The sequence below is a fragment of the Candidatus Nitrospira allomarina genome (genome assembly GCF_032050975.1).
GTDB classification, from domain to species: domain Bacteria; phylum Nitrospirota; class Nitrospiria; order Nitrospirales; family UBA8639; genus Nitrospira_E; species Nitrospira_E allomarina.
This window is the reverse complement of record NZ_CP116967.1, coordinates 1,902,729-2,018,071: the sequence shown is the minus strand read 5'-3', so window position 1 is coordinate 2,018,071 and position 115,343 is coordinate 1,902,729. Positions and strand designations below refer to the sequence as shown.

At 49.9% G+C, this 115,343-nt stretch carries 103 protein-coding genes and 1 riboswitch (2 of these 104 cut by a window edge); of the genes, 43 read left to right on the top strand and 60 right to left on the bottom strand.

The annotated features are described in order from the left end of the window. The 3 genes from ilvC to ilvB form a co-directional block, all read right to left on the bottom strand. On the bottom strand, positions 1-615 hold the 5' portion of the coding sequence (ilvC, locus tag PP769_RS08910; RefSeq protein ID WP_376753432.1) for a ketol-acid reductoisomerase. It extends 399 nt beyond the left edge of the window; only the first 615 of its 1,014 coding nucleotides appear in the window; it begins with the start codon at positions 613-615; its stop codon lies beyond the left edge, outside the window. A 96-nt stretch (positions 616-711) separates the two neighbouring features. Continuing rightward, positions 712-1,233, bottom strand: coding sequence for an acetolactate synthase small subunit (gene ilvN / locus PP769_RS08905; protein WP_312646734.1), 522 nt, complete (start codon positions 1,231-1,233; stop codon positions 712-714). 22 nt (positions 1,234-1,255) lie between these two features. Beyond that, a complete protein-coding gene (gene ilvB, locus PP769_RS08900; protein WP_312646732.1) occupies positions 1,256-3,031 on the bottom strand; it encodes a biosynthetic-type acetolactate synthase large subunit in 1,776 nt (591 codons plus the stop codon). A 254-nt stretch (positions 3,032-3,285) separates the two neighbouring features. On the opposite strand from ilvB, the gene bioF reads away from it, so the two are divergent. The 5 genes from bioF (at position 3,286) to PP769_RS08875 (ending at position 9,349) form a co-directional block, all read left to right on the top strand. Further along, a complete protein-coding gene (bioF, locus tag PP769_RS08895) occupies positions 3,286-4,446 on the top strand; it encodes an 8-amino-7-oxononanoate synthase (protein ID WP_312646731.1) in 1,161 nt (386 codons plus the stop codon). A gap of 270 nt (positions 4,447-4,716) precedes the next feature. Next, positions 4,717-6,588 carry a serine/threonine protein kinase gene (locus tag PP769_RS08890; RefSeq protein ID WP_312646730.1) on the top strand — a complete coding sequence of 624 codons (1,872 nt, stop codon included), beginning with the start codon at positions 4,717-4,719 and terminating at the stop codon, positions 6,586-6,588. A 210-nt stretch (positions 6,589-6,798) separates the two neighbouring features. Further along, a complete protein-coding gene (locus PP769_RS08885) occupies positions 6,799-8,325 on the top strand; it encodes a YifB family Mg chelatase-like AAA ATPase (protein ID WP_312646729.1) in 1,527 nt (508 codons plus the stop codon). Positions 8,326-8,343: 18 nt separating this feature from the next. Next, a complete protein-coding gene (locus tag PP769_RS08880) occupies positions 8,344-8,559 on the top strand; it encodes a hypothetical protein (RefSeq protein WP_312646727.1) in 216 nt (71 codons plus the stop codon). Between the two features lie 355 nt (positions 8,560-8,914). Next, entirely contained in the window at positions 8,915-9,349 is a 435-nt protein-coding gene (locus PP769_RS08875; protein WP_312646726.1) for a hypothetical protein, read from the top strand. A 64-nt stretch (positions 9,350-9,413) separates the two neighbouring features. Here the strand turns inward: PP769_RS08875 and PP769_RS08870 are convergent, their stop codons facing one another. From PP769_RS08870 to ltaE, 3 genes are all read right to left on the bottom strand, one after another. Further along, positions 9,414-9,620, bottom strand: coding sequence for a hypothetical protein (locus PP769_RS08870; protein ID WP_312646725.1), 207 nt, complete (start codon positions 9,618-9,620; stop codon positions 9,414-9,416). 52 nt (positions 9,621-9,672) lie between these two features. Beyond that, the gene (locus tag PP769_RS08865) at positions 9,673-9,921 is read right to left on the bottom strand and encodes a hypothetical protein (protein WP_312646724.1); all 249 of its coding nucleotides are present in this window, start codon (positions 9,919-9,921) and stop codon (positions 9,673-9,675) included. 67 nt (positions 9,922-9,988) lie between these two features. Beyond that, positions 9,989-11,029, bottom strand: a complete 1,041-nt coding sequence (gene ltaE / locus PP769_RS08860) for a low-specificity L-threonine aldolase (protein WP_312646723.1) — start codon at positions 11,027-11,029, stop codon at positions 9,989-9,991. A gap of 100 nt (positions 11,030-11,129) precedes the next feature. On the opposite strand from ltaE, the gene PP769_RS08855 reads away from it, so the two are divergent. Further along, positions 11,130-11,984 (top strand): SDR family oxidoreductase, encoded by an 855-nt coding sequence (locus PP769_RS08855; RefSeq protein WP_312646721.1) that lies wholly within the window; start codon positions 11,130-11,132, stop codon positions 11,982-11,984. A 60-nt stretch (positions 11,985-12,044) separates the two neighbouring features. On the opposite strand, the gene PP769_RS08850 is transcribed toward PP769_RS08855, so the two are convergent. From PP769_RS08850 to purH, 7 genes are all read right to left on the bottom strand, one after another. After that, positions 12,045-12,407 (bottom strand): VOC family protein, encoded by a 363-nt coding sequence (locus PP769_RS08850; RefSeq protein WP_312646720.1) that lies wholly within the window; start codon positions 12,405-12,407, stop codon positions 12,045-12,047. Between the two features lie 8 nt (positions 12,408-12,415). Next, positions 12,416-12,607 carry a hypothetical protein gene (locus PP769_RS08845; protein ID WP_312646719.1) on the bottom strand — a complete coding sequence of 64 codons (192 nt, stop codon included), beginning with the start codon at positions 12,605-12,607 and terminating at the stop codon, positions 12,416-12,418. Between the two features lie 114 nt (positions 12,608-12,721). After that, positions 12,722-13,333: a class I SAM-dependent DNA methyltransferase gene (locus PP769_RS08840; protein WP_312646718.1), complete on the bottom strand. Its 612-nt coding sequence runs from the start codon at positions 13,331-13,333 to the stop codon at positions 12,722-12,724. 506 nt (positions 13,334-13,839) lie between these two features. Continuing rightward, on the bottom strand, positions 13,840-14,280 hold the full coding sequence (locus PP769_RS08835; protein ID WP_312646716.1) for a hypothetical protein: 441 nt from the start codon (positions 14,278-14,280) through the stop codon (positions 13,840-13,842). Between the two features lie 73 nt (positions 14,281-14,353). Beyond that, a complete protein-coding gene (locus PP769_RS08830) occupies positions 14,354-15,001 on the bottom strand; it encodes an L-threonylcarbamoyladenylate synthase (RefSeq protein ID WP_312646714.1) in 648 nt (215 codons plus the stop codon). Between the two features lie 17 nt (positions 15,002-15,018). Continuing rightward, positions 15,019-16,293 carry a phosphoribosylamine--glycine ligase gene (gene purD, locus PP769_RS08825; RefSeq protein ID WP_312646713.1) on the bottom strand — a complete coding sequence of 425 codons (1,275 nt, stop codon included), beginning with the start codon at positions 16,291-16,293 and terminating at the stop codon, positions 15,019-15,021. A 222-nt stretch (positions 16,294-16,515) separates the two neighbouring features. Further along, positions 16,516-18,072: a bifunctional phosphoribosylaminoimidazolecarboxamide formyltransferase/IMP cyclohydrolase gene (purH, locus tag PP769_RS08820; RefSeq protein WP_312646712.1), complete on the bottom strand. Its 1,557-nt coding sequence runs from the start codon at positions 18,070-18,072 to the stop codon at positions 16,516-16,518. A gap of 562 nt (positions 18,073-18,634) precedes the next feature. Here purH and PP769_RS08815 point away from each other — a divergent pair. From PP769_RS08815 to PP769_RS08805, 3 genes are all read left to right on the top strand, one after another. Continuing rightward, positions 18,635-19,291 (top strand): hypothetical protein, encoded by a 657-nt coding sequence (locus PP769_RS08815; protein ID WP_312646710.1) that lies wholly within the window; start codon positions 18,635-18,637, stop codon positions 19,289-19,291. Positions 19,292-19,651: 360 nt separating this feature from the next. Then, positions 19,652-20,437: an ankyrin repeat domain-containing protein gene (locus PP769_RS08810; RefSeq protein WP_312646708.1), complete on the top strand. Its 786-nt coding sequence runs from the start codon at positions 19,652-19,654 to the stop codon at positions 20,435-20,437. A 197-nt stretch (positions 20,438-20,634) separates the two neighbouring features. Next, entirely contained in the window at positions 20,635-21,513 is an 879-nt protein-coding gene (locus PP769_RS08805) for an EamA family transporter (protein ID WP_312646707.1), read from the top strand. 55 nt (positions 21,514-21,568) lie between these two features. Here PP769_RS08805 and PP769_RS08800 read toward each other — a convergent pair whose 3' ends face one another. From PP769_RS08800 to secA, 15 genes are all read right to left on the bottom strand, one after another. Further along, complete coding sequence (locus PP769_RS08800; RefSeq protein ID WP_312646706.1) at positions 21,569-23,050, bottom strand: NADH-quinone oxidoreductase subunit N; 1,482 nt, start codon at positions 23,048-23,050, stop codon at positions 21,569-21,571. After that, positions 23,047-24,621 carry an NADH-quinone oxidoreductase subunit M gene (locus PP769_RS08795; RefSeq protein ID WP_312647044.1) on the bottom strand — a complete coding sequence of 525 codons (1,575 nt, stop codon included), beginning with the start codon at positions 24,619-24,621 and terminating at the stop codon, positions 23,047-23,049. The genes PP769_RS08800 and PP769_RS08795 overlap by 4 nt, the downstream gene beginning before the upstream one ends. A gap of 85 nt (positions 24,622-24,706) precedes the next feature. After that, positions 24,707-26,608: an NADH-quinone oxidoreductase subunit L gene (gene nuoL, locus PP769_RS08790; protein ID WP_312646705.1), complete on the bottom strand. Its 1,902-nt coding sequence runs from the start codon at positions 26,606-26,608 to the stop codon at positions 24,707-24,709. A 4-nt stretch (positions 26,609-26,612) separates the two neighbouring features. Next, positions 26,613-26,918, bottom strand: coding sequence for an NADH-quinone oxidoreductase subunit NuoK (gene nuoK, locus PP769_RS08785; protein ID WP_312646704.1), 306 nt, complete (start codon positions 26,916-26,918; stop codon positions 26,613-26,615). Continuing rightward, the gene (locus PP769_RS08780) at positions 26,918-27,436 is read right to left on the bottom strand and encodes an NADH-quinone oxidoreductase subunit J (RefSeq protein ID WP_312646703.1); all 519 of its coding nucleotides are present in this window, start codon (positions 27,434-27,436) and stop codon (positions 26,918-26,920) included. The genes nuoK and PP769_RS08780 overlap by 1 nt, the downstream gene beginning before the upstream one ends. 75 nt (positions 27,437-27,511) lie before the next feature. After that, complete coding sequence (gene nuoI / locus PP769_RS08775) at positions 27,512-28,051, bottom strand: NADH-quinone oxidoreductase subunit NuoI (RefSeq protein WP_312646702.1); 540 nt, start codon at positions 28,049-28,051, stop codon at positions 27,512-27,514. Between the two features lie 14 nt (positions 28,052-28,065). Beyond that, positions 28,066-29,139 carry an NADH-quinone oxidoreductase subunit NuoH gene (gene nuoH / locus PP769_RS08770; protein WP_312646701.1) on the bottom strand — a complete coding sequence of 358 codons (1,074 nt, stop codon included), beginning with the start codon at positions 29,137-29,139 and terminating at the stop codon, positions 28,066-28,068. 51 nt (positions 29,140-29,190) lie between these two features. Continuing rightward, positions 29,191-31,881, bottom strand: a complete 2,691-nt coding sequence (gene nuoG, locus PP769_RS08765; RefSeq protein ID WP_312646700.1) for an NADH-quinone oxidoreductase subunit NuoG — start codon at positions 31,879-31,881, stop codon at positions 29,191-29,193. 11 nt (positions 31,882-31,892) lie between these two features. Then, complete coding sequence (nuoF, locus tag PP769_RS08760; protein ID WP_312646699.1) at positions 31,893-33,200, bottom strand: NADH-quinone oxidoreductase subunit NuoF; 1,308 nt, start codon at positions 33,198-33,200, stop codon at positions 31,893-31,895. 77 nt (positions 33,201-33,277) lie between these two features. Further along, positions 33,278-33,802: a complex I 24 kDa subunit family protein gene (locus tag PP769_RS08755; RefSeq protein ID WP_312646697.1), complete on the bottom strand. Its 525-nt coding sequence runs from the start codon at positions 33,800-33,802 to the stop codon at positions 33,278-33,280. 86 nt (positions 33,803-33,888) lie between these two features. Continuing rightward, the gene (gene nuoD, locus PP769_RS08750) at positions 33,889-35,640 is read right to left on the bottom strand and encodes an NADH dehydrogenase (quinone) subunit D (RefSeq protein ID WP_312646696.1); all 1,752 of its coding nucleotides are present in this window, start codon (positions 35,638-35,640) and stop codon (positions 33,889-33,891) included. A 59-nt stretch (positions 35,641-35,699) separates the two neighbouring features. Next, positions 35,700-36,179: an NADH-quinone oxidoreductase subunit B gene (locus PP769_RS08745; protein WP_312646695.1), complete on the bottom strand. Its 480-nt coding sequence runs from the start codon at positions 36,177-36,179 to the stop codon at positions 35,700-35,702. A gap of 116 nt (positions 36,180-36,295) precedes the next feature. Then, positions 36,296-36,667: an NADH-quinone oxidoreductase subunit A gene (locus tag PP769_RS08740; RefSeq protein ID WP_312646694.1), complete on the bottom strand. Its 372-nt coding sequence runs from the start codon at positions 36,665-36,667 to the stop codon at positions 36,296-36,298. Positions 36,668-36,740: 73 nt separating this feature from the next. Beyond that, positions 36,741-37,805 (bottom strand): class I SAM-dependent methyltransferase, encoded by a 1,065-nt coding sequence (locus tag PP769_RS08735; RefSeq protein ID WP_312646693.1) that lies wholly within the window; start codon positions 37,803-37,805, stop codon positions 36,741-36,743. Between the two features lie 373 nt (positions 37,806-38,178). Then, positions 38,179-40,899 carry a preprotein translocase subunit SecA gene (secA, locus tag PP769_RS08730; RefSeq protein ID WP_312646692.1) on the bottom strand — a complete coding sequence of 907 codons (2,721 nt, stop codon included), beginning with the start codon at positions 40,897-40,899 and terminating at the stop codon, positions 38,179-38,181. A 285-nt stretch (positions 40,900-41,184) separates the two neighbouring features. Here secA and PP769_RS08725 point away from each other — a divergent pair, with 285 nt between their 5' ends. From PP769_RS08725 to PP769_RS08675, 11 genes are all read left to right on the top strand, one after another. Then, entirely contained in the window at positions 41,185-41,478 is a 294-nt protein-coding gene (locus PP769_RS08725) for a hypothetical protein (RefSeq protein WP_312646691.1), read from the top strand. A gap of 279 nt (positions 41,479-41,757) precedes the next feature. Continuing rightward, on the top strand, positions 41,758-42,345 hold the full coding sequence (locus PP769_RS08720) for an energy transducer TonB (RefSeq protein WP_312646690.1): 588 nt from the start codon (positions 41,758-41,760) through the stop codon (positions 42,343-42,345). A 37-nt stretch (positions 42,346-42,382) separates the two neighbouring features. Continuing rightward, the gene (locus tag PP769_RS08715; RefSeq protein ID WP_312646688.1) at positions 42,383-43,435 is read left to right on the top strand and encodes a tetratricopeptide repeat protein; all 1,053 of its coding nucleotides are present in this window, start codon (positions 42,383-42,385) and stop codon (positions 43,433-43,435) included. After that, positions 43,432-44,322, top strand: coding sequence for an energy transducer TonB (locus PP769_RS08710; RefSeq protein WP_312646686.1), 891 nt, complete (start codon positions 43,432-43,434; stop codon positions 44,320-44,322). The genes PP769_RS08715 and PP769_RS08710 overlap by 4 nt, the downstream gene beginning before the upstream one ends. Positions 44,323-44,349: 27 nt before the next feature. After that, on the top strand, positions 44,350-44,937 hold the full coding sequence (locus tag PP769_RS08705; protein WP_312646685.1) for a MotA/TolQ/ExbB proton channel family protein: 588 nt from the start codon (positions 44,350-44,352) through the stop codon (positions 44,935-44,937). A 91-nt stretch (positions 44,938-45,028) separates the two neighbouring features. Then, a complete protein-coding gene (locus PP769_RS08700; RefSeq protein WP_312646684.1) occupies positions 45,029-46,522 on the top strand; it encodes an amidohydrolase family protein in 1,494 nt (497 codons plus the stop codon). A gap of 90 nt (positions 46,523-46,612) precedes the next feature. Then, positions 46,613-46,927 carry a hypothetical protein gene (locus PP769_RS08695; RefSeq protein ID WP_312646683.1) on the top strand — a complete coding sequence of 105 codons (315 nt, stop codon included), beginning with the start codon at positions 46,613-46,615 and terminating at the stop codon, positions 46,925-46,927. 112 nt (positions 46,928-47,039) lie between these two features. Continuing rightward, entirely contained in the window at positions 47,040-49,262 is a 2,223-nt protein-coding gene (locus PP769_RS08690) for a TonB-dependent receptor family protein (RefSeq protein WP_312646682.1), read from the top strand. Between the two features lie 180 nt (positions 49,263-49,442). Next, positions 49,443-49,853 (top strand): ExbD/TolR family protein, encoded by a 411-nt coding sequence (locus tag PP769_RS08685; protein ID WP_312646681.1) that lies wholly within the window; start codon positions 49,443-49,445, stop codon positions 49,851-49,853. Positions 49,854-49,867: 14 nt separating this feature from the next. Beyond that, positions 49,868-50,230 carry a hypothetical protein gene (locus PP769_RS08680; RefSeq protein ID WP_312646679.1) on the top strand — a complete coding sequence of 121 codons (363 nt, stop codon included), beginning with the start codon at positions 49,868-49,870 and terminating at the stop codon, positions 50,228-50,230. A gap of 240 nt (positions 50,231-50,470) precedes the next feature. After that, positions 50,471-50,677 (top strand): helix-turn-helix domain-containing protein, encoded by a 207-nt coding sequence (locus PP769_RS08675; protein WP_312646678.1) that lies wholly within the window; start codon positions 50,471-50,473, stop codon positions 50,675-50,677. 78 nt (positions 50,678-50,755) lie between these two features. On the opposite strand, the gene PP769_RS08670 is transcribed toward PP769_RS08675, so the two are convergent. Next, entirely contained in the window at positions 50,756-50,950 is a 195-nt protein-coding gene (locus PP769_RS08670; RefSeq protein ID WP_312646676.1) for a hypothetical protein, read from the bottom strand. A 305-nt stretch (positions 50,951-51,255) separates the two neighbouring features. Here PP769_RS08670 and PP769_RS08665 point away from each other — a divergent pair, with 305 nt between their 5' ends. The 3 genes from PP769_RS08665 (at position 51,256) to PP769_RS08655 (ending at position 53,802) form a co-directional block, all read left to right on the top strand. Next, positions 51,256-52,002, top strand: coding sequence for a hypothetical protein (locus tag PP769_RS08665; protein WP_312646675.1), 747 nt, complete (start codon positions 51,256-51,258; stop codon positions 52,000-52,002). Positions 52,003-52,205: 203 nt separating this feature from the next. Further along, positions 52,206-52,523 (top strand): hypothetical protein, encoded by a 318-nt coding sequence (locus PP769_RS08660; RefSeq protein ID WP_312646673.1) that lies wholly within the window; start codon positions 52,206-52,208, stop codon positions 52,521-52,523. 391 nt (positions 52,524-52,914) lie between these two features. Further along, positions 52,915-53,802, top strand: a complete 888-nt coding sequence (locus PP769_RS08655; RefSeq protein ID WP_312646672.1) for a vitamin K epoxide reductase family protein — start codon at positions 52,915-52,917, stop codon at positions 53,800-53,802. A gap of 657 nt (positions 53,803-54,459) precedes the next feature. Here the strand turns inward: PP769_RS08655 and PP769_RS08650 are convergent. After that, the gene (locus PP769_RS08650) at positions 54,460-55,116 is read right to left on the bottom strand and encodes a hypothetical protein (protein WP_312646671.1); all 657 of its coding nucleotides are present in this window, start codon (positions 55,114-55,116) and stop codon (positions 54,460-54,462) included. Between the two features lie 872 nt (positions 55,117-55,988). Between PP769_RS08650 and PP769_RS08645 the strand changes: the two genes are divergently transcribed. The 7 genes from PP769_RS08645 to PP769_RS08615 all read left to right on the top strand — a co-directional run bounded on the left by PP769_RS08645 (position 55,989) and on the right by PP769_RS08615 (position 65,895). Next, a complete protein-coding gene (locus tag PP769_RS08645) occupies positions 55,989-57,278 on the top strand; it encodes a sialidase family protein (protein ID WP_312646670.1) in 1,290 nt (429 codons plus the stop codon). Next, complete coding sequence (locus PP769_RS08640) at positions 57,275-57,796, top strand: TlpA disulfide reductase family protein (RefSeq protein ID WP_312646668.1); 522 nt, start codon at positions 57,275-57,277, stop codon at positions 57,794-57,796. Before PP769_RS08645 ends, PP769_RS08640 begins: the two co-directional genes overlap by 4 nt. 522 nt (positions 57,797-58,318) lie before the next feature. Further along, positions 58,319-60,634, top strand: coding sequence for a TonB-dependent receptor family protein (locus PP769_RS08635; protein WP_312646667.1), 2,316 nt, complete (start codon positions 58,319-58,321; stop codon positions 60,632-60,634). A gap of 1,193 nt (positions 60,635-61,827) precedes the next feature. Beyond that, entirely contained in the window at positions 61,828-62,904 is a 1,077-nt protein-coding gene (locus tag PP769_RS08630) for a tetratricopeptide repeat protein (protein ID WP_312646666.1), read from the top strand. Positions 62,905-63,386: 482 nt separating this feature from the next. Then, positions 63,387-64,709 carry a VWA domain-containing protein gene (locus PP769_RS08625; protein WP_312646665.1) on the top strand — a complete coding sequence of 441 codons (1,323 nt, stop codon included), beginning with the start codon at positions 63,387-63,389 and terminating at the stop codon, positions 64,707-64,709. A 77-nt stretch (positions 64,710-64,786) separates the two neighbouring features. Further along, the gene (locus PP769_RS08620) at positions 64,787-65,320 is read left to right on the top strand and encodes a TadE/TadG family type IV pilus assembly protein (RefSeq protein WP_312646664.1); all 534 of its coding nucleotides are present in this window, start codon (positions 64,787-64,789) and stop codon (positions 65,318-65,320) included. After that, positions 65,317-65,895 carry a TadE/TadG family type IV pilus assembly protein gene (locus PP769_RS08615; protein WP_312646663.1) on the top strand — a complete coding sequence of 193 codons (579 nt, stop codon included), beginning with the start codon at positions 65,317-65,319 and terminating at the stop codon, positions 65,893-65,895. Before PP769_RS08620 ends, PP769_RS08615 begins: the two co-directional genes overlap by 4 nt. A 326-nt stretch (positions 65,896-66,221) precedes the next feature. Here PP769_RS08615 and PP769_RS08610 read toward each other — a convergent pair whose 3' ends face one another. Beyond that, positions 66,222-67,799 (bottom strand): bifunctional aminoglycoside phosphotransferase/ATP-binding protein, encoded by a 1,578-nt coding sequence (locus PP769_RS08610; protein ID WP_312646661.1) that lies wholly within the window; start codon positions 67,797-67,799, stop codon positions 66,222-66,224. A gap of 200 nt (positions 67,800-67,999) precedes the next feature. On the opposite strand from PP769_RS08610, the gene PP769_RS08605 reads away from it, so the two are divergent. The 3 genes from PP769_RS08605 (at position 68,000) to PP769_RS08595 (ending at position 70,031) form a co-directional block, all read left to right on the top strand. Continuing rightward, on the top strand, positions 68,000-68,605 hold the full coding sequence (locus PP769_RS08605; RefSeq protein ID WP_312646659.1) for a c-type cytochrome: 606 nt from the start codon (positions 68,000-68,002) through the stop codon (positions 68,603-68,605). Between the two features lie 25 nt (positions 68,606-68,630). Continuing rightward, positions 68,631-68,954 carry a hypothetical protein gene (locus PP769_RS08600; RefSeq protein ID WP_312646658.1) on the top strand — a complete coding sequence of 108 codons (324 nt, stop codon included), beginning with the start codon at positions 68,631-68,633 and terminating at the stop codon, positions 68,952-68,954. A 465-nt stretch (positions 68,955-69,419) separates the two neighbouring features. After that, positions 69,420-70,031 (top strand): Slp family lipoprotein, encoded by a 612-nt coding sequence (locus PP769_RS08595; protein WP_312646657.1) that lies wholly within the window; start codon positions 69,420-69,422, stop codon positions 70,029-70,031. A gap of 224 nt (positions 70,032-70,255) precedes the next feature. Here the strand turns inward: PP769_RS08595 and PP769_RS08590 are convergent, their stop codons facing one another. The 4 genes from PP769_RS08590 to PP769_RS08575 all read right to left on the bottom strand — a co-directional run bounded on the left by PP769_RS08590 (position 70,256) and on the right by PP769_RS08575 (position 73,610). Further along, a complete protein-coding gene (locus PP769_RS08590; RefSeq protein WP_312646656.1) occupies positions 70,256-71,107 on the bottom strand; it encodes a hypothetical protein in 852 nt (283 codons plus the stop codon). A gap of 429 nt (positions 71,108-71,536) precedes the next feature. After that, positions 71,537-72,022: a response regulator gene (locus tag PP769_RS08585; protein WP_312646654.1), complete on the bottom strand. Its 486-nt coding sequence runs from the start codon at positions 72,020-72,022 to the stop codon at positions 71,537-71,539. Positions 72,023-72,155: 133 nt separating this feature from the next. After that, positions 72,156-72,824 carry a 5' nucleotidase, NT5C type gene (locus PP769_RS08580; protein ID WP_312646653.1) on the bottom strand — a complete coding sequence of 223 codons (669 nt, stop codon included), beginning with the start codon at positions 72,822-72,824 and terminating at the stop codon, positions 72,156-72,158. A gap of 213 nt (positions 72,825-73,037) precedes the next feature. Continuing rightward, entirely contained in the window at positions 73,038-73,610 is a 573-nt protein-coding gene (locus PP769_RS08575) for a S16 family serine protease (protein WP_312646651.1), read from the bottom strand. A 542-nt stretch (positions 73,611-74,152) separates the two neighbouring features. Between PP769_RS08575 and PP769_RS08570 the strand changes: the two genes are divergently transcribed. Together PP769_RS08570 and PP769_RS08565 are read left to right on the top strand one after the other, a co-directional pair. Next, positions 74,153-75,427, top strand: coding sequence for a cyclic di-GMP phosphodiesterase (locus PP769_RS08570; protein WP_312646649.1), 1,275 nt, complete (start codon positions 74,153-74,155; stop codon positions 75,425-75,427). A gap of 208 nt (positions 75,428-75,635) precedes the next feature. After that, positions 75,636-75,968, top strand: a complete 333-nt coding sequence (locus PP769_RS08565; RefSeq protein WP_312646647.1) for a hypothetical protein — start codon at positions 75,636-75,638, stop codon at positions 75,966-75,968. A gap of 100 nt (positions 75,969-76,068) precedes the next feature. On the opposite strand, the gene PP769_RS08560 is transcribed toward PP769_RS08565, so the two are convergent. From PP769_RS08560 to PP769_RS08535, 6 genes are all read right to left on the bottom strand, one after another. Further along, positions 76,069-77,028 carry an NAD(P)-dependent oxidoreductase gene (locus PP769_RS08560; RefSeq protein ID WP_312646645.1) on the bottom strand — a complete coding sequence of 320 codons (960 nt, stop codon included), beginning with the start codon at positions 77,026-77,028 and terminating at the stop codon, positions 76,069-76,071. 23 nt (positions 77,029-77,051) lie between these two features. After that, positions 77,052-78,581 (bottom strand): agmatine deiminase family protein, encoded by a 1,530-nt coding sequence (locus tag PP769_RS08555; protein ID WP_312646644.1) that lies wholly within the window; start codon positions 78,579-78,581, stop codon positions 77,052-77,054. Positions 78,582-78,749: 168 nt separating this feature from the next. Continuing rightward, positions 78,750-79,628, bottom strand: a complete 879-nt coding sequence (locus PP769_RS08550) for a carbon-nitrogen hydrolase (protein ID WP_312646643.1) — start codon at positions 79,626-79,628, stop codon at positions 78,750-78,752. A 375-nt stretch (positions 79,629-80,003) separates the two neighbouring features. Next, on the bottom strand, positions 80,004-80,789 hold the full coding sequence (locus tag PP769_RS08545) for a hypothetical protein (RefSeq protein ID WP_312646642.1): 786 nt from the start codon (positions 80,787-80,789) through the stop codon (positions 80,004-80,006). Positions 80,790-80,865: 76 nt separating this feature from the next. Continuing rightward, positions 80,866-82,323 (bottom strand): alkaline phosphatase D family protein, encoded by a 1,458-nt coding sequence (locus tag PP769_RS08540; RefSeq protein WP_312646641.1) that lies wholly within the window; start codon positions 82,321-82,323, stop codon positions 80,866-80,868. Positions 82,324-82,347: 24 nt separating this feature from the next. Then, positions 82,348-83,823 carry a YhjD/YihY/BrkB family envelope integrity protein gene (locus PP769_RS08535; RefSeq protein WP_312646640.1) on the bottom strand — a complete coding sequence of 492 codons (1,476 nt, stop codon included), beginning with the start codon at positions 83,821-83,823 and terminating at the stop codon, positions 82,348-82,350. Positions 83,824-83,985: 162 nt separating this feature from the next. On the opposite strand from PP769_RS08535, the gene PP769_RS08530 reads away from it, so the two are divergent. The 3 genes from PP769_RS08530 to PP769_RS08520 all read left to right on the top strand — a co-directional run bounded on the left by PP769_RS08530 (position 83,986) and on the right by PP769_RS08520 (position 88,691). Continuing rightward, complete coding sequence (locus PP769_RS08530; RefSeq protein ID WP_312646636.1) at positions 83,986-84,558, top strand: tetratricopeptide repeat protein; 573 nt, start codon at positions 83,986-83,988, stop codon at positions 84,556-84,558. A gap of 165 nt (positions 84,559-84,723) precedes the next feature. Continuing rightward, positions 84,724-85,947: a cyclic di-GMP phosphodiesterase gene (locus PP769_RS08525; protein ID WP_312646634.1), complete on the top strand. Its 1,224-nt coding sequence runs from the start codon at positions 84,724-84,726 to the stop codon at positions 85,945-85,947. A gap of 89 nt (positions 85,948-86,036) precedes the next feature. Then, positions 86,037-88,691 (top strand): hybrid sensor histidine kinase/response regulator, encoded by a 2,655-nt coding sequence (locus PP769_RS08520; RefSeq protein ID WP_312646632.1) that lies wholly within the window; start codon positions 86,037-86,039, stop codon positions 88,689-88,691. Between the two features lie 893 nt (positions 88,692-89,584). On the opposite strand, the gene PP769_RS08515 is transcribed toward PP769_RS08520, so the two are convergent. The 13 genes from PP769_RS08515 to PP769_RS08455 form a co-directional block, all read right to left on the bottom strand. Continuing rightward, the gene (locus PP769_RS08515) at positions 89,585-90,586 is read right to left on the bottom strand and encodes a tetratricopeptide repeat protein (protein WP_312646630.1); all 1,002 of its coding nucleotides are present in this window, start codon (positions 90,584-90,586) and stop codon (positions 89,585-89,587) included. Between the two features lie 174 nt (positions 90,587-90,760). Then, positions 90,761-91,714, bottom strand: a complete 954-nt coding sequence (locus PP769_RS08510; protein ID WP_312646629.1) for a type II secretion system F family protein — start codon at positions 91,712-91,714, stop codon at positions 90,761-90,763. 9 nt (positions 91,715-91,723) lie between these two features. After that, entirely contained in the window at positions 91,724-92,701 is a 978-nt protein-coding gene (locus tag PP769_RS08505) for a type II secretion system F family protein (protein WP_312646628.1), read from the bottom strand. A 90-nt stretch (positions 92,702-92,791) separates the two neighbouring features. Continuing rightward, entirely contained in the window at positions 92,792-94,117 is a 1,326-nt protein-coding gene (locus tag PP769_RS08500; RefSeq protein WP_312646627.1) for a TadA family conjugal transfer-associated ATPase, read from the bottom strand. 36 nt (positions 94,118-94,153) lie between these two features. Continuing rightward, complete coding sequence (locus PP769_RS08495; RefSeq protein ID WP_312646626.1) at positions 94,154-95,407, bottom strand: CpaE/TadZ family protein; 1,254 nt, start codon at positions 95,405-95,407, stop codon at positions 94,154-94,156. A 1-nt stretch (position 95,408) separates the two neighbouring features. Beyond that, positions 95,409-95,837, bottom strand: coding sequence for a hypothetical protein (locus PP769_RS08490; RefSeq protein WP_312646625.1), 429 nt, complete (start codon positions 95,835-95,837; stop codon positions 95,409-95,411). Between the two features lie 26 nt (positions 95,838-95,863). Further along, entirely contained in the window at positions 95,864-97,363 is a 1,500-nt protein-coding gene (locus tag PP769_RS08485) for a type II and III secretion system protein family protein (protein WP_312646624.1), read from the bottom strand. A 46-nt stretch (positions 97,364-97,409) separates the two neighbouring features. Continuing rightward, positions 97,410-98,252, bottom strand: coding sequence for a Flp pilus assembly protein CpaB (gene cpaB / locus PP769_RS08480; protein WP_312646620.1), 843 nt, complete (start codon positions 98,250-98,252; stop codon positions 97,410-97,412). Positions 98,253-98,431: 179 nt separating this feature from the next. Next, on the bottom strand, positions 98,432-98,959 hold the full coding sequence (locus tag PP769_RS08475; protein WP_312646619.1) for an A24 family peptidase: 528 nt from the start codon (positions 98,957-98,959) through the stop codon (positions 98,432-98,434). A gap of 922 nt (positions 98,960-99,881) precedes the next feature. Next, entirely contained in the window at positions 99,882-100,991 is a 1,110-nt protein-coding gene (locus PP769_RS08470; protein WP_312646618.1) for a TadG family pilus assembly protein, read from the bottom strand. A 50-nt stretch (positions 100,992-101,041) separates the two neighbouring features. After that, positions 101,042-101,467, bottom strand: a complete 426-nt coding sequence (locus PP769_RS08465; RefSeq protein ID WP_312646616.1) for a TadE/TadG family type IV pilus assembly protein — start codon at positions 101,465-101,467, stop codon at positions 101,042-101,044. A gap of 247 nt (positions 101,468-101,714) precedes the next feature. Further along, positions 101,715-101,918, bottom strand: a complete 204-nt coding sequence (locus tag PP769_RS08460; protein WP_312646614.1) for a Flp family type IVb pilin — start codon at positions 101,916-101,918, stop codon at positions 101,715-101,717. A gap of 151 nt (positions 101,919-102,069) precedes the next feature. After that, positions 102,070-102,243, bottom strand: coding sequence for a Flp family type IVb pilin (locus tag PP769_RS08455; protein WP_312646613.1), 174 nt, complete (start codon positions 102,241-102,243; stop codon positions 102,070-102,072). Between the two features lie 95 nt (positions 102,244-102,338). Beyond that, positions 102,339-102,419: riboswitch (cyclic di-GMP riboswitch) on the bottom strand. 632 nt (positions 102,420-103,051) lie between these two features. Here PP769_RS08455 and PP769_RS08450 point away from each other — a divergent pair. The 3 genes from PP769_RS08450 to PP769_RS08440 all read left to right on the top strand — a co-directional run bounded on the left by PP769_RS08450 (position 103,052) and on the right by PP769_RS08440 (position 106,547). Continuing rightward, on the top strand, positions 103,052-104,062 hold the full coding sequence (locus PP769_RS08450; protein WP_312646612.1) for a phosphatase PAP2 family protein: 1,011 nt from the start codon (positions 103,052-103,054) through the stop codon (positions 104,060-104,062). Positions 104,063-104,779: 717 nt separating this feature from the next. Beyond that, a complete protein-coding gene (locus PP769_RS08445) occupies positions 104,780-105,460 on the top strand; it encodes a prenyltransferase/squalene oxidase repeat-containing protein (RefSeq protein WP_312646611.1) in 681 nt (226 codons plus the stop codon). Between the two features lie 55 nt (positions 105,461-105,515). Next, positions 105,516-106,547, top strand: a complete 1,032-nt coding sequence (locus tag PP769_RS08440) for a DUF362 domain-containing protein (protein ID WP_312646610.1) — start codon at positions 105,516-105,518, stop codon at positions 106,545-106,547. A 441-nt stretch (positions 106,548-106,988) separates the two neighbouring features. On the opposite strand, the gene ybgF is transcribed toward PP769_RS08440, so the two are convergent. From ybgF to PP769_RS08410, 6 genes are all read right to left on the bottom strand, one after another. Further along, positions 106,989-107,903: a tol-pal system protein YbgF gene (ybgF, locus tag PP769_RS08435; RefSeq protein WP_312646609.1), complete on the bottom strand. Its 915-nt coding sequence runs from the start codon at positions 107,901-107,903 to the stop codon at positions 106,989-106,991. Positions 107,904-107,997: 94 nt separating this feature from the next. Further along, complete coding sequence (locus tag PP769_RS08430) at positions 107,998-108,420, bottom strand: hypothetical protein (RefSeq protein ID WP_312646608.1); 423 nt, start codon at positions 108,418-108,420, stop codon at positions 107,998-108,000. 54 nt (positions 108,421-108,474) lie between these two features. Then, complete coding sequence (locus PP769_RS08425; RefSeq protein WP_312646607.1) at positions 108,475-109,218, bottom strand: OmpA family protein; 744 nt, start codon at positions 109,216-109,218, stop codon at positions 108,475-108,477. Positions 109,219-109,851: 633 nt separating this feature from the next. Beyond that, a complete protein-coding gene (locus PP769_RS08420; RefSeq protein WP_312646606.1) occupies positions 109,852-111,798 on the bottom strand; it encodes a diguanylate cyclase domain-containing protein in 1,947 nt (648 codons plus the stop codon). 214 nt (positions 111,799-112,012) lie between these two features. Further along, positions 112,013-112,738: a nucleotidyltransferase family protein gene (locus PP769_RS08415; RefSeq protein WP_312646605.1), complete on the bottom strand. Its 726-nt coding sequence runs from the start codon at positions 112,736-112,738 to the stop codon at positions 112,013-112,015. Positions 112,739-112,757: 19 nt separating this feature from the next. Then, entirely contained in the window at positions 112,758-113,867 is a 1,110-nt protein-coding gene (locus PP769_RS08410; protein ID WP_312646602.1) for an aminoglycoside phosphotransferase family protein, read from the bottom strand. Positions 113,868-114,189: 322 nt separating this feature from the next. Between PP769_RS08410 and PP769_RS08405 the strand changes: the two genes are divergently transcribed. Next, a complete protein-coding gene (locus tag PP769_RS08405) occupies positions 114,190-114,387 on the top strand; it encodes a hypothetical protein (protein WP_312646601.1) in 198 nt (65 codons plus the stop codon). Between the two features lie 261 nt (positions 114,388-114,648). Further along, positions 114,649-115,343, top strand: the 5' portion of a protein-coding gene (locus PP769_RS08400) for a glycoside hydrolase family 15 protein (protein WP_312646599.1). It continues 1,156 nt past the right edge of the window; the window shows 695 of its 1,851 coding nt (coding positions 1-695); its start codon is at positions 114,649-114,651; its stop codon lies beyond the right edge, outside the window.

Below are 115,343 nucleotides of genomic sequence, written 5' to 3'. Positions count from 1 at the left end.
AATCAAGGAGGTAAGCCCTCCACATAAGACCGCCTGTTCCCCAAAAAGATCCGTTTCCGTCTCTTCTCGAAAGGATGTCTCAATGACACCCGCTCTGGCTCCGCCAATCGCACAAGCATAGGCCAAGCCAACCTTTGTTGTCTGACCGCCGGGATCCTGGTGAATGGCTAACAAGCACGGTACGCCCGTCCCCTTGGTATATTCCGACCTGACCAGATGTCCTGGACCCTTGGGAGCCACCATAAACACATTTACGTGGCTGGCAGGTTGAATTTGCCCAAAATGGATATTAAACCCATGCCCAAAGGCCAGATAAGCTCCCTGTTTTAAGTTTGGACCAATATCTTTATTGTAAATGGCGGCTTGGGCTTCATCTGGAGCTAACAGCATCACCACATCGGCACCTTTCACCGCATCCGCAGTCGGCATGACTTTCAACCCAGCTGCTTCCGCCTTGTTCCATGACGATCCTTCCCGGCAACCCACGACCACTTGAAGACCACTATCCCGCATGTTTAAGGCATGAGCATGACCTTGGCTACCGAAACCCACCACGGCCACAGTTTTTTTGGCTAAAATCTGTCGGTCTGCGTCTTTTTCATAATAAATTTTCATCATGCACTCCTCATAAAGATAAAATAGTCCTTAGTCGTTCCGTCGATCAGGGTGGACGGATCCCTTCAGTCTAAAGGCAGGTGTTGGTTGGCCTGATTAATTCGCTTTCGCAAGCGGTCGGGATTGGGTTTGTGTCGAGCGTGTCGGTTCGCGCCCAATGGCAATCCTGCCGGTGCGTACCAGCTCTTTGATGCCAAGTGGCTGTAGGAGATTGATGATCGCCTGGACTTTCCTCACATCTCCAGTGACTTCAATGGTATAGCTGGTAGGAGAGGAATCCAGAACATTAGCTCGAAAAATATCTGCAATGCGAAGAGCTTCAGCTCGATCCTCCGGCCGGGTATGAACCTTAATGAGCGCAGTTTCTCGTTCAACAAACTCGCTTTCGCTAATATCAACGACTTTAATCACATCAATGAGTTTGTTCAGCTGCTTCAGGATTTGTTCGATAATCGGATCATCCCCCTTGGTGACCAGGGTCATCATGGACACAGAGGGATCCAGCGTCGGGGCAACTGACAAACTTTCGATATTAAACCCACGCCCGCTGAAGAGTCCCGCTATTCGGGACAAAGATCCGAATTTATTTTCTACCGTCAACGAAATAATGTGTTCCATAACACCCTTTTATGGTTGTACTCTAAGCTGTGATGACAGAATCCGAATCCGCCTGAGTACCAATTTTTTGCATGGCATTGGGCTTTTTTAAGTCCGGGGGATCTGCTAATAACATTTCGTGATTACAGCCTCCGGCCGGAATCATGGGATAACAATTTTCAAACTGGTAGGTCGGGACGTCAATCACAACCGGGCCCTTTATGGAAAGCGCTTCTCGAATCCCGCTATCCATTTCCGAAACCTTTTCAATTCGAATACCGGCAGCCCCATAGGCTTCCGCTAATTTCACAAAATCAGGAACGGTTCCCAGGTAACTTGACGCATACCGGCCCTCATAAAACAAATCCTGCCACTGCCGAACCATGCCATGGAACCGGTTATTAATAATAAAAACTTTAACTGGTAGTTGCTCAACGACTGCGGTCGCCAACTCTTGGGTATTCATTTGAATACTGCCATCACCGGCGACACACAGAACCAGTCGATCCGGAAACGCAGCTTGCGCACCCATGGCAGCCGGCAATCCAAACCCCATGGTCCCCAATCCCCCTGATGTTAACCAGGATTGAGGATTTTGTAATTTAAAATATTGAGCTGACCACATCTGGTGTTGTCCCACGTCTGTGGCCAAAATAGGATTTCGGTCGCTCGTCAGCTGATACAGGCGATCAATAAGAAATTGTGGCTTAATTTGTCCGTCAGGATCTTGATCATAGCGCAGAGGATGTGCTTGCCTCCAGGCATTCAGTTGATCCCACCAGGGTTTCCTTTGCTCTTTTTGATTCCCATTCACCGTAGCGCGAAGAATATTATTCAATTCGATGAGCACTCGCTTACAGTCACCGACAATAGGAATGTCTACCTGAATATTTTTCCGAATAGAGGTCGGATCAATATCAATGTGAATAATTTTCGCATCGGGACAAAACTCTGAAACCTTGCCCGTCACCCGATCATCAAATCGTGCCCCAACGGCAATAACCAGGTCAGAATAATGCATGGCCATGTTCGCGACATACGTCCCATGCATGCCCAGCATGCCCAGTGAGAGTGGATGGTTTCCGGGAAATGCCCCAAGCGCCATCAACGTCATATCCACGGGAATTTGCGTCAGCTCGGCCAGCTCTTTCACCTCCGGAGAGGCCCCGGATAACACGACTCCTCCACCCACATATAAAATTGGACGCTTGGCTTTCATGATCGCGTCCGCCGCTTGCTTAATTTTCCACCGACTTCCGTCGTACGTGGGGTTGTACCCGCGAATGGAAACAGAGGTTGGGTAATGAAAGTCCGCTTTATCGAGCGAAATATCTTTAGGTATATCGACTAAAACCGGGCCAGGGCGACCAGTAGTGGCAATATAAAACGCCTCCTTAATCGTCTGTGCCAAATCTTTCACGTCCTTAACCAGGAAGTTGTATTTGGTGCACGGACGACTGAGACCGATGTTGTCGGCCTCTTGAAAGGCATCGTTGCCGATTAAGGCTGTCGGAACCTGTCCTGAAAAGACGACTATGGGAACTGAATCCATATACGCGTCCGCAAGAGACGTGATAACATTTGTCATACCGGGGCCGGAGGTAATCAGCGCCACACCAGGCTTGCCCATGGCTTTCGCATATCCGACGGCCATAAACCCTGCACCCTGTTCATGTCGTGTCAGAATTACCCGAATATCTTTTTGCTGGTGCAAGACATCGAATATTTTGAGAACCACTCCGCCTGGTAAGGCAAACATGGTTTTCACGCCCTCACGCTTTAATGCTTCTAAGAAGATTTCTGCACCAGTGATTTTCATAATTCTCACCCTCTGGTTAATTTGACGACGGACCAAACCTGGTGAACCACATCGTCCCGGGAAAACCCCTCAATAACCTCTCCGACAAAAAATATTCCCCATTTGTGGTAAATTTATAGTCTGTATAAATAAACCATTGTAATCATTATGGTTTTTTCAAGTCAATATTTATTGTAACAGGGTTGATCGTATTACGAAATACCTGTGGACGATAGATCTTATAGGTAATATTTCAAAATCCGGTGGCCATCTCAATGTTCAAAGAAGACCTCAAGGCCTTGGCGCAACGACATCTTTTGAGGGAGTTATCTCTCATCAACTCTCCCTCGGCTCCGGTCATTTCAGTGGAAGGGCAGGAAGTCCTTCTTTTTGCTTCCAATAACTATCTTGGGCTGGCCAACCATCCACAGATAAAAGATGCCGCCATAAAAGCCATTGAAAAATTTGGAGTAGGATCTGGAGCCTCACGGCTCATTTCCGGCAACATCACGCCTCATCACGTTTTAGAAGGTGAGTTAGCCAGTTTTAAGGAAACAGAGGCCGCTCTCACCTTTTCTTCAGGTTATACCACCAATATAGGAGTTATCCCGAATCTTGCCACAGCAGATAGCCTGATTTTGGCGGATCGGTTATGCCATGCCAGCCTGATCGATGGTTGCCGCCTCAGCCGGGCCACACTACGCGTCTTCCATCATAACGACGTCAGCCATCTTAAGCGACTTCTGGCAAAAACACGCTCCAGGACTTCGACGCTCATTCTGACCGAAGGGGTGTTTAGTATGGATGGAGATGTGGCTCCACTACCCGAGATAGCGAGATTGGCAGAAGAATACGGTGCCACCCTGCTCATTGATGACGCGCATGGCACCGGGGTCATGGGCGCAACCGGTCGAGGCACGGTAGAACATTTTGGAATAGACTCGCGCCACATTCTGCAGATGGGCACGCTCAGTAAAGCCCTTGGATCCAGTGGCGGGTTTATCGCGGGGCCGAAAGATTTCGTGGCCTATCTGGTTAATACCGCACGCTCCTTAATTTATACCACCGCCCCCCCACCCGCCCTTGCCGCCGCAGCGAGCGCAGCTCTGGCAATCATCCGGCAAGAACCCCAACGCCGAGTGATGCTCTGGCGAAATCGAGAGTTTTTGCATCATGGCTTAGTGTCCATGGGATTCCAACTGACCAACACTCACAGCCCTATTCTCCCGATCATGGTGAACGACCCGGAAATCGGGGTCCAGATGAGCCAACACTTACGGGCAGAGGGCGTGTGGATTCCCGCTGTCCGCCCCCCTACAGTTCCTAAAGGGACCAGCCGCCTCCGCATCACGGTGACAGCCGATCATTCGCTTGAGCATCTCGAGACCGCCCTCAGAGCATTACGGAAAGTAGGAACAGCCCTTAAGGTTCTCTGAGCGAAGGATTGCTCCCTGTGCTCCTCTAATGCCTCCCGGCCCCTCCTGCGAAACGCCCTCTCTTTACGTCCTACATTCGAGATCTTCAAAAGATCAAGAATCCCCTCCATTCAAGAAAATCAAACGGTATTCCGACAAGATGAGCAGGAATTCCATGGCTCCGAGATTTCCGCATTGACTGATTGATAGGGGTGCCTTCGTTTCAATGCGCCACGACCACAAGACGTACTCATTCATCACAAATTTTCTTTAAAGAGTTAGGTTTTTTGTATGACTACACAGCTGTTGCCTGGAAAAATTGAAATACAGGGAGAAATTGCCAACGGTCAAACCGGAACCATTTACTATGGGTATGATTTCGAACTGCGGCAAGAAATGGCGATTAAGGTGTATCATACCCATATCAATGGTCGGCTCATTCGTGGAAAAGCCTTCATCGAAAAAGCCAAATCGCTCCTTCGATTAGAACATCCCAATCTCATTAAAATCTTCAAAGTGGAAGAGCAGGACGGCACCCCTATCGTCTGCATGGAATTTTTTGACGCTCCCAGTCTTCAACACGTCATTCAGAATGAAGGGCCTCTTTCAGTCGAAAAAATGCTCTTGCTGGCTCGTGAAATTGCGGAAGTGTTAGTTCATATCCACTTTCAAGGCATCATTCACGGCACACTCCATCCGGGGCACGTCCTGGTCGGCCCTCAAGGCCAGATCAAAGTGATGGACCTCGGATTATCTTGGATCCTGATGGACATCCTGAAAAACTGTGACGCTGAGTTACTCAGACCATTACCCTACCTGCTCCCGGAAACTGCCAAAAGCGAACTTCTGACCCTCGGCAGTGATTTGTACTGTTTGGGATTCATGATGTATGACATGCTCACCACGCGAGTGCCCTATTCCGGTCTTCCGAAGACATCAATTATGGGAAAACTGGCTTTCGACCAGGCTGACCCGGCGTTTGACTTCCCGGACCATGTCCCGAAAGCCATCTGTGAGCTTATCCGCCAAATGACCCGGAATCAGTCCCCACAGCGACTTCAAGATGCTACCCATGTCCTCACCATTTTGAACCAGCAATTGGCAAAATTTGCACCTGAAGTTTTGAGGCCGCCAGCGGCCCCTGCAGAACCTCATCCGACGCCAGACATCCAAACAGCCAAGATAGAGACACCGAGCCTTCCACCCCAGGCACCAGTATCAGTAGACCCTCCAAGCCAACCGTCTACCGTGACCCGGCCGAAACACTCTACCGACTATCAAGGAATACACCGAGCCAAGACGAGAAAAAAAACAGGCGTCACGATTGGAATCACCTTGCTTCTCTTTATTGGTGGCACCATGGGTTATATATATAAGGAACAGCTCGGCATCCCTTTTCTGGCATCGAATCAACCCAGGGTCCACAAGCAGCCACTCCTCAACGAACCAACGCCTGTCGTTCCACCAATAGACTCATTGTCGACCGTACCTCCTGACAGCCCAATTTCTTCTCCGCTCAATACCTCAACGACAGAAGTGCCACACGTGAACATCAGTGACACACCAAAGAGTGATAACTCAAACCGGGCAATCCCGACACCCCCGGCACCAGCAACGGTGGGGGAGGATCACTCCTTGAAACCTGATGCATCACACCACCCTGAAACACCATTGCCTTCTCCTCCGGAACACACAAATACACAATCTCTGAACCCGAGCCCACAACACATATCTGAAGGCACCCAGGTTTCGGACAAACCAAACTCGGCGCCATCCCAAGGCCATGCCAACATGGCTGATCCACCATCTTCCAAAAAACCGGTTACTCCGGTCACGCCACCGCCGTCGACAACAAATCCTCCAGCAACGGGGCAAAGACTTGTCCCTACAGTCACGGAGAAACCCGCATCACAATCTGAACAGTCTCCAGCACTTTCTCCCAAGGGACCGCCATCCTTACAGGACTCAACTGCTCCCTCCCCGAACACCGAGTCGTTAGACAACATTGAAAGCAAGGAACTCCAAGACATATTGGATTCGGTTCAGATCCCTACCCTTTCTTCGGAGGGACCCAGTCCTGTACTTCCATCCCCTCCGAATCCACCGTCTCTTACCCCCGCACCGAAACTCCCCGCTCTTTCATCGCCCGTATCTCCCCCATAAGCACTCGCTCACAGTGCAAATTTTCAGAAGCCCTATGCATGAGTCCATCACACAAGACCGATATCTCTTAAACCTTATGGTCGGCAGGAACCCTCAGCGGCCAGCAGGCCGAATCCGCCAAATGATTTGGTTGTAGTTTCAAAAAAAACGTGATTTAGGATCCGTGAATGCACAGCCACCACAGGTCGAAATCGAATAGATAAGACAAGCATGTTAGCCAAAATTCAAAGTGTGGGATTGGTGGGCTTAGAAGCCAATCTCATAGAAATTGAGGTGGATATAGGTGGAGGCCTTCCACAATTTTCCATCGTGGGGCTACCCGATGCAACCGTTCGTGAAAGCCGGGACCGGGTTCGATCCGCACTCAAAAACACGGGGTTCCATTTTCCTGCCAAAAAAATCACCGTCAATTTGGCGCCGGCCGGATTAAAAAAGGAAGGGGCAGGTCTTGAGTTGGGAATTGCCATCGGCATTTTGGTAGCCGAAGGGGTTCTGTCACAAGACGCCGTCACCTCCTATATTTTTGTTGGAGAACTGGCATTGGATGGCAGAATCAAAGCGGTACCCGGGGCGCTATCCATGGCTATTGCCACTCATCACCCCTTTTCATTGATCCTGCCTCACGACAATGCTTCGCAGGCTGCCGTGGTCGACCACGCCACCGTGTTTGGCGTTTCGACCCTCCCTCAGGTGGTGGAATTTCTCCAGAAGGCGCTCACTCTCCTTCCTGCAAAAAATACCTTTCCCCTCGTGCAACCCGGACTCTCCTCCACTGAGGAAGACTTTGCCGATGTGGTGGGACAATATCAGGCCAAACGTGCCCTGGAGGTGGCTGCCGCAGGCGGGCACAATCTTCTCATGGTAGGTCCGCCAGGATCAGGGAAAACCATGTTAGCCCAACGGTTAACAGGTATTCTTCCACCCATGAGCTTTCAGGAATGTTTGGAAGCCAGTCAGGTTCACAGTGTGGCGGGAAACCTTCCACCTCATGCGGCCCTCCTCGCTTATCGCCCCTTTCGTGCCCCCCATCACACCATTTCAGAAGCCGGCCTGGTTGGAGGAGGATCCATCCCCCGTCCCGGAGAAGTCTCTCTGGCACATCATGGCGTCCTTTTTTTAGATGAAGCCTTGGAATTTAAGCGGTCGCTCTTGGATAGCTTACGCCAGCCACTGGAAAATGGAACTGTCACACTGACCCGCGCACAGGCCAGCTTCACCTTTCCCGCCAAACTTATGTTAATCGTCGCGATGAATCCCTGCCCATGTGGATATTGCGGAGACTCCACCCATGAATGCGTCTGTACGCCCTATCACATTCAACGGTATCGAAGCCGTCTATCCGGTCCACTCCTTGATCGGCTGGATATTCACATCGAAGTCCCCGCAGTCCCTGTCAAAGAGCTCTCAGGCAGCAAAACCGGTGAAGCCTCTTCAGCCATTCGTCAACGAGTGATCCAGGCCCGACATCGTCAAATCGACCGCTACCGCGCTGAGCAGACTCTAAACAATGCACAGCTTAAGCCTCGCTTGCTCAAAAAATATTGCCAACTGGATCAAGCCGGAAACACTTTGTTGGATCAAGCCGTCACCCGCCTGGGATTGTCCGCACGTGCCTATGGCCGGATTTTACGTGTGGCCCGAACTATTGCCGACTTAGGAGAATCGGTTATGATTTCACCCACACATGTCGCTGAAGCAATTCAGTACCGAACATTAGATCGACCCATTCTGGCATAATTGGCATAAGGACATTTCATGGAATCGTTTAAAGTATTTCGATGGTGGTTCATGATTGGCGCCCTCATGGCACTGGCTGTCATCATGATTCAAGGCGGGATTCGGGATCTAATGTTGGCTAATGAACCTATATGGGAAATTAAACTGGTCGAATTGGGACCGCCGATCTTTGGAGGAGGACTCTTGGGTGGGTGCATTGCCCTCATCCTGAATCGAATCAAGGATAAGTCCTAACTCCAGTTACGTGTGACAGCCTCCCCGTATTCTCTCCCACACATCCCAAGCTCCTCGCCGTTTCAAGGAATGCTCAAAACTTGACCTGAGCTTGGCCAAAGAATGGCGAGTTCAGCCCTGTTCCGAGGCTTCTCGAGAAAAAGCCGCAGTCCGCTAGGACGAGCGGAGCGCACGGAGGAGTATGTGAGCAGGGGCAAGCGGCCAATACGCACCCCCTAAAAGCATTTCGAGGTACCCCACGTGTTTTCAACACTCCCCAAGAAACATTTCCTCTAGCCACCAGCCTGATCCGGTCAGTACAATACGGGTCAGTTTTTGAGTCTATTCACTGAAGAACAAAGGAGGCATGGTGGGCATGGATGTGAAAGTCGGACCGCATTGGTACCGCAATTCCAATGGAATTGTAGAAATTGACGGACTCCCCCAAATTGAAATGCAGCTCCGAAAAACCGGAGGAACCCCTGTTCGAGTCAATTTTGCCATTTTCGATAAAGTTGGAAAAATGCACGCAAAGATAGAAGCCAACTCCCTGGTCATTAACGAACAAGGGGCCTATCAACTGGAACGATTGGAGAACGGCATAATTTTATCCAACAGAGGAGACAAGAAACGGGTCCTGGCCATTAATGTGACTGGCACGGACCAGGTGGAAATACCGGAAGGCGAATTCTATACGCTCAAAGGGCATCTCCTAAAGATTACGCCCCATGAATGGTCAGTGGAAAAAACCACGAAACAGTCAGGCGAGACAGACATGAAGGGACAACCCGTTGCGGTTGGTTCTCAGTAAATGCGTCAGGGAAACATGGCGTCGTTGAGGCTAAACGCTTGTCTTCCCCACACGATCACGGTCGCTAAATTTCAGCCGACGGGGCGTGGCATCGCCCTTCACAAATTGCACACATTCGTCCGCGGACGCCGTCCCCGACCATGGCCGGTCCCAATGAACTGCAGAGGTCCAGCGCCACAACATCTGACCCTTGATACGTCCACAAGCGGCCACACTCCTGACAACAGTACCAAATGGTATACCCAGGCCACTCACGATCACGCACAGCCATGAGTACGGTCTCCTTTGCCTACCTGTTGGTTACACGTTTTGACTAATCGGACTTAATCATCCGGCATTTCCGCCTGAATCTTTTCAGGCAGTGTCTGCACCCAATCATCGAAGGGCAGATCGGCATCAACAACAATTTCCAGCTTGCCATTGGACAACCGACGAACCACCCCTGGACTTGCCGGGGCCAGGGGAATTTCCACTGCCTCCCGGGAAATATCCAACTCATCCGTCACTTCTAAAATTCTCGTGATATGCTGAAACGAAACCGTATCCAATAAACTCACGTTGGCTCCCTTCATCAAGCTAATCAATAGAAATTGTAGGAACTGTCCCTGACCCTGTCAACGAACTCAGGGGTGGCGACATTCACCCCGCGGCTGAAAAGACCTGCCTGAAGACCCGCCCGGCCGCAACCATATCTTCATGATTGACATCCAAATGCGTCACCACCCGAAACGCCCGATCCCCCATGGCATTCAACAGGACTCCGGCCTCCCGGCAGTCCGCTAAAAGCTTGTCGGTCGTTTTAGAAGAATGGGGGACCTGAAACATCACCATATTGGTCTCCACTGCCTTGACATCAACGACCACACCCGGGATGTCCTCTAAGAGTGTCGCCAGATAATGTGCATTCACATGATCCTCAGCCAATCGGACAATATGATGCTCAAGTGCATACACACCCGCAGCGGCCAGAATGCCCACCTGCCTCATCCCCCCGCCAAACACTTTGCGAAGACGGCGCAATGTTTGAACACGTGCCGCATCGGACACCACCATCGACCCGACGGGAGCCCCCAAACCTTTCGACAAACAAAAGGACACCGTATCAAATGGACGAGCATAGTCAGCAGCCGCCACACCGGTTGAGACCACGGCATTGAACAACCGAGCACCATCCAAATGCAGGGCCAGCCCATGGGTGCGGGCCACCTCTGCAATTTGATGAATGACCTCCAAGGAATAAATTGATCCTCCACCCACATTATGGGTCTGCTCCAGACACACCAACGTGGTTGGAGGGTTATGAAGTCCCTTCGGCCGGATGGCCGCTTCGACCGACTCCGGCGAAAGGCGACCGCGATGACCCGGCACGCAAACCAATTGGACCCCGGAGAGCGAAGACGCCGATCCTCCTTCATAGCGAATGAGATGGGATGTACTATCCACGATCACTTCATCACCGGGCCGCGTGTGCAATCGGAGAGCCAATTGATTGCCCATCACCCCGGATGGCACAAAGACCGCGGCCTCCTTGCCTAACATTTCAGCGGCCAGGGCCTCCAATCGATTCACGGTCGGATCTTCTCCATACACATCATCGCCCACCTCGGCCTGAGCCATCGCCTCCCGCATAGCGGGTGTCGGTTTCGTCACGGTATCACTGCGCAAATCAATCTTCTGCATGAGCCGATTCCTTCCAAAAATATTGACACTGTCGGTATTCTAAGGAACCGTCTTTCATCACACAAGATTTTCCTTTTGGCATTGGTCTACAATGCGGGCGATGAAAACACGTCTCCTCGTCACCGGCGGAGCGGGCTTTTTAGGAAATCACCTCCTACGTCGGGCCAATCAATTTGTCGCAGCCGGAACGCTGCACGTTACGCCCTCCACATCCCTTCCCGGCGTAACCTTTCATGTGTGTGATCTCCAAAGCCCTGAGGAAGTTCGAGTCCTCATGGATCGGGTGCAACCAGACGTCATGATTCACACCGCCTGCTCGGAGCAGGGAAAAGGAATTGATGCGATCCTCCCTGCAGCAGGACTCCTCGCCATGCAATCAGTAGAGCGAAACATTCGCTTCATTCACCTCTCGACCGATCAAGTCTTTGATGGGACTTCGGCGCCCTATACCGAAGAGAGCCCCACGAACCCCATCAACCCCTACGGTAAGGCCAAAGCCCAGGCGGAAGAACTCATCCGCTCCCTGAATCCGAAGGCCACCATCGTCCGCACCTCATTGCTCTATGATCTGCGCACGCCGGACCGCCAGACGACACGCTTAATCGAGTCCACAAAAGCCGGCGAACAGTACCGCTTGTTCATAGATGAACGTCGTTGCCCTATCTGGGTGGAAAATCTTGCCGAAGTATTACTGGAAGTCGCCACCAAAGATGTGCCAGGAATCGTACATCTCGGGGGCCCTGAAAGCCTGAACCGGTGGGACTTGGGTATGGGATTGCTCCAGCACTTTGGGATCGCGGAGACATCGAATATTCAAATGGGAACCATCGAGGAATCAGGACTGATCCGCCCCATGGATCTCACCATGGACTCCTCTCGAGCCAAACAGGCTCTCGAAACGCCTTTGCTCTCGCTCCAAAAAGCCCGCAGGATGGCAGCCACATCCAAAATTTGAATTTCTATTTTCCATAACTCCAATTCCAGAAGACTCCTAAAAACATGGGCCTATCAGCTGTTAGGCCTTTCGTTTATGTATGCCAAGCTTGTTCCCGTCGGGGTCCAGGATAATCGCTGCCCGGCAGTGAGGGAGGTCAAAAGGCTCAAGGGCGAAGTGCACGTCATAATGCCTGAGGTGTTCTATCGTCTTGTCGAAATCGTCCACTTCCAGCACAAGCTGAGGACCGTCGCCCGATGGCTTCAGGAATGGTTCTTTGCCGATGGCCAGCGTGTGAGGACCGATCTCATATTCGACCCAGAATCCGTCTGCCAGATCCATGGAAGTCGCGCTAGTGAGCCCGAGAACGCCCTCATAAAAGGCACGGGACCGCGCCAGATCCGTGGCCGGATATACAATAAAAGCAAATTCAACAATCTTCATTGGCGGTGTCAAATCCGGTGATAGCTCAACAGAGTCTGCGGCTGAATGGTGGGCAGGAGGCCCGTCGATTCGAGCCGCACGTTCGGCTGCTGCAGACGGCGGACAAACAGTCCTAGGCGCGAACTCTGTTCAGCCGCCAGATCATCAATTCCCCCTAATCCCCCATCGAGCAGCCACGTCCCCTTCAACCTCTTCAGCACTCCGTCCGCCACCTGCGAGGGCTTGCAAGTGTGAAGTGTAAGCTACCCGTCTCCGAGCAACGTGAGGAGCACCTGGACAAGGGGAGCGAGGGCCAGGTCAGCTTCACAGGTTTGTTAGGCCGCGGGTGCGACATCATAGGTTGCGAGCCACACGGTGTGCTTGCCGCATGCTGGATCTTCTGCCATGTACGCTCTCACGACGAACCCGTTGGTCGCGAGCAGCTGCTCATACTCCGCAGGTCCGAGACTCGCGTGGTAGAGTGGTTCCTCGCGGTAGGTGCCGATCGCCTCACCTTCCGCAGGACCGCTCGTGAACATGAGCGGTGCACCTCGTTGAGCATGTTCGGCGAAGCGTCGAAACATCTTCCGTTGATCCTCCATGCCCAAATGAAAAAAGCTGTCCCATGCCAGGATGCCTTCGAACCGTCGGCCGACCTCGAACTGACGCATGTCAGCCACAAGCCACTCGGAGTCGGGAAAGCGCGCGCGGCAAAGCGCGATCATAGACGCCGAGGTATCCATGCCAGCGACGCGAAACCCGCGATCGATTAGGTATCGTGCGATTGGCTCGCCCATCCCGCAGCCCAGGTCGAGAACTGTGCCTCCGGAACGCACCTTGACCAGAAACCGATCCAGCCACATGCGTTCCTGAAGGGATCGACCGCGGTCGCGATCATAGATCGGCGCATGTCGCTCGTATAGATCAATGACGGCGTCTTTGCACATAGTCGACGGATTCTCCAATATCAGGACTGCGGTCTAATGTAAAGTTGAGGGGGCGCCGTTTTTGGCGCGTCCCTCTCGAACAGAATGTTAGGTTGCGACGATTGGTTTCGCGGCAAAGAACCTCAAGCGAACGCAATCTGCCTCCCAATTGCCATTTGCATCACACCGCATGGGACCCGGTGCTTCTCCTAGCCCGAGCGCTTGGCAGAGCAGGTGATATGTGAGGGAGATCAAACCAGGCATCAGGATCTCTCGCCGAAAGGAACTCGGCTGCATCGAGATGTTGGTTGCCATACTGCATAAACTCGATACCGGGCATTAGGACGTTGGCTGGTTTTATCTCGACTACGATTCCACGCATGGGGCGGTTTCACTGACGCCTAACCATTGAGATATTGGCCGTATAGCCCACCGGCTTATGCAGTCTATCCGGCTAAGCCAATATCCGTGTGACTGAGATCCCTTCCGGCTTCTCATATCTTAATTTAGTTTGAGATAGTTCCATTTTAGCCAAAAACAACTTCTCGGGCCCCGGCATTTTCCGCGGATTGCATGAGCACAACACGCTCATATCCTCCGAAAATCTCCGATAATGGGTTTCCAAGGACAAATATCACCTTAGGTCGGACTAAAGCCAGCCGCCCTGCTAATTGGGTGAAGCCAAAATGTAAAAACATTTCTAAAGCATTCGTTTTGTCCAAACCCTTAATTACAATTCGTTTACCATCAAAGAGATCAATGCGTTCAAAAGGTTCGCTGAGATCAGTGGATTTACCAATTGAAAGGACTCGCGGATTCCTAGAGTCGGCTGCCAGATATACCACAGGTTCTAGCCGTAAGCTTGCGTCTCCGGAACGGAAAATGACAACGTCTTTGTTCAGAGTTATTTCAACTTCGTTTGCTGCAAATTTGTAAATCAAAAAATCAAGGAAGCCCACTGTTTTCATTCCTTAAATTACATTCTTGATGGTACAACCAATGGGTAAAAATGAAATTCAGGATTGAATGCTTTTTCCCTCATTATTCACGAAACCATAAAGACGGTTGGCCAAGAACCACTTCAATTTGCTTTCGGGTGACTGCACCATCTCTGAGGATGCAGAGTTCCGGTTCCAGTTGCAACACAGTGGAAGGTTGACCACCCGGCGCAGGTCCGCCATCGACGATCACATCAACCACTGTCCCTAATTGTTGCCTCACATGTCCCGCAGATTGCGCCGGCGGCTGCCCGCTTCGATTGGAGCTAGTGCCGGTGAGTGGACCGATGTGCGTCATAAGTTCGCAGACTCGTGGATCATTCGGCTGCCGGATGCCAACGGTTCCCTGCCCGCCCGTCAGGATAGGCGAAAGAGTTGAACGAGCCTGGAAAACCAACGTGAGCAACCCTGGCCAGAACTCTTCCATGAGTGTTCGAGCGACATCGGGGATAGCTTCCGTCAGTTGATTCAGTTGGGATAGGTCACCCACTAACACCGGAAAGGGTTTGTGGCTGCGTTCGCCTTTGATATCCATCAGCCGCTTTAATGCCATTTCATTGAAGGGACTGACCGACAGCGCGTAAAAGCTGTCGGTCGGCACAGCTAGGACTCCGCCATCCTGGAGACATTGCGCAACCTGATGAATCAGTTGAGGCGATGGAGGGGAATTGAGTGGGAGAACGGTGGCCATGGTAGGGGGCCCTTGAATCAGGATGGAACCTGCAGCACGCGGTGCCCGATGTCGGAACGGAAATACCGGCCTTCAAACTGAATCGGGGCGAGTGCCTGATGAGCATGATCTCTGGCACCGGCCAGGGTCGAATCAATCCCGGTTACCCCTAGGACCCTCCCGCCATTTGTGACAATCTTTTCATTGGCATAGGAGGTCCCGGCGTGAAACACTATGACCGACTTCGACTCTTTTTCCGGGAGGCCGGTGATTGGCAATCCCGTTTGATAGGACTCGGGATATCCGCCGGAGGTCAATACCACGCACACCGCTGCCTGATTGTGCCACTCCACCTGCAGTTGGTCCAAACGATGTTCGACCACGGCTTCCAGCACATCCAATAAATCTGTTTTTAAGAGTGGCAAGACCACCTGGGTTTCGGGATCGCCAAAGCGGGCGTTAAATTCCAATACATAGGGTTTGCCATCCTTCACCATAATCCCCGCATACAACACGCCATAAAAAGGACTCCCCACCCGGGACAACCCCGTGACCGCCGGAGACAAGACTTCGTCAAGAATACGCTGACGGAGTTCTGATGTTCCCAATGGGGCCGGCGCATAGGCCCCCATCCCTCCAGTATTCAGACCCGTGTCCCCTTCACCGATTCGCTTATGATCCTGGGCGGGGATCATAGGGATGACCGTTCCGCCATCGGCAAAGGCCATAACGGTGAGTTCCTCTCCCTCAAGAAATTCTTCCAGCACGACCCGGGCGCCGGCTACTCCAAATCGCTGCTCCTCCAGCATGCTGCGAACCGCCTCACGGGCGTCCGCCCTGGTTTGGCAAATGATGACCCCCTTCCCTTGCGCCAGGCCATCGGCTTTGACGACGATCGGGAGCGGGCAGGATTCGAGCCAGGTTAAAGCCGGTTTCAGTTGGTCAAATGTACGGGAAGAAGGGGTGGGAATTTTTTCCCGCACCATGAGTTCTTTGGCAAACGATTTGCTGGATTCAATAAGAGCCGCATTGCGAGTGGGGCCAAAAATCCGTAAGTGCGATTTTCGGAATTCGTCGGCGATGCCGAGGGAGAGCGGCAGCTCGGGTCCGACCACCGTGAGGTTGATCTCGTGGGTTTGGGCAAAGTGCTTAAGCCCTTCAAGGTCATCAACCTGAAGTGGCACACATTCGGCTACCTGGGCGATCCCCGCATTGCCCGGGGCACAAAAAAGTTTTCCCACACGTGGCGATTGGGCAAGCTTCCATGCGAGGGCATGCTCGCGGCCACCATTGCCTATGATTAATATGTTCACCGGAAAAATTTGTGCCTCCCGTCATCCCTTCAACATATGGGGGTCAGGAACATTGCCCCAGCTTGCTTACTTTTACCTCGGCTAGGCCCTGACAATCTCTTCCACCACCATTTCCTCAAGAATCCAGAAAGCCGAAAAGGGACGAAACAACAGTATAAAACACCTGCCAAGTCAGAACGCTTGAACTCTGGGAGATAATGAAAAGTGTCGAGGTTGGATTTGTTAATGACGGAAGTGGCGCATGCCCGTCATAATCATGGCCATCTTATGCTCATCAACGGCTTGGATGATCTCCTTATCCCGAATAGACCCTCCTGGCTGAATTACCGCAGTAATCCCTGCGCCTGCGGCGGCATCAATGCCATCACGAAACGGGAAAAAGGCATCGGAAGCCATCACGCACCCTTTGATGGGAAGATTCGCTTTCATTTGAGCCAATTTCACCGAATCAACCCGGCTCATTTGGCCGGCGCCAATGCCGACGGTTTGGATCTGCGTGGCAAAGACAATGGCATTGGACTTGACGTGCTTGCACACTTTCCAGGCAAAATCGCAGGCTTGATACTCGTGGTCGGTCGGTTGCCGTTCACTCGGCATGGATAAATCTCCCATCTCACGCAACGACCCCAAATCCCGGTCTTGCACCAAAATCCCGCCCACAATTTTTTTCATATCCAAGGCATCCCGTTGTGCACTTTCCAACGCACCCACCGCTAACAGCCTCAAATCTTTTTTCCGTTGAAGTTCAGCCAAGGCCTCTTCCGAAAATGCCGGCGCAATCAATACCTCCACAAACGTGGAGGTGATTTCTTTCGCCATGGCCAGATCGACGTCTCGATTACAGGCAATGACCCCGCCAAAGGCCGAGACCGGATCCGTTTCTCGGGCCCGCACATAGGCCTCCACCGGCATATCCCCGATGGCGACCCCGCAGGGATTATTGTGTTTGACGATGACGACCGCCGTTTCATCAAACTCCTTTACCAGTTCCAATGCCGCATTCGCATCTAAGTAATTATTATAGGACATGGCTTTGCCATGAAGTTGTTTGGCCTGGCAAAGCGAGGCTTCTTTGGTCTGCCGGTCCCGGTATACCGCACCGGCCTGATGCGGATTTTCTCCATACCGTAGATCTTCGACCTTTTCATACGACAGACACAACAACGAGGGGAATTTTTGCTCTGAGGTATCGGCTAACTTGGAGGTGAGATAATTGGCGATCAGGCTGTCATACCTGGCGGTATGGTCAAAGACTTTTTTGGCTAATTCGCGTCGCAAGCCTAAAGAGACCGTTCCCGACTGCAAGGCCTCCAAGACCCGCTCATAATCCTGAGGATCGACCACCACCAGGACATCCTCATGGTTCTTTGCCGCCGACCGGAGCATGGATGGTCCCCCGATATCAATGTTTTCAATGGCTTCTTCAAACGTACAGCCAGGCTTCGCAATGGTCGCTTCAAATGGGTAAAGATTGACGATCACGACATCGATGGGCTCAATTCCCTGCTCTTGCATTTGTCGCACATGCGCATCCACCGAACGCCGCCCTAATAACCCACCATGAATCCTCGGATGTAACGTTTTCACCCGCCCGTTCAAGATTTCCGGAAACCCGGTGTAATCTGCCACCTCGGTCACAGCAACCCCGGCGTCGCGGAGCATCTTGGCGGTTCCACCTGTTGACAAAATATCCGCATCAAGTGCCGCCAACCCCTTGGCCATTTTCTCTAGACCGGATTTATCGGATACGCTGATCAGCGCCTTCCCCAATTTTGCCATGTGTTCTCCTGCTACGCGTCTCTGTTGATGGGTAAAAAAAGGAAAGTCAGCTTAGCAAATGACCTGAGGAACTTCAACGAATCCTAAAGATTATGCCCTAAGGACCAGACCTTCTCCCGCTGGTTCGCCTATTCCACGTCCATGAAATTTTCCTTAGCCCATCTTGAGGTTTTGGTGTTTCAGTGTCCCTATTTTCATTTAAACCTCTTAACAGAAAGAGGCTGATTTTCATCCACAACATATTTCTTCATACACCCATAAAGCCAAATTCCGATTCTGCCGAAATAATATATTGAAAGCCGGCTCGAAATAATAGCAGAACCATCAGTTTGGACATCCCCTCTGTCTCCTTGGTTTCGGTAACAAAATTTTCTCATCACATGGTACGCGGAAAGGAGAGCCTTAAGTATCAGGGGATTGCTGCATGTTCTGCCTTATTCTAGACGCCGAAAACCACCTCCGGCTTAAGGTGACAAGTAAACTTGCAAAATTCTCACGAGTTAGACTCCATTTCGATCTTTAACAATACTGTAAGAACTCTCACAGTCATAAGGATTCATTGATGGATTTCGTCCTGATGTTCATAATGTTGGTGGTATATCTTGCACTCGGGGCCATTATGCTCACATTAAGCCTGAGTCCTAAAGCGAAAAACAAAAAAGAAGAACCCCAGATCCAGGGCACAAGTTTCATTCCATCACAAATGTTCATGAGTACCGATGGGCATGGAGGTATTGCTGTCAACGAACAAAATCTCAAAATTTGCCTGTTACATAGTCCTGCGGTCCCACCACGCTTGATTCATATTTCAAGCCTGGTCGGTTCATTCCTCGTAAAAAATGGAGAAGTCCTTAACGAAACGTTACGAACTGCCCCAAAATCCCTTATCTCATTTCAAAAACTCATGCAGGCGAACGCGGAAAGATTGATCAAGAGTTGGCAGACCTCCTCTTCCCAAAAAGACAACCAGCGAATCGACCTCATGGTGTGGATCCACGATGAAGACGAACCCTTCCATGTTGTCAATTTTCTCAATATGGAAACCAAAGAAGGGGGCATTCTCTTTGAAAAATCCCTAGGTACGGCAACACATTGGCACAAGGTTTTGGATGGTTTGATACTCCAAGCCGACCAACTGGCGTGTCTTCAGCAGGATTCGGATCTAGATGACACAGACCAGCCGACAAAGAACCCAGCTTTAACAAGCGCAGCTTCATAGATTCCGCCCTCCTGTCTCACCTGCCGTACCCCAGACTCCCTAGCCTCTCTTCCCCACTTCGGTAAATTCCTCATTGTTGCCTTCGTCAAGAACTTACAGAGTTGTCCGTACCCCCACCCATTCGTGAATACCGGGCCAGACTTACTCGGTTTTTTTCACGATTTCCAAAGGTCCTTGTAATTTTTGCAGCTTAGATTCCCCACGTAATCCACAAACACACCAAAAAGAGCGCGAGGAACGCCCCCTTCAAATGGGGAATGGTGTAGGCCACCGCTTTGACGTTCGCTACATCTTAATGCTCATTGGGCTCACCCCTGAGACCGTTTCCATTCATCTTTCAAGCAAAGAAACAGTTTTCTCATGCCGCAATCACGCGAACTCATCATAGTCAAATATGCGGTGGTATGTATTGGCATTCTTCTGTCCTATGCATTGGCATCAGAGTGGAACACCTTTTCTTTCTCCCAGGAACCTGATCTTTTTCAAGCTATTCAAAATCGCAATTTGCCCCTGGTTCAGAAGCTGGTCGTTCAAGGATCCGATGTCAATCAGCGCACTCCACAAGGAGCGACACCTCTGCATTTTTCCGCAAGATCCGGGCAATTTACGATTACTCGTCTTCTGTTACAAAAAGGAGCAGACCCTGAGGCAATTTATCAGTCCGAATGGATGCCTCTCCATTTCGCCGCGAAGGGAGGACATGTGGATATCGCCGATCTCCTCCTCCAGCACGGTGCGCCCGTAGATGGCTCTAAAGGAAACATCACGCCACTCCACATTGCCGTGCAAGAGCATCACCACCGGATGGCGTCTTTTCTGTTAGCTCGCGGCGCAACGGTCCAATCCTCATTTAAGGAAGGCTGGACTGCGCTGCACATCGCCGCACAAACCGGAGATGCCGACATGACTCGCCTACTTCTGGATTCCGGCGCGCCGATCGATGCCACCAATGCCATTGGCATCACACCCCTCCATTCTGCCGCTCTTTCCGGCCAACGGAATCTGACACACTATTTGCTGTCACGTGGAGCCACCTGTTCTCTTCCCTCACAACCACTCCAGAGCTCCACGTCTGCCACATCGGGTCAACTCTATGCGGCTCTTCAGGAAGTCTTCCAGCACTGTCCTAACCCCCTGGCTTCCTAGGTCTTCACCGTAAACCCCCTCACTCCGGCCCCATTTCCTATTCGATTCCACATCTTCCCGGAACTTCAGATGAAACCACTGGTGGCATCCAGGTATTCATTGTAAGATCCTGAACACGCATTCCTAGCTACGTGCATTCAGACAAAATTTGTGATCAATTATTTCACCTCGAAATCGTCTGAATTGGGGATCCCTGCATGAGCTGGATGTATTTTGCTCTGTTGGCGGCACTCACTGAATCTCTAAAAGACCTATTAAGTAAGCAGGGACTGCGATCCGTCTCACCTCAACTGGCGGCTTTAGCCGCTGGTGCGACTCCTATTCCCATACTTCTGAGCATTGTGCTGTTCACGGATTCAGTTCCTTTGCTGGGCCCCCGGTATGGGTGGGCACTGCTCATTGGAGGAACCCTGAATATCCTGGCCATGTTCCAATTCATGAGAGCCTTACAAAGTTCCGATCTTTCCTTGGCCATTCCCTTCGTTTCATTTACTCCTCTTTTTTTACTGATCACCTCCCCTTTCCTGGTCGGAGATATCCCAACGACACGGGATATCGTGGGCATCTTCTGTATTGTGGGGGGAGCATATGTCCTCCATATTCAATCAATACACCATGGTCTTTTTGCGCCATTATTCGCGATCTTCCGGGAACCGGGGCCAAGGCGAATGCTTTCCGTGGCGTTCATATATAGCCTCTCGTCGAATTTCGACAAAATCGGCGTGCAGAATTCCTCTCCCATCTTTTGGAGCCTCTCCATTTCCAGCGTGATGACCATCGGATTTGTGTTCTTGCTACGATTCCTGCCGGCACAGAATAATGCCGCTCCTCACCTGACCACTCTCGGCATCCTTTTGCTGATCGGCCTGTTTCAGACCATAGGCCTCCTCGTTCACAATACTGCTCTCAGCCTGGGACCGGTTCCCTCCGTCATCGCGGTAAAACGATCGAGTATTCTCTTTGCCGTCATGTGGGGTTTTTTATTTTTGAAGGAGAAATACGTAGGCGAGCGGTTGATTGGTGCAGCCTTCATGATGATCGGAGTTGTCGTATTAGGTTTCGAGCAACAGGACTAACCTTGTCAGCCCAACAACAAACCGAAATACAGGAGTTGAACCGCACAACCGAGAGTTATTTCAGGGAGAGGGAGGAAAGGTCTGCAACCGATACCAGCGGACCTGGAAAGATCCCGAGCAAAACCACACCGGCCACGGCGCAGGCCAACACAAACGATACCTGTGGAGAAAGGACCAATCGGGTATGCAATTCCTGTTCGGAGGATGGCTCACGCATATACATCACCATGACAATGCGCAAATAGAAAAAAGCTGAAATAGCGGCAAAGATCAATCCAATGATCGCCAGCCATGCCAAGCCGGCATTGACCGCCGCCATGAAAAGATACAGTTTCCCAATGAACCCGGCGGTGGGAGGAATGCCCGCCAACGACACCATAAAAACCAACATGAGAAACGCGCCACCCTTATGTCGCTTGGCCAATCCGGTGAAATCTTCTATTTCCTCGCCTTCCAGGCCACCCTTCCGCAAGATGGCCACCATGGAAAATGCCCCTATCGTCATAAACGAGTAAATGGCCAGATAGAGCATCAGGCTCGAAACGCCTTGAGACGAAACCGCCCCCTCGCTTCCGGCCCACCCGGCGACCACGACACCAATCAATGCATAACCCGCATGGGCAATACTGGAATAGGCCAGCATCCGCTTCACGTTGGTCTGAACAATGGCCACAAGATTGCCAAGGGCCACCGTGATAATGCATATGACCAGAATCAACATATTCCAATCCGGTTTAATTCCACCGAAGGCTTCCAGAAGAACACGGAGGAACGCGGCAAAGCTGGCCGCCTTGGAAGCCACCGCCATAAACGCCGTCACAGACGTCGGGGCCCCTTCATACACATCAGGCGTCCACATATGAAAGGGCACTGCCGCGACTTTAAATCCAAATCCCACGATCAGCAGCATGAGCGAAATAAAGACTAACGGGTCATCGATCCCGCGCCCATTGACCACGGCTGCGATTTCTACCAGCCTCGTACTTCCAGTGACACCGAAAATAATCGAAATCCCATAGAGCAAAATTCCTGAGGAAAAGGCTCCCAGCACAAAATATTTAGCCGAAGATTCGATTGACCGCAGCTCAAATCGCTTGAACCCGGCCATAATATAAAGGGTAATCGACATCAGTTCGATTCCAAGATAGATCGTGAGCAAATCAGCCCCCGATACCATCACCATCATTCCGGTCAATGCCAACAGGACAAATGCGTAGTATTCCGCGAGTTGGATCTTTTCCTCTTTGAGATACCCCATTGACAGTAAAATGGTCAGACCACTCACAAGATACAGCAACATTTTCCAAAATACCGCATACGAATCCACGACCACTAAATCACTAAAGGCCATCACCCGCTCACCAAAACCGCTCACCGTCACCACGCTGACTACCACGAGAATGCCGAGACTCATCCACGCCAGGAGATCTTTTTTGTGTGCAGGCGTAATAGGATCAAGAACGAGAATCAGACAGGCCATGCCCACAATAAGCAATTCAGGAAGAATGAGAACAAGATCGGCGAGAGGAAGCGTCATGGGGCAGCATCACCCTTCATGATGAGCCGATGCCCAGATGGCTCGGCCGTCATCGCCAGGGTGTGACCTCGGCCATCTCCCCCCTTCTGAACCATGACTGATGTAGATTGAGACGCGATGACCCTCGCCACGCTCGCATGCATCACATCCAGCAACGGTTTCGGATAGAGCCCGATCCAAAACACCAATACCACCAACGGAACCAGCATCCCGAATTCACGGATATTCAAATCAGTTAATTTAGGGAGCATCTGCGGAGAGGCCGGCCCATAAATCATCCGTTGCACCAAATACAAAATATAGGCGGCAGCCAAAATAATCCCCAAAGCCGCAAGGGTCCCTGTCAGCTTGCTCCAGGCAAAGGTTCCAACCAGGACTAAAAACTCTCCGACAAAACTGTTCATGCCTGGAAGGCCAACCGACGACAACGCAAAAATCACAAAAAATGTTGCGTATTTCGGCATTGCATTCGCCAACCCGCCATTATCGGTAATTTGCCGGCTATGCGTCCGTTCGTAAATGATGCCCACACACATAAAGAGCGCGCCGGTCGTAATGCCATGGTTGATCATCTGAAGGATCGCACCTTCTATACCCTGGGCATTTAACGCAAAAATTCCCAGGGTGACAAACCCCATGTGACTGACACTGGAATAGGCAATAAGTTTCTTAAGGTCCGCTTGTGCCAATGCCATATAGGCGCCATAAATAATGGCGATGACCGAGAGGGTCATGATGAAGGGGGTGTACGCAACCGAGGCATCAGGCAACATGGGCAAGGAAAATCGTAAAAACCCATAGGTTCCCATCTTGAGCAAGACACTCGCGAGAATGATGCTCCCGGCAGTAGGGGCTTCAACATGGGCGTCCGGGAGCCATGTATGAAAGGGAAACATGGGGACTTTCACCGCAAAAGCGGCAAAGAACGCCCAGAATAGGAGGGATTGCAAACCAGGAGCGTAGGACGCGTGCGTTAAAGCCAAAATATCAAAAGTTCGCCCACCTTCAAAAAACAGCACCAGAATCGCTACCAGCAGCAAGATACTCCCGGCCAGGGTATACAGGAAAAACTTGATAGCCGCATAGACCCGGTTCGGCCCACCCCATACACCAATCAAAAGATACATGGGAATCAGCATTGTTTCCCAAAACACATAAAACAGCACAAAATCCAAGGCCGCAAACACACCGATCGTCGCCGTCTCCATCACCAACAAACTGATCAGGAATTCTTTCATTCTGGTTTGAACCGACGTCCAGGAGACGAGGATACAAAGAGGAGTGAGAAAGGTGGTTAAGAGGACAAGCGGCATGCTGATCCCATCCACACCCAATGAATAATGAATGGCGGGAGAATCGATCCAGAGATGCTTTTCCACAAATTGCATGCCGGCCTGAGCATTGTCGAACGCAACCCACAGGGGCAATGAGACCAGCAAGGTCAGGATGGAAATCGTCAACGCAATAGCCCGTGAAAGTGCCTCCTGAGCGAGCAAGACCGCGACCACTCCGAGCAGCGGGAGAATCAGCACGATCGTGAGCCAGGGGATCCCTCCTGTGGGAATGACCATCTCAGTCACGATTGAAAGATCTCCTGCCATACGGTTGTCTGTTGAACCATCACGAGTATCCCATCATACATGTGGCCATCCCACACTAATAAAAAATCATCGCACCTAAAATAACCGCCGCGCCGACAGTCATGGCCAGCGCATAATTCTGTGCTTGTCCGCTTTGAAGTCTTCGCGTCACCCATCCTCCCCAGGCCACGGCTCGCGCCACTCCATTGACCGCACCATCAATCACCGCAATATCCACCCGTTTCCATAAACGATCCGCAAGATTCAATGTTGGCATGACCACGGTCCGGTCATAGGCTTCATCCACAAACCATTTATTCAAGGAGAACTGATACAGCGATCGCCACTGATTCGCCAAACGGTCCGGCAAGCCCGGCGACTTGACATAGACCCAATAGGCGCCCGCAATTCCTAATAGGCCCATTGCGGTGGCCGTCACCATCATGCCGATGGCTGCAGATCCTTCATGATGATCTCCACCATTCCCAGCAGCGGGAAATGCGGGAGCCAAAAATTCTGGAATTCCCATGTATCCTGCGAGAATACTCAGCACGGCAAGAATCAGAAGAGGAAACGTCATCGATTTTGACGGTTCATGCACATGCTTGGCATGGTGAGGATCCACTCGGGATTCTCCCCAAAATGTCACAAACACCAATCGAAAACTGTAAAAAGCCGTCATGAGAGCCGTTAATAATCCTAAGACGGCTAGAACTTTACCCAGACCACTAGCCATCCAGGCAGCCAGGAGTAATTCATCTTTACTAAAATATCCCGCAGTGAGAGGAAAACCGGACAATGCCAGGGCCCCGATGAGAAAGGTCCAATACGTCACAGGCAGCTTATCCCTGAGTCCACCCATATGTTTCATATCTTGTTCATGGTGAAGAGCAATAATCACCGACCCACACCCGAGGAATAACAAGGCCTTAAATGCTCCGTGGGTCAGAAGATGATACATTCCGGCAATATAGCCACCCAGCCCACAAGCCATCATCATGTAGCCGAGTTGACTGAGGGTGGAATAGGCCACAACCCGTTTGATATCGGTTTGCGTCAACGCGATGGTCGCGCCAATAAACATCGTGGCTCCCCCCACCACTGCCACCACATCCATGGCCACGGGAGAAAGGTTAAATAACGGAGCAAATCTGGCAACCATAAAGACTCCGGCGGTCACCATCGTCGCGGCATGAATAAGTGCGGATATCGGAGTGGGACCTTCCATCGCATCCGGCAACCATACATGCAGAGGCACTTGAGCAGATTTCCCGACTGCCCCAACGAATAAAAAAAGGCAGATCAAGGTCATCACCGATATTTCCCAATGACCTCCGACAGAACCAAGAAGATTCACCAGGCCACCAGACTTTTGATCCAACTGGGAAAACACCTCCTGATAGTGCAAACTGCCGAAGGTGACAAAGATCAGCAGAATACCCAACATGAATCCGAAGTCCCCGACTCGATTCACCAGAAACGCTTTGGTGGCCGCTGCCCTGGCTGACTCGCGCTCATACCAATGGCCGATTAACAGGTAGGAGCAAAGACCCACCGCTTCCCAAAAGACAAATAGTTGAAGGAAATTATCGGACATCACCAGCATCAACATGGAAAAGGTAAAAAGCGCGATATTGCTGAAAAATCTGGCGTAGCCCGGTTCTCCATGCATGTAACCAATCGTATAGACATGGACCAGCGAACTCACAATGGTGACAAGCAACAACATCGCGACCGTGAGCTGATCGATGAATAACCCTAAGGCAATATGAAGATTTCCCGAATCCGCCCAGGTATAGAGAGGTATCTGAAGCGTCTGACCACCCGCCACGTCGACAAGCGCCATGATTGAAAGAAGGAACGATCCCAGGACGGCTGGCACGGCCACCCAATGGCTTCGGTTTTTGATCCAATGGCCAAACAGCCCGAGGATGACAAAGGCCAGGAGTGGGAGGAGAGGAATTAAGGCGTAGAGCATCGCCTTACCATTTCAGCAACCGGAAGTCGTCAATGTTGGTACTGGCCGAATGCCGATAGAGCGCGATGATAATCGCCAGCCCTACCGCAACCTCCGCAGCAGCCACGGTAAGCGCAAAAAACACGAACACCTGTCCGGAAAGATTACCCAAATAGGAAGAAAAAGCCACAAAATTAATATTCGTGGCATTCAACATCAACTCAATGGATAATAAGATTATGATGATATTGCGACGAATGAGTACTCCCACCAACCCGATTGAGAATACAATTCCGCTCAGCACAAGGTAATAGCTCACTGGAACGTCCATTAACCCTTGGCCTCCAATATCCCCTTTTTGGTGAGAATAACCGCACCCACCATCGCCACTAAGAGAATGAGAGACGCAATTTCAAATGGAAATAGATATGTGGAATACAGGAGTTCACCGATCGATTCCGTATTGCCCTGAGTCAAATGGGTCGGTTCTCTCGGATCAGGGAGGTTCGCACCCAATGAGGATTCACCTTTCACCACGAGCAGGACCGCCTCTGCAAAGACCATACATCCCAGAAAAAGGCCTACAGTCAATTGGTGGTGAAAATGTACTTCACCCTTCAAATTGAGCAACATCACCACAAAAAGATAGAGCACCAGAATGGCGCCCGCATACACCAGGATCTGAATCACGGCCAGGAATTCCGCATGCAACGTGACAAAAAGCCCGGCGACGTGGAAGAACATGACCAGGAGCGCCAGAGCACTAAATACGGGACTCCTCAGGGCTACGACGAGAGCCGCCGTTACCACAATCACGCTGGCAAAATAGAAAAAAACTATCGTTCCCATCACCGGTTCATTCAAAAATTTTGGCGATATTCTTTAGCCGGCATGTGGACCGAGTGCACCGCCAGGCCATAATGACTACAGTTCTTTTTGCGGAATCTCTTTAAACCCTACGTTAAAATAGGCCACATTGGGATGTTGAAATTCGAGTCGCTTTTCCCGAACTGGAAAGTTGCGATCGCCAATAGCCAGAAGCTGCTCCTTATTTAATTGAAGCTGACGCTTATCATAGACCGCCCATTCATACTCCTGCGTCATGCCCAACGCATCAACCGGACAGGCTTTTACACACAGCCCGCAAAACAAGCATCGGGTCATGTCCATGTAATATTCCTTGGAATAGCGCTTCGTGGGTTCTCCCGGTACCTCGGCACTCACTACACGGATGACACGGGAGGGGCAAGCCGCCTCACATAAATCACATCCCACGCACTTCTCCGTTCCATCATCATAGCGCAGTAACGCCAACATACCTCGATAGTTAGACGGTAACTGTTTCTTCTCGTGCGGGTATTGTACGGTGATCGGCCTATAATGAAGGAAATGGGATAAGGTGGCCTTCATCCCTAACGCAATCTCATAAAATAGAAGCGTTTTGACCCACTCCTTGAGTTTCATACCATGCAACCTTCCTAGCTCCCAGGAAAAAGAAATGCAACAATCGACGTCACCACAATATTAGCCAACGCGATGGGAAGGAGAACCTTCCACCCGAACCGCATAAGCTGGTCATATCGTAATCGCGGTAATGTGGCCCGGAGCCAAAAAAAGAAAAAGAGAAAAAACGCCACTTTGAGGACAAACCACATGATGCCCTCAATCCAGAGGAGATGGCCCACCCCGATGTACTCCATAAGAGTGCCTGGATAGGGAGGATGCCAGCCACCAAAAAACAAGACAGTGGCCACGCAAGACACCAAAATCATATTGCCGTATTCGGCCAGAAAGAAGAATGCGAATCGCATGCCGCTATATTCCGTAAAGAATCCGGCCACCAACTCACTTTCCGCTTCCGGCAAATCAAACGGGGTTCGATTCGTTTCCGCTACTGCAGAAATTATAAACACGATGAACGCCAGGGCTTGAGGGAATCCCCCTCCCCCGAAAAAGTACCAGTTCCAAAATCCTCCTGCCTGCGCATTGGTAATCGTCACGAGACTTAAGGAGCTTGAAAGAAGCAACACACCGACAATTGAAAGCCCCACATTCAACTCATAACTAATCAATTGGGCCGCAGAACGCAGGCCTCCCAGAAGGGAATACTTACTGTTTGATGACCACCCGCCCAAAATAATGCCGTATGCACCGATTGAAGCAAACGCCAGGATATAGAGAACACCGATATTGATGTCGGTAATCACAAACGGTTTAAAATTGACGCCGCCGACATCAACCGTCCAATCCGGGCCAAACGGAATCACCGCGAATCCGATGAGGGCAGGAACTAATGACAACACCGGTGCCATGCTAAACATGAACTTATTCGCTCCGGCTGGGATGATGTCTTCTTTAAAAAAGAGCTTTAAGCCGTCGGCGACCGGTTGCAGGATGCCATAAGGCCCGACTTCCATGGGCCCCATCCGATCCTGCATCCAACCCAACACCTTTCGCTCCAGAAGGGTGAGTGCTGCGACAGTCAGAAGCACCGCCACCATCACCACGCCAATCTGGCTTAACGTTAAGGCTAATCGAATTCCCGTATCCATGCCGGAATCACTCCTCTCCTCTATATACCGACCCACATGCTGAGAACCGCCTCATGTTCCCACCACTTTTTCAACACGAACGCGAGTCACCTTGCAATAGGGCACCTGCGTTTCCGAATCAACACTATACGACAAGAGACGGCGGACCTCCTCATCAAAATGCTCGGGAAACATCACGACTCCCTGCGGGATTCGCTCACGAAGCCCGACCGGGGTGATCACCTCACCCAAACGATTGCCCACCTTCACGATGTCCCCTTCACCAATTCCACGTCGCGCGGCGTCTTCCGGATGCAGATAGAGTTTGCCAGTCGCTTCAACTTGCAGTAAGCCTTTGGCTTTTCGCGAAAATTTCCCGGAATGAAACAAGGATTGCGAAACCTGCAAGATCATGTCTTCCGCCCCAGCAGCGGCATCATCTGGCGGCAATTGATACCGCGTAGCGATATCCCGCTGATAATCGGTCTTGAGATATCGGGCGATGACCGTTGAATCCGGTTGAGCGGGCAAGGGGGCAGGGCCCAGGGTACGCGTACCGGGGAGAAGGTTATGGATCTCTTTGCCAATTTCCTTGACGTCTCCATATTCCATCGGATCATTCATCATCACCGACAGCGCGGAAAACACTTCCCAATCCGGTCGGCTCTCACCAACCAGATCAATGGCTTTTCGTACTGACTGAATATGCCCTTCCGTGTTGGTAAACGTTCCGTCCTTTTCCGCATAGGAACAGGCTGGCAGAACGACATGAGCTTGCTGGGCCGTTTCGGTGAGAAACAATTCCTGACACACCAGAAACTCAAGCTTCTCCAATGCCGAATGAATACCCGAGGACGGAGGCAAGGAGCCCAGGGGATTTTCACCAACCACAAACAAGGCTTTTAGTTTGCCGTGTTGCGCATCTTCAATCATCTGTGGAAGTGAAGAGCCTGGTGTTTCGGGAATTGGCCGACCCCACGCGTGCGCCAACCGTTTCCGCACGTCCGGGTCACCCAGAGATTGTCCACCAGGCAACACCGACCCGGTTCCTCCCATTTCAAAAGCTCCTTGATCATTATTTTCTTCTGCCAGGGGAGCAAGGCCACAGCCAGGCTTGGTGAGTTTTCCCGTTATCAATAACAAGTCCAACAAATTCATGGTCATTCCAAATCCACCCACCGATCGCAGAACTCCCGGTCCGACAAGAATGACGACCTTCTGTCCTTTGGCAAACACTTGGGCCGCTTGAGTTAACAAATCTGAAGCCAGGCCGGTTTGCACTTGAATCGCATCCGAGGACAGGGCCTTCAGTCTGACGGTTATGTCGTTGGCATAAGACCGGGCGTTGGCCTGAAGTTCCGGATCCACCAATTGCTGATCAACCACAGCTTTCAACATGCCCAAAACCGCCCCGGCATAGGCCGTCGGTTTGACCCCCAGATGATGGTGGGCGAGATTCACGATATTGCTGATGCTCCCAATAGCAGGTTCCAACGCTTCAATGGTGATGAGCTTCGCCCCTCGCCGCTTCACCGCTTCTTTGACCTTCAGCCCTGTAATGGGATTGGTTTCCGTAATATTGGTCCCGACAAGTAAGAGGGTATCTGCGGAGAGAATATCGTCATAGCTCACGGCCCAACGATGGGTGCCTTGCACTCGTTGCATGGCATGCACGGCATTCAGGTGGCCGTACCGCACACTACTATCAATCCGATTGGTCCCCACCACCCCGCGCATGAATTTCTGAAAAACATAGATATCTTCATTGGTACATCGTCCCGTAATTAATCCGCCAATCGCATCGGGCCCATACGTGGCTTTAATTTCCTTTAAACGCTGCCCCACCAACTCCAAAGCCTCTTCCCATTGAACCGACTGAAAATCGTTCCCTTGACGGATGAGGGGTGAGGTCAGGCGATCTGGATGAACGCTGACATGGTAGCCAAAATACCCTCGGGCACAGAGATCCCCATTATTCCGTCCGGCCCCGTGAGTGGAGTTCACTTCGATTAGGTCATTATTCTTGGTTTGAAAGGTAATTTGGCACCCATCTCCACAATAGCCACAAACCGATTCAGTCCGCTTTAGCATCCATGGACGAAATTCATACATAGAGACTCGACTGGTTATGGCTCCGACCGGGCATATCTGGATACATCCACCACAAAACTCACAATCCAGTTCGTGGGCCCCGAAAGCTTTAATTTCCGTCATGGTGCCGCGTCCCACAGGCGCCAGGGCTTTTACGTCCATGACCTGATCACAATAGCGCACGCATCGCAAACATTGGACGCACCGGTTCATCTGCGTTTCAATCAGCGGACTGAAATACTCCTTCGGAAAGACCCGTTTGAGTTCCTTAAACCCGCTGGTCGTCGCGGTATATTCATGGGAAAAGTCCTGAAGATCGCACCGCCCCCCTTGATCGCAGACAGGACAATCCAACGGATGATTGGCCAAAATAAAATCCAACACCGATTTACGGGCGTCCTGCACCACAGAGGAAGATGCTGATTTCACCACCATGCCTTCCGCCACTTGCGTACTACAGGAGGTTTGTAACCTGGGCATTTTTTCAATTTCCACTAAACACATCCGGCAATTAGCGTCTGGGGTCAGTTTCGGGTGATAGCAAAAGTGCGGCACCATGACCCCAACCTGCCGCGCAGCCTCAATGACCAGGGTCCCTTTGGCAACCGTTGCCGATTTTCCATCGATCGTCAACGTAATCATGTCTGTGGTTGGGGTTGGAGTTGTTGCCATTTTGGTTACACTCAATGCGTGAAAACTGGAATTTCCTTGTTGCGAGGCATCGTCTCTTGAGCCTCACGGATAAGGGCCTCATATTCCCCACGCCAATGCTGCAGCGTGCTCACGATGGGGGATACGGCCGCATCACCAAACGCACAGACCGTCCGGCCGGGGATATTTCCGCAGAGTTCATCAAGAACTCCAATATCTTCAGGACGCCCTCGTTTGTTCCAGATCCGCTGAAGAGTCTGAACCAGCCAGGAAGTTCCTTCCCGGCAGGGTGTACATTTCCCACACGATTCATGGTAGAAAAACTCCATCAATCGCAGAGCGGCCCAAACCATATTCGTGCCTTCTTCCATCACCGTGACACCGCCGGATCCCAGCATAGATCCCGCTAACGCCACTGACTCAAAATCCATTTTCACATCCAAATGATCAGGCGTCAGAAAGGGAGCCGATGCTCCTCCAGGAATAAAAGCCTTGAGGGGCTTATCCGATCGCATACCCCCGCCCAAATCATAAATCAATTCACGGAAAGTGATGCCCATGGGCGTCTCATAATTACCAGGCCGCTTCACATGTCCGCTTAAACAAAACACCCGCGTTCCGCAACTTTTCGGCGGAGAGCCGATCGAGGCAAACCACTCTCCCCCTCGATTGATAATATGAGGAATATTCGCCATCGTCTCGACGTTATTCACCACAGTGGGATTTTGATACAATCCATGCGTCGCAGGAAACGGCGGCTTAAAGCGAGGCATGCCCCGTTTGCCCTCTAACGATTCGAGAAGTGCCGTTTCTTCCCCACAAATATAGGCTCCGGCACCAAGGTGAACATAGATATTGATCGTCAACCCGCTCCCGAGAATGTTGTCGCCCAGATACCCGGCCGCATAGGCCTCCTGAAGAGCCTTCTCCAGAATCTTCGCGCCGAGACGAAACTCTCCCCGAATGTAGATGTAGGCCGTTTGTGCGCCAATAGCGAAACAGGTAATGGCCATCCCTTCCAGCATTTGATGAGGATCACGTTCCATAAGTTGCCGGTCTTTAAATGTTCCCGGTTCGCTTTCATCCGCGTTACAGCATAGATATTTAGGACCAGGATGATTCTTCGGAATAAACCCCCATTTTACGCCGGTGGGGAATCCGGCTCCCCCACGACCGCGAAGACCTGACTTTTTTACCACCTCAATTACCTGATCGGGCTGCATATCTTTGAGAACTGTCCGGAGAGCTCGATACCCACCGGCCCCTTCATAGTCGGCCAACGAACCGGTGTATCCCGGTTGTTCCATATTCTTCAATAAGATTTTTTCGTAAGTGGCCATAAAGACACTAATTCGTGAACGGGCAGTTATAGATAACTCATGAATTGCTTAACGGCTATTCCCTGCAAAGACTTCTGTCATTTAGCAAAGGGCTGAGGATACATGAAGGGTCCTGTTTTAAGCGAACAGGTTCCGTCTTGTTTTAAATCGTCCAGGACACGTCCGACCTTTTCTTCGGATAATTGTTCATAATAGTCATCATTCACTTGCATCATGGGACCTGTACCACAGGACCCAAGGCACTCCACCACGCTGAGGGTAAAGAGATTATCCGCCGTTGTCTGACCCTGTGCAATGCCCAGTTTTTTCTGGATCCATACCACCACATCATCAGATCCGACTAACGCACACATCAGCGATTTGCACACTTGAAGATGAAACTTTCCGATCGGCTTGAGATTAAACATGGTATAAAACGTGACGGTCTCAAACACTTGTGCCGGCGTCAAACCCAAAATTTTGGCAATCTCCTGCATGGCCGATTCACTCACAAATCCCTCTTCCCGCTGCGCCAGGTTCAATAACGGCAATAACGCCGATCGCTTGACAGGATAGCGGGATAGAATATCATCCACTTCGTTTTTGAATCGCTCAAATAGCATAGAACACTCGTAAGTTGAGGAGAGCAGTCAACGCGCAATGGCCATGGTGTCGGTAAGCTTTTACCTCCATCACACCATTCTCCATGTTATCGATCGCATTCCCCCATCACAATATCGTACGTTCCGAAAATCGTGACGATATCCGAGATTAAATATCCACGGGCCATATGATCAAATGCCCCCATATGAATAAAGGAAGGAGATCGGATTTTCAACCGATAGGGACGCGAACTTCCGTCACTAATGATAAAAAATCCCAATTCACCTTTAGGCACCTCCGTCGCACAATACGTTTCGCCCTTCGGTGGCTTAAACCCTTGCGTAAAGATAATGAAATGATGAATCAGACTTTGCATATCCCTCATCACCTCTGGCTTGGGCGGTGGAATGGCTTGAGCATCGACCGCCATGATCGGCCCCTCAGGCATTTGATTGAGGCATTGTTCAATGATGCGGGCGCTTTGCCACATTTCTTCCATTCTGATCCAATACCGGTCGTAGGTATCCCCGTCTTTTCCAAGGGGCACTTCCCAATCCACTCGATCATACACGCCATACGGCTCCAACTTCCGAATATCGTAGGACACTCCGGACCCACGCAGAACCGGCCCTGTGCATCCGAAATTGATGGCATCCTCCGCAGAAAGGAGTGCCACACCTTTTGTGCGGGCAACCCAAATTCTATTTTTTTGCAAGAGCGTGTCGTATTCCCGAATGTGTTCGGGAAACGTTTTCAAAAAACCCCGGAGAGTCGTAATAATTTCCGGCGTAAGATCTGCATCCACGCCTCCAATCCGGTAATAATTCAATGTCAGACGAGCGCCACACAATTTCTCAAACATATCCAACAAGATTTCACGCTCCCGGAAGGTCCAGAAGAACACGGTCATCGCCCCAATATCCAGGGCTTGTGTTCCCAGCCAGAATAAATGACCAATGATACGTTGCATTTCGGCAACGATGGTCCGCACATATTCCGCCCGTTCCGGAACGGTCATATCTATCAATTTTTCTACGGCCCGCACATACGCATAGTTATTGGTCATGGCGCAGACATAGTCCAAGCGATCGGTATGCGGGACCATTTGCATATACGTCAGGCCTTCAGCCAGTTTTTCCACTCCACGGTGCAAATATCCAAGATCGGGCGTGGCCTTGCTGACCCGCTCACCATCCAACTCCAATACGACTCGAAGCACACCATGCGTACTGGGATGTTGTGGACCCATATTGAGAAGCATTTCCGTCGTGCGTTTGGTGTCACCCGGATGATCCTCCGCCATGAATTGATGGCGTTGATCATCTGACACCTCGGATTCCGACCATTCGCCGATCGGTTCATCCAACCTGGGAAGAAAATCGAACCGGCTCCTCCACCCTTTCCCTTCGGCCGGAAAATCTTTTCGTAACGGGTACCCTTCATCATAATCATCAGGCATCAAAATTCGACGAAGGTCGGGATGCCCGGTAAAGCGGATGCCCATTAAGTCGTACACTTCACGTTCCAGGAAATTGGCCCCTTTCCAGATCCCACTGATTGAGGCGATCTCCGGATGATCCTCTGTCACGCGCGCTTTAATCCGGATGCGGGTTCCATGGGGAAGGGAGAGAAAGTGATAAATAACTTCAAATCGTTCGAGGGCATCAGGATAATCCGCCGAACAGATATCGGTAATATGATCCAACGCCATCGCGGGATCGTCATGGAGAAATTGCGCAATTTCCGGCCAATGGTCGGCTTGCACTTGTGCCCACAAATCCAAACGCACAGGATCCTGCTGCGCCGTCAGCACAGCCTGAGGAAAGCGGTTGACCAGAGATTCGAGAAAAGCATGCATAAATCTGATGTGTTGCTGAATCGTGGAATATCGAAAGACCGTCTACACAACTTCCAGAGCTATTTCACGAAGTATTTTTCTTTCTGAATTTTTTCTTGGAGCTTAATGAGACCATCCATGAGTGCCTCAGGTCTTGGGGGACAACCTGCGATATAGACATCCACCGGGACAATTTGATCCACACCCTGAACCACACTGTAACTATTGTAATGATTTCCGGATGTCGCGCAGGATCCCATGGAGATCACATATCTGGGCTCCGCCATTTGATCATAAATTCGACGAATCACCGGTGCCATTTTCCGACAGACCGTTCCAGCCACAATCATCAAATCGGACTGACGTGGTGACGCACGAAACACCCCTGCTCCAAAACGATCGATGTCATACTTGGAAGACACCGAGGCGATCATTTCAATCGCACAACAGGCTAACCCGAAGGTCATCGGCCAAAGGGCTGATTTCCGGCACCAGGCAATACAATAGTCCAGGTTGGTCGTAATAATATTCGGTTCAAGCTGTCGTTCAAGCATCCCCATAAGATTACCGTGGGTACCTCAATGTTTTGTATGAAGCTCGTTGCCTACCCCCAAAAGATGGGGGTGCCATTGTACTGGGTGGACTCCGGTTTTTTCCAGGAGAAAAGAACTATTTCTTAATCCCAATCTAACGCACCTTTTTTCCAGGCATACCAAAACCCCACAATGAGAATGGCCAGAAACACCCCCATTTCAACAAGGCCAAGAAGGCCAAGTTTCTTAAACACCACCGCCCATGGAAATAAAAACACGACCTCAATATCAAATATGACAAAGAGCATGGCAATGATGTAGTAGCGCATCGGAAACTGCACCCTGGCGTCCATAAACAACGGAGCGCCACTTTCGTAGGGAAGCAGTTTCGCCCGATAGGGCCGGCTCGGACGGACAATCCACCCCACAACCAAGGACCCGACTCCAAACAGTGCCCCGAGAACCATGAAGATGATGATGGGGAGATAATTAAAGGGAACCGGTTCACTACCCATAGATCACTCTCATTCCAACATGAGTTATACTCACTACCCTACATCCGCTTACCATTTTTCTTCTCTGCCTTCTTCAATTCGAGAACACCACGTCATCAAAAAAAGCCGGATAACGCAACCCTTGAAGGGCGAAAGCCTCCATCCCTTTTCGCTGAACCAGAACCTTAAACGTTGTCCCCATACCATGCGGACGTAATAAATGCGCTAACGCCCTTACATCATGGGACTCCTGATCTTGGTCTCGCACCAATTCTTCGACTCCTAACCCGATCAGCCAATTGGCCATAGTCGTCAATCCGACGAGATCCAACCCATTGGCCATCCCAACGCTTGCCAACGCGGAAAAGTTGACGTGAGCCGTCATATCCTGCTCTCCAACCCTTACATACGGATCGGTTGAAATGGCATGGCGATGATAACATAAAAAGGTCCCGTCCTTTCGGTCGGACCGATAATAATCCCGATGCGTATGACCATAGTCGACGGTCATGACAATACCGCGGTGTAAAAGGCGAGCCACTTGCTTCATCCAACGCTCAGCGGCAAGATGGAGTTCGGAGGTTTGCCCTTCACTCAACGCTATCTTATGGGTCTCGATGTATTCGATCAATTGCGGAGACAAACGATGATCCAGACATTCAACAAAACGCCCGCGTTTGTAGGCCACACATATTTCATGAAGGCGTTGGTCAGCCATTCGGACCCGGTGGACAGGTAACGCATCAACTAATTCGTTGGAAAAGACCACTCCGGTTATGGAATCCGAGTCAATCTCCTCTATGGCAGCCTTCCAACTCAGGTGACTTTCCCCCCACTCCATTCCTAAGGTGCCGAGCCTGGCTGCCTGACGCGATTGGAGATGGGAACTCCGCTCGATGATTTGATAAGAGAGGCGGTGAAAGAAATCAGAAGCGATCGTTCGGCATTCTTGAATGAAATCGAAGGCAAAGGTTCCGTTCCCTGCTCCAATCTCCATAAAAGTAAACTGAGGGGGATGGCCTAACTGGTCATCGATAGCCAAAATCTGGCGAACCAATGATTTCGCCAAAAGTGGGGAGAGTTCAGGTGCAGTAAAATAATCACCATCCCATCCGATTCGGTCTGAGGAGGAGAGGTCAGGTTCAACCTTTTTGGTCATATAATATCCGTGTGGAACATCGTAGAGGGCCAATTCCATAAAACGCGCAAAACTTATGGGCCCATGAAGGCCAATTTCAGACAAAATCTTCCCGATAAGCTCTGACTTACTCTGTATTTTCTGTGATTCGAATGGCACGAATGGACTATGGTCACTCCTTCAATATGCCTATTGAGAATCGGTTACGATAACGGCCTACCTTCAGCCAAGTCAAGCAATTCTGTACTTTTTAAGCCAATAAAAAACAATAGATTCAATACGTTATGGACACGAACCTGGTGAGGATAAAAAGGAAGAGAAATGGTAAACAGAAAGGGAGTGCCGTCACAACAAGACCGGCATCAAGGGTTAGAGAACGGAGGGCTTTCAGTCGTTAGGTCCCATGGCATTTCTTGTATTTTTTCCCGCTGCCACATGGGCAGGGATCGTTCCGCCCGACTTTCTCTTCGGCACGTTGAACGGTACGCTGTTGAGGAGTGGCAGCGGATTCACCTCCGCGGTTCAAATTTAATTGTGCCGGGCGGGGGGTTTCCCGCTCAGGCTCAGGCCGTTCCCCGCGAACCAATTGAAATTTAAAGAGCCGTTCTAAGGTGTCATTTTTAATCCGTTCCATCATACCTGCAAACATGTCATAGCCTTCACGCTTATATTCGGCAAGGGGATCCTTTTGCCCATACCCGCGCAGGCCGATTCCATCCTTCAATTGGTCCATTCCCCACAAATGATCTTTCCAATGATGGTCAATCATTTGAAGCAGAATCGTGCGCTCCACATAATGCACTAAATCCTCGGTGGCGCCATGCTCATGAATTAAGGATTGGACTTTGTTTCGATAGGCCTGCTTTAATTTTTCTGGAACTTCTTCCTTGAGCGCGTCTCGACCGACGTCTTTAATCTCATCAGCTTGAATCACATCCACACCGAATTGTCCCTGCACCGATTCGACTAATCCCGCAATATCCCATTCCTCGGCATATTGCTCCTCAGGACAATAAGTATCGACGAGGCGCTCGCCCACTTCCTCGATCATACCGAAAACGTCTTCTGTCACATCGGTGGCATGTAACACATTCCGACGATGTTTATAGATAACCTCCCGCTGCTTACTCATTACATCATCATATTCAAGAAGGTGTTTGCGAATTTCAAAGTTATGGCCTTCGACTTTCTTTTGCGCGTTTTCAATGGATTTGGTGACCATCCGGTGCTCAATGGGCACCCCCTCCTCCATGCCGAGCTTGAGCATGAGGTTTGAGACCCGTTCAGACGCAAAGATACGAAGCAAGTCATCTTCCAAGGACAGGAAAAAGCGTGAGGACCCAGGATCTCCCTGCCGACCCGCCCGGCCTCTCAACTGATTGTCGATCCGACGGCTCTCATGACGCTCGGTTCCGACGATATGTAACCCTCCAGCAGCCAACACTTCCTTTTTATTCTGATCACAAGCGGCTTTAATTGTGGCGTAGGCTTTTTGTTGCTCCTCCTCCGTCAGATCTTCCCCCCGATAAATAACCTGTTGTTTAAAAAGCGCTTCAGCATTGCCTCCCAATAAAATATCGGTGCCTCGGCCGGCCATGTTGGTCGCGATAGTCACCGCACCCTTTTGCCCCGCCTGGGCAATAATTTCGGCTTCTTTTTCATGGAATTTGGCATTCAAAACATGATGCTTCACGCCACGATGCTTCAATAAGGCCGCAAGACGCTCGGATTTTTCAATGGAAATCGTGCCAATCAGAACCGGTTGACCCTTCTCATGATACTCTTTGATCTCGTCGGCAATGGCTTCGAATTTTTCTTTTTCCGTCCGGTAGACCACATCCGGATTATCAATTCGAATCATGGTGCTATTGGTGGGCACCACATTCACTTCAAGGTTGTAAATTTTCGCGAATTCCGCAGCTTCGGTGTCCGCTGTCCCAGTCATGCCCGCCAGCTTATTGTACATACGAAAGTAATTCTGGAAGGTCACGGATGCCAGCGTCTGGTTTTCGTTGGCAATTTTCACCCCTTCTTTAGCTTCCACAGCCTGATGAAGCCCATCACTCCAGCGCCGTCCCGGCATCAATCGACCGGTAAACTCATCCACAATCATCACCTCTCCATCTTTCACCACATACTCGACATCCCGGTGATAGAGCACATGGGCCTGGAGAGCCTTAATGACGTGATGCACCAAACTCAGGTGTTTCAAGTCATAGAGATTATCGACACCCAAGAGTTTCTCAACATGCGCATTGCCTTCCTCGGTCAACGACACTGTTTTGGTTTTCTCTTCAACCGTATAATCCTCTTCCCGTTTGAGGTGAGGAATTATTCGATCCACTTGGAAATAAAGGTCAGTGCTTTGTTCGGCGGGCCCGGAAATAATCAGCGGCGTTCGAGCTTCGTCAATGAGAATACTGTCAACTTCGTCAACAATGGCAAAGTTCAACTCCCGTTGAACGCCCTGACTCAAATCCGTGACCACGAGATTATCCCTTAGATAATCAAAGCCAAATTCATTATTGGTCCCGTAGGTAATATCGGCCCCATAGGCCTCACGTCGAGAACACGGTCGAAGGAATTGCAACCGTTTATCCGGGGCATCATAGGTCGGATCGAATAAAAACGAGGCGTCATGTTGAATGGTCCCGACTGACAAGCCTAAGCCATGGTAGAGCGGTCCCATCCACTGGGCATCCCGCTTCGCCAGATAATCGTTGACGGTAACCAGATGAACCCCTTTTCCCTCCAAGGCATTTAAATAGACGGGAAGGGTCGCGACGAGGGTTTTTCCTTCGCCCGTGCGCATTTCAGCGATGCGGCCCTGATGCAAGACCATACCCCCTAACAACTGTACATCAAAGTGGCGCATGCCAAGCCGGCGCTTGGACATCTCCCGGCACACAGCAAACGCCTCCGGGAGCAAATCGTCTAAGGTCTCTCCGGCTTCCAGTCTTTTTTTAAAAATTGAAGTCTTTGCCGCCAATCCCGCGTCATCAAGAGGTTGCAACGAACCTTCAATTTCATTGGCTCGAACCACCAGTGGCTTGAGCCGCTTCAGCTCTCGATCATTTTTGCTTCCAAACAGGATATTTAATAGACGAACAAACATATCGACCTTACACCTCGGATACAGAAATAGGGTTGGAGAAACTCACGATGGATAGGGATGAAGGACTAGATACACCTTTCCAAACCGTACAGTTGTCTTAGTATACCGAATTGCCTGTGGGAATCAACTCAGGAGAAAGGGATTTATGGCGGCAACCGCTCATCATGTGTCAAACGCCGACACGATGCGGAGGCCAGCCATTTGCTTGACAGAATCTTTGGTATTTCCCTAGCATAAGCTTCCATTATTAGCGAGGGTTTCAGTCGTTTCTGATCTGTAGATACCATGACCTATCGAAAAAGTCTGACCATAGTTTTTATTCTGATGCTCTTCCTCATCATGGGGAGCATGCATCGGACCTACGCTTCGCATATTACGGACCATACCCATCATCACACACCCACAACCCACAGTACTGGAGTCTGCTCCTGGATGTGCGCTGCGGCACAAACCATTTCGGGAAACCACCTGGATATTTCCCCCAGTTTTCAACTCCTTACCATCATTGAATGGCCATTTCCTTCAGTCCCTTCTCTCGTTTCCACTCATTTTCTTACAACCAGAGCTCCACCCCGGTAAAATCAGATTAAGTTTGTCTCCTAAACCGTTTTCACCAAAGCCAGTGGAGTTGGAGAACGGTTCCCCAGAGCGCGATCAGAGAAGGTGGCTACGTATATCTTCCTGATCAGGAGAGACCGAACGAGAGGGAAACTTCTTAAGGGGAGAGTGATTTTTTTACCGGCAAAAACGCTGGCCGGGTTTTTTCTCGATATGCCGATACCCGAAACAATAAAAAGATAAACTGTGGATATAAGGCAACACGACCAGTCGTCAAGTTACTTAAGAGGAAGAGGTCTAATGGTACGTCGGCACAATATGATGTTCTATATTTTTTTATTTCTCTGGTGCACGCTGACCTCCAACCCAATTTCTTTGGCAGGAAACCCACCTGAAACCTCAGAACCTATAGAAACACTAGAGGTCATTGAAGTGACTGGGGCAACGGTGACGAAAGCCAGTATAACCTATTCATTTCCTCTGCCCTCTTTCGAACCCTCATGGCCAACCACGACCTTTTACCACCATGCTGTTCCCGATCTCCATTTCGTCGACCTGCCACAGCCGCCTATGCCACGTATTCTCCTGGACCAGATTGGTACAACACGCGGGCGAAAGACAAGTGTCAAGCCCCTGAAAACCGAACGTCCTCTCTATCCGAGAATGGCCAGGGAGCAGGGCTGGCAGGGGAAGGTGGTGCTACGAACGCAGATAACCGCCGATGGCATAGTCAAGAATGCCACGGTTCAAGAAAGTTCGGGATTTTCTCTCCTGGATGAGAGTGCCGTGCAATCGGTAAAAAGCTGGTTATTTGAACCAGCAAAAAATGGAGAATTCGCAGTTGCGTCCACCGTGGATTTACCCATTCGATTTGATTTGCTTCAATAAACCTGTGGAATATTGCCACTATTAACAAGGTCAGCCCATGATAACTCTTTTCCAAAAACTCAGACTCATCGCGGTTTTTCTTTTCCTCACCCATATCGGCATGGGCAGCCCCTCAAGTCAGGCTGGAGAAGCCCATGACCTTCTGGCTCAGGCCTTTTCCTCCTATGAAAACCAACAATGGACTGCGGCCATTGGCCCCTTAGAGCGCGCGCTGACCTTGTACCCGGGATACGCTGAAGCGCACCATCTGTTAGGATTAATCTTCAGTAATCTTGATCAGCCTGCCAAGGCCATCATGGAGTTGCAACGGGCGGTGGAGGCCTATCCCCAATTTGCTCAAGCCTATGTGGATCTCGGTTCTATTTACCAGCAACAGGCCCAATTCCCAAAAGCCGAGCAATCATTCAATCTTGCCTTAAAGGCCTATCCCAAGTTTGCGGAGGCCCGCATCGCGTTGGCAGCCTTTTATGATCACCAACAACAAGCGCAGCAGGCCATCAAGGCCCATCAGGCCGTCTTGGAACTCCAGCCACATCGCGTCGATTCGTTATACGGCATCGCCTTTTGGCTGGCCCAGGAACAAAAGCCTGATGAAGCCCAACGTTACGTCGACCAACTGGTCTCCCTCCATCCCACGTATGTCAATGGATGGTTAATGGCCGGATCACTCGCTCAACAATCTGACCACGTGGACAACGCCATTCAGGCCTACCAACACGCCGTCAAATTAAACCATGATTTAGTCAGCGCCTATTTCAACCTAGGCATTCTTTACCAGCAAAAGGAAGCCTTCAAGGAAGCGGCGCAAGCGTTTGAACAAGTCACGAAACTTGATCCCAACAATTCGGAGGCGCACGTCAATCTGGGAGTCGTCTATGCAGCCTTATCAAAAATTGATCAAGCAGAGAAGGAATATCAAACAGCCTTGTCCTTGAATGATCAGTTGGCCGAAGCCCACTATAATCTTGGCATGTTATATGAGTTTCATCGCAATACTCCGCAAAAAGCTCTCAAACACTACGAAGAATTCTTGAAGCTTGGGGGACAGGACGAACGAATTCAAACATTATTACAACGGAGCAAATCGTGAACTCCACGTTTGAAGATTCCTCTTCTAATGTGAACAATCGGGTTTTCCTACTGAGCGCTCTGGGCAGCGCCATTCTTCATGCGGCCGTTCTTGCAGCCCTGGCCTATATTCCAAGTCCTCCGGCATTGGATGACCCCGCCCCCACGGTTCAGGTGACTTTGGTTCCGGCTATTCAAGAGATCAGTCCCACCCCACAACCGATCACGAAACCCCTCACGCCAATCACACCACGTGCAAGGCCAACGCCACCGCCCCCCCTGACCGAACCTACCCCGCCCAAGCCTGCGCCACCGATGCAGGCATCGATCAAACAGACCCCATCCAAACCTCTGACTCCTCCGCCGCCTCTTCCTCAGGCACAGCCGATGCTCAAAGACACGCGAACGGAGCAGGCCATGAAGAGTCGTCAAATGATGAAAATGGCCGTGCCTTCTCAACACCAACAAAGGCCTCCGCTTTCAACAGCGCCGCCACAGCAGGAACAACCCACTGCCAGAACTCCCTTACCAATGAACAATCGCGAACCAAGAACCCAACACACACTGCCGCCTCCGCCAAGCCCGGCGGCTCGTCCCGCATTAAAAACTCCGCCGCCAATGGCGGCCGGAACCTCAACTTCCAAGCCGAAAATCGTGGCCTCATCCAAGCCATTGTATCCCCGTGTGGCGCGTGAGTCTGGTTGGGAGGGTACGGTTATTGTCCGAACGTTGATTACCGCCGATGGCGCTCCGAGCCAGGTAGAAATTCGAAAGAGCTGCGGTCATGAAGCTCTAGATCTGGCTGCCCAAGAAGCCATTAAAAACTGGAAATTTCTGCCAGCCAAAGACGGGAACATCCCCATCGCCAAATGGGTAGACATCCCGATTAAATTTGACCTGAATAGTTAAGCCACGCAAAAAGAAGGGAACCGAGGCATGATTCAATTACTAATGGGTGGCGGATGGATGATGATCCCCATCTTAGGCTGCTCATTGTTAGCTCTGACCATCAGCATCGAACGTGGATTCCAATTCCGATCGTTGCGGTTTAGCCGCTTGGGGGACCGGATGATCAAACTGGTTGAACAGGGAAAATGGACCGATGCGCTGTCCTTGGCTGAACAACGTCAGAGCCCCACACTCCGCGTGCTTGCGGCAGGGATATTCCATCGAGACCAACAGCCTGACAAAGCCATGGAAGCTACGGGAATCGCCGAGATCTCTCGATTAAAGCGCGGGTTATCCGTTCTAGATACGGTCATCACGTTGGGACCCTTACTGGGACTACTGGGGACAATCATTGGAATGATCGATTCATTCGGCATCATGTCCAAAACAGGGCTCGGCAATCCCCACGCGGTCACAGGGGGAGTGGCCGAAGCACTCATTTGCACCGCGGCAGGAATTGGGGTTGCCGTCATTACACTCATTCCTTACAACTTATTTCTTTCCCTGGTCGAACGTGAAACCGAGCGTATTGAACAATATGCCACAAAACTCCAGTCGTTTCTGGGACATTCCTAATTCCCGTCTTCAGAATACGTGCCGTCATGAAAGCCCAGGACAACAACGCAGCAGGATCGCGGTCATCCACCGGAAGGTTCACTCAATTACCATGCCTGAAACCAATCGAGGCGCAATCGTTGAGGCTGAAAGACAATGGGATCTAAGAAAACAGGCGACTCATGCCATGTTGTACATGACTACCCTGTTCCTCATTGTTGGACTAGGATTGGTGGGATGCAGCACGACCACTCATCCTCCACCAACTCCAAGTTTCGAATCAGTACACGACAGGAATACGGCCAAAACCTATGCCTTTATCAATGGGCAATGGTTTGATGGGCAAGGCTTCACTCAGGACACCTGGTATGCCGTGCAGGGCTCACTTACCCGTTTGCGGCCCAATTCTGTTGAACAGACCATCGATCTGAAGGGCGGTTTTGTCGTGCCGCCGTTTGGTGAAGCCCACACACATAATGTCGAAGGCGCCTGGAACATCGACCAGGTCATCAATCATTATGTGCGGGATGGTATTTTTTATGTGAAAAATCCAAATGCCATTTCCGAATTTGTGGAACAAATCCGCGGTAAACTCAACACACCAACGACCATTGATGTCGTTTTTGCTCATGCCGGCCTCACCGGGCCTAACGGTCATCCCATCGATCTTTACGAAAACATGCTTCGCATCCATCGATATGAACCGGTCATTGGTAAACGTGAAGAGGGTTGGTTCAACGGTCGAGCCTACTTCCCTATCTCTACACTGAAAGATTTCAAGGAGCAGTGGCCGACGATCATGGCCACCAATCCGGACTTCCTGAAGCTGTATCTTGCCGACTCAGAACATTTCGGAAACGAACCTCACTCGGTTACGCATGGGTTTCGAAAAGGGCTGGATCCTCAGCTCATCGCCCAGATTGTCGCGCATGCTCACCAGGAAGGGTTGCGAGTTTCCGCACATATTGAAACAGCCGCTGACTTTCGGGCAGCCATCCAGGGGCAAGTCGATGAGATCGCCCATCTTCCAGGGTGGTTTCTCCCTTCACCCACTCAACGATCAGCCGTGCTGTTAACTCAAGAGGATGCCCAACTCGCGGCCGCACACCGGACCGTGATCATCACGACGACCGTCGCAGAGCACTTTCATCCGGCGGGACATCATACCAAGACGGAAACGCATCTCCATTCTCTGGCAAGCTCCAAAGAGCATATACAACAACCAGTGGAAAATGTTCTTACTGTTGCTACGGAAATTCAGGTGGAAAATCTCAAACTATTGCGTCAGGCAGGCGTCACCATTGCCATCGGGAGCGACCATGCGGAAACAGCCCTCGCGGAGGCGCTTCACCTACATCAGATGGGAATATTTGACAACCTGACCTTACTGAAAATGTGGAGTGAGACCACTCCTCAGACGATTTTCCCTTCCAGGAAAATTGGACGGTTAGACGAGGGATACGAAGCCAGTTTTCTTGTCTTACAGGGCAATCCGCTTGAGGACTTCAAACAGGTTCAAAACATTATCTTTCGTCTCAAGCAAGGTTTCCCTCTTTCATGGAGCGAAACTCAGAATGCAGATGCCACAGGCAAACATGCGCATTAACCTTCGACTCCTTCTGAGATAACCAGGATTTTTTAAGGCACAAGACATACAAGCTTCAACATGCCTGACAAGCTATCGAGCCTTCCCATAATGCCGCGCCCCCTTAAACTCCTTTCAATCATCTTCGCAGTGGTGTATCTCGCGTTGGTGAGCATAGCCACGTATTGCGTGGCATCTCATGAGCTCCACCATTCTCCAATTAATCATCATTCCAAAAACACCAGTTCCCATTCCTCGCTCTGCTCATGGGCCTGTCAGGTCAGTTCGAAAGCGAACTCGTCCGACACGACCCACAAGGCACTTCTTACCCTCACCCTATTTATTGTCGGAGTCGTCTACCTCTTTTTCAGAATCCCGATGCAGGCGACCCTGAGTCCGACTCTCGCTCGCGGCCCTCCCGTTTAACCAAAGTCCCGCGTTTCAGAACCAATCCATATTTTTTCTCCATCAGGGCCAGGCCTTTGTTTGCTCTGATCTTGATCTATTTCCATAGGTTCCGGAAAGGATTTATGCTCCGATGAACAACCACAAATGTGTGATATTTTCCAATGTAATCATAAGCGTGATGATTTTTACGTTGACGGGGTTTTTTCTGATCCAACCTCCATTCAGCAGGGCTGACGAGCAAATTGAAACACTGCCGACACTCACCGTGGAAGGAACACGGATCGAGAACATCGATGCGGTCAAGGAAGAGCTGGCTCGTCGGCCTGCCAGCACCATCCTGATCCCGGAAAAGGAAATCGAGGAATCCCGTGCGTTTAATTTAACCGACGTCCTTCAATTTGCCCCGGGTGTGCGATTCCAATCCCGATTCGGCGCCGACGAGGGCCAATTCCAAATTCGGGGGACTTCCCTCAGGAACAACTTTCATCATCGCGGTATTAATATTCTCATCAACGGGATCTATTTCGGCGATGCGGACGGGTTCTCCGATTTCGAATCCATCGACTTGATGGCCTATGAACGTATCGAGGTATATAAAGGGTCCAACGCCCTCCGGTATGGAGCCAATACCCTGGGAGGAGCCATCAATTTTGTGCCCCGGACGGGCTACAACGCCTCCCTCTTCCAGACGCGTGGAATGGCTGGAAGTTTCGGCCTCTATTCGGGGCAAGTCTCCAGCGGGCAGGTGACCAAACCATTTAAGGTCGGCACCATGGACACCACAGCCGATTACTATATCAGCGCGTCGGGCAATCATCAGGACGGCTTCCAGGATAACAGCCAACAAGCACGCGGACGGTTAAATGCCAACTTCGGATTTCAGATCGGCGATCACCAGGAAGTGCGCGCCTATATCCTGGGAGCCGAGGTGTCAGAAGCCCTCCCCGGGTCGATCACCCAAGCGCAATTGGATTCCAATCGAAGACAGGCCAACACCTTGGGGGGAATCAGTCCATTTTCCTGCGGTCCAAACGAGCCCTGTAAATGGGGGCGGTACTATAGTTATATCCGGGTCGGGGCCGCCTATCGCAACGAATTCGCCGCCAACCAGTTTTTTGAAATTATCCCCTATTATTCCTACCAGTACCTGGATCATCCTATTTTTCAAACGATCGTCCAGGACAACTATAATGTGGGAGGGGAAATTCGATACGTCAATTCACATCCTATTTTCGGGCATGAAAACAAGTTCCTCATTGGCAATCAGCCACGATACGGGGACACGAATCAACGGCGTTTTGTCAATAATTTAGGCAAACGCGGGATTCAGACCCAAAATCTCACATTGGAGACGACTAATCTCAGCACCTACCTGGAAGACCAATTCAATGTAACCGATGATCTCCTTGTTATTGCAGGCGGACGCTGGGAATACAGCATCCGGCAGGGCAGAAACCAACTTTTCAGTCCCTTTACGGGAGATTTAAGTACCAGCGATACCGGTGTACGTCATTTCAATGCTCTTATCCCAAAGATGGGGCTCGTGTACCAAACCACCCCGACATCGCAAATTTACGGAAACGTCAGCCGTGGGTACGAACCCCCCATCAATGTTGAATTGACCTCATCGATCAACCCCGACGGTTCCGTCCCCACCAGCCCCTTCATCAACCTGGATGCGCAACGGGCCTGGCAGTTTGAAATCGGTACACGAGGCAGCACGGCGGATAACCGCTATACCTGGGACCTCACCTTCTATAACCTGGAAATGCAAAAGGAAATTCTGACGTTTAATGTCAATAACCAACCGACCTATCAAAATGCCAAAGGGACGCGACACACAGGCATTGAAGCGGGAGGCAGCATGGTGGTGGCCAACGGGCTGCTAGCTCAGGGTCCGAAAAACCAAAGCGACACGATCACCGTTCGAACCGCCTATACGTGGTCGTTATTTAAATTCACAGATGACGTGTACGGAGGAGGAGAAAATGGAACCCAAAAATTCTTGGTGGCCAAAGACGGCAATCGGGTTCCCGGTGCGCCCGAACACCAACTTGCCGGAGAAATACGTTATGACCATCCGGCGGGGTTTTTTATCGCGCCGAATTTTGAATGGATCATCGCCGGCTATTACGTGGACAGCTTAAACACGGCCAAGAACTCGGCCTATTTCATCGTCAATTTGAAGGCAGGTTATAATTACAGTAAAAACCTGTCCATTTTCGCAGAGGGACGAAACCTGTCCGATCAAACCTATGCGGGTGCTGTCGTCGTTAATGACAGTCTGGGCCGGTATTTCAACCCAGGTCAGGGAATCAGCGGGTTTGGGGGAATCGAATGGAAATTCAATTAATCGATTCATTCTAGACCCCATCGTGCAGGTATATGGAATATTGAGGTTGTCACACCTAGTTCGTTATTCTAGGTATGAAGCTCAATGGGCCAACAAATTAAGGTATGACGATTTTTTTGGAATTCAATACACCCTATTTGATAACCTGTTCACACTAACGAACTGGGCAATGAAATTCGCATGAGACTATCTACCGTCACACAGAAGAAAGCCCGCATCGAAATCATTCCGATGATCGACACGATGTTCTTTCTCTTGGTGTTCTTTATGATCGCGACATTGTCCATGACCATTCAACATGGGATGCCGGTCAATTTACCGACCGCCGACTCGGCAACGGATAAGGTTCCCGATCAAATCTCCCTCACACTGACCCATGAAGGAACGCTGTATTACAATAAGGACCGTATTGCACTCTCGGAACTGGAAATCCGGCTGACAAGCCTTCGGCAAACCGACTCGGACCCCTCGGTCGTCATTAACGCCGATGAACAGGTCCCCCACGGTCAGGTCATTAAGGTCATGGATATCATTCGATTGGCCGGCATTCCCAACATGGCAATTGCCACAAAACCCAATTCGGAACCCTAAAAAACCCGGATCCCATGAAGCACCCCTCACCAATCCCATCCACCAATCTATACTCTCGATTGGCACCTTGCCTGATCGTGCTATTGATTGGATTACACGTCCTGCTTCTGGGTGCGGGGGCATTCTGCGCTTCAAGGTCCTTTGACCCCAATTCCACCCATCATTCCCACCCCGCCGAATCCCTCTCTCTTCTTTGCTCGTGGGCCTGTCATGTCGCCCAAATCGCTTCAGGTGCCGGTTCGATTCCTCAATGGTCGGCGCTGGTTCTTCTCCTCCTGCTCTGGGCTCTGAAACCCGCATTCACCTTTCCTCGAACCTTCCCCGTGCACACCTTCTCTCCTCGCGGCCCGCCCGTTCGTTTGTTGATTCATGGATAGATTGGGACTCTCAACCAATCCATCTCTGAACCCTTATCTCAAGAGCAGCGTTTCGTCGTGAGCAGAATGGTTGATGCTTGAATGATCTCCATTCCCCATTAATTTGTTGTCTGGCGCTCCAGAAGAAACCACGCTCAACCCGATTGAAAACATTTCGTGCCGGTCTCCTCTGTCAACAACCGGACACGAACACCTAACGTTAATCATATGACACAGCATATATGCTGCGGAAGGAGAACCATGGACAAACAACTCTTGCGTGTCGGTGAAGCCGCTCAAACCTTAAATGTCAGCCGATGGACTATCTACCGATGGGTTGAAGAAGATCGCCTGAAGGCGACAAAAATTGGGAAAGGCAGCTTACGAATTTTTCGGGATTCTATTGATACGTTGATTCAACAAAATCGAAAAGACCATTGGGAGTTCGCTATTACGGAATGTCAATGAGCATGAAGTGAAATGTTGCATCGATGAGTACTCGTCCGTAGACACTTTGCAAAGGAACAGCTAGCCTGACGAGAGAGATCATCGACATTGATGCTGAAACCATAGACCACGATGAGGAAAACCACTCCCACACAGTCGCTTGCCGCGTTCATGCTCAGCATGTGCTTCCTGCTCGTAACCGGAGGCCTTGCCTATACGACTCCGCTCCACATACACCACGGGCATCATGATCAGCAGACTCATGGGAACAGTTGGTGTAGCTGGGCGTGTCAAGCCGGGCAAGGCCTTCAGACGCTGTCAGCCGACATTCCCCGTACGTTTTCGCTGTTGGGCGTTCTAACGCGATTTAAACCAACCGCACCGGATCTCTTCCGCCATCATCATAGACCTTCTCGTGCTCCTCCCCGTTTTCTCTCCGCCTAGATTTGTCGTCTGATCCATAACAGCTTCCCTTTGATGAAAGAGGAAGTTATCGGTTCTCTCATAGTCTCAATCTAATTGTGTGTCTCGAACAGACGCAGAGACCCGCTCATTTCTTCTACGCACACTTTGGGCATAGGCATTGGAGGCACTCTCACATGTGGTATGGTTACGTTAACTTTTCCCGATTCCCCTTCCGTTTTATACTTTTGATCGTCCTTCTCATGGTCATTCCAGGCTATGGGTTCGCGAATAATCAGGACATACTTCCCCTTCGATTAGATCCACGCCCCTTCAGCCCGGCCCTCTGTCAAAGCAGCGGCCACGACAAATCCATCAGGATTCAAGTGGCAAAATATCGGGATCTCGTCATTCGCCGGGTTCCCGGACAATTTGTGCCTTCTCAGTCGAGTGAAGCCAGAATCAAACAGTATGTCCATTTCATCAGAATGCAGGATTTAACCGACGGAGTCGTCAACCAAGGCGCGATTGCCTTTGATCGAAATTATGCCGTGATCTTTACAACAGAACACCCCGAAGGAATTGCGCGGAGCAAGTTTATGGCCTCACTCCCCGAACCTCAACAACAAATGGGAAATGCCGCTCTTAATACATTTTTGCACCTCCGTCAGGTCTTTTACGCGGCCATCGATACCTGCCGTCCGTATCCACCATTTGTCGTATACGGTACTGACGAGGAAATTGACCGGATTGAAGCGGCCAGGCGGACATTCGCCCAGCGGGTTTATCAATTCAATAGCGATCCCACGGCATCGTTTGCATTCACCTGGCATGAAACCGGTATGGCCGATGGATTTATCGATCCCGATGCGGGAATGGGCACAAACGTCAGTTATCAGGCGATGAACCCATTAAACTTTTATGTGCCTTCGGAATATCCCTAACCTAAAAAATTCTGGGAATGAGGGCGGTATACAATACGGACCACCTCGCTGTAGCAACCGGCAGTACCCATCTGTAGACGGGCTGTAGGGTCCATCGTATGCTGGTGCCACCGTGACAACGTTCTGGATGTGACTTATAACAATGTGTCGGTTCCGTCAACCGGACGAGATATCAACAAAAAAGGGGAAGAAACTTGGAGAGAATGAGTATCACGTTTCCGGCTTTGGTGGTTCTAGGGTGTGTATCCACCAACATGCCAATTGCGGCACAATCCGGCTCCACACCGAAAGACGGGGAATTAGTCTTTCCGGCCGCTTACAAATCCTATGCCGCCTTTCTCCACGGGATTCAGAAATCGGACGCTATCCGCGACCTCTATATCAACCCCACCGGGGCAAGCGCAGGAGCGGGCCACCCGTTTGCCAATGGCAGCATTCTCGTGATGGAAATCCACAACGCCAAAAAAAAGCCGACCGGTATGATGAATATTCCGGGTTACGGGCGGAACACATCGGCGTAGAACATCCAGGGACGGACCGGCCTCCTACCTTGGACGAGTAGGGTGAAGGTGGTTTGCGCACCTGCAGCCTCCTAGGCCTTCACCCTACTTCTATGCGCACCTCATCTCTTCCTTCCTCAACACAGGACAACAGCGCCCAAATACATTCCGCGGCACATAGTTTCGGCATAGGGCCTCAAGATTCCTAAAAGACCTCCAAATCCCTTATCTTACGCCGAACCTTGAAGCAACAAGCCGTTTGGAGTTTTGATTCTGTGATCAGCAATCCATCGTGAGGAATACCGGCCTGACATGACCTTGGCAAAAGTCTCCGCTAGTTCGGGAGTATTTGATTGATTGTCGGGATTTCAATGGCAAGAAGCCCATGATACACTCGTGCCCGAGGCACGCCATGGCAAAATCCAAACGACAGACACAATCAGTCGGCCCTGAAACAGCAAGAAAGCCATCTAACGCTCCGTCTTCCATGTTCTCAGGTTCGAAAGCCCTACTCGACCTTCTCATCATTATTCTGGCCGGCGCCGGACTAGTATTAACCGCTTACCTGACCTATATGGCCTCGTTCGAGGTTCATCCGGCATTTTGCAGCGAGGGCTCGGGCTGCGACATTGTGCAGAGCAGCCGATGGGCCACCTTTCTGGGAATCCCCATGGCCTTGTGGGGCTTCGTGACCTATGTGGTGATCGCCGGGCTCGCCTGGTTAGGCCGTGGAAAATCCGGTAGCGGATCGGTGTTGATTTACGTGGCTATGAGCGGATTCGCGGTTAGCGCCTATTTGACCATCATCTCGGTCGTAGAAATCGAAGCCACCTGTCCATATTGCCTGACTTCATTTGCCATCATCACGATTATCCTTGGCCTGGCTCTCGCTCGACGGCCTCCCGATTGGACGAAATCCCTCAAAGAGGCAGTCGTGATCGGCCTTGTCCTCGTCGGCGGGCTTCATTTGCATTATAGCGGGGTGTTCGACGCAGCCGCCGGCCCGGAAGATCCCCAACTTCAAGCCTTAGCCATCCACCTCAATGAAACCGGTGCCAAGTTTTACGGTGCCTATTGGTGCCCACGCTGCCAGGAACAAAAAGCCGAATTTCTCTCGTCCGCCAAGCGGCTTCCTTATGTGGAATGCAGTTCTGGAGGACGAGGAAGCGCTCTCACCGCTCCCTGCGTCAAGGCTGACATTAAAAGCTACCCCACGTGGATTATCGGTGACCGCCGTTTAACCGGCCTCAAGACCCCGCAAGAATTGGCACGGGCCTCCGGATTCGATTGGCAGGAATAAACGATCCGGCTTTGCCCTCGCCTCCATCTCATCAAGCCTCTGTTGTCGGCCTTCCCTGTACCCAAACATTCCCGACTCCGGAAATTACCGATCCACCGCATCAACCCTTTGGGGCAACATGATCCCGAGCCATTTGCAGGATTGTGTGCCCATGGGATAACGGTTCGTAACATAGTGACATTCGCCGGGAGACCGGGATGGATCTCTGCTTTTCTGCTTCTGAGTGTAGTCCTAAGAGGTTGTGGAACGGATAGCCATATGCACTCCCGAGCAGCTTGCTCGGTTAACCATTGGGACGACAACCCAACACGTGCGGAATCACCTTGGAGAACCAAAGGAAAAAATTATTGTCTTTGAGAATGAGAGGAATTGTACAAAGTGGACCTATTTACTCACGACACAGTTCATAATCTTCATACCGGGCGCCCATCAGGGTCACGCAAGTTCCGATTACCCGTCCTCACCGCCAAACCACAGAAGTGGGGATTATCTTCGATCAGAATGGCCTCGTCACAGAAATTCGGGAAAGAATTTTACAGAGAGCGTCATCATCGCTTCCCCCAATAAGACACCCTTCCGAACCACGATGAGGGAGAACACGCATACGCGAGTTCTCCCCCGTCACCGGAGTCCATGACGAAATGCCAATGATGGTTCTCAGTCTCGATCGCGAAATCCGTGTCTACGCGACCCCCCTTCCCTGAAAAATTTATTTCTATCATCGTCCTGATACCCATGGTGATCTATGCCTCGATGATCAAGAATACCTTTGGGGAATGTCTGCGGATCTGCTACACAGGCAAACCGGCTGCCTTGGGGATTTTGCGTTCCGGATCCGCATACCCATACCTCATCAAAAAAAAGTGGCCCGGCTTGCGGGTCGCTGAGATCATTGATCTCCCCCCTGACCCTGAAACCATATGCCCCGTCGATCGTGGGTTTAAACCAGGCATTGTACCGATTGTCGGCTCCGAAAGCCTGCTCGGGTTTGGCAAGTCGATGCTCCTGAATGATTGCGGAACCCACGCTTTCTTCCTTTCGAAACTGGACCTCCGCTTCAATATCCACCACGTCTCCGTTACTCACGCTGATAGGCTTTCCGTCTGATGTTCGGGTCACAAAAAAATCAAGAGCGTTGACGACATCTTCAAATGCCGGTTCGATCCTAAATCCGACGGCCAAGGTATAGGGCCCGACCTCTCTTGGCTCATGAGGATTGGCCATGGCAACCGATTGCATCAACCATCCCATTGCCATCAAGACACACATTCCCGAGCCCACTCCATACCATTTACCAACTTGCGTGCACGGCATACACGAATCCTCCTCTTTAGTGAAGGTGAACAAGGATGTAAAACTTTCGAACCACCATGCAGGAATATATCCTGTGTTCGAAAGGCTCGCTACCGAACCACGCTTTCGCCTACCAATGGTTGCACCATTAGTTTTTCACGCAATGTTTTTTCGAATACCAGAAAGAGCCACTGACATGGACTTACGAAAGATTGGAAAGGCAGGAAGACATTGACAAGCAGTTTTCTCGGGCCGGTTCTGAGTGTGGAACTATTCCAAAGTTTCTGAACATGTTTACCAGGAATATTCCCGGCTGTTGCAGCGATCAGTAGGGATCGGTAGAACAATTTCACCGGATCGGATACATTTTTCCTTGAAGTTGAGAGATCATTGCACTCTTCCAGCGGAACCCGGAGCGGCGTAACTCATCCCTGACCTACCCCGCTCCACTCCAGGGTGAAGGCATTTGGACTTGCAACCTCCTTGGCCTTCACCCTGACTTTTTATTCCAAAATTCATATACAGATTTTCCATTTTTTCTCCCCATGAGGCTCGATCTCTTGGACAATCATTTTTCCTGGCATCCATACTGCTTATCGAAGAACTGGTCATTCGCCAAGTTCCTTTACTTCCCCATAGGCTGAGCCTTGTGAAATATGAAATGAAGTACATCACTCAGTGATGTTTTCCAGAAATGTTGATTGAATGGTTCGAAATCTTTCATTTAACAAACAAACTGTAGTATCGATATGCATCCGGTGCGTATACGACCCACACTCCACATCCTTAAAGTAGCATAGACTTTCCCTCTTCTGGTAAAACTACACACTCTCACATTTTGGAATTATGAACGTTTGTCTTCTTTCTACATTCGAATATCCGTGGAGGCACCCATGATAAGACCTGTACTTTTTGGAACCATTTCTCTAATTCTCTCGATGGGCCTGGGCGGTGATATATCAGGAGTCCTCGGGGCGGATCCATCTGTTTCGATTGTTCAGGCGGGGGCTAAACACGTCATCGACCATCAAGGCATGCAAACCACCGGCCCAGCCGCTCAACTGGATAAAGACGGGACCCTTCACCTTGCCTGGGGCGGAGAAAAGCAGGAAGATCGAGGAGTCTATTATCTCAAGGTCCCACCTCCACAGGAACAGTACCCGGAACCCATCAGAGTCAATCCATCCAGTCCTCCCGCCACGTCCCTCCACGAACCACCGGCCTTGGCATTAGGCCACAAAAACGATGTGTACATCACCTGGACAACACCTCACCCCAATGCCGGCGGTAAATTATTTACCAATCTTCTTCTCCTGAGCCGGTCACTTGATGGGGGGAAAACCTTTCTTCCTCCTGTTCGAGTCAACGACGACGACGCCGTCACCGGCCATTCCTTTGATCATTTGACGGTCAGTCCCAATGGTTCCGTCCATATCTCCTGGCTTGATGCCCGGGAAGGGAAGAAAGATCCGGCCACCTACACGGTCTTTTCCCAAGATCAGGGCAGAACCCTTTCACCAAACCTGAAAATTGACGAGTCCAGTTGTGTCTGTTGCCGGACCCATATGACTACTGCCTCTGATGGCAATGTCTATCTGGCCTGGCGCAAGGTCTTGGCCGGTGCGGTCAGGGAAACCGTCGTGTCTCGTTCCACCGATAACGGGAAATCGTTTTCTCCCCCGGTCATCGTGGGCAATGATCAATGGGTCTACGAGGGCTGTCCCCATCGTCCCGCCACCATGGGAGTCGATCAGCAAGGGCGCCTCTATGTCACCTGGTATACGGAAGGCCCTGATGATACTCCCGGTGTGTATTTAGCCTATTCCGATGATCAGGGGAAAACCTTTACGCCTCGACGTGTGTTGAACATGTCCAAAGGCACGTTTCCGGATCATCCTCAACTGGCAGTGAATCGAGAAGGCCATCTACTCGTATCCTGGGAGGAGCAATCCCCGGTGCGGCGGGAAATTGTGTTCACTTATTCCCTCGATCGGGGACAGACATTTAGTCCCCCGAAAAAGTTAAATGAGAAAAAAGCCAAGAGTCCGGCCGTGGCATTAAATGACCAGGGACAAGCCGTCATTGCCTGGTCGGAGCAAGTAGTTTTTCCGGGTTGGAGTACGGTAATCCAGCCTCTTTCTTTTCCCACTCCGCGGACGGCTCAATTACACCCAAAACCATGACACCGCTTTCTCTGCTGGCTTCAGGAGTCCTGGGAATGGCTCTGGCTTTGGGAAATCCCTCTTCTTCCCCGTACACACTTAGCCGATTCAATACCGCCCAAACCCTTCCTCCATTCCAGCTCCGCACCCTGCAAGGCACATCTATTCATTCGAATGAGTTGAAAGGACGAGTCTTCATCTTGAATTTTTGGGCCACCTGGTGTGGCCCTTGTAAGGAAGAAATGCCCTCGTTAGAACGTCTTCGTCAAAAATTCCCTCCAGACCAATTGGCCATACTGGCGGTTACCACTGATATTCCTCCACGAGAAATCAAAATATTTTGGCAGAAACTCAATTTACATTTCGATGTCCTCTTGGATGAACAGGAAGAACTTTCTCAAGCGCTCATGGTCAGAAATCTTCCCACAACGGTGATTGTGGATACTCACGGACATCTGAGCCAACGAATCATGGGGCCCAGAGAATGGGATAGCCCTGAATCCCTGGCGTACATCCACAACCTCCTCAACCCGAAGTAAATGCACCAGCGGCTTCAACCGATTGCTCTTCTGACATCAAGCCTTTTTCTCGCCATGCTCCTGGCATCCACGGCCTGCATGGCCGTGCAGGACCTCTCTCATGACACTCCAGAATCCCATCACACCAATACGAAACCTCTGCATGGGGTTTTCTGCAACTGGGCTTGTCACATCGGAAAGCTTTCGTCAACCTCCCTGACCACCTCCCCATCGTGGCATTCGCCATTACAGGAATTGGGGGCTGTGCTTTCTCTCTATTCCCTGTCCGGTTCACTCCCTTTTCTTTCGAGTAAGTCTGCCAGAGCTCCCCCACACATTCTCTTGTCCTGTTTCTCTTAAAGATTCTTAAGGCTCTGTTGTGAGTTGCGGGAGATTCACGCCTCCTTCCCCATACTCATAAATCCTAACCTGGATCTCACACGAAAATTCCTTCAGTGAGCCTAATTCTTAGTTGCTGGCCACATGCATAGCCGGTTGGGCCATGCGTGTTCTATTTATCTTTTTTTGTAAGGAGATTGTCTTGTGAAACAGTTTCTTCCTGTCTGTTCGCGGAAGTGGTTATGGCATTCCTTCGTAATAATCTTGAGCCTTCCTCAAATTTTTAGCGTCTCTTCTACCACGTTCGCTGCATCAGGCGACCCCTCTGCGGTGACCCAAGAATCCCTTCTTCAGCAACAACAGGAGTTGGAGGGAGAACTGGATCACGTCAACAGCAGGCTCGAAGAAATCAGGAGACAACTTAGAGAATTGCACGAAACACCTGCCACCCAACAAACCGATGAACAACGCCAGAAACAGGCGACCCTCCAGGAGGAGGAAGTGGTGACACTAGAAGAGATGAGTATTGTCAGCACCCGAATTTTCAAACGTCCCGAAGGCCTGACACTTTCCTCCACCCCTCAATCGGAAACCGAATCCCAACCGACCCGAACGATGAAAGAATCCATGGAATCTCTTCCCGGCGTGGTACTCCGCCAGGCTAATGGACCCAGGGACTTCAGTATTTCCATTCGAGGATCCGGAATCAAAACGGCCTTCGCCATCCGGGATATCAAAGTCTATGAGGATGGGTTTCAGCAAACGCAGTCGGACGGATTGTCACGACTCGATATCCAGGACCCGTGGTTCATGAGATCGACCGAAGTAATCCGTGGAGCGGCTTCCTCACTGTATGACAATTATGCCCTAGGCGGAATGGTGCATTTCAAAACCCGACGGGGCAGTGACATCAATGGAGTCGAGGGGTTTTTTGCCGGAGGATCATACGGATATAACAAACAGGCGGGCGCGTTCGGCCAACACTGGAAAAATCTTGATGTATCGTTATTTGCCAGTAACGCCGCTGAAAACGGGTATATTGATCATAGTGGATATAACACCCAGACGTTGAATTTGAACTTCCGCTTCACCATTGACGAAAAACAGAGCCTGTACGTCAAAGCCATCACCAACTGGCTGGATACGAAGGTGCCTACCCGACTTACCAAGAGCCAATTTAACGCAAACGATCGACAGGCCGGAACTGGAACGAAAGCAAGGGATCAATCTCGGCTCGACCGCCGCACCATTATCGGATTAATGTATGAACGGCAGTTGACACCCAACCTCATCTTGACGACAGAAGGGGATTATGACGTCAAGGATATTAACCAGTATTTCAATCAAATCTTTGATAATGTGAATACCAATTGGAAACATTATACCGATTTGCGCCATACCGGCCACATCTCAGGAATGCCGCTGAACAGCTATCTCGGATTCTTCATCAACAATATGGAACAGGAGGGGCAGACCTTCCAAAATTTGGATGACGGCCAAGGCACGCGCGGCACGTTGATCCAGAATAACCGGGGAACCATTCGAAATATCGGGGGACGGTTCCGAGAAGAGCTCACATTCTTACCGAACTGGACCGTCGCCGCGGGTCTGGGGTTTGAACAGTCCATCGTAAGCATCCAGACAATTAATTATACCAATGGGGTGGTCTCCAGCCGTCCCTCCACCACCAAGACCTACTACAATTGGGCTCCTGAAATGTCCCTGACATGGAAACCCAGAGCAGGCTATCGGCATTGGATCAGGGGATCCACCGGATATGGCATCCCGCAATTCAGCAATTTGACCCGCAATCCCCTCACGGGTCTTCCGGGCTCCAATTTTGACTTGAAGCCCCAAAAAAATGTGAACGTGGAATTTGGTCACGAAGCCCAGCTTCATAATACCTTCAATATGCAACTCGTGGGATTTTGGATTTTCTTTCGCGATGAAATTATTTCGCAAAACATTTCAGGTACCAACACGGCCTCCGTCAATGCCGATTCTTCGGAGTATCGGGGTGTCGAGGTCTCCGCAGATTGGAGACCAATAACTGGTTGGCAATTTCACGCTGCGTACACCCACATTGATGCCAAGTACATCAACTTCACAGACCGGTATCTGGTGAATGGCGTGGTCACCGACGTCAAACAGGACGGCAATGACGTCCCCAACGTTCCTTCGGATGTCCTCAACATGAAGGTCATGTATGATGATGCGAAAAACGATTGGGGGGCCTGGGTCGAGTCTAATTATTACAATAGTTATTTCCTGAACAACGGCAATACTGTGGGAATTCCTTCTTACTGGATTCTAAACGTCAATCTTCACAAGACCTTTACTTTCAACAATGATTGGATTCGCTTCGCCAAGTTCTTTTTCGAAGTGAACAACATTGCGGACAAAAAATACGCGGCGTCCGGTCAAGTCGTATCGGACGCGACACCCGATGCCGACAAGCAACTGTTCTTTGCCGGATATGGCCGCTCTTTCTACGGAGGTGTGACAATCGGGGTGTTCTAGATATTCCATGGTTGTTTTCGGAGGGTAGACCCTGGGTGAGGGAGGTCGGAGTGCTCCCTCCCCTGGTAGATCGGAACACGATTGGCCTACAGCCAACAAGTAGGGAAGACTTGATCAGATGGAACCAGGAATCGCCGACCTCACCCCCTCATCTTGATTTTCGCACAAAAAAAATGGCGGGTCACTGGATATGCCCCGCCCTTTACGTCCGAAATTGTGAAAAATTTAATGTCCCTGTTGGAGATGCTTCAAAGCTTCCTGACTATGCGTGCCCGCGCCTTGTCCTGTTTTCCATGATCACCGCTTTACCGAGATGACTGATGCCCTCACCGACATGGGCAAGGTATGCCTCTTTTTATCTTCCACCACCACGTTGGGCATAATCCTGTATGCCTCTTACATAAACTCTCATGTAAGATCTTTACCCAACAAACAATGCCAACTGCAAAATAATTTTAGTTCTGTGCCACCAGGATCCTTTATTCATAACAGTTTCGTTTCGAGGCATGTATCCCTGATCACACATAAGATTTTTGGACTCTTCATTGAATGTATTGGAAAATGTGTTGCATACGTAAGCAACCGTCTGTAGACGATTTTTGTAGCTAACCCTAAACTCCCCTTAAGTAAGTCAGACAGGTTCTTATATGCTTTTTATGACCCCATAAGGAATTCTGACCAACGCTTAAGCGTGTAGCTCTTGTGGAGGGGAGGTGCAATAGGGAACCCTGACCCCCTAGGAGAGCCTTCTTCCTTCTGTGAGAATGATCGGGATGGAGCCTGGTATCGCCTACTCCGCTTTTCATCCCGGTCTTCACGGAACCTGAAATCTGCACACCGGAATATGAGATATATGCCGATACATACATCTTCTGACGTGATTTTCTATCACCATTTGGTTTCCAAAGGAGGATTGATGATGCGTGGCTCTGTCATTTTTTCAGGGTTTCTTTTGTTCGGTCTCTTGTGTGCCAGAACCCCCTTGTTAGCGATTCAATCAGTCGCACATTAAAAAAAAACTCTCCTGTTCGAGCCTATCTATCTGAAGGACAATACCCCCTGGCTTTGAGGTTTATTTTTTCAATCCCCCTGATTCACATTCTGGCAAATCAGCAGACAATACGATACAATTTTCAATCTCAGTTTTTCTGAATCTTCCCGATTGAAAACACTTCGATTGAAAGAAGATCTCCATGGGCAATCCGAATCATGGCATTCTACCCCGCGCTAACTCGCAAGGTTTAACGTGGCAGAGAATGTTCCTTTGCCTTATATTCCTCTGGCCCTTGCCAGCGTTCGGGCACCAGGCCGGAAATTTTTATCGTGATGCCCTTTCAGCCATTGAAAAGCAGAATTTCAAGACCGCCCAATCATTACTCGAACAGGCCATCCAGGAATTCCCTGGTTTTCCCGAAGCCCATCATTTGTATGGTTTGGTGAAGTTTCAACTAACCCAACAACCTGAACAGGCGATTTCCGCCCTTCAAGAGGCCATCCGCCTAAACCCGAATTTAGCTCAAGCGCAGTACGATTTGGCGTTACTCTATATCAAGCAAGATCATATGGAAGACGCTCAAAAAGCCGTTCAGCAGGCACTCGCTATCTATCCGCGTTTTTGGGAAGCTCGGCTCACACTCGCGAAAATCTTGGATAAACAGGCACTCACGAGTCAGGCTATTCAGGAATACCAGGCAGTTCTCACTCAACAACCCTACCAGGAAGAAGCGCTGTATCATCTGGCTACTCGGTTTATGGAAGCCCAAGATTTCGACCAAGCACAGGTCCTCCTTACCCAATTGACAGACCACCACCCACACCAGACAGATGGCTGGTTACTGCTTGGCCGAATTGCGGAACGGCAAAATCAACCCTCACTGGCCTTAAATGCTTATCAACAAGTCATTCAAAACAATCCGGAGCAATCGGAAGCCCACTATAATCTTGGATTTCTTTACCAACAACAAGGAAATCTCCCAAAAGCGATCGAGCATTTTAGACGCGTCAGTGAACTCAGGCCTCAGGATGCCGAGGCCTTTCTCAATCTGGGAGTCCTGTTCGCAGGAAATCATCAATCCATGGAGGCAGAACAAGCGTATCAAGCCGGAATCGCCTTGCAACCGAATTCCTTGGAGGGCCATTTCAATCTTGGCGCCTTTTACGAATTCCACAAGAAGGATCTTCTTCAAGCACAAATCCACTACCGGAAATACCTTGAGCTTGGCGGAACGGACACCCGAATCCAACAATTGCTTAACCAACTTGAGCAATAGATCGTTCCCATTCACTCAAGAAATTCTTCCTATTCTTCATTAAGACCTCTCCTGCCGTAAAACTTGCTATCCACTCCATTTCCTTCGTCTTCCCATATTCTTCCTCCTTAGGCTCACGGGCTTCGCTCCTAAACACTTACAAATCCTCAAAGCTTATTCAAAGCTGACTCCTCTCCTAAATCCATACACCTGATTCACCTCCGGAAATCCGATGACCACAATTGGCCTTGAACAAGGGGCAGGAAACCAACGTTTTTGTCCAAAAGACCTGTTTGCAATATTCGAAAAGTACTCTCTTCCACGGACAACTAGACACAAAATGTGAAAAACGAGCCATTTGGACAGTATTTTCATTTGGCAAGTTTTTCAAGATTCAGTCGATATTCTCCTACCAAAGAACCTCCGCGTTGCTTCCGTGAAAATGAGTAATTGGTGTGAGGTGTGCGAAGTTATTGATCCTTTTATCCAGGGAGACATGGAAAATGGGACGCAATTCAGTCAAAAGGATACAGAATCCGTTACGAAACCAACACGGTGCCTACATCCTGATTACCGGCATCGCTGTTGTGGTCCTGTTTGGGTTTGCAGCCCTGGGCATTGAAGTCGGACGGTGGTATGCCATCCAGGGAGAAATGAGTAAAGCGATCGATGGAGCCGCCTTTGCGGGAGCCAAGAATGTAAACAATCCGAATATTACGGACTTACACGGGTTTGTCGAACAAGTGGCTCAAGCCAACTTTCCTCCAGGCCTGTTAGGAACTGACACACCAACGTTCGTGGTTTCCGACGACGGAAACGGAAAAGTAACGGTGCAAGGTGACACGAACTCCATTAATTCACTTGCAAGAGTGGTTGGGGGAGGTCATGACAAGACCGCTATCGCAGCAGACGGTTCCGCCAAACTCCGTAACGCGGAAATCGCCTTAGTTCTTGACGTGTCGGGGTCAATGGGAGGCAGCCCCATCAGCGACCTGAAAGATGGGGCTAAAAGTTTTGTAGAAAACTTCACCGATCAACAAGCTGATAATCGATTTGCCCTAATATCCTTTGCCTCAGGGGTCCAAAAATTATATGACATGAATCATGGATACGTCTCCCCCATGACTACGGCCATTAATGGTCTTAATGCCACTGGGGGGACAAATGCCGAAGATGCGTTAGCTCAAGCCCTTGCCCTTCCGTGGTCCGATCAATCAGGCGTCCCCCCCAATGAACGGACCAAGCAAGTCGTTGTCTTTTTTTCCGATGGAAACCCCACGGCTTTTCGTGGACAGTTTAAATATAATGGCACCGATTATGATGCCGTAGCCGCCCTTGATGGTTCAGGCACAGCTGTATGGTCAAACTTGCAACGACCAGACTACCAGTTCACGACATTTAGTGTGGACAAAACTTACAGGACAGGCGATGGAAAAACATCAGGTAGTACATCTTGTCCAAATACTTCCGGCCCAAGCGGCACCAACAAATTAAACGTAAGATGGTATGTCTTTTCAGATCCCACCTATGGAATGGGTAGTTATGGACCAATTTCCGGTTACGGTTCCCAGCAATGCAATATTCCCGGCGGTCCACTCGCTGGGTACCTAGACTATCTCGCTAAACAGATGGCAATTGACAATGCCGCAGCAATCAAAGCTCAAGGCATTGAAATCTATACCATCGGCTTGGGGAATATAGACCAAAACTTCTTGAGCGCTCTCTCCAGTGGTCCGAAATTTGTCTATTACACCCCTGATTCATCAGAACTTGAAGGAATTTTTCAACAAATTGCCAATATCCTCAAACTCGTCCTTATAAGTTAGGGAACCACAATGGCACACGATTGCCAATACAACACGCGTGACAAAGATGGTGGGTCCACATGCAGGAGGGTTCCCCAATGAACAGCTTGATCAGGTTTTTTCGGAAACTGATGTCTCCATGCCAGAGCGAATCGGGAATCTCGGCGGTGGAAGTGGGAGCGACCATGCTGGTGTTTCTCACCGCTCTCTTCGCCGTAGCAGAAATGGGTTGGTTTTTTGTGCACCAGAACACCCTCACGTCTGCAGTACGAGAGGGCATTCGTATTGGAACCGTGGGGGCGACTTCAGTCGATGGCAATGGGAATGCCTTATCCCGTGAAAATTCAATCAAACAAGCGATTCAACAAAGTGCCTCGGCAGTCATGGATATTGACCCTTCAGACATTTTCATTTTCCCCGTCGATGCCGATTGGACCGATCCTGATGATCCGGCAGTGGTGGCAACGGCAAGCGCCGGTGGTGCCGGAGCCTTTATGCGAGTCCGGGTAAATTTCACCCATCAATTTTTCACTCAATTGATTGGTGGGTTATTTGGACCAGGCGATTCCATCGTCATTTCATCCGAGGGGACCTACCGCAATGAAAATTTCATCTTAGGAGGCGGGTCATGATGACATCATTGATACAGAGGGGGCGGAATGAACGGGGAACCGCTTCCATCGAACTCGCCTTTTCCCTCATGATTTTCCTCTTTGTCGCGTTTGGGATTGTTGAATATGGAAGCATTATCAACGAACGCAACGCACTCACTCAACTAGCCAGAGAGGGCGCAAGCTTAGCTTCACGAAACCTGACGACCAATCAGAACATGATGGATCTTCTGGGCTCCACCGACAATGCACTGGATTTCAAAAATTATCCATCCAAATATCATATTTACTTAGCCCAAATTACCGCCGGGACCGTCGCGAACAATAACCCTACCTGTACGGTCGTTGAACAAGGAGGCTTAAACGGCTCAGGCGTAGCGGCACCAGCGCTTCCGAATTGTGATTTGCCGCAAAATCTTTACGACTATTTGGTCTATGTTCCCGGCACCGGTGCAACAGTACAACAGTTTACTGTGTTAAAGGTCTATTATGAACATGACCCGATAACTCCTCTCGGGGCATTAGCGACGCAATTTGGATGGGGGGCGGGTTCTGTAGGGAATAGTGTGACCTTGTTTAGCCAAGCGATTTTTTGACCTATAACATCAAAATTTGTTCAGGAACAATCTCTCGCACCAGATACTTATAGATTGTATAAAAAGCAATCTTTCATACAAACCTGCAAAGGAATTAGACGGAGTCTGATACACCCTTCACGGCCATTCTTCACATGCCTCCCAGCGTTAAGATGAACTAGGGCTGCTAAAGATGTCTAACCTTTTTGATCTTCCGGATGCACTTCTAAAATTGAAAACTGACGCCCCCCCTCAATGCTCTACAAACCCTGCCATAAGTTCCTACTGGGCGAGAATATCGTGCCAGGATCAGATCATCGAATCACTCTCGCTATACTATCTTGTCTTTAAGTTTCACTATTCCTTCGTTGTTCAATAAAGCTCCTTATCGTAGATCTAAACGTTTCCAAATCGGTCGAATCCACGCGAATGGTCGTGTCTTGTTCGGCCTGGGTTAAGGGCTCCTCTTTGGCCTTTTGCTCCTCCATGACTCCAATCGTTGCATCGGAGGCATCGGTCTGTTGCTTGGCCCGACTTGCTATTCGCTCCGCCAACACTTCATCTGGCGCCCAAACGTCCAATATGAGAATGGTCACGTGTCGTTCATGAGCGAGTCGGATGAATGATTGTCTTTGTGCGCCCTCAAGGAATGTAGCATCCACAACGACAGAATACCCTGCCTCTAACATCGTATTGGCAAGATCCCATAACCGATCATAGGTTACACGAGTCATATCTGACGCGTACAACCTCTTTGATGTTTCAGGACCAGCGCCGACCTTACATTGTTTGGAATGAATCCGTTTCCGTTCCACATCGGATCTTACGCGCACGGCACCCATAGCTTTCACCACTTCCGTCGAGACCGTCGTCTTCCCAGTTCCGGATACTCCATGCGTCAAGATCAACATTGGAGGAGCAGGCATCATCAATCGATGGGCCAACTCCACGTATCTAATTATCTCGTTAAGGATCTCCTCCTGTACCGGGCCTCCTGATTCGACCTGAGCCAGACGCAAGCCAGCCACTTTAGCTCGAACGAGTGCCCGATAAACCTCATACAGCCTGAATACACTCATCCCGGCATAGTCACCAGTCACTTCCAGATAACAGTTTAAAAACCAATAGGCCAAATCCACTCGTTTACTGCTCTCTAGATCCATGACCAAAAACGCGACTTCACTGATGACATCAATCCATCGCAACTCTGGTTTAAATTCTAAGGAATCAAACACACAAATCCGGCCATCAAATAGCGCAATATTTCCTAAATGAAGATCCCCATGACATTCTCGAATCTGCCCTGAAGATTTGCGTTCTCTGAGTTTTGGCCTCAATCGTTTCCATTCCTGGTTTGTCCATTCCTCGATATCCTTCATACAGAATTGAATCCGCGTAGGGAGGGCTGCCAGAGGAATGCCCTCAAAGGACTCTGCTATAGGTCCCCATACCCTATCCAGCTCTCCATAGGAAAGGGACTCTCCTGCAGGTTCAATCCGGACATGAAACGTCCCAATATCTATGGCTAGTTGACCGACCATAGATTCATGCAGGTTGCCCGTCTCAAGAAGATATTGAAACTCCTGATCGGGAGGAAATTGTTTCATTTTGACGGCCCATTCAAAAGGGCTTCCGTCGCCATCCATACGAGGATCTGAAGGGGACCCGGTGATGGAGACCACCCCCAGATAAAGCTGTGGGGCTAACCGTCTGTTGAGACGAACCTCTTCTTCACAAAACCATCTCCGTTTTTCAAGTGTCGAAAAATCAACAAACGAAAACAACACCGGCTTTTTTATTTTGTAGACATACTGACCCGTTAGCAATACCCACGAAATATGCGTTTCCACCACCGTAACCTGACTCACAGGGTGTGAATAACATTTCGGGTCCTGCAACGATGCGACTAGCTGAGAAGAAGTCATAGGCATCAAATAAAGGCCATCGGGGACATGAGAGGAGATAAAATTACATCGTTTCGGACCGGAATCACTCTATCCATTTGCCCATACTACCCAATTTCACTTCTTTCCCCAAACAGGGAAAAGCATCCACTGATGGTGAACGTTCATTTGACTTGTGAAGAAAATCCCCGAACAGGTACACTATAAGTAGCTGACCAATTATGTTGAGACGAATTAAAATCTTTTTTATTATCATTCTTCTCCTGTTGGTCGGGTCAACCCTGGCTGCGCTCTGGGTATTACCGGGGACATTCTCCGCCAAAGCCACGCCGCCTGAGTGGGAAGTGAAAGCCGCCAGATTTATCCGACATTTGGCAACTCCGAGCCACTTTCTCAAAATGTCAAACCCCGTCCCTTTTTCTTCTGAAAATCTTGCACAAGCCCGGCATCATTTTGCCGATCACTGCGCCATTTGCCACGCCAATGATGGAAGTGGAAAAACCCATATGGGTCCGAATTTCTATCCTCCTGTTCCTGACCTCAGGGACCCAGTGATTCAATCCATGGCTGATGGAGAATTGTTTTATGTCATCCATTACGGCATTCGATTTACCGGTATGCCGGCCTGGGGAAAAGGTCTGCCGGAAGAGGATTTCGATAGTTGGAAATTAGTTCACCTCGTTCGACATTTTCCCAATATCACTCCTGAAGAAATTGCGGAGATGAAACAATATAATCCTCTTACCCGGGAAGAACGCGAGCAACAAGAAGCCATTGATCAATTTTTATCAGGAGAAGATGTCTTTCCCCAAGAGCACCATCATTGATTTTATTATCCAAGGAGTCACCATCATGAAATATTTCAGCATTCTAGCCGCTTTGTGCTTCCTATTTTTGACCACCCCCGCCTGGGCCCATGGCGATGCTCCTCATGTAATGGGAACCGTCACTGAATTGGGAAATGACCATGTGGTTGTCACAACTCCAAAAGGGGAATCCCTCACTCTTGCCTTTCATCCTCAAATTACGTTTCAACAAAATGGTATTCATGTCGAGCATGCCCGGCCGCAGGTTGGAGACAGACTGGTGGCCGAGGTTTCCAAAAAGGGCGTCCCTGAAAACCGCGACTGGGTTGCGACCGAAATCACGTTTTCCACACCCAAAAAGAAGCCTTGACTGCTGAACACGACTCACGACGGAAAATGAGATATATAAATTATTTAATGTTTAGGGAAAGCCGAATCCATGCTTCCTCCGGATTGACTGACCCAAAATTTAATTCTTCCCGTATCCTCATTATCTTCTCAAGATAAGTGCCTTTTTCGATCTCCCCAGGATTCTAATCAATTTTCCCTGCCTTTAAATGTCCATGACAACGTCATGCCCATGACTGGATCCCGGCTTAATAGCGAGGCCTTAAAACTCCCTGACGACCGACCTCATAAACAAGCAGGACAAAGAGCCAAGTTTGGGCAAATGGGCCGGAGTGTATAATCACTTAAACGGGAGGACTGAGATCCCATCTTGGAGAATGGGCGCCAAACCCATTATAAAAAAAAACTCTAGGGTCAAAAGAACCATCAGATGAATCTGATGAATTTGCATCTCTATATGCTGTAAAAAGGATGATGAAGGAGCAGGATGACTTACTCGCGCGCCATTAGTCTCTCACCTGTATTTTTTCCCCCTAAACTGGTTTTCCTTTTATTCCTCACCGTGTTTTATGCCACCGGATGCTCTACCCCCTACAAAAGCACCCTTCCTCCAGATCTGGCCGACCAAATCGACCCCCAATTACTGTTCCCACGCATCAAAGAGGACCCAGACAGCTTCAAAGGAAAACTAATCATACTTGGAGGGCAAGTCCTGGCGGCAAAACGATTAAAAGATTCAACACAACTCACGATCCTTCAATTACCCCTCATCGATGAACAGGAGCCTACAACCGAACTGACGCAATCCCAAGGACGATTTATTGCCGAACAGGAACAATTTCTAGATCCCGCCACAGTCCCTCCTGGAAGCCGGATCACCCTGGCTGGAGAACTATCCGGCTCTGTCCAACAAAGTCTCGATGAAACCATATATACCTATCCCACTCTTATCATTAAACATCTCAAAGTTTGGCCAGCATATCCATCTGACTACGCCCGATATGGCCCTTATCCTCAACCCTTGTTCTATCCCTATGGGTTTTCGTACTGGGGAGGTTATGGCCGGTTTTATCCCTATTACCCTTTTGGATATTGGTAAAACTCTTTTCCCCCTCCACACACTATCTCTCGCCGGTAATCTTCCAAAGAGGCCCAGGAATTCAAGCATCCCATTATTTCTAAAGGTTGGATCAACTTAGGAACTCCATTGTGCCATGGCAAACCGATTCAACAGCTAAAAATTTTAGAAAAAAAAAGGAGGAGGCAAGGCCTCCTCCCACAATACACCAGTATTTCGACGAAGTTGAAAACTCGACCGTCAATTTACAACTTTGTGTCCGGTTCATTCTCCTGGGATATGAATTCAGTTGGCATCTCTTCCCCTGACGGTGCTTCCATTGAATGTTCTTCGCTGACAGAGATTTTTTCAATTGTGGTCTCTTCCACAAGAGGAATTTCCTCAATCACCTTGGCTTCCATTGAGGCGGGAGCGATGACTGCCACGCTATCGAAATCAGCCATTAACCCTATCGTATCCTCTCCTCCATCTAACAGGAGCGTAATATTCGTAATATCGTTCCGCCATTCGGCCACCATTTTTAGATGGCCACGAAGCAGGGCTTGTCCCCAGAGACTTTGATCATATTGGTACAACGTATCTAACCAGATTTCCTGAATCGAGGTCGGCATGCCATAGGACTCGGTTATCCAGTTTTGGACCGTATGAAAATCGTTCACATAGTCCACTGCATCATCATGTTTGGGTTCAAATAAATAATTTGCCTGAGCAAGTTGGTCTTCGTAAAACGTGTAGGTTAACGAGGCGTCAATTCCTTCGATTTGACGACGATACCCTATCCGCTGCTCATAGGGCTCCAAGACCGGAGATTGGAGTTCCCAAACCGGTTGCACCGGTTCATTCAGCTTTACCTCTTGGGCATTCATCCCCCACTCCGTACTTCGCCGCTCAAACGTCTGAGGTTGGGCAGGAACGACCGTTTTTTGAATCACGGAAGGTTGCGATTGGTGGTGGGTTGGTCCCGCCAGCAAATGACCATTCGAATCCCGGTGACGGGTCAACAGCAAATATTCAGAGGCCTCGTAGGCAAAACTTGTCGTCAGCAATGTTGTTCCCATCAGGATAACTGCGCCCGCCAAAATAGAATGTGTTTTCATTGTGTTTCCCATTGCCCCCAAGGTTTTCAAACGCAAGGAATGATTAGAGGATCCCTGAAGGATAATTGGACAGGTGGATCTCTCGTTATCACTACTCGTTAGTCCATATAGGATAGTGTCGGTTGTTGAGAAGAGAACTTTAGGGGGGAGCAGAAGCCGCTTATCTGGACAGAACGAACATTCCCAATCCCTAGTTAGGATAAGAAATATTGAAATGCAGGACCACTGGAAGCCAATAATGCACGTGACGAAAAAGAGGAGAAATCGGCTAATTATGAAGAAATCTAATTGTATTCCGCATATCGAGCCTTCATGAGGGACGGGAAAAACCAATCTAGAGCAGGAGCGGTCAAAAGAAATGAAGAGAGAAGAAAGAACAGGAACCAAAATTCGCCTGGAAGAATGGCAAATCCCTCACAGCACCGACTTTTAACACCAGGCAACATTGTTAGAGGAATCCCCGCCACTTCCGGCCAATGGTTGGGCAAGAATTTCCGCCCAATGCATTTTCAAATTAGTAAACATCCGGAGATACCCGCTATAAGAATCGGGTTTTTGCATGTATCCATTCACTCCCATCCCGGCGGTATGACCGATATCTCTTGGAGCTTTTGACGTAGTCAACACCACAATGGGTATGGATGCTAAAGATGGATCCTTCTTGATTTCAGTGAGAACTTCCCCGCCGGTCATGTGAGGCATATTCAAATCCAAGAGGATCACACTGGGGCGTGGCGCGCATTCTCTCCTCGAAAATGGACCACGGCAATACAAATAATCCAGCAATTCGGTGCCATCATTCACGCACCGCAATTCCTGTCCTATCGGGATCTCGTCCCATGCCTCTTTGACGATTTCACAGTCATCAGGGTTATCGTCAACAAGCAGGACCGTGTGAATAGGCAGAGTTATCATTAGTTTTCTGGAGTTGGCTTAACAGAGATCAACATCTGTGCGGAATTAAACCGCATCTCAAAAGCAAAGAACCTCTACCCTTTATCGGCGGGTTCCCTTAAAATCTTTCCTGCTCCCCCCAACGCTCGTCCACTTACGGCTGTGTGAATTCCGTTCCCACACCGGCCGCCGTCAAGGAAGAAACCTTGAGATGAACTGAGAACAACTGCCGACCAGTAGGAGACTCCGGGATATGTTTGGGCCAACTGGGAAGATGTCGGACATGCAACCACTGCACTAGAGCATCCCAACCACTCACCCGAATAACATCAGCATGAGGAATTGCACGATTCCAGGGTTGATCCATGACAAAGACTTGTCTACCGAGGGCACGATAGGCCTGAATATGGTGAGGATGATCGTCAATCGCGGCTGTAATTGTTTCGGGAATGTCGGTTTTTTCTTCAGTATGGTACAACGCATCAAAAGGAAGACCATGTCTTTCTAACCAACAAAGAGTCTGAGGTCGTGAATACGGACGACGGGCCGTCACAATGATAACCCGATAGCGACGATGGATGAGAGTCAAGGCCTGTTTTGCCCCAGGAAACAAAGGTAGCCGTGGGATAGACTCCTGGTGGAACCGGCAAAAAATCTCTTCAAGGAGCTCAGGCGCTAACTGGCTAGCATCCAATCCACCGGCACTGCCATACAGACCCACAGGCCACAATCTTCCCGTCAATTCCTGAAATAAACGCTGAACTTCAGGCTCCGCCCGGCCTAAGACATTATCAATATCAACCGCAAAACATGGTCGGATCATAGAAAATTACCCCATAGATATTTCCTTTAACACGTAAACCTGCAAAGAGAAAGACCCAAGCCAAAATTTCATACTTTCCCTTTTTGCTACCATAGAAATATTCCAACCAAACAAGCAAGCGGGAGACAAAACCCTTTCATCCACCACACAAGGGGAATCTCCTCCCCCACAGAGATCACGATACACAGGACGGTATGTTCAATAGGAGAGAAGTTAGTGGGTTAGGCTGGCAGCAAGGGACTGGTCATTAAGATGGCTTCGAAGAGGCCGATGGGTTAAGGCGAGATAGGCGTGTTTGATGGATCCCACCGGTGTCACTTCCATCAGAAACGGGGTTTCCCAATCATCATCCGCCACGTCCGGTTCCTCTGGAATAAGTACTCGTCGATACCGTTGTTCATACGCAGCCAAAATCTTTAACGGGACTCCTCCCACAGTTCCCACATGTCCATCGGCCGTGACGGTACCCGTCAAAACCGTCTCCTCATCCACAGGCTCATTTTTAGCAAGGGCAACGACATTCAGAGCCGCCATGGCCGATAAACTTTCCCCGTACAACGTGACTCCCGGATAGGGCAAAATAAACTTGACCGTCCATGAATCAGGGTTCAGCCCAGCTGCCTCAACCACCAGAATTAAAGCGTCTTTGACCGATTGTTGTGCATACGGTGAAAACTTCCCTGGCCTGGAAAGAAATTGAAGATCCAAGCCCTTGTGATCCCGTCGCTGAAGAAATTCCAATTGAATTTCCGCAACAATGCCAACCTGTTCGGATTGTGCATTCATCGTGGTCCCAAGAATGGGAATCACCGTTCGAACAAATTTGATTGGTGAACTCGATTCTGAAGCGGCATGCCCGGAGGAAGGAAGCCCCCATGACAGGAACACCGAAAGGAGGGCACCTATGAGGAAAGACCAAGATGTCGAAAGGACATGCCGTTGAGTACCACGCCTACCAGATAAAGAATCTGAAAAACCCCCGTGAAATGATGCTCGACATCCACCCATCGCCATCCCCCGTGAAAGCTGTCTTCCCCTTTTCGGCCTGGCAAGGAGAACACTTAAATTTCATGAGGTCAGGCAGTATGGTTTGTTGACTCTGATGGTCCATGGGCCTTATCAATTCACAGAATTTTCTGTCATTGCACAACAGAGACATCTCCCCTATCACAACACATCCTTAGAGATGGCAAGCCCTTCACTCTCACCACGTGTTCACTACTGTGGTGAGGTTAAGAACGGCAGAAAGAACGCCGATGAGGACACCAGGCATTCCCCACAAGGAAGAAATGAAATTTCCTTCCTAAGAACTCCTCATCGGAGTACATATGGCCATCAAACGAATTCCAACAACTTCCGCTCAAGTGGGAATGTACCTTTGTGGAATCGACCGTTCATGGCTCAAGACACCATTCCTCGTGCACCGGTTTCTCATCAAATCTTCGAGCGATATTGCCAAATTAGAACAGGCTGGAATTCAAGAAATCACCATTGATACTGATCGTGGGCTTGATGTATTACAAGATTCTAAACCACCGCACACCCATGATGATGTCTCATCCACCCCGAATTCACCCATACCTGATTCCTCCCGCCCGCCCGAAGCCGCACGACTTGACCACCTTTCACCCTCTGTTAAGGGAAAATCCTTATCCGGTGAACTTACCACGATGAAAATGGTGAGGGTGTATATACTTGAAGGCATCCAGGATATCCTCCACACACTGCAAAAAACCGGACGGCTCGCCATGGAACAGGTTCATCAGATCACTGAATCCGTCATGGCCGAATCCCTCCGACATGAAGAAGCCTGTATCGCAATGATTCGGACCAGAGACTTTTCTCCCGCCTTATTCGAGCATGCACTTGCGGTCAGCACATTAGCCGTGTTATTGGGACGAGCTGTGGGGTTGGACAATACAGCGTTACAACACCTGGCAAGCGCGGGCCTTCTCCATGACGCTGGGCTCTTGAACATTCCACAAGTCCTTCACCGACCGATCAACCAGTTATCTGACGCAGAATTAGTCCTGTACCATAAACATCCCCATCGGGGAGTGGAGATACTGTCCCAACAGTCGAGTCTCTCGGACGAGGTTGATACGTTAATCCGGGAACATCATATTGCCCTGGATGGCACTGGATACCCTGCGAATAGTGATCCAGCCAAAATTCAAACATCCAGTCGAATCCTCCGTATTGTCGACGAATATGATGAACTATTAACCGGTCATCACACAGGGAAGCCCCTCCCGGTCAGAAGCGCCCTCCAATCGTTATATCAACAAGGCAAGAAAGGGCTTTTAGATGGCGCATTAGTGGCGACATTCATTAATCTTATTGGAATCTATCCCACCTATGCTCTGGTGGAATTGAGTACCGGAGAACGGGGAATCGTCACAGCGAACTCAAGAGATGATCTGCTGCAACCCACGATCCTCCTTATCCAGGACGCAATTCATCAACCCTTGCCTGAACCGATCCCGTTCAACATCTCTGTACTCTCCTCTCATGAATCACGGCCAGAAATTGTGCGGGTCCTTGCCCCCGAACAAGTCGGCATTGACCTTGATTCTGCCCTGGAAAATTGGATGGCGTTGTAGCCATCCCTGTCCGTCGGTCAGTTAGCGAGTACTCCCTCAGTCCAACCAGGAAGAACAGGTTCCCGTTGAAATAACCTGCAATCCACGGCAATGTCGAGGAACAACCACCACTAAGCCCTCCCGCAAGTTTCAAACAATAATGTCGATACTGGCCCGAGTATTACCCAAAGATGTCTCGCCGCATCAGTGGCGGAACGGAGGGCTCAAAATGGAACAGATCCGCCAGCATCAGACCACAAAAATATGGCGTCTCGTAGGCCTCACAGGCCTGGCCCTCTCGGTCGCGTTTCTCCTGAATGAAGCACAAGCTCGGGAACTGCCCATGCCTTCCCCCATTCACCCCCTCAACATCCACAGTACTCACCCCATCAGCATGACATCAAAGACCCACCCTTCAGAAAAAAATCGTACTCCCCACCCGTCAAAATTCACCAACCACAGTGAGGCAGGATCAAGGGAAAGAGATAACGAAGATAAAACACAAAAGAAAAGACTCGGGTTAGCAATTTTATTTCTAGGAACATTGGCCGAAAAAAGCTAATGCGTATTTTCGTCACGACCGAGCATTAGTCCAGCAGAGCGGGAGCCTGGCCCGTATTCATAGGAATAAACCTTGGAGAAAATGCGGATAGGGATTTGCACTACTTTGACAAAGCGGAAGGAGAGGTATCTGCAGGTAAAAAAGTCGGAGATAGATCTTCCAGCGCCAACAACAACGCATGCGTCCCGGAACGCCCGTGACCATTGGCTTGAATCGCAACATAGAGCTTTCGAACCAGTGAAAGCCCTGTCAGAAGTAAGCCCATTCGCTTGGCTTCATCTAACGCCATACCCATATCCTTAATAAAATGTTCCACAAAAAATCCGGCCTCAAAATCCCGTTTCAATATCCGAGGTGCCAGATGGTCAAGTGTCCAGCATCCCGCAGCCCCTCTGGATATGGAACGCAACAAGATTTCACCATCCAACCCGGCTTTGTGGGCATACAATAACGCTTCACACACACCGATCATCGTGCCCGCAATCGTTATTTGATTACAGAGTTTGGCATGCTGCCCGCATCCTGCTTGGCCTTGATACACTACGGTTCTGCCAAACACGGACAAAATCGACCTGACCGCTTCAAATGTCATTAAATCTCCACCCACCATAATGGACAACTTGCCATCTCTGGCCCCAACGTCACCGCCAGAAACCGGCGCATCCAGAGCCGATGCGGATTTTGAAGCGGCCACCCTGGCTAATTCACGAGCCAGCGTCGGCTCAGAAGTGGTGAAATCCACGAAAACCTGACCAGGGCGAGCCTGCGGCAGCAGTCCATCTGGTTGGAGATAAATCTGACGAACATCCTGAGGAAAACCCACCATTGTACAAACCACATCGGCTCCCGCAGCTACGGCAACCGGAGATTCTGCCCACCGGGCGCCTTGATCCAACAACACCTGCGCTTTAGAAGGGGTGCGGGTAAATACCGTCAACGCATACCCCGCACGAAGGAGATGTTCGCACATTGGCGCGCCCATTACTCCGACACCAATCCATCCGATTCGAACAGGCGAAGGAAGAATCAAAGGATCGGCCGCAGGGGAAGAGGTATTCATGAACGCTCCATGAGGATCGATAATTAATCAGAGGCTGGCTGTTGTTGCGTCAAGCAATGAATGGTCCCAAATCCCCAGACCAGATCCACGGCATGAATACCTACCACAGTTCGATCAGGAAACAGGTCAGACATAATCCCCACTGCCACCCGATCGTGGGGATCATTAAAGGTCGGCACCAACACGACAGCATTCCCGATATAAAAATTGGCATAACTGGCAGGTAGCCGTCGTCCCTCAAAATAGAGCGGCTCAGGCATCGGCAAGGGAACCACCAGTAACTTTCTCCCGTCTTCCACCCGCATTCCCTCTAATCGCTCGGCATTTTCAGCCAAGGGCCGATAGTTTTCATCGGCTGGATTGGATTCCTGACACAGCACCACCGTATAGGGATCCACAAACCGGCATACATCATCAACATGCCCATGCGTATCGTCACCGGCAATGCCTTGTCCTAACCAGAGAACCTGGGAAATGCCTAAATGTGTGCCAAACACTTCCTCATATTCCTGTCGGGAAAACCCGGGATTCCTTACCTGGACCTGCTCATCCAACACACATTCTTCCGTGGTCAACAACGTTCCTTGGCCATTCACATCGATGGCGCCACCCTCCAGAACCACCCCTCCACCATTTCGCTCAACAGGGACCACGGGAATCTTAAGTTTCCGGCCTAATCGAACCGGAATACGATCATCCAATTGCCAATCCGGATACTTGGCCCAGGCTGTAAAACGAAAACGGGCAATGGCCACCTGAAGATCAGACTGGTCCCGTTTTACGAAAATGGGGCCAAAGTCACGCGCCCACCCTCGATTGGTCGGAACACGAAAAAATTGAATACGGGTCATATCGACCCCAACTTTGTCCAACACCCGTCTGGCTTTCAATTCATGGTCTTTGTCATTCACGAGAATCCGAACAAATTCTCCTAAAGACAGCCTCCGGACCATTTCCCCATACACCCAAGAGATCGCTCCCATTTTCCCAGGCCAATCTTTCGTATTATGGGGCCATCCCAGCCAAGTCGCCTCGTGCCGTTCCCACTCTGCGGGCATTCTCAATCCTAACTCAGCCCTACTCTCTCTATGAGGATTTTTCTCTTGAAAGGAAAAAGTACCAGGCGAAAAAACCTCCGTGTCCTTCTCCCTGGAAGAGTTTGGCCTCGAGGAGAGGGCAAGGTCAGGGATAGGGGCAAAGCCTTCAGAACGTTCCATGACTCTCACAATCTCCTTCACCACATCATCAGTCTTCGTTAGAACATCATCATGGCAAAATCTAAGGACCCGAAAACCCAACGTCGTCAAATAATTGATGCACTCCTCATCAGCTTTTTTCTGTTCTGGATGTTGTTCCCCTTCCAGTTCAATAATCAGCATCCCTTCCAAACAACAGAAATCAACAACACTCCCACCGATTGGATGTTGCCGCCTGAACTTCCATTCCTTAATCTGACCATCTCGAATCCGGCCCCAGAGCCGTTGTTCAGCATCCGATTGATTCCCACGCAGCCTTGCCGCAATGGATCGCCATCTCGGTGCAATCCGCTTCATCTCTTCCCTCACCCTGATCCTTTCCCCAAAGGGAGGAGGAAAATTGGAAGATTGGAAAACATGCTACCCATTTGGAAGGTACAGCGCTTCCCTCTTCCTAAAAGAGCTCGGCCTCAAAGAAAAGGCCTAGGGTAAGGGTCAGCACCGCAAATTTGTACAAAGGCCGGATTAATGAGACTCATCCATAAATCGCTTCGTGATCCCCCCATACGCATCAATGCGGCGATCGCGAAGAAAAGGCCAGTTCCGGCGGACTTCTTCAATGCGCTTGAGATCAATATCCACCACCAGCGTGTCTTCTTTCTCAATAGACGCCTGCGCAAGCACCACCCCAAAAGGATCACAGACAAACGAACTACCCCAAAACTCCAGGCCATCACCTCCGGCCGGAGCCTCATGACCGACACGATTCACGGCCACCACAAACACACCGTTCGCAATGGCATGACTGCGTTGGATCGTCATCCAGGCATCGCGTTGCGCCTGACCCTCTTCTGATTTTTCTTTGGGATGCCAACCAATGGCCGTGGGGTAAAATAAAATTTCCGCTCCCTGCAGGGCCGTCATCCGCGCACCTTCCGGATACCATTGATCCCAACAGATCAACGGCCCAACCACAGCGTGAGTCGTCTTGATCCCCTGAAAACCCCGATCCCCAGGAGTGAAATAAAACTTTTCGTAATAGGCAGGATCATCCGGAATGTGCATCTTTCTATACAGGCCGGCTATCTCTCCCCGCTCGTCCACCACGGCAATGGAATTGTGGTACACTCCTGCCGTCCTTCGCTCGAACAACGACACCAAAATCGTCACACGATGGGATTTGGCAATTTTGGCTAAGGCCTCTGTGGAAGGCCCCGGCACGGATTCTGCCAAATCAAACAGAGCGGTATCCTCTTTCTGGCAAAAGTATTGGGAGCGAAACAACTCAGGCAGACAGATAACCTGCGCCCCATTTCGCGCCGCTTCCCCGACCTTCCCTACTGCTCGCTCCAGATTCTCAGCAGGATTAGTGGAGCAAGCCAATTGAATTAATCCGATTTTCACCACATTTTCATCCTCTCGAATCCATCACCCCATTTGTAAGGAGAGGTCGCCCCCTACCAAATGCAAAATACCGTTGGGAGAGGTGGAAAGATCAAGGCCGTACCGTCAACAATTGTAAAGTGTCTTATTATAGTTCATAAGCCACATCACACTTCTACCCCACCTCGCTACTTTGTCTTCTTCAGAAAAAAGCCTCATTAAAAAAGGAGAAAGGAAAACCCTGGGAATCGGCCGCACTAAGGAAAACAGGGTATCAATCCCAACACCTTCCATCGGGAATCGATCCTCAATTTTTCCGATGGATCCCGCAAACTCCTGCGGAAATTGGGGGATAACACCCACGACATTCAAAGTTAGGTCCCTATAAATAGGAACCTATTCGTCGCAGCTGGCCATGGCACACCCTCGGTCACGCGCGACAAACATCCCGGCCACTTTCCGGTCTTGCTCCTTGAAGGCCTTGTGCCACCAGCAGGCCGCATTCCAGAGGTGCTCGGGGGCGCTATTGCGCTCGGAGGTACCCGGTGTCACACCCAAACCCACCCCTTCAAAAATAAATTCAATATACGACGAGGCAGCGATGGGCATACCCTCCCGCAATGGATTGCGCTTGGCCCCTTGGGACCAGAGATAGCTTTGCCAGACTCCCAACATCTCCCAAAAGTTGTAACGGACACGATCCTGATTCCAATCTCTCGCGCGCTTTTTAAGCTTTTTGGCCTCCTCATCCGTCATACTGGCAGCCACAAGTCCGACATTTGCATCGATATCCTTGTCCTCATACAGGCCTAATGTGCCTTCATTAATGCCGTTACATTCCGGCCTTGGGAACATCCCGTTGCGTGAATGCAGGGGAACTTCAAGAATCGGCAGAGACCGCAACGACGTGCGAGAGGTCACAGGTTCGGCCACCACAAACACATGCGACCAGAAACTCGGGCGTAAATCCCAACGCAACATCGACTGTGCCGTACGCAACGTATGTCCGGGAAGGTCCCGACTGCCGATCAACCCCACAGTCATCAATCCACGATTGCCGATGTCCTGTTTTTGCAAGGCGGCAAACGCATCATTAAAAAATTGCAGGTTGGTGCGTTTGCCATATTTGCTGGTCCAGTCTTTGATGGCCGGATTTCTGGTTGAGGTTTGAGAATGGCGCATGATGAATTCCTTTCGTCACATCACTCGAAGAACAATCTGAATGGATGACTTGGTTCTGTGAAAATCTTACGTTCCGCTAACGAAGCAGCAACTCCTTCTTAAAGACACACTCTAATGGACCTCCTTCTCCTTGAGGAGGAGGGACTTCATCCCAATCCAATTCTATGCGTTTAGCCGGCAACCGCCACAATTCCAGCTCGAATCGCACGCGAGGCGTTCCTCCCATCTGGCTGCCGGGAAACATCCGCACAATACCGACATTGTTCTGAATGGTCATGATCTCGACATTTTTCTGTGGATCAATGTTCCAGACGGATTCATCGCCCTGGGCATTCGGCTTGACCCGAATTCGTTGAGGGGGCGCCTCCGGTCGAGTATTCCCCGGACTAATCATCGCGGCGGGAGAGGCGATGAATTCCGGCACGCCATAAGGCGCATCGGGGAAAGGACCATGGGCTTCAGCATATCGGCCGGTGTGAATATCCCCCGAAAGGATCAAAATGTCGTGTGGCATTCCCTGCGTGTTCTTTCCGCCTAAACTCCGCTCAATCACGCGCCAGAGTCGGGCGTAATCTTCCTTGAAATTGGATAAAGAATGATCTTTGTAATTCCCGTCTTTTTGAAAAAGAGGTTGACCTAATACCAGCACGCCAGGCCCCTGCAACCCCTGTTGCCAGTCTTCTAATGCTTTCCATTGATCGTCCAAAATGAAATGTCCGGCTCCTTTGTCGCGGCACTCCCCCCGTGTGGACCGGGTATCGGTAATAAAAAAAGAAACGGGATCAATACCAAAAGAATACCAGCGGGCTTCATCAGGATTCAGGCATTGCTGGTATTGATAATAGAGTTCATCAGCAACAGGACCATAGGTATTGCGATGTGAATCATCCCATGCCTGAATCAGATGTTTTTGCTTTTCAGGATAATCGTTCCAATATTCGTGATCATCACACGTGATAAAATTTGGGTTGAGTTGAAGGACTTCCCGGTAATGTTCGTCTTCCCAATATTGCCGATATCGTTTTCCAAAAAGTTGAATCGCCTCCTTATCAGCAATATCCCAATAAAGGGGCCAGTCAAGATAGACTTGGTCTCCAATCAGCATTTTAAAATGCGGCTGACATAATATTTTCAACTCCCTCATGCCTGCGCGGTAATATCCATCCCGGTCGTTGTTCTGCCAAAAACAGGAGGAAAAGAGAAACGTGACCCCTTTGTCAGTAACGTTCTGAGGAAGGGTCGACCAGGAAAACGTTTGAACTTCGGCGTCATTGTTAGTTCCAGCCTGGATCTCAAAAAGTGCACCTTCTGGTGGCGGGGTGTTTTGTAATCGCACAGACATTATCCCCATCCGTCGTTTCAGCCCTGATAATGGCGGCAACAGCTTCCATTCAGTGTGAACGGGGACCATGGTACCACCTTGTCGCACTTCAATAGCGGGTGGAACAAAACTGCCTTCCCCTTTTTGCGAACACCAAATCCGCCAGCCTTGGCCATTATTGAGAGGCGCACCGGGGATAATCCACATATTCATCCTCTTACCCTTATCAACACACGTTCATGACCTTGCCCTCCCTTTCCTGACAACAGGAGGATCGGGTTGTCTGGTTTCTTGGAGATAGTTTGGAGGACCGGGAATCTCACCCTCCGACTCGGGGTGAGCTGCCCCACCGGGATCTTCACCCTGGGCCTGGTCCATTCCGTTTTCTTCTTCAACGACTTCAGGTTGACGTCGTACTAAATCCCGCAACGTCATGCCTTCCAATGCGGCTTTCACCGCCGCATCCCGGCGTATAAGGACCCGACTAATGGAATCTGAACCCACTGTAAATGCCTGGGGCCCATCATGGAGTTGATGCTGAACCACCCGTAACACCTCGACCACCGGAATATTTTCTGGTGCCTGCGCCAATACCAACCCTTTGGGTTTATCGCCTTTCACGACCATCTGGCCTTTTACCAGATCATCGATGAGCGATTCCACCAACGTAAGAGGCACACCTTGTGCGCGGGCTAACTGCTCTGCCCTAAGAGGTGGCTTCCCTGATAAAAACCGGCGGGTAATATGAGTGAGCAATGACAGGGTGAGGTATTCTCGAAAGAGTGGAGTCTGATGTTTTCGACCTAAATGTAAGAGGTATGCAGATGGATGCTGATGATAATAGGCGACTTGCGCTCCTGCCAGCACAATGAGCCATCCGACATAGAGCCAAATGAGAAAGAGAATAAGCACGGCAAATCCAGAGTATATGGCGCTATATCTTCCTGTCCCTACGACAAATGATGCAAACGCCAATCCGGCCACTTGCCAGAGCAGCCCTGCCGTCACCCCCCCGATCAGCGCTGAGTTAAAATTGACTTTTGTATAGGGCAGAAACTTGTAGAGAAACGTAAACACCAGGCACATAAAAAAGAAGGGCAGCAGATTGGTGAGCACGACCATCAGATGGCCAAGCGGCTGGACTTCCAGAATTTTTTGGACAAGCCAATGACTTTGCGCCGAGGCAGTGAGCCCGAAGGCGGTAAAGACAAACACAGGACCCACGAGCACGACGCTTAAATAATCGGTAACCCTTCTGGCCAACGGACGCCCTGCTTCAACTCGCCAAATCGAGTTCAGTGCCTCTTCAATTTTTTCAATCAGGGAATATGTCGTATAGAACAGTCCCGCAATGCCCACCGCTCCCAAGACCCCAACTTTCATGTTGTCGACAAACTGGATGATATTCGTGGTAATCTCGATTCCTTTGGGGCCAAGCGGATCCAACGCTTGCGCCAGAATCGGTTGGATCTTTTGATGAATGCCAAAGGCTTTGAGAACCGAAAAGGTAACGGCTAGAAACGGAACCAGGGAGAGGAGAGTGGTATAGACCAAACTGGTGGCTCGAATACTCAGGACACTTTCCTGAAATTCGGCGACCGCCACCAATACCAGACGCAGAGCCTTGACCCCGAACTGTCGAAAACCCGTTAACGCATTGACATCTTCCTTCCACACGTCATGCTGGCAATATCGCAATACCTGGTCAAGCATCTTCATCTCCGTCACGGGTTCTGCACCGGGGTACCCTACAAAGAGTGACAGAAAATGTCCAGAATGTCACAGGATTTTCCCATGATGGTTGCCACATTCTACCGCGAGGTTTCCTTCAGTCGCTTGTGCCTTTAGTGAGATGTGAAGACGCGTCCGACACTTATGAACCACATCGCAAACCGAACATTGATTATAGGGTGGCTGCTTGCAGGTCTCATCGGCCTGCTTACCGGGTGCCCGACATCGTCCGAATGGGATCGGCAATGGAAGCAGGTCCATGCGGCTCTCTCCCGTGGACAATTACAAGAAGCCAAAGACCTGCTTCATCGTCTGTTACCAACGGTTCGAAAACAGGGGCCCACGGATGAACGATATGCCCTGGTGATTTATCAGTTGGGAGAGGTCGCCCGGTTAGAAGGACAAGAGATTCAGGCCGAAGCCTATTACTGGGAAGCCTTGCCCCTGCTGGCTCAATCTCTGGGTTCTGAACATCCTCGGATGGCCGATCCTTTGGCTGCCCTCGCCTCGTTATATCAGCGGAAAAACCAATTGGAGATGGCCCGCCCACTTCTCAAACGAGCCTTAGCCATTCGTGAAAAATCCTGGGGACTTTCTGCCCCGCAATTACTCTCCACCCTGCAAACTTACCATGCCCTCCTACTGGCTGAAGGTCACCAGGAGGAAGCGACGGAGATTGCCGGCCGCATTGATCGAATTCTCAAACGCTCCTCCTAATCCTTCTCCTGTTTTCCTTCTAAATGCCGGCCCTCTCTTGCCCTTTTACGGGAATATCGTTACCATTGGCGCGATTCTATCCAGTCCCCGGTTGATTGGTACCCATCTGTACATCTCACATCTCATCTGGTGCGTTTTTTATCCCCTTTTGCCCAACCTTGCACCATGAATAAACGTATTTCTATTCATGACCTGCGGCCTGGGATGTATATCACGGGCATGGACCGATCATGGTTTAAAACCCCATTTCTCCGTCACAAATGGACGATCAAACGAGAGGATGAGATTGCCCTATTGCGCAATTATGGAATTAAGGAAGTCCAGATTGACACCGAGAAGGGATGCGATCTTGCCGAGTTGAGTGACGTTCAGCACACGTCAGGGGACCAAGACCTTTCTCCCTCAATCTCGTTAACATCCTCCAGGGTAGGTTCAGGTCCCAATCCGGAAGATATTGAGGCCGCGCGTCTCCTCCGCGCAGAAGCTATCTCCACTATGGAGGTATTTTTCCGTCAAATGGAGACGCCCACTCCCCAACACATCCAGGAAGTTCGAAGTGTGGTCAGCATCCTGCTTGATGGAATTTTAGACCACCAGGCCGCCATGGTGTCGCTGATTCAAATGCGTCGCTTCGATCCTAATCTGGCCTCTCATGGGGTAGACACGGGAATGTTAGCCATGGCCATCGGACAAGAACACGGCTGCGATCCGACACAATTAAAACTCGTTGGGCTTGCCGCTCTTCTTCACGACATCGGACAACTTCGTCTCCCGTTGAATATGATCCGTAAGGTGGAACGATTCACACCGCAAGAACAGAAACTTATGCAGGCGCATTGTGAAATGGGCGTGGCCATTCTTAAGCAATACCCCGATATTCCTGACGAGTCGAAACGGATGGTCTTGGAACACCATGAGCGGCTTGACGGATCCGGTTACCCCAGGGGATTACGAGGCCTTCAGATTTCGGAACTCACCCAAATACTGAGCATTGCCGATACGTATGACGCGCAAATTAGTGGACGATGCAGCTGTCCACCCGTGCCACCTGCCCGGGCTTTATCCGAGCTGTATCAGGCTGCTGTCGGAGGGCAATACCATCTGTTTCTCGTCCAACGATTAATTCAACTTTTAGGGGTGTATCCTATTGGTTCCCTCGTTCGGCTGAATACCGGCGAACAGGCCGTCGTTGTGTGGGTTTCTAGTCATAGTCGAATGACCCCTACCATTAAATTACTCAAGGACTCTTTGGACCAACCCTACCCTGAGCAGGAAATCATTGATTTGGCGGCACAAAGCCCAACAACCCCTCATCGATCAATTGAAAAAGCCTTGGACCCTATCCGGGAAGGATGGGATATGTCGAACATCCTTGAAGCCTTATGGTAAGACGAGGTATCGTTCAAACCATGTCGTCGCTATGATAGGAAGGAATCGCTGAGTGGATCGGCAACATTTTTTTTCAAGAACTCAAACAAATGGACATCCCTGGATTAGAGACGGCATTACGTTCATCCCAAGCCTTTGTGCATACCCTGATGGACTCCATCAACATTGGCATCTGCCACGTGGATACCCAAGGCCAGATTCTTTCCCTCAACCTGGAAGGCGCCAGGATTCTTCATCGAACCGAAACCTCGTGCCTCGGGCAATCCTTTCATGCACACGCGGAATGTCTGCATATTGATCTTGTCACACAAGAGGAACATTGCCCCATCGCAAGATCGATCACCACGGGAAAATCCATATGGAGGCCTCAACTCTTGATCCGACGGCCAAGTGGGGAAACCCGTTGGGTGGAATTCCAATCAACACCACTGACAAACCCACGCCACTCAGGTGCGCTGATTATTTTTCGTGATCTCAGCCAGGAACTCCGGCAACACGAAGCGCATCAACACCTTGCGTCGATGCCAGAAGAAAGCCCGAATCCTATCGTGGAAGTGGACGCGCAGGGACACCTGGCCTATGCCAACCCTTCCATGATCCGCCTCCTCGATACCTATGGATTTCGGGAAGACGGTGTGCCAATGGTACTTCCAGCCACACTGACACAACTCGCCCTGGGATGCCTCAAAACCACAACCCCCATCAGAGGTCTCACGGTCATTGTTGAGCATCACCACTTTGATTGGACATTTTCGCCTCTCCAGGAAAAAGGTCTCGTGCGGGGATATGGCCTGGATATCACGCATCATGTGCGGGTCAGCCAAACAATGACCGAACTCCATTCTCAATTTTCCTCGCTGGTGGACTCCGCCCATGAAGGGATCATTTCTGCCGATTTACACGGAACCATTGTCTCGTGGAATCCTGCCGCCGAGTCCATCTTTGGTTATCAGCCTGACGAGGTCCTTGGACACTCGATTGTCACCCTACTGGAAGAAGGCTATCGAGACATGTACCGGAAAGGACTGGGAGATATCAGTTATGGTCGAACTTCGACCTTTCCTCTTCAGCAGCCCTTGGAACTCACCGGCCTACGGAAAAGCGGCGAATCATTTCCCTTGGAAATTTCTTCCACCAGTTGGAAAGTCGGCATGGACACCCATTACGGCTTTATCATTCGAGATATTTCAGACCGGAAACGCCTCGAACATGCCCTCATTGCTGAAAAGGATCATCTGGTCACCACGCTTCAATCAGTCGCGGAAGGCATCGTCACAACTGATCGAGAGGGACGCATTTCTTTCTTAAACCCTTTGGCGGAACAGATCACCGAATGGACAACCCAGGAAGCCTTGCATCGACCATTCCAAGAAATTTTCCGTCTGACCGGTGATAGCCAAAAAAATGATGAGGAGCCGTCTTTGCAGTTTTCTTCCAGAACCCTTGTCCTCTCTGAGTTGGATGCCCCTCATCAATTATTGACCAAACATGGGCGGCAACGGAAGATTACCCTGAGAGAGGGACCGATCCGCGATCATAGCGGCCATCTCCTAGGTACGGTGATAGTCTTCCGAGATATTACCGACCAATCCCGTCACCAGGAAGAACAACAACGAATCAGCAAACTCAATTCTTTGGGGGTCTTGGCGGGAGGGCTGGCTCACGATTTCAATAATATCCTCACGACGATATTGGGGAACGTATTCGTGGCCAAATTGCGAATGGTGTCCAACGACCCTCTGACGCAAAACCTCGAGCAAGCCGAGCAGGCCTGCTTGCGCGCCAAAGAATTGACCCAACAACTCTTGACCTTTGCCAAGGGCGGAGCCCCAATAAAGACATCCATCGCGTTAGGAGATCTGCTTCGAAAAAGTACGATTTTTGCCCTATCAGGGTCATCAATCAGTTGTCATTTCGACATCCCCGATGACCTTTGGCCTCTTGATGCGGACCCCGGTCAAATCCGGCAGGTTTTTCAAAACATTACCCTCAATGCCAGACAGGCCATGCCTCACGGTGGTCACTTAAGCGTCAAAGTAGAAAACGTAGGACTGAAAGATCCCTCGGCCCTTCCTTCATCATCACTCATCCCTGGAAACTATGTGCAAGTGTCTTTTGAAGATCAGGGGAACGGTATTGAGGCCCGACAATTGCCAAATATTTTTGATCCGTATTATACCACCAAACCGGGCGCGTCCGGGTTGGGGTTAGCCACGGCCCATAGCATCATCCAGCAGCACCATGGACATATCAGCGTGACATCAAAAGTCGGAGTCGGCACGACCTTTACCGTGTATATCCCATCCACATATATCACCCAGGAAGGTGAGGCACAGCACCTTTCAAACATTCCCAGGAAATGCAGAGGACGGATCCTGGTTATGGATGACGAACACAGCATTCGCCGTATGGTTGAGGATGCGCTAACGCAGTTCGGCTATGATGTCGTCAGCGTCCCGGATGGACAAACGGCTATCGACCTGTTTTCTAAGGCACTGGCTGATGGAATGAAGTTCGAAGTGGTCATTCTTGATCTTACCATCCCGGGCGCGATGGGAGGAGTTAAAGCCATTCAGCATCTTAGGAATTTAGACCCTCACATTAAAGCTATTGTCACGAGCGGATATTCAGACGATCCCATTATGTCCCATTTTCAAGACCATGGATTCCAGGGAATCTTGATCAAACCCTATAAAATCTTCGACCTTGCAAAAACTCTTGAATCCATGTTTTCTCGAAACTAGCGTAAAACAATCCACTGATCTCCCTAAGACCCTCATGGTTTTTAGTAAGCCATCCAACTCAAGTCGCATACTAAAAGACGGACTGCCCAACCCTCATATTTAATATCACACAGTCACAAAGAGCAGAATCGACTTAGACAAAAGATTCCTTATTTTTCCCTACCGAGACATTACAAGTTTATCGTCCTAATACTTTGATCCAGTGAATTTACGCTGAAACGGCTTAGACCAATCAACAATCCTGCCTTCAATGAACTCTCTGAAGGATGCGTCTCCCAATATTTTTGCATCAGTGTAGCCCCCCGGATATCATTTAGATTGAGTTCGGCAACATTCAGTGAAGCCTTATACTGGTCGTCGTTCGGTCAAGTCTGGAAACGACCTGGACGCCACTCTATTCCCGTTAGTTTTCATAACCACATCTATGTTGGATTTTCTTAATGACTTCGGAAGAGAAAATGAAGAATGCATAGATGACAGAAAATTAAGAGAAAGCAAATATCCGGCATGTGGTTTTGGACACATAATCGTGTCACACCTTCCCTCCGGTCAAACGTTTACGAGTTAAAGGCACATGCCAGAAAACTAGAAGGCTTACCCGTCAAACCACGCGCATAAGCCTAAAAATCAGGAGCAATTGAGGTCATAGACATTCAATACGAAGAGGGGAAAGGATGGAAGGACCAGCGATTTTTCCTCCTGATAGGAGCGAATTCCATCTGGAGGGGGGATCGAAGAGGATCTTCGTAAGGATCATTTTAACTAATTGTCAGAGGAAATTCATTTCTTACACACCAAATGCACTCCCAATCACCCAAGTCAATAATGACTCAAACCGGGTAATCAATTCTGGGGAGAAGCCATTGCCAGGACAATTCCACCAATGAGACCCGTCAAATTGCTCCGACACACACGGGGTCGCGTCGGATTAACGCTTGCTGCTGAACCAGAGGAAGTTTCGCCAGCATTCGATTGCTGAGCATTAAATTCTCTTTGGCTTTTTCGTAAAAGGTCGGTTGGGTTTCAATGGCTTTCTCAAAACAACGGGAAGCTCGCGCAAACTTCCCAACTTCCAAAAATGCCACACCCAAGTTATTATAGGCCTTGGCCGAATCCATCCCTCGGGCATAGGCTTCGTAGGCCAGATCGAAATGCCCAAGTTTGGTGAGAGCTAACCCGAGATTGTTCGAAATTTTGTCGTTGGATCCACCAACCTGAACCGCACGCTGAAAAGTTCTGACCGCCTCTTCATATTGGGTATCGAGGTAATACGCCATACCTAAATTGTTCAAGATCGAAGGATCATCTGCCTTCTTCTGCAAGGCGACTTCATAGAGGTGGATCGCCTCTTTATGATCATGACGCCGATCCGCCACAATACCAAGGTAATTTTCGGAGGTCCACATTTCAGCGTCATACATTAAGGCCGCCTGGAATTCCTTCTCCGCCTCCTGATCCTTCTCCATCTTCAGCAAGGCCCGACCCATTCCCTCATAGGCTGGAGCAAAATTCAAATCATAATCCAGGATTCGGTGAAATTGGTCATAGGCATTCTGAGGGGATCCTTTTTCCAAATAGATCACTGCCAACTTGTACCGTGCAGGAATCTGCTCGGGCGAAGCCTCTAACACTTTTTCATACTGAATTTTTGCCGTCTGAAAATCACCTTGTTGTAAATGAGCATCTCCCAGTTTTTCAAACTCGTCGCTGTTCATGACCTGAGTAAGGTCCACGGGCGCTTGGGATTCCGGATTGATCCCGGCCTTCTGTCGTTCCATGATTTGCTGGTAATGTTCATCCTGGAGAGTGAACATGGATTTTTCTTTTTGGGCACACCCAACGGCACCCAAATTAATTAATATGAACACAGATACGAGGAGGCTCGCCTTCTTCATTGTGTACCTCATCTGAAAGGTTTCGTTTACCGCCTGTAACACAATCGACCCAACCGCCATATTCGCTGTTGAGATTTTTTGTTCTATTGTTTCGTGAAATGGAACTCCCATGGTTTGTCATCCTCTATGATCTTGAAATGTTTATCGAATCTCTTGTTCCTGGCTCTCAGGCGTTCACCCTCCCATAGCCGGCATTAAATTTCGCATTAAGCTGATAGCACCCGGACCAATAATCACTACCATTAATGCCGGAAATATGAACAATATAAGTGGAATCATGAGTTTCACTGGAAGCTGTGCGCCTCGCTCTTCAGCTTTAAGCCTTCGTTTTAACCGCATGGAATCTGAATGAACTCGAAGTGCCTGACCAATGCTCGTACCAAATCGATCAGTCTGGATCAACAAGGCTACTAAGCTACGAATATCGTCGAGGTTGGTCCGATTAACCAAATTTCGAAGTCCTTGTTCCCGGCTTAAGCCAGCACGGAGCTCTAGATTTAACAAGATAAACTCATCACCAAGATCAGGATGGCCTTGCTTGACTTCCTGCCCCACCCGGGCAATGGCTTGATCCAGCCCTAACCCTGCTTCTACGCATACCACCATCAAATCCAACGCATCGGGAAACCCATTCACTAAGCGTTCTTTTCGTTTAGTGATGGCACTGCTCAACCACAGTTGGGGGCCATAAAAACCCACCATCATGACACCAATCAACACCATAGGGAAAAACATGGGATTTTTACCCTGCATCACCTCGGAACCAAAAACGAGAAAGGCCAGGCCTAGCAGAATAGCCAGAAAAATCCGTGTCCCCAAAAACACCACAATCGCTCGAGGGTTTCGATACCCTGCGGTTGCCAATGAAGCACGCAAACGAGTGGTAACGGCTTGGTCCTTTGGCTTATTAACCTGACCCAATCGCTCCAGGAGCTTCATCCCTTGATCTTTTAAACTAACTTTCTTGTCATTTTTTTGGGAGGAACTCTGCGAAAGGGATTGCCCCTTGGCCCGTATACTCCAGTCTTTGACCTTTTCCTGAGACTGCATATAACTCCACGCACCCCAGCCGATAAGGAGAACCCCCAAAAAGACCAAAAGACTGATCAAGAATAATGGATCCATCATGCCATTCCTCTAAACTTTAATATCGCACATGTTTTTCATCACATAGGCTCCCACGAGCATTAACAGACCTGAACCTAGAGCCATCATTTGACCAATCTCATCCTCAATCAATATACGCATGTAGGCTTCATTCAAGAACCACAACAGAATGCTCATAACAATCGGCATGCAGAATAAAATAATCCCCGACATCCGGCCTTCGGCCGACAGCGCTTTGACTCGACCAAGTAACTCAAATCGTTGCCGAATGAGTCGGGAAATCGCCTCAATAATTTCTGCTAAATTTCCCCCTGTTTCTCGTTGAACAACTAAGGCCGTGACAAAAAACTTCAAATCGGTACTGATCACACGACCATTTAAATTGTTCATCGCCTGAGGGACATCGATTCCAAACGAAATTTCCTCAACAGTCCGACTAAACTCGGGACCAATCGGATCCGGAAATTCATCCCCGATCATCTTCATACCCACGGAAAAGGCATGTCCCGCCCGAAGAGCACGAGCCATCAAATCCAATGCTTCGGGCAATTGGCGTTCAAATTCTTTAAACCGACGCTTCCGCTTCCGTTTCATCTGAAGCAAAGGAAGACTCATGCCCATAAGACTGAGACCCATGGCAGCAACCATCCCATAGTCTTGAAAGGTCGCGACCAGTAACCCGGCTCCTCCGAGCACTCCGGATAAGAGGAAAAACACGCCAACAGGCATTTGACTATTGGCCTGTTGGAGCAATTTTTCCAGTCCTCCCAAGTTGGTCATAGAACCCAACAAATTTTGGATCCACGGAATGTCACTCATTTTCCGATTTCGAAGAATTCCGGGTGCTTCTTGGGTTTTTTGAAGATCTCCCGGTCTTCCTGATCCACCACGCAAGCGCCGCTTGAGATTCTTATTGTGGGGATTCACATATTGGTGGTAGCAGTAATAGGCTCCCTCCACAAACAAAATGATGGACAGAAATATGCCAATGCTAATGGCCACGGTCATGATACGCCCTCCCAACTAGATGACGAATCAACAAGACGAACCACCACAGGAAAGGCCATCGTGAAGGTGAAACAATTTGAAAAACGGGTCTTACACCTCATAAATTTTCTCGGGGTCGAAGATACTTGGGTCACAAGTAATTCCTAATGCTTTAAACCGTTCGACAAATTTCGGCCGCACACCAGTTGCTCTAAATTGCCCATGCACCTTTCGCTCTTCATCAAGTCCTGTTTGTTGAAACAAGAATATTTCCTGAAGAGTAATGGTTTCGCCTTCCATACCCACAATTTCTGACAAACTGGTCATTTTCCTGGATCCATCCGATAGGCGAGTCATTTGGAGAATGACGTCGATAGCGGAACTGATATAATGGCGAAGCGCCTTCGTTGCCAGATTCAACCCGGCCATAGCCACCAAAGTCTCCACCCGCGTCAGGCAGTCGCGTGGGGTATTGGCATGAATCGTAGTCAGAGATCCATCATGTCCCGTATTCATGGCTTGAAGCATGTCGAGACATTCCCCACTTCGCACCTCACCCATCACAATTCGATCCGGCCGCATACGCAAACAGTTTTTGACTAATTCCCGCTGACTCACTTCTCCTCGCCCTTCCACATTGGGGGGGCGCGTTTCGAGCCGGACCACATGCTCTTGCCGCAATTGCAACTCCGCTGAATCCTCAATCGTCACAATGCGTTCGTCGGAGGGAATAAATCCTGACAGAATATTCAGAATGGTCGTTTTTCCGCAGCCCGTTCCTCCCGAGATCAGAATATTCAGTCTCGCTTCGACAATCCCTCGAAGGAGCTCTGCAATCTCTGGGGTAAGGGAACGTTTGTTTACCAAATCCGAAATCTGCAACTTATCCTTGGAAAACTTTCGAATTGAAATGGAAGATCCATTCAGAGCCAATGGCGGAATAATGGCATTAACGCGAGACCCGTCCAGCAACCGGGCATCTACCATTGGCGACGATTCATCAATTCGTCGCCCCACGGCCGACACAATTTTTTCGATAATTTTTCGGAGATGGGCTTCATCACGAAACTTTACATCAGTCAGTTCCAGTTTTCCGGCCCGCTCCACGTAAATTTGGTCGGCCCTGTTAACCAGAATATCGTTTACCGTTTGATCTTGCACCAAGGGTTCAAGTGGGCCCAAACCCATGACTTCGTGCTCAATGTCGGCAATCAGACTTTCCCGCTCTTTCATACTGAGAGGGACGGATTCCTTCTCCAACATTTCCTGGACGAGCTTAGTCAGCTCGACCTTGAGCAGATTGTTATCCAACTTCGCGACAACGGCCAGGTCGAGAGTATCAATCACCTGACGATGAAGTCGTTCTTTCAATGGACCCAGGTTTAACGCCCCCAAGCCCGCTGCCGCCCCCACTTCATCCCATTTTGTCTCATACATAAACCGGCTTACCTCAACAATATGAAAGGAATAAAATTATGCCCCTGAAGGGGATGATTGGACATTCCGACTTTTAAAGGGATTCAACCACCCGGCTAACGATCCCTTGCTTGCCGATTTGGCGGATTGTCCCCCAAATGAACTGGCCAGATCCCGATAGGATTGAGCCACTGCCGACCGGGGAGCCACATCGATCAACGGCTTTCCACTATTCACGGCTTGACTTGCTGAAGGATAATCATTAGGGAGCAGCCAGAAGGCTTTTTGTTTTAGAATTTCTTCAGTCTCTTTCAACACGTCCTGTTCCGCCGATAAAAATCGATTCATCACCAATCGGATTTTTTCAGCAGGAAATCCGGATCCACGCAACAATTCTAAAATTCGCTTCGTTCGATGAACCACGGGGACCATTAATGTAGACGTCACCAGGATTAACGTCGCAAGCTCCAGTGCCTTTTTTGTCGTCAAATCCAATACATGTCCACAATCAAGAATGACATAGTCGAAGCTGGATTGAAGCAGTCGAAGGGTTGCCTCCACACAATCCGGACTTAATCGACCTGTGCTGAGATCATCATACCCCGAAGGGAGCACTTGAATGCCCAATTCCGTTTTGGTAAGGACACGAATGAGAAAGGCTTGGTCTAGTCGGGACAAATCGGTCGCAATATCCCGGAAGCTATGGTTCGGTTGAAGATCGAGATACAAGGGAAGATCTCCCCCATGCTGATTGACATCCACCAGGGCGACGGACGGGTTGTTCGGCCCTTTTTTGATAGCGGCGGCCAAATTGACCGCGATACTGGTCGTTCCCACTCCACCTTTTCCCCCAAAAAATGCCAGAACCTTTCCAGCTGCTCGTTGCCCGTCACCTTGACGAACCGGAGCTGCGGCTCGCTCCAAAAATCGCATTATCGCATCGCTCACTTCTTGCTTTTGGAGCGGTTGGGCCAAAAACTCTTTGGCGCCGGCCCGCATGGCTTCCAATAAAATATTTGACTCCAATCGTGCGGCGGTAAGGAATATCTCCATTCCTTTATTCAATTTCATCAGCTCTCGAATAAGGGAGAACGTATCCTCAGGCTTTTCTTCTAGTTCCATAATCATAAGTGCAGGAACTCCGGGATCCTGACCGTCTTTGAGCCGCACACCGTCAATCTCCCGAATGAAGCCCTCAAGTGTCGCCTTACATTCTGTTGACCGAATGGAAAGCTCAATGACCGGCATATCGGATGAGGCACCTGAGGAATCTCCGCCTACACGTTTTGGCTTCCAAGTTTTATCCTTCATGTTAATATCCCTCCGAAGAGACCCCAATGGACGCATTGCCGCCTGATGAACCACCACTTGATGAACCACCGCCTGAGCCACCCTTCAGCTTGAAAGGGGAATACGGCGGACTTTGAAACATCAACTGATACCGAGCCAGACTTTGTTGCAGAGCTTGTGAATCGGCCTCTCCAGCGATGGGGCCGAGATTGTTGGCGGCTGCGGGATTCGCGATTTGATTTTCAAGTGCCTGTCGATAGGACAGGCCATACTCTTCACTCAGATGAACGGGCTGAGGCGCCCACGGTAGGAGCACCTGGTCCCTTTTCCCCATCGCTTGAGGACGCCGCCCATTCTCCTCTGTCATGACCGGCCATATACCACAACCTCCCATCCCCACCAGAATCAGGCCGATCAAACCGGCCATTGTCACAATTGATTGGCGTTGCATGCTCTGCTCCTTTTTCATCAAAGTTCCTATGGGGCCAGATGCCCAAACATCCCTTCCATCCCACCTTTACGGTACGGCATTCTTCCTGCCACCCTCGGTGACTCAAGCGTGTAGGCCTCGCTCGGCCTGGCGACATTTGGTTCTGGAAACACCCCTTCCATATAGCCCATCAGCATCAGCTCAAAATCATTGGGTTCTAAATAGTGATCCGTGGGCAAGGTTTGTTTCACCATGTCCAGAGGTTTCACCAAATGAGGGGTCACAATCACAATCAGTTCGGTCTCATTTTTTTGGAATGCGGTGCTCCGGAATAACGCTCCTAAAATCGGAACATCACCGAGGACCGGGTATTTCGAAACCGTTTCCTTGATATTTTCCTGGAGAAGACCGGCGATGGCAAAACTTTGTCCATCACCTAATTCCACTACGGTTTTCACCCGTCGAGTGGTCAAAGCGGGAATCTGAAATCCTTGTATGACAATACCATTGGCAAAATCTAATTCTGACACCTCGGGGTTCACAATCACGGAGATGCGCCCCTCAGAAAGAACAGTGGGGGTAAATTTTAATCCGACACCGTACTCTTTAAATTTCACGGTCACCTGGCCGAGTTGCTGCGGAATTGGAATCGGATATTCTCCTCCAACCAGGAATTCCGCGGCTTGCCCGCTCTCTGCAATCAAGGTCGGTTCAGCTAAGGTTTTCGAGAGAGAATGTTCTTTCAGCAGATCTAAAAAGAGAGTCCATAAATCATCACCAATCCCGAATCCTAAAATCAGGTTTGAGGCCAGCGTTCTCACGCTCGGAAATTCCAGAGTCGTAGTTTGTGAGGATTGTGCATGCGCCAACGGTTCAAAGGCATCAACCGTGGACAAATCATTAATGAGACCGATGGAGAAATCACGGTGATTTTTTTGAGCCCGCTTAAAATTTACCCCGAGACGCTTCATCAGCCCACGCTGCATTTCCGCGACTTTGACTTCCATCATCACCTGTTGTACGCCCCCCACCTGAATCAGATTAATGATTTTATTCGGGGCATAGGGCTCGGCCAGAGTGAGGGCTTTAGCCAAGGACTCCATATTGGTGACATTGCCCGTCAAAGTAATGTGCTCATGACTGTTCATCACTTGAATGCCGGGTTCATGGGGCAACATCGTATACAGTTGCTCCTTCAAGCGAGTCACATCGGGAGAAACTTGGACTTGAAAAACATTCGCCACCTGACCATCTTGACCCCATAGGGTCAGGGTCGTCGTCCCAACTTCGATTCCGGTCAGGTATATTTGCTTACTGGAGAGCACAATTTGATCCGCCACTTTAGGATTGGCGACCGACGCACGTTTAAATGCCGTCTCCCGCTCCACAATTTTTGACTCTCCGACCGTCAGTCGTAGGCTTTGGGGCTCATTGACGTGGACCGCTTGGGTGGTGAGACCTTCTCCCAAGGCTCCCGTGTAGCCCACAAGGACCAGGCCCAGAGCCAACACCATGCTCCTGAATGGAAAACCGTGAGTCTGATTCATATCCTTACCTTTCCTAACGATCATCGCGTCACTCTCGACGACCCTCTTAAAATTTCATCGTTTTCCGCGTTGTCCCCTGGATCACCTCAACTTGCTCTTTTGGCTTTCCCCCTCTGGGCGGCGGAGGAATGAGTTGGTGGGAACGCATCAAATCCTTAAAGTCGGCACCTTTGGTTTTCTTCACCTCAGGATTCAGTGGACTTCGTAAGGCCAATCGTAACTTCCCACCATTTTCGGCCATGGCCAACCTTTCGGCCTCCTCCAACGACACCTCCAGCGTAATGACTTTTACGGGAGTGGGCTTTTCCTCTCCAGCTGATCGTTCCATTTGCGTATCGATCGCTAACACGAGCGTGTTCTCAAGGACGACCTTGGTCACCTCCTCCTTCCCACCGCCATTGTCCTTCTTTTTAGACCTGGGATCCTCAAAGGTCGCCATCACATCAACCCGATCTCCTGGCTGCACAAATCCCGGAAGGCCAACCACTTCATTCACTTTTACAGCCATTGCCCGTTTATTGGGATCCATGACCGCGGATACTCCGCCCGTTTTCACATCAATCGGAGCCAATTTCGATTCTAAAATTGGCTCATTTTTTTTCAGGTTTGTCAGCACGACTCGACCATTTAAAGATGCCGTGTCCTTAAAGTGACCTACGGGGACACCTTCTTCAGGATACATCATTACTCGAACGGCTTTTTCACCGAGTGGAGTCCCCCAGGGGATATCGGCACTGGCCACTGCGACACTCACACCTTCCATCACTACTTCAGGAGCATCGGTTTCGATCATTCGTTGTCCCTGAAGCCACCGATACACCATGACGGTCGTCACCAGGGCAATAATCATCGCGATTCCTAAAAATACGAGTGGCCGTTTTTGTCCCATGAGACTTCCTCCCCCTTCTTCACCAAATCCAAACCGAAATTTTTATTCATACCTAGCAATCCTGAGGTTTCAATTTGTCTACCTCTGCATATCGGATGGCAAATGCCATTCTTAATAGACAACGTAAAGAATCTTCTCCGATTGCTCATTTTCAACACGTAGAACCAAGCGAACACGAGTTACAACACGTCATAATAAAACAACGTTTTGGCGATCACAGTACCCAGCCCTAAAACTAGGGCATACCGTAACTTTGGCTCGGTGGGAGTTTGTGCGCCCGAAACCGGAATAGTCCTGATCACCTTCAGAGTCGACAAAAGGAGAAACATCCGATCCCAGGCGTGGCGCATGCCACCCTGAGTGGACAACAGAGCTATGCTATATAGCCCCCCCAACATGGCTGCAAACGCAAACGCAAAGACCACCTGACCCGGACCCAGGATTGTTCCAATCGCTCCAAGCAATTTCACGTCTCCGGCGCCCATCCCACCTTTCAAATAAAAAAATATCAAGCAGACCAACCCCATGATCAGACCGCCGAGACTAAACAGGAATCCCTCCCAACCATACTCCATACTATTCACTCCAATTCCAAAGACGGCCAAGGAACCCGTCAGCCAATTGGGAATCCGCCCTTCCCGAACATCCGTAACCGCTGCCACCACTAACCCTATTGCTAATCCAAATAATGGAAGAAATGTCTCCATATTCATTGAGCCCTAAAATAGGTTTTTTACCAGGTCATTTACTGTAACGTGAGGAATGATTCATGGCCGGGAGATACCGTTTTTCATTCATGTCAGAAACATTAACGAACCACGATTACACAAACAGTTCCTGTTTCGGTCAGTTGCCCGACTTTCTGAAGGTTTGTACCCAAAAAGTATTCATAAACCCTAGAAGTTTTGTATTTTATTTACTAAGCTTTGATTTCACTTTCCCTGGTCATGCTCGCCTTTGATCCTTGAAAATCCATCTTTTTCTCCTCCATAAACTACGAGCTTTTCTTCTGGTCATCCTCACGGTCACTCAGCAGGACGCACTCACCCTTACGTCAAACGGGAGCCTCCCTCCCATCACCCGCCCGCCCCTCTCCACTCACTCCGCTGGTGATTAGCGAGGATCCATCAGAAGTGGAGTAAAATAGGCTCCCGATTACAAATGCCGTTGCTGATGGGAGCAGATGAACTCCCGATTACCAATGTCGGGAAATACCCACAGAGAGTTATGAGAATTAAGCGAGGGGTCAGGAATTGGATTGGATTGGAAAGAGTCAGGCTCTGAGTTCTTTCTCACCACTTTCATTTTTTACCGGGCAAGAATGCGGCAAAAGGGATTCATCGATGCTGCGAGTAGGGATGCTCCCATAAGCGAGAATGATGGAAGGATAGAGACATTGCCGTTGAAATTCACTCGGGACCAACAACGGAACGAAAATGAGTTCTCCGTCAGATGTTTTTTCAGGCAGGAAGCGCATGTGCATACATGCGGAGACTCACGATTTGAACCTTGAAAAATATTGAGAAGGAGACCATTAAAAAATTTCCAGAGGCTTGGCCTTGACTTCTCCAGTCCGGTGAACAACAGTCGCAGAGAACCCTTCTCAGGCTCCAGTCTGTCCACCCATCATCAGGACACTAATCTTGGATAAACCGATAAGGGCTGAAGCGCCCCAGCGCCCCCACCAGCCTGGTTGGGATTTGGCGTTCCATCAAAGAAACCATCACATTTCACTTCCGCTTGAATATCCTTTTTCTTGACGTTGGTCACCACCGCTTTAGCATACCCCACAATGGTGATAGAACCACTGGGATTACTACAAGATCCTCCATCTTGATATACCGGTAGATTGATATCCCATTCATACTGTCCAGTATCACTATTCCATTGTTTCTTCGCATCCCAGAGATCGATCAGATTGGGAAAGGCAGAAGCAACTTCTCCACCGGTAAACGTAAAGTGAGTCTGCCCTGGGATGATCCCTGGACTTTGATAGCTTCCATCTTTCAACCCATCAATAGTATTTCGGAGCGTATTCGCATTAGCCGGATTCTGATCAAAAACGTGCCATCCCGCACAGCCATTCGGCCCAGTCGGAGAAAATTGTATACCCCCATCGCAGTTGGCGACTCCGTTGAACCAGTTAGTGGAAATTGCAAACGGCACATCGGCCACTCCCGGTGGGACAGGTCCTCCTGAAGTCCCTAATGCAGCAATCGAACTGGTGGAAATATTCATAGTACTCATACCTAACATACCGGCAAAAAATGTCGATATCGCACCATTGGCCGCACCATCACGTCGGACAGTCGCGCGAATGGCATTCGGCCGGTTCACCGTTGGGTTGAACGTCTGCGCATTGAAATCCCATATCCCAAACTCAACATCTCCCTGCGAAAGAGACAAGTTACTGACATCTGAAGCACTGTTGGCAAATGCCGCAGCAGTCGCCTGAGCAGTTACTTGTGATTGTTCATTGCCAGTGAGTGCCCGTCCCATGTCCTGCTGCTCTGCGATGGTCAAGGTAAGATAGGTCACACCCAATTGTCTCGCAGCGGCCAGCGCGGCGGCATCCGAGGCATTGTGCAATTCATTTTGTGTGAGCAAGGCATGCCCGACATCAATCGTCACACCTGCCATGATGCCCATTGCGACCGCCATAAACGCCCCATTGATTGCCGCGACGCCCCGTTGGTTCAAGAGCGGTGAGACAATGGACCAACGTTGTTTTTTCCACATATTCGCTTCTCCGTTACATTGAAGATTTGAACAAGACATTCCACCTCGCCTTATTCCATCATCATGGTTACAGAGGCTTGTAGGTTGGGAGTCGAAATCGCAGGAATGAGTTTATCGATGACAAAATAATTCCAGGGGATGGTAGACACCACATTTAACGGCTGTCCCTGTGGGCTTCCGACCCCATTAACCACCACCGAGAGCCCTGATGGATCCACCCCTCCCGCTGCAAGAGAAGCCGTGATGGCTGCTTCAATTTCTGCCTGGCCATTGCCCGAAGCAAATAATGTCCCCTGGCGCGCTCCCACACGGGTCGCATTCACCAAAACTTCCTTAAACCACAACATGCGCCCAAAATCGATCGCTCCAAATGCAAGTGACGCAAGAATCGGTAGAATGAGAGCAAACTCTACCGCCGTCGAGCCACGCTCGGATTGTCTCAGCTTTAGTACTTGTTTGATTCGGTGCTCACTCATGCCTCTTTGTTCCCATTCGGCTATCTAAATGGATTGGAGGGCAGCGATCAGGCCATACCGTCAAATTCCACTGACACTACCGTTAGATATAGATCGGATGCATCACAAGTCCGGTATGGTACGGACCATGGTATAGAAAAATGCGGGAACGCTAGGACATCTAAATGCGTCAGTTAAAAGACTTGAGCAATTTTTTTTGGTGAGTACCCCTTCGATACCATTGAGAACAGTCTTTATCAGTATCCCGCTAACTCCCCAAGGCCCCCGCGATGACACCCATGACTTGCGTATACATGTTCCCAACCGCATTTCCCAAAGCTGCTTGAGCACTCAATGCCGTGGCACCGATCAGTGAGGCCAAGAGTGCGTATTCAATTGCCGTGGCACCTTCTTCATCAACGAGGAAGTTTTTTACCCATTGATGACAATGATTCAGGAGAATTGTCTGCATGATGCTGGCCTCCCTATCCTTTACCTGACCTTCGCGTCACCTCTCAAAACTGCGCCGCCATTCAGAGGCGGCTTCCCGCCGAAGTACCGCCCCGATAAACTTCTATCGGGAACGGCACTTCTAATCATCAACTGCGGGAAGGAGGTCTCACTTAGCTCGGAGCCGCAACACTGGTAGAAATCGTAGTAAAGGTACCGCTGAGCGCAGTCCCTACAGCAGTCACGGCCGTGACAATCACTGCGGCAATCAAAGCAGCTAACAAACCGTACTCAATCGCGGTGGCTCCCTCATCATCATTCACGAAACGCATTACTTGGTTAACCATAGCGCATCTCCTTAACGGGCGAAGGTAAATACTTTCGTTACGCCAGACTGCCCGGAAAATTCTGACGCAGACGTTGCCCCTTGGCTCTCCGTGCCTTCGGCAACCCGGCTATCAGGGACCAACCCTGACCCGTGGTTTTGCGCCCACGCATTTCGACGTGTTCGCCCTTATCGGGAAGGGGCACCCGACCGAATCCATGTTTCATGGTCATGAATAAATGCTCATAGACCCAAGAAAATTTTCCATTTCGTATTCTGTGACTCTTTGTTTTCATGCTTCATTATCGACCTCTTCAGGGAAAACTTGCCGATGGTTTTTTGTTGAATATGTTTCATATTGTTTACCGGTACAATGGTTTACCTCCCTTTGTTGACCAAGGAGATCGAAATTGTCCAGAACAGCTTAAATTTTTGGATGGAATGCACCTGAGGAAACGTGAGGAGTGAGACTAATGGAAATTGGAGAAATTCTCCGTGAAACTTCAAACGGAATGTGAAGAGCGATTGCTGCCTCCTCTCTTTGGTCAAGGTGATGAATGAGGATTTTTCACAAAGGAAACTTTGACACATTTTCAAGATAACAACGAAATATCCCGAAAAGACCTTCGATCGAAGACTTCAAGGCACCTTCACGATTGCCCAGTCTATAATATCCGGGCCATTTCCAATGCCCTTTCTTACTTTAACTCCAACAATGAACACCCCATTGAACGATGGGGTTAGATCAGTTGGAATTTTTTATAGGTTCTATTTACCAGGGCGCTCTGTATCCGCACACCAGTGACCAAATTCAGAACCGAGGGAAATAAATGATGAGACTGGGAAACTTGACTCTTGGAAAACCCTTTCTATGGCCGGTTGAACGATTTTTACGCAATACCATTTTCGTGCTCGCGATCTTCGACCTTGCCGTGATTCTTGTGCGCAAAATTGGCTTTGATTGGTTTTCCTATACCCTATTTTTTGCCTTGGGAATTTTCATCATTACTGTGGGACTGTTCTATCGTTCAAGCGGGCGTAGTGAGCGTATCTCCATGACACTGATGGCCACTGGCATGCTTCTTCTGTTTACAATTGTGCTATCAGTTTTCGGTTATCTGTTGCTCCCGCTTTGGCGAGAACCCATTGATCCGTTTCTGGTCCAAATCGATGCTTGGTTCGGGTATTCATGGCCAGACATTGTTCAATTTGCCGGTCGCCATCCATTGTTTAATGAATTGACGCGTTATGCTTATTTATCTTCCATCCCGCAAATGGCATTACTTTTTATTATTTTAGGATTTGGAGGCAAGCAAAAAGAACTCCATGTCTTCATCCTTTCAATTACCGCTTCAGGTCTGGCAACCCTTGGATTTTGGGCGCTGTTTCCGGCATTTGGCACCAGCGTGCTCTATGATATTTCCGGCACAATTGAGCAGGCGGCGAGACCGCTTGTTGGCTCGTCCTATGGTGCCGAACTATTGCGTCTAGGGGCTGAAGGACCAAAATTCATTTCTCCAAAGGATATGGAAGGCCTGGTGGCTTTTCCCTCGTATCACACGATCATGGCCGTTTTGGCTATGTATGCAGCACGCACCACTCGCTGGTGGTTTCCCATACTGATCGTCATCAATCTGTTCGTCCTTCCAGGAGTGCTTATCCATGGAGGGCATCACCTGATCGACGTATTCGGTGGTGTATTGACTGCCGCCTGCATCATTTACGTGGCAAGGCAGGTTGTGCCTGGAAAGGAAATCCAGGCTGACGGAGTATTTGTCGCTCCCGAACAGGAGATGGCGTTCAGTAAATGTTCCACAGACATGCCGGGGTTACACCCGTAAGCCTTAGTCCGTTCCCCTTTTGCATGCCACCGCACCAATTCTCCCTCCGACTCTCGTCTTTCCCTTGCATTTGCATCGGAATCCATCTGGAGGACATATTGTCGGGAACCCCATTGCTAATCTGACCTATCCTTAATAAACGCGAGACTCTGCGCGGCTGCAGAGTTGCGTAGGCCGGGTTAGGCTGTCTGCAGTCGTAACCCGAAAGACGCATGACGAAAGGAGACGGCAGGCATGAGCCGCATTTGTCGGTTTATGCTTTGTTCATCCCACTTTCCGACGAGTACTATTATTACCATCCTTTCACGGTCTGCTCGACATTATTACCCGGAATCCATCTATGGAATTCTTCGGATGGGTTTACGCTAACTACCAGCGGGAATGACGGAAGGGAGGTAAGGGTATGACCAAAGTAAAATCTGTAATTTCTTAAGGTTTCCGCGATTTAAACCGAACAACATGGAATATCAAACCTTAATCGAATTGCACGGAAACCTAAATTTTTCTCTTATGATTCAAATACAATTTCGTCATGCTCTTGAGCTTCTCCAATCATGGCAAAAACCAAATGGGGGATTTCCATATCATTCCGGAGAAGAGGCACGGCCGGACGCAACCGCCTGGGCCATTATCTCAATGTCCGCATATGAATTCGATCATGAAAGCTGTAACCGAGGAAGGGCATATTTAGCTTCACAACAGGCGGACGACGGACGCGTGAGCATCTCTCTCTCTCACCCAGAGGCATCTTGGCCAACACCACTCGCCATCTTCGCATGGGAAGGCATTCCCCAGTATCAAGAAGCGCAATCCCGGGCTGTCGACTATCTCATAGGGTTTACCGGCCGACATTTTCCTACCCCAGATCCTTCAATTATTGGGCACGACACCGCCATCCTAGGTTGGCCATGGATTGCCGACACCCACAGCTGGGTTGTACCAACTGCCCTCGCTCTGCTGGCCTTAAAAGAGGTGGGATTAAGCACTCATCCTCGCGCCATTGCCGGGCAACAGATGCTCATTAATCGCCAACTGACAGATGGTGGATGGAATTTCGGCAGTACCACAGTGTTCAGAAGAGAGTTACATCCGCTCCCTGAGTGCTCCGCCATCGCTCTGCAAGCTCTGGCGGGCACCACCCCCATCCGCGAGATAAAACGAAGCCTTGACTATCTCTCACATGAACTCCCTCACCTCCGGACTCCCATTTCACTTGGTTGGGCCCTCTTGGGCTTAGGAGCCTGGGGGTTGAAACCCGCAAACACGAAGGAATTGGCCAGGTCGAGTTTGCAACTGCAAGGACGGTATGGGCCCTATCCCCTTCCCTCTCTAGCCTTGCTCCTGTGCGCCGTGAAAGCCTCTCATGGGCTGCACTCGTTATTCAGATCTTTTTCCTAAGAAATGCCTGCTTCTTCTACTTGCCACTGAAACTGAATAGGCAAGAAATATTTCGATGATCACTCCACCCACACACACAGGACAGCCAACGCTTTCCAGAAGGCAATTGCTGCAGGCCTGTTTGGTCGGAGGGGGATTAGCTGTTTCAGGGTTTTCCCTGCTTCATTGGTTGGCAGCCCCTCGGCTAACCGCTCACACGTTCATCGGTCATGCGGAAACATATAATACAGACTTGGCGAATCTCATTCGCCAAGGGTTCCAAGAATTGGGAATCACTCCATTAGAGATCAAAGGCAAACGCATTTTGTTAAAACCGAATTTGGTTGAGCCACATCAATCGTTATCGCATATCAATACCCATCCTTTGGTCGTACGAGGAACCGTCGAGGCATTCCTTTCCCTGGGTGCGACGTCTGTCGTCGTAGGTGAAGGGCCAGGACATCGCCACGATACGCTTTTAGTCTTAGAGGAATCCGGCTTGGCAGATGTGCTGTACGAAGATCACATCTCCTTTCGAGATCTGAATACAATGGAGGGGGTTGTTATGCCTAACCTGGGTGGTCAGACAAGGATGGCCTCATTGACCCTTCCTCGAATAGTCAAGGAGGTCGATTGGGTTGTCTCGCTGGCCAAGATGAAAACGCACCATTGGGCTGGTGCGACCCTGTCCATGAAAAATTTTTTTGGCGTGATGCCTGGAAATTATTACGGATGGCCGAAGAATGTGTTACACCAGGCTGGAATCCCGCAGTCCATTTTGGATATCAATGCGACGCTCAAGCCTCAGTTCGCCATTGTCGACGGCATAATCGGAATGGAAGGGGATGGTCCGATAATGGGGACACCTGTCCAATCCGGAGTCCTGGTCATGGGAAGGAATCTTCCGGCCGTCGATGCCACTTGCTGCCGGATTATGGGAATCAATCCAGATAAAATCGAATACCTTCGAAAAGCCGACCAGTGGTTAGGTCCTATTCACGAATCGCTGATTGAACAACGCGGAGAATCTTGGCGATCAGTACACCGCCCTTTCGCCCTGGTCCCGGAGATCCCCGCCCACCAAGGCCTTCGTTCATCTAAGCTTTGACTATCCAACGATCTGTTGACGCCTTCCTTCTAGCATCTCATACCCTCCCGTCACCCGACAAATTAATGCTTTCATTCCGGCGCCTGGCCCTGAATATTCCGCAATCTCTTTCCCTCATCCCCTCAGATCGGCATCAGAGGTCCATCGGAAAAGGTATCCCCTTTCCTCTTTTCGTCTTCTTAAGATGGACGACCGATAAACAATGTCGGGCATGATGATACGAGGGAACGAGCGTTGACCTTCCGCCTCCGTTTTCCACCTTCTGCCTCATATCTTCCTCAAATGGATTCAAACCAACGGCTGGCCGGTATAGGTAAGAAACGGTGCAGGGAGACTTCCTCCCTCAGAAAAGAATACCGCGGTGAGTCAGCACAGGTGACAAACTCAGAGTAGACTCCAGGAGCCAACGACAATAAAAACGACACTGGAAAAATTGGAAGCTTAGGAAGGATTATCGAGGAAGGTATTCACTTCTTGTAGACGACCATACGCTTTCTCGGCTTCTGGGCTTTGGGGATGAGTTCGTACAAGTTGTTGAAAGACTGACCGAGCCATGGGTAATTCGCGTAATTCCATGTGCGAATAGGCGATTTTCAGTAGAGATGCCGGCACTTTATTGCTGGAAGGGTAAAAGGCAAATACTCGTTCAAATTCATCAATGGCTTCTTGAAACCGTCTTTCGCCGTAATAACATTCACCCAACCAGTATTGTGCATTGGAAGCCAAGGGAGAGTCAGCAAATGTTCGCAAAAATGTCGAAAACCCAGTGGAAGCCTCGGCAAAGTTCCCCTGACGAAGAAGCGACATCGACCGGTCGTATAGCACCTGAGCGTTTCGGGTATCGACAGGACGGGAAGAACCCGCCTCTGAAGTCCCTACCGGAGCCGGCAACGTTCTCGATAGCTGGGATGTGGGAGCATACGCGGCAACCGACCCGGTCACAACCGGACGAGAACTCTCCTTTGGGGATTGTGAGCCAGCCATTGCATCCGACCGAGGCGATAGTGGAGTGCGTTGAGAAAGGAAATCTCGGCCTACCCCTCCCCGCGCCGACGGATCGAGGCTTTCGTGCATATAAGCATTTGAGGAAAGGGGGCTCCCGGGTTGTCCAGCCATGCGAGAGAGTTTTTGCTCGTGTTCATCCAATCGCCCCCCGAATGTGACGCTGAATTTTTCTAACGTCCCTACCACCGACTGTATACTTCGCCGAACCTCTTCAAAATTTGCCTGAACTTGCTGCGCCTGGGCATCACGTTGTTGAGATTTGAGATCAAGTTGTCTGCGTAAATCTGCGACCTGCTGCTCATGTTGGGTAACTTGTTGACGAAGAGAAGATAGCACCTGTTGATAATCCACCAACGAAGTCCGGAACTCGCCTAACTTACCTCCTTGCTCTGTCAGGACTTGTTCCTCCCCTGCTAAACGATCCCGAAGTTGATGGACCAGAGGCTCAGATTGCTGAAGCTGGGTTTTTGACTTCCTTCATATCCGCGTCATACCGCGCCATTTTTTTTGTTAATTCGTTGACCTGGTTCTGATTGCTTTCAAGCCCTCCACGAACCTGAGAGAGGTCCGTCTCCTTTAAGGTAGCAACTTGGTCCATCACTTCGGCGCGAGCATGCAGCAACTCCTGAATCTCTAGCCGCTGCTTGGCAATAAGGGAATTCGCTTTCTCCAAGGCCGTATTGGCCTCACTCACGGCTTGCTGAAGTGATGTTTTGCTCTTATCCAACTGACCGATCTTGGCGTCTAATTCCCGTTTGATTCGTACCACATCCGCCTGCTGAGCCACACACCCTGCCAAGATCACACTCATCCCGATAATGACAAATCGAACACTTAAACGAAACGAAAATGAATGAGGGCTTAGCATAGTCTTTTTAATCCTCTCTCAAACCATTGACGGGCCATGCCCGGCAACAAATCTCTACCAATCCCGGCGGTCGGCGACATAAGGCATTGGCGTCGATGCCACACTAATATCTAGAACGAGATGAGCGCGCCGATTCTTCTGGAAACACGGTTCGGTTGAATCCCAACAGGCCGGATTCTCCTTGCCGAATGACATCACATGAAGTCGCTCGCCGGGGACTCCCAAACTGGTGAGGTAGGTTTTGGTGCGAATGGCACGCTTCTCACCTAAAACATGATTATAGGAAGCCGTCCCGCGATCATCGCAATGTCCTTCAATGGTAATCTCAGCATACGGATGAGCTTTTAGCCACTCCGCGTTGGCCACTAACGTCGCCTTAGCTTGTTCATTGAGTTGAAAACTATCAAATTCAAAATGCACATCTCGTAAGCCGCTTTGTGCGGTCAATTGTTCGGCCCGAGTACGATTACCCCAATAATCATTGAGAGAGTCAGAAGGCGTGAGACCTGAGTCGAATGTGTGGTCCTCCCGAATCAAGGGATCTTCCGCAAGAAGGTCGGACAACGCTCCTGTCCCTTCAGGAAAATACCCTTCTCCAGTGGACGTCTCCTTGTTTAATGCTTGTTCCGAGGATCCCGTTGAAAAATCTCCCTGCGAGGCCACCAAAGTTGGCGCACCGGATTTTTTGCCATACTTATGAACTCCATGTGTGGACCGATGGGCACACCCGGTGACCATCATCATCAGGATCACTAGTACCCAAACGTAGATTCTGCGGGTCCATGAATGAACAGTCATATTACAAACTCCTTGTTCAACAGCTACTCCGAATAACCCGTGAAATATCTTTTATAGATCGTCCACAACAATAAAAAATTGCAAAAACAAGGCCAGGAAATATCCCGAATACAAGAAGAACTGCTCGTCGGAAGTCACGGTGACGGAAAACTCAACATTTCCGAACAGCCCGAAGAAAAGTGACCATACCAATTCCCTCAAATTTCATAGATCTACTGCAGAGTTAGAGATTTCACGGGATGATCCGGCTAAGAACCATCTTTAAATTCCTTCTCACAATGCGGCACAGGACTCAGGGGAATGTTAAATGAGGATTTAAATAAAACCCATACACCAAGGAGAGGTGGGTGCAGAACTAAAGCAGCATTTACTCAACAATCGTGGCATTTCCTCAACGCTTTTGAGGGGCGCCTAGAGATGAGAGATGCCTGGGCGGGATAAGCATACATAGGATCAATGAGTCTTTTTTTGTTGAGGAGACATAACGGGCACTGTCACCTTGACACAGGCATGAACAAGATCCATTTTTGGGGGGAGTTATCGTTATGAGATACTAGAAAAATTCTTTCTGGAATATCGCTGGATTTTAGCTTTCTGGACGAATACAGGAGGGGTGAAACACCATAACAACGCTTATTCATCATTCCATTCAGGGGTGGCAAAATACCAGCACTGTCCACCACGTTCTTTGGCCCGATACATTGCCTGATCGGCAATTTCCACCAACCGATGGGGATCCGTGGAATCTTTGGGATAGACGGAAATTCCAATACTAATCTGTATAGGGATTTTTTCTTTTCCCAATCGAATGGGCGGAATAAGACATTCTAAAATTTTCAGGGCCACCTGACGAATATCCTGAATATGTTCAAGCCCTTGAAGAATAACGGTAAATTCATCCCCGCACAATCGGGCGACGGTATCGGTTGATCGCACACAAGTTGCTAACCGCTCCGCTACGATACGCAATACACGGTCTCCGGTTTGATGTCCATGATAATCATTGATAGTTTTAAAATTATCGAGATCCAAAAAGAATAATGCCAGTAAGGTCCCATTTCGCCTGGCTTGCGCCAACGACTGTTCTAGGCGATCTTTAAACATAATTCGATTTGGGAGATCGGTTAACGGATCGTAATAGGCATGATGCTTCATCAGGAGTTCTTGTGTCTTTCGAGCGGTCACATCATGCAACATCACGACAAAATGTATTGGGTCCCCCTGATCATTGAGCAAAGGAGTAACCACTTGCTCGAAAACCAGAGATTGGCCATTGCTTCCCGTTTGCATCACCTCGGTCTTTAGGTAACTGAACTCTTGGGCAGAGGGATCTGACAGGGACATTCTGTCTTGGAGTTCCTCATGAGGGAACGAATTCAACGGAGAACCCAACAACGATTGAATCGAGGAACCACGCAAGGCCGCATAGGCATCATTCCCCCATTCCAAACGACCTTGCGCATCTGTCACACAGACGGGATCAAATACGGAGCCCATAGCCACACTTTGCAATCGCCAAAGATCCAGCTGTCTTCCACGTGCCATCAACCGTTCGATCTCACAACCTAATACTTGCAACCACCCAAGCACCGTCGGATCAACCGGCTGTGGACCTTCAGAACACACCACCAGCATACCGAAACAATCCTCATCCAAAGCCAGTGGGACACCCCAGGTTTGATGACACCGGAATCCAGGCGGAGACCAGGCCATGGGACTTGTGGACGGACAGCACGGAGAAAGTAGTGATATTTCAGAACCCTCGCAGGCCTGAATTAGCTCCCCTTGCTGCGAAACCTGGCTCCACCACAGAGTCCCTTGCGTCTCCCAATCAAACTCCCCAGTCATCGCATGTGCGCGTAACTGGGGCGCACATCCCTTTCCCATAGTAGTCAGCCACACAAAAGCAAAACCAAAAATCCGCACAAGGCCATCACAAATCTGCGTCAGACACATATCCACGCTCTGACCGGCAATTAGTTGGGATTCGAGACTCTTCACCAATTGGATAAAAGGCTGAACGGAAGAGGATTCCGCCTCCGGAGTCAATCCCCAATGCCACGCGACCACCTTCTGCGACTGATCAAGCATGGGCACGACCACACATAGGATCTTTTGCGATGGTCTCCCTGTTGGGAGAATTGTCAGCACTCTATTCAGTATCTTCGGAGTAGCATCAATCGCACAAAGATGGCCTCGAAGAATCTTCCATTCCTCATGAGCAACATAATCGGCAATGGACACCTGCCCTATTTCTGCCAGATCCATCCCCAGGATATGACTCCCCACCTCATTTGCCATGAGGATTGTACCATCACAGGAAGTCACGAAATGGATCTGAGATGGTTCGGGGAGAGTAATCCGAGCGGGAAGCGAAACCGTCTGATCGCGAACCGAAAGTAAATTGGCAAGAGGGGGTGGCTCGGAAGTTGTCGAAAGAATTTGGGTGAGTCGGCCCTTCAATCGGTGAAGGGCCTGCGTGAGTTCCTGCTCTTGCGTATCGGAAAGGTCACTCGATTCAGCTTGAAAATCTCTCAAAGACTGTTCGAGCAAGTGATGGAGTCGTTCAAAAGTGGCCACAATTACCTTCACCCTGCCGCAAAAAATGGGAAAAACCACAGGGAGTATTTAGATAATAAACCCGATATCGATATCTTTTGGCAAGGTTTCCCTAACGTCAACCCTTCAAAAGCGGGGCGATTATTGGCGCCACTTCCTCACCAACGCACTCACGGCACCAGCCAGACAACTCTTCATGGGGGGAAATGCTGTGCAGCCTAACAGGCGACCCTTCTTAGGTCTTGGGGAAGATCACTCCGGCCTCGGCATCGGCTTCCGCCTGAGCATAACGTGCCACTGTTCCAATATCGGACCAATAGTCGGTATGAAGAAATCCAAATATTTTGGAACCCCGCGCAAGCTCATTCGTATAGGAGTCGATGATGGAAAACGCCTTATCCGCAGGGGCATCGTGGAGGACAGAAGGATGGAGAATATGAACGCCCGCAAACATCCGTTGAACCAGGGCGTCAGGCAATTCAGCTTGGCTCATTCCCCGACCATTTATTCTGAAAATACGATTTTGTGCGTCCGAATCTACGGCCCCCCATTGAGCGGCTTGCGGATCGTCGCGAAGCACTAACGTGGCCACACCACCATGAGTCCGATGAAACTCTACCAATCTCTTCACATCCAACTCGATCAACGTATCCCCATTAATTACCAAAAACGGGTGTTGCTCAAAAAACCACTCAGCCGCTTTTAATCCTCCACCCGTTCCTAACAGGATTGATTCATGGGAATATTTCACCTGCATGTCCCAGCGGGATCCGTCCCCGATCGCTTCTTCGATCATTTTACCTAAATAATGCAGATTGATGATAACGTCCCGAATTCCATATGTTCGCAATAACAACAAATTCCAAATAATGAGCGGCGTCCCCGCAACCGGCAATAACGGTTTGGGAATCGTGTTGGTCAAGGGACGAAGGCGAGTGCCAAGACCCGCGGCCAAAATCATGGCCTTCATATGCAAGAAGCTAACGCCATTCAGAGATATACGGAGACAGATGGGTGAGCAGTCGATGGAGTTGAGGATATTTTTCCAAATTGGCACGAACATTCTTTAGCGTGTGGGGAATTGAGGCCAAAAAGCGTGAATTACCCTTTACTCGGTCAATATACACAAACCGACCGGCAGCCTTTAGATTGCGTTGAATACTCGTGAAGTCAAACAACCGACGAAACGCTTCAGGATCATGGAATAACATAGCCGATTGTTGCGAAAATGATAGATTCTGGCGCATGGCTTCTACGTAACGAATAATAAGACGATCAATTACCCCTTCATCAAGAGCGATATAGGAATCCCTCAGCAGAGAGGCCAAATCATATGTCACGGGTCCCATCAAGGCATCTTGAAAATCAATGACGCCAAGCCGTTCCCCATCCACCATTAAGTTGCGGGAATGATAATCACGATGGGTAAAAACAGGCGGTTGCGAGGCTAACCATTCGGCCATCTTCTGAAATTCCTCGCAAACCGGCACTTGGTCGTCGACACGCATGGGCCCCTCTCTCGCAACAATGCCATATTCCAAAAAATGGTCAAACTCCCAGAGATACAGGGGAACATCAAAAGATCTTGTCAACGCCACACAGGGGACACTGGAAGGATGTGAGGCCTGGAGATGAAGCCGAACGAGCTGATCTACAGCCTTACAGTATAGATCCTCCCCGATAGCCGGGGTAGATTCCTGCCATGCTTGGGCCAGCGTCACGTCTCCAAAATCTTCGAGATAGAGCAGGCCGCAGGATTCATCGTAAAAATATAACATAGGTACCTGAACGCCATTCTTCTGCAGATGTTTCAGAATATTCGTGAACGGCAATTCAGTGACGTCTCCCCCGGCTCCACTTACGGCCTCCTCAGAAGCTTTAAACCCTTCCGGATCGGCTAACTTCATCAGAATCACAGAGGAAACGGGAGCCATGGAAAGGTGCAACCGGTAATAACGACGATTCGAAGCATCCCCCGCCAACGGCACGCATTGCTCTAGTTGGGCAGGAAATGGGAGATGTGTACGGAGAGTAGAGGCCACACCCGAGAGATCAACACCCATCAAAGACAGGGAAGTTTGAGGCTTCATTGCTTTCGATTATACGGGCATACCAACTTCTTGTCATCAAATGGAAATAGGAGACACTCATTTTGACAACTGAATTCCCCTGCCTAGGGTACCAATGGGAAAAAACCCGCACATCAACAAATGACGACCTGCTTGCCTGCTTGCGCGTCGAAGCCGCTTCAACGCGAAAAGGCAAAATCTCTCCGAGGAGGATGGAACAGTGCAGGCGCCATCCTTCTATCCATACCTCCATTTAAGATTGAGAACGTTTTGACGATAAGTAGTATTAAGAGAGGGAAAATTCTCACAATTCACCATAATCACCCACAATGGAAGGTGCTCTATGGAAATCACCAATCCACCCCCGCCAACTCTCTCCGCCCCTCAATCTACCTCCTCGGTCCAGGATGGAGATGTGGGCCAAAAAGGAAGTTTTTATAGCCGCAATAGAAAAAAACAACAAAAGGATATTGAGCAACACTCGGAAGAACCACCACCCCGCAAAGATCGCTCAACAGGCCTCATTGATATCCGCGTGTAGCACTGGTGAATTCCTGAATTTTCATGTCTTCTACGCGCCGAAGCATAACGTTCCTTCAGATTTTGATCTCAGAATTAAATATTCTGCTGTTGCGCTGCTGATGAATGATCATTTAGGGGACCCCGTCCTATCTAAAGCAAAATCTAAATATTGAGCCTTATCGATAAATTTACCGCTATATATAGTGTTTATTGTTTAATTTTGGGTATATTGGCTTTTGTATTTCTTTATTTAGCCATTTTCACCTAATGAGAAGCGGACATGAGTTATAAAAATATCGGTGATTACGGCATTATTGGAGATCTCCACACCATTGCCCTTGTTGGGATCGATGGATCGATTGATTGGTGTTGCCTCCCACGATTTGACTCCCCTAGCCTGTTTGGAGCCATTCTTGATCACAAAATTGGAGGGTATTTCAAGATTGCTCCCGTCACACATGGCAATACCCGACAAATGTACCTGCCGGAAACCAATATTCTGCTGACCCGGTTTCTGCAACATGATGGTGTTGGCGAACTCACTGATTTCATGCCCATCGAATCAGACGAAGCTGGATACCGGCCTCGCCGCCACCAAATTATCCGAATGCTCTCAGTGGTCCGTGGAACCGTCACCTTTCGACTTGAATGCGCACCCGCTTTTAATTTTGGCCGGAACCCTCATGACATCGAGACCAGACCGAAAGGCATCATCTTTCAGTCCGGAGATCAATCCGTGGGATTGGTCAGCCCCATTCCCCTTCATACGCGGGAAAATTTCGCGTATCAAGAATTCACACTCCATCAGGGCGAAAGCCTGACGTTTTTTTTGGAATACCTGGAAGGCAAAAACGGCGACCAGCTGTTATCCACCCCTGAATCCGGCGACGAAGCCTTTCGAAATACATCCGCCTTCTGGCAGCGCTGGCTGGCACAATGCCAATACGATGGGCGATGGCGGGAAGTGGTTCACCG

Excerpts from the sequence above, each read along its gene's own strand:
- PP769_RS08855 (WP_312646721.1), top strand. The coding sequence starts at position 11,130 with ATGAAAACACGTCTCCTCGTCACCGGCGGAGCGGGCTTTTTAGGAAAT.
- nuoD (WP_312646696.1), bottom strand. The coding sequence starts at position 35,640 with ATGCATGCTTTTCTCGAATCTCTGGTCAACCGCTTTCCTCAGGCTGTG.
- PP769_RS08850 (WP_312646720.1), bottom strand. The coding sequence starts at position 12,407 with ATGAAGATTGTTGAATTTGCTTTTATTGTATATCCGGCCACGGATCTG.
- ltaE (WP_312646723.1), bottom strand. The coding sequence starts at position 11,029 with ATGCAGAAGATTGATTTGCGCAGTGATACCGTGACGAAACCGACACCC.
- PP769_RS08880 (WP_312646727.1), top strand. The coding sequence starts at position 8,344 with ATGGAATCGTTTAAAGTATTTCGATGGTGGTTCATGATTGGCGCCCTC.
- PP769_RS08465 (WP_312646616.1), bottom strand. The coding sequence starts at position 101,467 with ATGAGTGAGCACCGAATCAAACAAGTACTAAAGCTGAGACAATCCGAG.
- PP769_RS08695 (WP_312646683.1), top strand. The coding sequence starts at position 46,613 with ATGCCGCGCCCCCTTAAACTCCTTTCAATCATCTTCGCAGTGGTGTAT.
- PP769_RS08735 (WP_312646693.1), bottom strand. The coding sequence starts at position 37,805 with ATGACCAAAAAGGTTGAACCTGACCTCTCCTCCTCAGACCGAATCGGA.
- PP769_RS08630 (WP_312646666.1), top strand. The coding sequence starts at position 61,828 with ATGGGCAATCCGAATCATGGCATTCTACCCCGCGCTAACTCGCAAGGT.
- secA (WP_312646692.1), bottom strand. The coding sequence starts at position 40,899 with ATGTTTGTTCGTCTATTAAATATCCTGTTTGGAAGCAAAAATGATCGA.
- PP769_RS08890 (WP_312646730.1), top strand. The coding sequence starts at position 4,717 with ATGACTACACAGCTGTTGCCTGGAAAAATTGAAATACAGGGAGAAATT.
- PP769_RS08555 (WP_312646644.1), bottom strand. The coding sequence starts at position 78,581 with ATGAAGCGGATTGCACCGAGATGGCGATCCATTGCGGCAAGGCTGCGT.
- PP769_RS08835 (WP_312646716.1), bottom strand. The coding sequence starts at position 14,280 with ATGAAAACAGTGGGCTTCCTTGATTTTTTGATTTACAAATTTGCAGCA.
- PP769_RS08540 (WP_312646641.1), bottom strand. The coding sequence starts at position 82,323 with ATGAATATGTGGATTATCCCCGGTGCGCCTCTCAATAATGGCCAAGGC.
- PP769_RS08800 (WP_312646706.1), bottom strand. The coding sequence starts at position 23,050 with ATGACGCTTCCTCTCGCCGATCTTGTTCTCATTCTTCCTGAATTGCTT.
- PP769_RS08500 (WP_312646627.1), bottom strand. The coding sequence starts at position 94,117 with ATGTATGAGACAAAATGGGATGAAGTGGGGGCGGCAGCGGGCTTGGGG.
- PP769_RS08705 (WP_312646685.1), top strand. The coding sequence starts at position 44,350 with ATGATTCAATTACTAATGGGTGGCGGATGGATGATGATCCCCATCTTA.
- PP769_RS08570 (WP_312646649.1), top strand. The coding sequence starts at position 74,153 with ATGGCCATCAAACGAATTCCAACAACTTCCGCTCAAGTGGGAATGTAC.
- PP769_RS08740 (WP_312646694.1), bottom strand. The coding sequence starts at position 36,667 with ATGGGTAGTGAACCGGTTCCCTTTAATTATCTCCCCATCATCATCTTC.
- PP769_RS08425 (WP_312646607.1), bottom strand. The coding sequence starts at position 109,218 with ATGACTGTTCATTCATGGACCCGCAGAATCTACGTTTGGGTACTAGTG.
- PP769_RS08545 (WP_312646642.1), bottom strand. The coding sequence starts at position 80,789 with ATGCGCCATTCTCAAACCTCAACCAGAAATCCGGCCATCAAAGACTGG.
- PP769_RS08780 (WP_312646703.1), bottom strand. The coding sequence starts at position 27,436 with ATGGGAACGATAGTTTTTTTCTATTTTGCCAGCGTGATTGTGGTAACG.
- PP769_RS08640 (WP_312646668.1), top strand. The coding sequence starts at position 57,275 with ATGACACCGCTTTCTCTGCTGGCTTCAGGAGTCCTGGGAATGGCTCTG.
- PP769_RS08665 (WP_312646675.1), top strand. The coding sequence starts at position 51,256 with ATGTGGTATGGTTACGTTAACTTTTCCCGATTCCCCTTCCGTTTTATA.
- PP769_RS08490 (WP_312646625.1), bottom strand. The coding sequence starts at position 95,837 with ATGCAACGCCAATCAATTGTGACAATGGCCGGTTTGATCGGCCTGATT.
- PP769_RS08510 (WP_312646629.1), bottom strand. The coding sequence starts at position 91,714 with ATGATGGATCCATTATTCTTGATCAGTCTTTTGGTCTTTTTGGGGGTT.
- PP769_RS08625 (WP_312646665.1), top strand. The coding sequence starts at position 63,387 with ATGGGACGCAATTCAGTCAAAAGGATACAGAATCCGTTACGAAACCAA.
- nuoI (WP_312646702.1), bottom strand. The coding sequence starts at position 28,051 with ATGAAACTCAAGGAGTGGGTCAAAACGCTTCTATTTTATGAGATTGCG.
- PP769_RS08685 (WP_312646681.1), top strand. The coding sequence starts at position 49,443 with ATGAGACTATCTACCGTCACACAGAAGAAAGCCCGCATCGAAATCATT.
- PP769_RS08600 (WP_312646658.1), top strand. The coding sequence starts at position 68,631 with ATGAAATATTTCAGCATTCTAGCCGCTTTGTGCTTCCTATTTTTGACC.
- PP769_RS08450 (WP_312646612.1), top strand. The coding sequence starts at position 103,052 with ATGATGAGACTGGGAAACTTGACTCTTGGAAAACCCTTTCTATGGCCG.
- PP769_RS08815 (WP_312646710.1), top strand. The coding sequence starts at position 18,635 with ATGGATTTCGTCCTGATGTTCATAATGTTGGTGGTATATCTTGCACTC.
- PP769_RS08700 (WP_312646684.1), top strand. The coding sequence starts at position 45,029 with ATGCCTGAAACCAATCGAGGCGCAATCGTTGAGGCTGAAAGACAATGG.
- PP769_RS08505 (WP_312646628.1), bottom strand. The coding sequence starts at position 92,701 with ATGACCGTGGCCATTAGCATTGGCATATTTCTGTCCATCATTTTGTTT.
- ilvB (WP_312646732.1), bottom strand. The coding sequence starts at position 3,031 with ATGAAAATCACTGGTGCAGAAATCTTCTTAGAAGCATTAAAGCGTGAG.
- PP769_RS08585 (WP_312646654.1), bottom strand. The coding sequence starts at position 72,022 with ATGATAACTCTGCCTATTCACACGGTCCTGCTTGTTGACGATAACCCT.
- PP769_RS08680 (WP_312646679.1), top strand. The coding sequence starts at position 49,868 with ATGAAGCACCCCTCACCAATCCCATCCACCAATCTATACTCTCGATTG.
- PP769_RS08515 (WP_312646630.1), bottom strand. The coding sequence starts at position 90,586 with ATGAAGAAGGCGAGCCTCCTCGTATCTGTGTTCATATTAATTAATTTG.
- PP769_RS08650 (WP_312646671.1), bottom strand. The coding sequence starts at position 55,116 with ATGCCGTGCACGCAAGTTGGTAAATGGTATGGAGTGGGCTCGGGAATG.
- PP769_RS08885 (WP_312646729.1), top strand. The coding sequence starts at position 6,799 with ATGTTAGCCAAAATTCAAAGTGTGGGATTGGTGGGCTTAGAAGCCAAT.
- PP769_RS08610 (WP_312646661.1), bottom strand. The coding sequence starts at position 67,799 with ATGACTTCTTCTCAGCTAGTCGCATCGTTGCAGGACCCGAAATGTTAT.
- PP769_RS08565 (WP_312646647.1), top strand. The coding sequence starts at position 75,636 with ATGGAACAGATCCGCCAGCATCAGACCACAAAAATATGGCGTCTCGTA.
- PP769_RS08520 (WP_312646632.1), top strand. The coding sequence starts at position 86,037 with ATGGACATCCCTGGATTAGAGACGGCATTACGTTCATCCCAAGCCTTT.
- PP769_RS08575 (WP_312646651.1), bottom strand. The coding sequence starts at position 73,610 with ATGAATGCACAATCCGAACAGGTTGGCATTGTTGCGGAAATTCAATTG.
- PP769_RS08430 (WP_312646608.1), bottom strand. The coding sequence starts at position 108,420 with ATGCTAAGCCCTCATTCATTTTCGTTTCGTTTAAGTGTTCGATTTGTC.
- PP769_RS08615 (WP_312646663.1), top strand. The coding sequence starts at position 65,317 with ATGATGACATCATTGATACAGAGGGGGCGGAATGAACGGGGAACCGCT.
- PP769_RS08755 (WP_312646697.1), bottom strand. The coding sequence starts at position 33,802 with ATGCTATTTGAGCGATTCAAAAACGAAGTGGATGATATTCTATCCCGC.
- PP769_RS08470 (WP_312646618.1), bottom strand. The coding sequence starts at position 100,991 with ATGTGGAAAAAACAACGTTGGTCCATTGTCTCACCGCTCTTGAACCAA.
- nuoF (WP_312646699.1), bottom strand. The coding sequence starts at position 33,200 with ATGGCCACTTACGAAAAAATCTTATTGAAGAATATGGAACAACCGGGA.
- PP769_RS08655 (WP_312646672.1), top strand. The coding sequence starts at position 52,915 with ATGGCAAAATCCAAACGACAGACACAATCAGTCGGCCCTGAAACAGCA.
- ilvN (WP_312646734.1), bottom strand. The coding sequence starts at position 1,233 with ATGGAACACATTATTTCGTTGACGGTAGAAAATAAATTCGGATCTTTG.
- PP769_RS08725 (WP_312646691.1), top strand. The coding sequence starts at position 41,185 with ATGACCTATCGAAAAAGTCTGACCATAGTTTTTATTCTGATGCTCTTC.
- PP769_RS08660 (WP_312646673.1), top strand. The coding sequence starts at position 52,206 with ATGAGTATCACGTTTCCGGCTTTGGTGGTTCTAGGGTGTGTATCCACC.
- PP769_RS08530 (WP_312646636.1), top strand. The coding sequence starts at position 83,986 with ATGAACCACATCGCAAACCGAACATTGATTATAGGGTGGCTGCTTGCA.
- PP769_RS08590 (WP_312646656.1), bottom strand. The coding sequence starts at position 71,107 with ATGAAAACACATTCTATTTTGGCGGGCGCAGTTATCCTGATGGGAACA.
- PP769_RS08620 (WP_312646664.1), top strand. The coding sequence starts at position 64,787 with ATGAACAGCTTGATCAGGTTTTTTCGGAAACTGATGTCTCCATGCCAG.
- PP769_RS08805 (WP_312646707.1), top strand. The coding sequence starts at position 20,635 with ATGAGCTGGATGTATTTTGCTCTGTTGGCGGCACTCACTGAATCTCTA.
- purH (WP_312646712.1), bottom strand. The coding sequence starts at position 18,072 with ATGGCAAAATTGGGGAAGGCGCTGATCAGCGTATCCGATAAATCCGGT.
- PP769_RS08865 (WP_312646724.1), bottom strand. The coding sequence starts at position 9,921 with ATGAAGGGAGCCAACGTGAGTTTATTGGATACGGTTTCGTTTCAGCAT.
- PP769_RS08595 (WP_312646657.1), top strand. The coding sequence starts at position 69,420 with ATGACTTACTCGCGCGCCATTAGTCTCTCACCTGTATTTTTTCCCCCT.
- PP769_RS08405 (WP_312646601.1), top strand. The coding sequence starts at position 114,190 with ATGGAAATCACCAATCCACCCCCGCCAACTCTCTCCGCCCCTCAATCT.
- PP769_RS08415 (WP_312646605.1), bottom strand. The coding sequence starts at position 112,738 with ATGATTTTGGCCGCGGGTCTTGGCACTCGCCTTCGTCCCTTGACCAAC.
- PP769_RS08870 (WP_312646725.1), bottom strand. The coding sequence starts at position 9,620 with ATGGCTGTGCGTGATCGTGAGTGGCCTGGGTATACCATTTGGTACTGT.
- PP769_RS08485 (WP_312646624.1), bottom strand. The coding sequence starts at position 97,363 with ATGAATCAGACTCACGGTTTTCCATTCAGGAGCATGGTGTTGGCTCTG.
- nuoH (WP_312646701.1), bottom strand. The coding sequence starts at position 29,139 with ATGGATACGGGAATTCGATTAGCCTTAACGTTAAGCCAGATTGGCGTG.
- nuoK (WP_312646704.1), bottom strand. The coding sequence starts at position 26,918 with ATGGACGTTCCAGTGAGCTATTACCTTGTGCTGAGCGGAATTGTATTC.
- PP769_RS08580 (WP_312646653.1), bottom strand. The coding sequence starts at position 72,824 with ATGATCCGACCATGTTTTGCGGTTGATATTGATAATGTCTTAGGCCGG.
- PP769_RS08830 (WP_312646714.1), bottom strand. The coding sequence starts at position 15,001 with ATGGCCACCGTTCTCCCACTCAATTCCCCTCCATCGCCTCAACTGATT.
- PP769_RS08440 (WP_312646610.1), top strand. The coding sequence starts at position 105,516 with ATGATCACTCCACCCACACACACAGGACAGCCAACGCTTTCCAGAAGG.
- PP769_RS08495 (WP_312646626.1), bottom strand. The coding sequence starts at position 95,407 with ATGAAGGATAAAACTTGGAAGCCAAAACGTGTAGGCGGAGATTCCTCA.
- cpaB (WP_312646620.1), bottom strand. The coding sequence starts at position 98,252 with ATGGGACAAAAACGGCCACTCGTATTTTTAGGAATCGCGATGATTATT.
- nuoL (WP_312646705.1), bottom strand. The coding sequence starts at position 26,608 with ATGCTCTACGCCTTAATTCCTCTCCTCCCACTCCTGGCCTTTGTCATC.
- PP769_RS08460 (WP_312646614.1), bottom strand. The coding sequence starts at position 101,918 with ATGCAGACAATTCTCCTGAATCATTGTCATCAATGGGTAAAAAACTTC.
- PP769_RS08535 (WP_312646640.1), bottom strand. The coding sequence starts at position 83,823 with ATGCTTGACCAGGTATTGCGATATTGCCAGCATGACGTGTGGAAGGAA.
- bioF (WP_312646731.1), top strand. The coding sequence starts at position 3,286 with ATGTTCAAAGAAGACCTCAAGGCCTTGGCGCAACGACATCTTTTGAGG.
- nuoG (WP_312646700.1), bottom strand. The coding sequence starts at position 31,881 with ATGGCAACAACTCCAACCCCAACCACAGACATGATTACGTTGACGATC.
- PP769_RS08475 (WP_312646619.1), bottom strand. The coding sequence starts at position 98,959 with ATGGAGACATTTCTTCCATTATTTGGATTAGCAATAGGGTTAGTGGTG.
- PP769_RS08715 (WP_312646688.1), top strand. The coding sequence starts at position 42,383 with ATGATAACTCTTTTCCAAAAACTCAGACTCATCGCGGTTTTTCTTTTC.
- PP769_RS08675 (WP_312646678.1), top strand. The coding sequence starts at position 50,471 with ATGGACAAACAACTCTTGCGTGTCGGTGAAGCCGCTCAAACCTTAAAT.
- PP769_RS08875 (WP_312646726.1), top strand. The coding sequence starts at position 8,915 with ATGGATGTGAAAGTCGGACCGCATTGGTACCGCAATTCCAATGGAATT.
- PP769_RS08605 (WP_312646659.1), top strand. The coding sequence starts at position 68,000 with ATGTTGAGACGAATTAAAATCTTTTTTATTATCATTCTTCTCCTGTTG.
- PP769_RS08795 (WP_312647044.1), bottom strand. The coding sequence starts at position 24,621 with ATGGTCATTCCCACAGGAGGGATCCCCTGGCTCACGATCGTGCTGATT.
- PP769_RS08455 (WP_312646613.1), bottom strand. The coding sequence starts at position 102,243 with ATGGTTAACCAAGTAATGCGTTTCGTGAATGATGATGAGGGAGCCACC.
- PP769_RS08690 (WP_312646682.1), top strand. The coding sequence starts at position 47,040 with ATGAACAACCACAAATGTGTGATATTTTCCAATGTAATCATAAGCGTG.
- PP769_RS08810 (WP_312646708.1), top strand. The coding sequence starts at position 19,652 with ATGCCGCAATCACGCGAACTCATCATAGTCAAATATGCGGTGGTATGT.
- PP769_RS08745 (WP_312646695.1), bottom strand. The coding sequence starts at position 36,179 with ATGGGGATGCTTGAACGACAGCTTGAACCGAATATTATTACGACCAAC.
- PP769_RS08560 (WP_312646645.1), bottom strand. The coding sequence starts at position 77,028 with ATGAATACCTCTTCCCCTGCGGCCGATCCTTTGATTCTTCCTTCGCCT.
- PP769_RS08410 (WP_312646602.1), bottom strand. The coding sequence starts at position 113,867 with ATGAAGCCTCAAACTTCCCTGTCTTTGATGGGTGTTGATCTCTCGGGT.
- PP769_RS08840 (WP_312646718.1), bottom strand. The coding sequence starts at position 13,333 with ATGTGCAAAGACGCCGTCATTGATCTATACGAGCGACATGCGCCGATC.
- PP769_RS08645 (WP_312646670.1), top strand. The coding sequence starts at position 55,989 with ATGATAAGACCTGTACTTTTTGGAACCATTTCTCTAATTCTCTCGATG.
- PP769_RS08525 (WP_312646634.1), top strand. The coding sequence starts at position 84,724 with ATGAATAAACGTATTTCTATTCATGACCTGCGGCCTGGGATGTATATC.
- PP769_RS08720 (WP_312646690.1), top strand. The coding sequence starts at position 41,758 with ATGGTACGTCGGCACAATATGATGTTCTATATTTTTTTATTTCTCTGG.